The sequence below is a fragment of the Pseudomonas sp. GW822-FHT05A08 genome (assembly GCF_058800485.1).
Genome location: NZ_CM179511.1, coordinates 3,813,213 through 3,928,555, shown reverse-complemented (window position 1 = coordinate 3,928,555; position 115,343 = coordinate 3,813,213). Strand labels below are relative to the sequence as shown.

General features: G+C 64.5%; 90 protein-coding genes and 2 pseudogenes (2 of these 92 cut by a window edge). 58 read left to right on the top strand and 34 right to left on the bottom strand.

All coding sequences use genetic code 11. From position 1 onward, the window contains the following. The 5 genes from efeO to AC3RCP_RS17460 form a co-directional block, all read right to left on the bottom strand. On the bottom strand, positions 1-129 hold the 5' end (the start) of the coding sequence (efeO, locus tag AC3RCP_RS17480) for an iron uptake system protein EfeO (RefSeq protein ID WP_492571298.1). It extends 1,071 nt beyond the left edge of the window; only the first 129 of its 1,200 coding nucleotides appear in the window; it begins with the start codon at positions 127-129; the stop codon falls past the left edge of the window. Positions 130-138: 9 nt separating this feature from the next. Next, positions 139-981 (bottom strand): iron uptake transporter permease EfeU, encoded by an 843-nt coding sequence (gene efeU / locus AC3RCP_RS17475; protein WP_492571299.1) that lies wholly within the window; start codon positions 979-981, stop codon positions 139-141. Positions 982-1,238: 257 nt separating this feature from the next. Further along, on the bottom strand, positions 1,239-2,144 hold the full coding sequence (locus tag AC3RCP_RS17470; RefSeq protein WP_101339438.1) for an AraC family transcriptional regulator: 906 nt from the start codon (positions 2,142-2,144) through the stop codon (positions 1,239-1,241). A 210-nt stretch (positions 2,145-2,354) separates the two neighbouring features. Next, positions 2,355-3,647 (bottom strand): glycosyltransferase, encoded by a 1,293-nt coding sequence (locus AC3RCP_RS17465; RefSeq protein WP_007924860.1) that lies wholly within the window; start codon positions 3,645-3,647, stop codon positions 2,355-2,357. A 129-nt stretch (positions 3,648-3,776) separates the two neighbouring features. Then, entirely contained in the window at positions 3,777-4,136 is a 360-nt protein-coding gene (locus tag AC3RCP_RS17460) for a response regulator (RefSeq protein WP_101338161.1), read from the bottom strand. A gap of 264 nt (positions 4,137-4,400) precedes the next feature. Between AC3RCP_RS17460 and AC3RCP_RS17455 the strand changes: the two genes are divergently transcribed. The 5 genes from AC3RCP_RS17455 to AC3RCP_RS17435 all read left to right on the top strand — a co-directional run bounded on the left by AC3RCP_RS17455 (position 4,401) and on the right by AC3RCP_RS17435 (position 10,916). Next, positions 4,401-7,868 carry a response regulator gene (locus tag AC3RCP_RS17455; protein ID WP_101338160.1) on the top strand — a complete coding sequence of 1,156 codons (3,468 nt, stop codon included), beginning with the start codon at positions 4,401-4,403 and terminating at the stop codon, positions 7,866-7,868. After that, on the top strand, positions 7,868-8,683 hold the full coding sequence (locus AC3RCP_RS17450) for a CheR family methyltransferase (RefSeq protein WP_025808689.1): 816 nt from the start codon (positions 7,868-7,870) through the stop codon (positions 8,681-8,683). The genes AC3RCP_RS17455 and AC3RCP_RS17450 overlap by 1 nt, the downstream gene beginning before the upstream one ends. After that, positions 8,680-9,285: a chemotaxis protein CheB gene (locus AC3RCP_RS17445; RefSeq protein WP_101338159.1), complete on the top strand. Its 606-nt coding sequence runs from the start codon at positions 8,680-8,682 to the stop codon at positions 9,283-9,285. Before AC3RCP_RS17450 ends, AC3RCP_RS17445 begins: the two co-directional genes overlap by 4 nt. Then, positions 9,279-10,460, top strand: coding sequence for a hybrid sensor histidine kinase/response regulator (locus tag AC3RCP_RS17440; RefSeq protein WP_101338158.1), 1,182 nt, complete (start codon positions 9,279-9,281; stop codon positions 10,458-10,460). The genes AC3RCP_RS17445 and AC3RCP_RS17440 overlap by 7 nt, the downstream gene beginning before the upstream one ends. Before the next feature lie 78 nt (positions 10,461-10,538). Then, positions 10,539-10,916, top strand: a complete 378-nt coding sequence (locus tag AC3RCP_RS17435; protein ID WP_007924849.1) for a response regulator — start codon at positions 10,539-10,541, stop codon at positions 10,914-10,916. A 351-nt stretch (positions 10,917-11,267) separates the two neighbouring features. On the opposite strand, the gene AC3RCP_RS17430 is transcribed toward AC3RCP_RS17435, so the two are convergent. Next, entirely contained in the window at positions 11,268-12,323 is a 1,056-nt protein-coding gene (locus tag AC3RCP_RS17430; protein ID WP_492571300.1) for a tetratricopeptide repeat protein, read from the bottom strand. Positions 12,324-12,613: 290 nt separating this feature from the next. Between AC3RCP_RS17430 and AC3RCP_RS17425 the strand changes: the two genes are divergently transcribed. Genes AC3RCP_RS17425 through AC3RCP_RS17415 form a run of 3 tightly spaced genes read left to right on the top strand, consistent with a single transcriptional unit; the run spans position 12,614 to position 15,898 of the window. Continuing rightward, a complete protein-coding gene (locus tag AC3RCP_RS17425; RefSeq protein ID WP_492571301.1) occupies positions 12,614-14,761 on the top strand; it encodes an FUSC family protein in 2,148 nt (715 codons plus the stop codon). Further along, positions 14,751-14,954 (top strand): DUF1656 domain-containing protein, encoded by a 204-nt coding sequence (locus AC3RCP_RS17420; protein WP_007924845.1) that lies wholly within the window; start codon positions 14,751-14,753, stop codon positions 14,952-14,954. The genes AC3RCP_RS17425 and AC3RCP_RS17420 overlap by 11 nt, the downstream gene beginning before the upstream one ends. Beyond that, positions 14,951-15,898 carry an HlyD family secretion protein gene (locus tag AC3RCP_RS17415; protein ID WP_492571302.1) on the top strand — a complete coding sequence of 316 codons (948 nt, stop codon included), beginning with the start codon at positions 14,951-14,953 and terminating at the stop codon, positions 15,896-15,898. Before AC3RCP_RS17420 ends, AC3RCP_RS17415 begins: the two co-directional genes overlap by 4 nt. 196 nt (positions 15,899-16,094) lie before the next feature. Here AC3RCP_RS17415 and AC3RCP_RS17410 read toward each other — a convergent pair whose 3' ends face one another. Genes AC3RCP_RS17410 through mexE form a run of 3 tightly spaced genes read right to left on the bottom strand, consistent with a single transcriptional unit; the run spans position 16,095 to position 21,964 of the window. After that, positions 16,095-17,516, bottom strand: a complete 1,422-nt coding sequence (locus AC3RCP_RS17410) for an efflux transporter outer membrane subunit (protein WP_492571303.1) — start codon at positions 17,514-17,516, stop codon at positions 16,095-16,097. Continuing rightward, positions 17,513-20,692 (bottom strand): efflux RND transporter permease subunit, encoded by a 3,180-nt coding sequence (locus AC3RCP_RS17405; protein ID WP_087090685.1) that lies wholly within the window; start codon positions 20,690-20,692, stop codon positions 17,513-17,515. Before AC3RCP_RS17405 ends, AC3RCP_RS17410 begins: the two co-directional genes overlap by 4 nt. Positions 20,693-20,707: 15 nt before the next feature. After that, a complete protein-coding gene (mexE, locus tag AC3RCP_RS17400; protein ID WP_007924837.1) occupies positions 20,708-21,964 on the bottom strand; it encodes a multidrug efflux RND transporter periplasmic adaptor subunit MexE in 1,257 nt (418 codons plus the stop codon). Positions 21,965-22,480: 516 nt separating this feature from the next. On the opposite strand from mexE, the gene AC3RCP_RS17395 reads away from it, so the two are divergent. The 10 genes from AC3RCP_RS17395 (at position 22,481) to AC3RCP_RS17350 (ending at position 33,983) form a co-directional block, all read left to right on the top strand. Beyond that, complete coding sequence (locus tag AC3RCP_RS17395; RefSeq protein ID WP_102680361.1) at positions 22,481-23,443, top strand: ABC transporter substrate-binding protein; 963 nt, start codon at positions 22,481-22,483, stop codon at positions 23,441-23,443. A 16-nt stretch (positions 23,444-23,459) separates the two neighbouring features. After that, entirely contained in the window at positions 23,460-24,779 is a 1,320-nt protein-coding gene (locus AC3RCP_RS17390; RefSeq protein WP_087090689.1) for an LLM class flavin-dependent oxidoreductase, read from the top strand. Between the two features lie 144 nt (positions 24,780-24,923). After that, positions 24,924-26,240 carry a flavin-containing monooxygenase gene (locus AC3RCP_RS17385; RefSeq protein ID WP_492571304.1) on the top strand — a complete coding sequence of 439 codons (1,317 nt, stop codon included), beginning with the start codon at positions 24,924-24,926 and terminating at the stop codon, positions 26,238-26,240. Then, entirely contained in the window at positions 26,240-26,650 is a 411-nt protein-coding gene (locus tag AC3RCP_RS17380; RefSeq protein ID WP_007924833.1) for a RidA family protein, read from the top strand. The genes AC3RCP_RS17385 and AC3RCP_RS17380 overlap by 1 nt, the downstream gene beginning before the upstream one ends. A gap of 10 nt (positions 26,651-26,660) precedes the next feature. Further along, on the top strand, positions 26,661-27,335 hold the full coding sequence (locus AC3RCP_RS17375) for a DUF1028 domain-containing protein (protein WP_492571305.1): 675 nt from the start codon (positions 26,661-26,663) through the stop codon (positions 27,333-27,335). Further along, on the top strand, positions 27,328-28,488 hold the full coding sequence (gene argE, locus AC3RCP_RS17370) for an acetylornithine deacetylase (protein WP_492571306.1): 1,161 nt from the start codon (positions 27,328-27,330) through the stop codon (positions 28,486-28,488). The genes AC3RCP_RS17375 and argE overlap by 8 nt, the downstream gene beginning before the upstream one ends. A gap of 33 nt (positions 28,489-28,521) precedes the next feature. Next, on the top strand, positions 28,522-30,015 hold the full coding sequence (locus tag AC3RCP_RS17365; RefSeq protein WP_492571307.1) for an aldehyde dehydrogenase: 1,494 nt from the start codon (positions 28,522-28,524) through the stop codon (positions 30,013-30,015). Positions 30,016-30,073: 58 nt separating this feature from the next. Continuing rightward, a complete protein-coding gene (locus AC3RCP_RS17360; RefSeq protein ID WP_492571308.1) occupies positions 30,074-31,510 on the top strand; it encodes an APC family permease in 1,437 nt (478 codons plus the stop codon). Beyond that, on the top strand, positions 31,507-32,889 hold the full coding sequence (locus AC3RCP_RS17355) for an aspartate aminotransferase family protein (protein WP_492571309.1): 1,383 nt from the start codon (positions 31,507-31,509) through the stop codon (positions 32,887-32,889). Before AC3RCP_RS17360 ends, AC3RCP_RS17355 begins: the two co-directional genes overlap by 4 nt. A 53-nt stretch (positions 32,890-32,942) precedes the next feature. After that, a complete protein-coding gene (locus AC3RCP_RS17350; RefSeq protein WP_007924822.1) occupies positions 32,943-33,983 on the top strand; it encodes an ABC transporter substrate-binding protein in 1,041 nt (346 codons plus the stop codon). 238 nt (positions 33,984-34,221) lie between these two features. Here the strand turns inward: AC3RCP_RS17350 and AC3RCP_RS17345 are convergent, their stop codons facing one another. Further along, positions 34,222-35,133, bottom strand: coding sequence for a LysR substrate-binding domain-containing protein (locus AC3RCP_RS17345; RefSeq protein WP_087090699.1), 912 nt, complete (start codon positions 35,131-35,133; stop codon positions 34,222-34,224). A gap of 350 nt (positions 35,134-35,483) precedes the next feature. Between AC3RCP_RS17345 and AC3RCP_RS17340 the strand changes: the two genes are divergently transcribed. Next, entirely contained in the window at positions 35,484-36,119 is a 636-nt protein-coding gene (locus tag AC3RCP_RS17340; RefSeq protein ID WP_101338147.1) for a lytic polysaccharide monooxygenase auxiliary activity family 9 protein, read from the top strand. A 37-nt stretch (positions 36,120-36,156) separates the two neighbouring features. Beyond that, positions 36,157-37,167, top strand: a pseudogene (locus AC3RCP_RS17335) (chitinase); the annotation flags it as partial. A gap of 283 nt (positions 37,168-37,450) precedes the next feature. Here AC3RCP_RS17335 and AC3RCP_RS17330 read toward each other — a convergent pair. Continuing rightward, entirely contained in the window at positions 37,451-38,023 is a 573-nt protein-coding gene (locus AC3RCP_RS17330) for a LuxR C-terminal-related transcriptional regulator (protein ID WP_007924818.1), read from the bottom strand. Between the two features lie 147 nt (positions 38,024-38,170). Here AC3RCP_RS17330 and AC3RCP_RS17325 point away from each other — a divergent pair, with 147 nt between their 5' ends. The 3 genes from AC3RCP_RS17325 to AC3RCP_RS17315 are packed head-to-tail and all read left to right on the top strand — an operon-like array spanning position 38,171 to position 42,277. Next, on the top strand, positions 38,171-39,349 hold the full coding sequence (locus tag AC3RCP_RS17325; protein WP_492571310.1) for an acetyl-CoA acetyltransferase: 1,179 nt from the start codon (positions 38,171-38,173) through the stop codon (positions 39,347-39,349). A gap of 2 nt (positions 39,350-39,351) precedes the next feature. Further along, complete coding sequence (locus AC3RCP_RS17320; RefSeq protein WP_492571311.1) at positions 39,352-40,893, top strand: class I adenylate-forming enzyme family protein; 1,542 nt, start codon at positions 39,352-39,354, stop codon at positions 40,891-40,893. Positions 40,894-40,936: 43 nt separating this feature from the next. Next, complete coding sequence (locus AC3RCP_RS17315; protein WP_492571312.1) at positions 40,937-42,277, top strand: MFS transporter; 1,341 nt, start codon at positions 40,937-40,939, stop codon at positions 42,275-42,277. 222 nt (positions 42,278-42,499) lie between these two features. Here the strand turns inward: AC3RCP_RS17315 and AC3RCP_RS17310 are convergent, their stop codons facing one another. Beyond that, positions 42,500-43,414, bottom strand: a complete 915-nt coding sequence (locus AC3RCP_RS17310) for a LysR family transcriptional regulator (RefSeq protein ID WP_007924813.1) — start codon at positions 43,412-43,414, stop codon at positions 42,500-42,502. 270 nt (positions 43,415-43,684) lie between these two features. Between AC3RCP_RS17310 and AC3RCP_RS17305 the strand changes: the two genes are divergently transcribed. Continuing rightward, the gene (locus AC3RCP_RS17305; protein ID WP_009044099.1) at positions 43,685-44,707 is read left to right on the top strand and encodes a zinc-dependent alcohol dehydrogenase family protein; all 1,023 of its coding nucleotides are present in this window, start codon (positions 43,685-43,687) and stop codon (positions 44,705-44,707) included. Between the two features lie 227 nt (positions 44,708-44,934). Beyond that, positions 44,935-46,578 carry a phosphoglucomutase (alpha-D-glucose-1,6-bisphosphate-dependent) gene (gene pgm / locus AC3RCP_RS17300; RefSeq protein ID WP_492571313.1) on the top strand — a complete coding sequence of 548 codons (1,644 nt, stop codon included), beginning with the start codon at positions 44,935-44,937 and terminating at the stop codon, positions 46,576-46,578. A gap of 212 nt (positions 46,579-46,790) precedes the next feature. Here pgm and AC3RCP_RS17295 read toward each other — a convergent pair whose 3' ends face one another. After that, the gene (locus tag AC3RCP_RS17295; protein ID WP_492571314.1) at positions 46,791-47,486 is read right to left on the bottom strand and encodes a pirin family protein; all 696 of its coding nucleotides are present in this window, start codon (positions 47,484-47,486) and stop codon (positions 46,791-46,793) included. 277 nt (positions 47,487-47,763) lie between these two features. Here AC3RCP_RS17295 and AC3RCP_RS17290 point away from each other — a divergent pair, with 277 nt between their 5' ends. Continuing rightward, complete coding sequence (locus AC3RCP_RS17290) at positions 47,764-50,223, top strand: UvrD-helicase domain-containing protein (RefSeq protein ID WP_492571315.1); 2,460 nt, start codon at positions 47,764-47,766, stop codon at positions 50,221-50,223. A gap of 66 nt (positions 50,224-50,289) precedes the next feature. Here AC3RCP_RS17290 and AC3RCP_RS17285 read toward each other — a convergent pair whose 3' ends face one another. Beyond that, positions 50,290-50,559 carry a DUF1652 domain-containing protein gene (locus tag AC3RCP_RS17285; protein ID WP_007924808.1) on the bottom strand — a complete coding sequence of 90 codons (270 nt, stop codon included), beginning with the start codon at positions 50,557-50,559 and terminating at the stop codon, positions 50,290-50,292. A 287-nt stretch (positions 50,560-50,846) separates the two neighbouring features. On the opposite strand from AC3RCP_RS17285, the gene AC3RCP_RS17280 reads away from it, so the two are divergent. The 10 genes and pseudogenes from AC3RCP_RS17280 (at position 50,847) to AC3RCP_RS17235 (ending at position 61,167) form a co-directional block, all read left to right on the top strand. After that, entirely contained in the window at positions 50,847-51,662 is an 816-nt protein-coding gene (locus tag AC3RCP_RS17280) for a helix-turn-helix domain-containing protein (RefSeq protein ID WP_007924807.1), read from the top strand. A gap of 51 nt (positions 51,663-51,713) precedes the next feature. Continuing rightward, the gene (locus tag AC3RCP_RS17275; protein ID WP_492571316.1) at positions 51,714-53,120 is read left to right on the top strand and encodes an NAD(P)/FAD-dependent oxidoreductase; all 1,407 of its coding nucleotides are present in this window, start codon (positions 51,714-51,716) and stop codon (positions 53,118-53,120) included. Between the two features lie 42 nt (positions 53,121-53,162). Beyond that, positions 53,163-53,309, top strand: a pseudogene (locus tag AC3RCP_RS17270) (cupin domain-containing protein); the annotation flags it as partial. A 354-nt stretch (positions 53,310-53,663) separates the two neighbouring features. Beyond that, positions 53,664-55,280 (top strand): tryptophan 7-halogenase PrnA, encoded by a 1,617-nt coding sequence (prnA, locus tag AC3RCP_RS17265; RefSeq protein WP_492571317.1) that lies wholly within the window; start codon positions 53,664-53,666, stop codon positions 55,278-55,280. After that, positions 55,280-56,365: a monodechloroaminopyrrolnitrin synthase PrnB gene (gene prnB / locus AC3RCP_RS17260; RefSeq protein ID WP_492571318.1), complete on the top strand. Its 1,086-nt coding sequence runs from the start codon at positions 55,280-55,282 to the stop codon at positions 56,363-56,365. The genes prnA and prnB overlap by 1 nt, the downstream gene beginning before the upstream one ends. A 42-nt stretch (positions 56,366-56,407) precedes the next feature. Then, entirely contained in the window at positions 56,408-58,111 is a 1,704-nt protein-coding gene (gene prnC, locus AC3RCP_RS17255; RefSeq protein WP_492571319.1) for a monodechloroaminopyrrolnitrin halogenase PrnC, read from the top strand. Positions 58,112-58,118: 7 nt separating this feature from the next. Next, positions 58,119-59,210 carry an aminopyrrolnitrin oxygenase PrnD gene (gene prnD / locus AC3RCP_RS17250; protein ID WP_492571320.1) on the top strand — a complete coding sequence of 364 codons (1,092 nt, stop codon included), beginning with the start codon at positions 58,119-58,121 and terminating at the stop codon, positions 59,208-59,210. Beyond that, positions 59,210-59,368 (top strand): flavin reductase, encoded by a 159-nt coding sequence (locus AC3RCP_RS17245; RefSeq protein WP_492571321.1) that lies wholly within the window; start codon positions 59,210-59,212, stop codon positions 59,366-59,368. Before prnD ends, AC3RCP_RS17245 begins: the two co-directional genes overlap by 1 nt. Further along, positions 59,365-60,600, top strand: a complete 1,236-nt coding sequence (locus AC3RCP_RS17240) for a cation:proton antiporter (protein WP_492571322.1) — start codon at positions 59,365-59,367, stop codon at positions 60,598-60,600. The genes AC3RCP_RS17245 and AC3RCP_RS17240 overlap by 4 nt, the downstream gene beginning before the upstream one ends. A 24-nt stretch (positions 60,601-60,624) precedes the next feature. Beyond that, a complete protein-coding gene (locus AC3RCP_RS17235) occupies positions 60,625-61,167 on the top strand; it encodes a flavin reductase family protein (protein WP_492571323.1) in 543 nt (180 codons plus the stop codon). Positions 61,168-61,355: 188 nt separating this feature from the next. Here the strand turns inward: AC3RCP_RS17235 and AC3RCP_RS17230 are convergent, their stop codons facing one another. The 6 genes from AC3RCP_RS17230 to AC3RCP_RS17205 form a co-directional block, all read right to left on the bottom strand. Then, on the bottom strand, positions 61,356-62,558 hold the full coding sequence (locus tag AC3RCP_RS17230) for an MFS transporter (protein ID WP_101338131.1): 1,203 nt from the start codon (positions 62,556-62,558) through the stop codon (positions 61,356-61,358). A gap of 243 nt (positions 62,559-62,801) precedes the next feature. Further along, a complete protein-coding gene (locus tag AC3RCP_RS17225; RefSeq protein ID WP_101338130.1) occupies positions 62,802-63,566 on the bottom strand; it encodes an SDR family oxidoreductase in 765 nt (254 codons plus the stop codon). After that, positions 63,563-64,945 carry an aspartate aminotransferase family protein gene (locus AC3RCP_RS17220; RefSeq protein WP_492571324.1) on the bottom strand — a complete coding sequence of 461 codons (1,383 nt, stop codon included), beginning with the start codon at positions 64,943-64,945 and terminating at the stop codon, positions 63,563-63,565. Before AC3RCP_RS17220 ends, AC3RCP_RS17225 begins: the two co-directional genes overlap by 4 nt. Before the next feature lie 256 nt (positions 64,946-65,201). Continuing rightward, entirely contained in the window at positions 65,202-66,017 is an 816-nt protein-coding gene (locus AC3RCP_RS17215) for a molybdenum cofactor biosynthesis F family protein (protein ID WP_492571325.1), read from the bottom strand. Positions 66,018-66,108: 91 nt separating this feature from the next. Beyond that, positions 66,109-66,786, bottom strand: a complete 678-nt coding sequence (locus AC3RCP_RS17210) for a helix-turn-helix transcriptional regulator (protein ID WP_101338127.1) — start codon at positions 66,784-66,786, stop codon at positions 66,109-66,111. A 268-nt stretch (positions 66,787-67,054) separates the two neighbouring features. Beyond that, complete coding sequence (locus AC3RCP_RS17205) at positions 67,055-68,386, bottom strand: aspartate aminotransferase family protein (protein WP_274303300.1); 1,332 nt, start codon at positions 68,384-68,386, stop codon at positions 67,055-67,057. Between the two features lie 481 nt (positions 68,387-68,867). Here AC3RCP_RS17205 and AC3RCP_RS17200 point away from each other — a divergent pair, with 481 nt between their 5' ends. The 4 genes from AC3RCP_RS17200 (at position 68,868) to feaR (ending at position 73,744) form a co-directional block, all read left to right on the top strand. Further along, on the top strand, positions 68,868-70,355 hold the full coding sequence (locus tag AC3RCP_RS17200) for an aldehyde dehydrogenase family protein (protein WP_007923743.1): 1,488 nt from the start codon (positions 68,868-68,870) through the stop codon (positions 70,353-70,355). Positions 70,356-70,568: 213 nt separating this feature from the next. Further along, positions 70,569-72,098, top strand: a complete 1,530-nt coding sequence (locus AC3RCP_RS17195; RefSeq protein WP_492571326.1) for an APC family permease — start codon at positions 70,569-70,571, stop codon at positions 72,096-72,098. A gap of 37 nt (positions 72,099-72,135) precedes the next feature. Then, positions 72,136-72,657 (top strand): DUF3156 family protein, encoded by a 522-nt coding sequence (locus tag AC3RCP_RS17190; protein ID WP_492571371.1) that lies wholly within the window; start codon positions 72,136-72,138, stop codon positions 72,655-72,657. Positions 72,658-72,805: 148 nt separating this feature from the next. Further along, complete coding sequence (gene feaR, locus AC3RCP_RS17185) at positions 72,806-73,744, top strand: transcriptional regulator FeaR (RefSeq protein ID WP_101338123.1); 939 nt, start codon at positions 72,806-72,808, stop codon at positions 73,742-73,744. Between the two features lie 56 nt (positions 73,745-73,800). On the opposite strand, the gene AC3RCP_RS17180 is transcribed toward feaR, so the two are convergent. Further along, entirely contained in the window at positions 73,801-74,604 is an 804-nt protein-coding gene (locus tag AC3RCP_RS17180) for a helix-turn-helix transcriptional regulator (protein WP_009044077.1), read from the bottom strand. Positions 74,605-74,835: 231 nt separating this feature from the next. Here AC3RCP_RS17180 and AC3RCP_RS17175 point away from each other — a divergent pair, with 231 nt between their 5' ends. The 12 genes from AC3RCP_RS17175 to AC3RCP_RS17120 all read left to right on the top strand — a co-directional run bounded on the left by AC3RCP_RS17175 (position 74,836) and on the right by AC3RCP_RS17120 (position 95,035). Beyond that, complete coding sequence (locus AC3RCP_RS17175) at positions 74,836-76,200, top strand: APC family permease (protein ID WP_492571327.1); 1,365 nt, start codon at positions 74,836-74,838, stop codon at positions 76,198-76,200. Between the two features lie 9 nt (positions 76,201-76,209). Further along, a complete protein-coding gene (locus tag AC3RCP_RS17170; RefSeq protein ID WP_492571328.1) occupies positions 76,210-77,313 on the top strand; it encodes a DmpA family aminopeptidase in 1,104 nt (367 codons plus the stop codon). Between the two features lie 297 nt (positions 77,314-77,610). Further along, the gene (locus AC3RCP_RS17165) at positions 77,611-79,059 is read left to right on the top strand and encodes a serralysin family metalloprotease (RefSeq protein ID WP_492571329.1); all 1,449 of its coding nucleotides are present in this window, start codon (positions 77,611-77,613) and stop codon (positions 79,057-79,059) included. Between the two features lie 105 nt (positions 79,060-79,164). After that, a complete protein-coding gene (locus AC3RCP_RS17160; RefSeq protein ID WP_007922782.1) occupies positions 79,165-79,548 on the top strand; it encodes an AprI/Inh family metalloprotease inhibitor in 384 nt (127 codons plus the stop codon). Between the two features lie 240 nt (positions 79,549-79,788). After that, complete coding sequence (locus AC3RCP_RS17155; RefSeq protein ID WP_492571330.1) at positions 79,789-81,606, top strand: type I secretion system permease/ATPase; 1,818 nt, start codon at positions 79,789-79,791, stop codon at positions 81,604-81,606. Positions 81,607-81,620: 14 nt separating this feature from the next. Further along, positions 81,621-82,937, top strand: coding sequence for an HlyD family type I secretion periplasmic adaptor subunit (locus tag AC3RCP_RS17150; protein WP_492571372.1), 1,317 nt, complete (start codon positions 81,621-81,623; stop codon positions 82,935-82,937). A gap of 2 nt (positions 82,938-82,939) precedes the next feature. Further along, a complete protein-coding gene (locus AC3RCP_RS17145; protein WP_277588719.1) occupies positions 82,940-84,295 on the top strand; it encodes a TolC family outer membrane protein in 1,356 nt (451 codons plus the stop codon). A gap of 72 nt (positions 84,296-84,367) precedes the next feature. Then, positions 84,368-87,355 (top strand): autotransporter serine peptidase EprS, encoded by a 2,988-nt coding sequence (eprS, locus tag AC3RCP_RS17140; protein WP_492571331.1) that lies wholly within the window; start codon positions 84,368-84,370, stop codon positions 87,353-87,355. 198 nt (positions 87,356-87,553) lie between these two features. Next, positions 87,554-90,637 carry an autotransporter domain-containing protein gene (locus AC3RCP_RS17135; protein WP_492571332.1) on the top strand — a complete coding sequence of 1,028 codons (3,084 nt, stop codon included), beginning with the start codon at positions 87,554-87,556 and terminating at the stop codon, positions 90,635-90,637. A gap of 37 nt (positions 90,638-90,674) precedes the next feature. After that, positions 90,675-92,375 carry a polyurethane esterase gene (locus AC3RCP_RS17130; protein ID WP_492571333.1) on the top strand — a complete coding sequence of 567 codons (1,701 nt, stop codon included), beginning with the start codon at positions 90,675-90,677 and terminating at the stop codon, positions 92,373-92,375. Between the two features lie 103 nt (positions 92,376-92,478). Beyond that, positions 92,479-94,332, top strand: coding sequence for a polyurethane esterase (locus AC3RCP_RS17125; protein WP_492571334.1), 1,854 nt, complete (start codon positions 92,479-92,481; stop codon positions 94,330-94,332). 310 nt (positions 94,333-94,642) lie between these two features. Next, a complete protein-coding gene (locus AC3RCP_RS17120; RefSeq protein WP_053261364.1) occupies positions 94,643-95,035 on the top strand; it encodes a hypothetical protein in 393 nt (130 codons plus the stop codon). A 20-nt stretch (positions 95,036-95,055) separates the two neighbouring features. Here the strand turns inward: AC3RCP_RS17120 and AC3RCP_RS17115 are convergent, their stop codons facing one another. Continuing rightward, complete coding sequence (locus AC3RCP_RS17115) at positions 95,056-95,280, bottom strand: YgdI/YgdR family lipoprotein (protein WP_007922767.1); 225 nt, start codon at positions 95,278-95,280, stop codon at positions 95,056-95,058. 218 nt (positions 95,281-95,498) lie between these two features. On the opposite strand from AC3RCP_RS17115, the gene AC3RCP_RS17110 reads away from it, so the two are divergent. Together AC3RCP_RS17110 and AC3RCP_RS17105 are read left to right on the top strand one after the other, a co-directional pair. Beyond that, the gene (locus tag AC3RCP_RS17110; RefSeq protein WP_492571335.1) at positions 95,499-97,151 is read left to right on the top strand and encodes a VRR-NUC domain-containing protein; all 1,653 of its coding nucleotides are present in this window, start codon (positions 95,499-95,501) and stop codon (positions 97,149-97,151) included. Next, positions 97,148-99,436 carry an ATP-dependent DNA helicase gene (locus AC3RCP_RS17105; protein WP_492571336.1) on the top strand — a complete coding sequence of 763 codons (2,289 nt, stop codon included), beginning with the start codon at positions 97,148-97,150 and terminating at the stop codon, positions 99,434-99,436. Before AC3RCP_RS17110 ends, AC3RCP_RS17105 begins: the two co-directional genes overlap by 4 nt. Here AC3RCP_RS17105 and AC3RCP_RS17100 read toward each other — a convergent pair. Beyond that, positions 99,421-100,629 (bottom strand): serine hydrolase domain-containing protein, encoded by a 1,209-nt coding sequence (locus AC3RCP_RS17100; RefSeq protein WP_007929100.1) that lies wholly within the window; start codon positions 100,627-100,629, stop codon positions 99,421-99,423. The genes AC3RCP_RS17105 and AC3RCP_RS17100 overlap by 16 nt on opposite strands. 72 nt (positions 100,630-100,701) lie before the next feature. On the opposite strand from AC3RCP_RS17100, the gene AC3RCP_RS17095 reads away from it, so the two are divergent. After that, positions 100,702-101,328 carry a TetR/AcrR family transcriptional regulator gene (locus AC3RCP_RS17095; RefSeq protein WP_492571337.1) on the top strand — a complete coding sequence of 209 codons (627 nt, stop codon included), beginning with the start codon at positions 100,702-100,704 and terminating at the stop codon, positions 101,326-101,328. A gap of 25 nt (positions 101,329-101,353) precedes the next feature. Here AC3RCP_RS17095 and AC3RCP_RS17090 read toward each other — a convergent pair whose 3' ends face one another. From AC3RCP_RS17090 to AC3RCP_RS17080, 3 genes are all read right to left on the bottom strand, one after another. Further along, positions 101,354-101,767, bottom strand: a complete 414-nt coding sequence (locus tag AC3RCP_RS17090) for a TIGR03067 domain-containing protein (RefSeq protein ID WP_492571338.1) — start codon at positions 101,765-101,767, stop codon at positions 101,354-101,356. 40 nt (positions 101,768-101,807) lie between these two features. Next, positions 101,808-102,455 (bottom strand): response regulator, encoded by a 648-nt coding sequence (locus AC3RCP_RS17085; protein ID WP_007929094.1) that lies wholly within the window; start codon positions 102,453-102,455, stop codon positions 101,808-101,810. Between the two features lie 74 nt (positions 102,456-102,529). After that, positions 102,530-105,568: a hybrid sensor histidine kinase/response regulator gene (locus tag AC3RCP_RS17080; RefSeq protein ID WP_492571339.1), complete on the bottom strand. Its 3,039-nt coding sequence runs from the start codon at positions 105,566-105,568 to the stop codon at positions 102,530-102,532. Between AC3RCP_RS17080 and AC3RCP_RS17075 the strand changes: the two genes are divergently transcribed. Then, positions 105,548-105,829 (top strand): hypothetical protein, encoded by a 282-nt coding sequence (locus tag AC3RCP_RS17075; RefSeq protein WP_238543445.1) that lies wholly within the window; start codon positions 105,548-105,550, stop codon positions 105,827-105,829. The two genes, AC3RCP_RS17080 and AC3RCP_RS17075, sit on opposite strands and share 21 nt — an antisense overlap. A gap of 24 nt (positions 105,830-105,853) precedes the next feature. Here AC3RCP_RS17075 and pvrR read toward each other — a convergent pair whose 3' ends face one another. From pvrR to AC3RCP_RS17060, 3 genes are all read right to left on the bottom strand, one after another. Then, the gene (gene pvrR, locus AC3RCP_RS17070) at positions 105,854-106,996 is read right to left on the bottom strand and encodes a response regulator cyclic di-GMP phosphodiesterase PvrR (RefSeq protein WP_492573206.1); all 1,143 of its coding nucleotides are present in this window, start codon (positions 106,994-106,996) and stop codon (positions 105,854-105,856) included. Between the two features lie 34 nt (positions 106,997-107,030). Further along, entirely contained in the window at positions 107,031-109,853 is a 2,823-nt protein-coding gene (locus tag AC3RCP_RS17065; RefSeq protein WP_492571341.1) for a response regulator, read from the bottom strand. 148 nt (positions 109,854-110,001) lie between these two features. Beyond that, positions 110,002-110,823, bottom strand: coding sequence for an aldo/keto reductase (locus tag AC3RCP_RS17060; protein WP_492571342.1), 822 nt, complete (start codon positions 110,821-110,823; stop codon positions 110,002-110,004). A gap of 204 nt (positions 110,824-111,027) precedes the next feature. Here AC3RCP_RS17060 and AC3RCP_RS17055 point away from each other — a divergent pair, with 204 nt between their 5' ends. Beyond that, positions 111,028-111,243 carry a TOBE domain-containing protein gene (locus AC3RCP_RS17055; protein ID WP_009044054.1) on the top strand — a complete coding sequence of 72 codons (216 nt, stop codon included), beginning with the start codon at positions 111,028-111,030 and terminating at the stop codon, positions 111,241-111,243. A 379-nt stretch (positions 111,244-111,622) separates the two neighbouring features. After that, positions 111,623-112,132, top strand: coding sequence for a hypothetical protein (locus AC3RCP_RS17050; RefSeq protein ID WP_492571343.1), 510 nt, complete (start codon positions 111,623-111,625; stop codon positions 112,130-112,132). A 143-nt stretch (positions 112,133-112,275) separates the two neighbouring features. Here AC3RCP_RS17050 and AC3RCP_RS17045 read toward each other — a convergent pair whose 3' ends face one another. The 5 genes from AC3RCP_RS17045 to AC3RCP_RS17025 form a co-directional block, all read right to left on the bottom strand. After that, positions 112,276-112,866, bottom strand: a complete 591-nt coding sequence (locus AC3RCP_RS17045) for a helix-turn-helix domain-containing protein (protein WP_371860905.1) — start codon at positions 112,864-112,866, stop codon at positions 112,276-112,278. A 53-nt stretch (positions 112,867-112,919) separates the two neighbouring features. After that, complete coding sequence (locus AC3RCP_RS17040) at positions 112,920-113,081, bottom strand: hypothetical protein (protein WP_492571344.1); 162 nt, start codon at positions 113,079-113,081, stop codon at positions 112,920-112,922. Between the two features lie 132 nt (positions 113,082-113,213). Beyond that, positions 113,214-113,927, bottom strand: coding sequence for an ABC transporter ATP-binding protein (locus AC3RCP_RS17035; protein WP_101338108.1), 714 nt, complete (start codon positions 113,925-113,927; stop codon positions 113,214-113,216). Positions 113,928-113,945: 18 nt separating this feature from the next. Further along, positions 113,946-114,794 (bottom strand): ABC transporter permease, encoded by an 849-nt coding sequence (locus AC3RCP_RS17030; RefSeq protein WP_101338107.1) that lies wholly within the window; start codon positions 114,792-114,794, stop codon positions 113,946-113,948. 64 nt (positions 114,795-114,858) lie between these two features. Further along, positions 114,859-115,343, bottom strand: the 3' portion of a protein-coding gene (locus AC3RCP_RS17025; RefSeq protein WP_492571345.1) for an aliphatic sulfonate ABC transporter substrate-binding protein. It continues 508 nt past the right edge of the window; 485 of the gene's 993 nt are visible here — the last part of the coding sequence; its start codon lies off the right edge, out of view; the stop codon is at positions 114,859-114,861.

Sequence of the window (115,343 nt, the reverse complement as noted above, 5' to 3'; positions counted from 1 at the left end):
CTTGCTGGCGGCCAGCTGCGAGGCGTAATAGAACAGCCCGCCGGCGGCGATCATCACCATCACGGAGCCCGCGAGTGCCCAGCGCAGGACGCTCGGTATCGGGGGCTGTGGGGAGGCTTGCTGGGTCATGGAAAGGCCTTACTGGCTGGAAACGGAAGACGATGGGCTGGCGGCGGGTGCCGCGCCGGGCATGAAGAACAGCACCAGGGTCACCAGCAGGTAGATCAGATAGGCGCCCAGGGTGCTGACGGTCGGCGCGTCCTGGTAGCCGAACATGCCGGCCAGCACCGAGCCCAGCGGGCCGTCCATCGGCAGGCTGGCGCTGAAGTCGAACAGCACGCCCTGCAGGTGGTTCCAGACCCCGGCTTCATGCAGGGCCTGCACCGAGTTGGCGAGGATGCCGGCGGCCACCACCAGGATGAACAGGCCGGTCCAGCGGAAGAACGCGCTGAGGTTCAGGCGCATGCTGCCGCTGTAGATCAGCCAGCCGACGACGATCGCCAGTACCAGGCCGAGCAGGGCGCCGATGGGCGCGGCCGGGCCCTGGCTCTGCTGGAACACCGCGAGCAGGAAGAACACGGTTTCCAGGCCTTCGCGGGCCACGGCGAAGAACACCATGGCGATCAGCGCCGTGACCTGGTGCCGGGAACCGGTCAGCGCCTGGTCCAGCGAGGTTTGCAGGGAATGCTTGAGCGAACGCGCGACCTTGCGCATCCAGAACACCATGGAGCTGAGGATGCCCACGGCCACCAGGCCGACGATGCCTTCGAAGAGTTCCTGCTGCTTTTGCGGAAACTCGGCGCTCATCAGCTCCAGGCCACCGCCCACCAGCAGGGCCAGGGCCACGGCGAGAAACACGCCGATCCACACGGCCGGCATCCACTGGCCGCGTCCGGTCTGTTGCAGGTAACTGGCGATGATGCCAACGATGAGCGCGGCTTCGATCCCTTCGCGCAGCATGATCAGAAATGGAACGAGCATTCAGCACCGGCGGGGAGATAGATAGGGAGCTAAGTTGTAACATAATGATACGTATTCACAAATGGCGATGATTGCTATTTGCTGAACGTGAGCTGAACGGGGCGCGTTTCGTGGGGCGCGTGTTTGTGTCTGTAGGAGCGAGCGGGCGGCGATCCGACTTGCCCGCGATAGCCACGCCGCACAATGCCTGACACACCACAGTGCCTGCATCGCGGGCAAGCCTCGCTCCTACGAAGGGGGCGGCGGTGTTTGTGGGGTCAGGCCAGGTTCTGTTCGGTCAGGCGCTGCACGGCCAGGCGTCGGTAGTGGGAAGGGGTCATGCCCTTGAGTTGCTGGAAGCGCCGGTTGAAATTGGAGATGTTGTTGAAGCCGGACTCGAAGCACACGTCGGTCACTGGCTTGTCGCCGTCGGCCAGCAATTCGCAGGATTTGCTGATGCGCAGGCGGTTGACGAACTCGACGAAGCAGCGGCCGGTGGCCTGCTTGAACACCCGGGAGAAGTAGGTGGGTTTCATGCCCAGGTAGTCGGCGACTTCCTCCAGCGGCAGTTCGCGGGCGTAGTGGGCGAAGATGTAGTCCACCGCGCGGTTGGTGCGGTCGACGTTGTGCTCGTCGGCCAGTTGCACGTTGGTGGCGCCGGACAGCAACTGGTAATCGTCACAGGCGGCCAGCAGTTCCAGCAGGATGAAAAAGTGCCCGAGGCGGGTGATGCCGCTGGAGTCGGCGATGCGCTGCATCAGCTCCATGGCCTGGGCGATGGTGCGTTTGCAACGAAACTCGATGCCGTACTGCGCGCGCTCCAGCAGCGGCGTCAGGCTCTTGAGTTCGGCGAACACCTGATAGCCGCTTTCGAACAGCTCGTCGGTGAAGTTCACCAGCATGTCGCGCTTGGCCACCACTTCGTCCTCGGCCACCTGGCTGATCCAGTTGTGGGGCAGGTTGGGGCCGGTGAGGAACAGCGATTCGGGGTGGAAGTTGCCGATGTAGTCGCCGATGAACACCTTGCCGGAGCTGGCGACGATCAGGTGCAGCTCGTATTCCTTGTGGAAATGCCAGCGCACCAGGGGGCAGGGGAAGCCGTGCTGGCGATAGATGATCGACAGGCCGTTGTGGTCGTCCATCAATTCGTAGGAAGGGTCGGTGACTCTCGCTGATCGGCTCATGGCGCTGCGCTTTTTATCGTTGTTGCGCCCGATCATGCCTCCTTCAAACCCTCAGCACCAGTGCCGGCCGTTACACCTGTAGCCGCTGGCGCAGCCTGCGATAAGGTCCGCAGGACCTTCAGGGCCCTCAAGAGCGGCGCCCCCTTCGGGGTCGATCGCAGCCTGCGGCAGCGGCTACAGGGGCGGGTGTCCGGGATCGGCGGGCGTGCCTCAGGCCAGGCGGTTTTTCGCTTCGATCCACTGCGCCATGTACTGGGTGCTCTTGTGGTGATGGTGACGCAGCATGCCGCCGGTGAAGTTATCGCGGCGCAGTTGCGCCAGGTTCGCCCGGCAGTACTGCAGGCGCTCGATCAGGGCCGGGCCGTGGACCTGTTGCCGATAGCGCGCAAGCAACAGTTGGCGCCCCTGTTCCTGGGCCGCGCTCCACAGCGCCTGGTCCTGGTACAGGCGCACCGCCGCCGCGGCGATGGCGCTGGCCGACTCGGCAATCGCTCCCGGCCAGGGCGCGTCACCGTGCATGGCTTCGGCGCCGACCGGGGTGGTGACGCTCGGCGTGCCACAAAGCATGGCGTCCAGCAGCTTGCCCTTGATGCCCGCGCCGAAGCGCAGCGGCGCCAGGCAGATCCGCGCGGCGGACATGACTTGCAAGGCATCCTCGGCCCAGTTCATCACCAGGAAACCCTGGGCCGGGTTGTGCAGGGCCGCGGCCTTGGGCGGGGTGTAGGCGCCATAGAGATGCAACTGCGCGCCCGGCAGCTGCTGGCGGATCAGCGGCCACACGGCGTTCTTCATCCACAGCACCGCGTCCCAGTTCGGCGCGTGGCGGAAGTTGCCGATGCTCAGGAAGTGCGCCCGTTCGGCGAAGGGCACATAGCTGTGCGGCATGTGCTCGGGCATCAGCGGGCACCAGTGCAGCAAGGCCGGCGGCAAACCGAATTGCCCGACCAGCAGCTCGATCTCGAACTCGGAGATCATCAGGCTCAGGTCGCAGCGGTACAGCGCGGCGATTTCGCGACGGGCCTGGTCGGTGTCGGCCATGGCGGCGAACTCCTGCGCGGCGGCGGGGGCGAACAGGGCGCTGAAGTCATCGTTGTCGTCGCTGGCCTTGAGGTGCTCCTTGAGGCGCTGATGGCGGGCGTGGCGCAGGCTCTGCAGGTCGGAGGTCTCGAGCACGCGCAGCGCGCCGGGGCACTGTTGTTCGACGCGCCAGCCGAACTGTTCCTCCATCATGAACTGGTCGAACAGCACGATATCCGGCGCCAGTTCGGCGATGAAGCGGTCGAAGCTACTGTTGTTCAGTTCGATCGGGCACTCGCGGATGCCCAGGGCGCTCAGGTCTTCCTTGTGCTCGCCGGGGTTGGCCGGGCTGCTGAAGGTGATGTCCCAGCCTTGCCCGAGCAAGACCTGGAGGATCTGCATCAGGTGCCCGCTGGCCGCCGATGAGCGGGGTTCGGGCCAGACGTAACCAATGACCAGGACTTTGGTGGCGGCGGTCGGACTCATGAGTGGGTATTCCTGAAAAACGCGGGGGTGTCTGCGGGGGGCGCCATTAAACCACAGCAGGGCGCTGGCGCGGCCGCCCTGGCGCCCATGGCCGAGGCGCTCGTCGGGTCGGCGCGGGTTACCGAGGGTTCAGCCGAGGATGGCGCGGACCTTGTCGCGCAACTGGTCGATGGAGAAGGGCTTGCCGATCACCGCCATACCGGCGGGCACCTCGATGTTTTCCGCGTAGCCGCTGGCGAACAGCACCGGCAACTCCGGGCGCAAGGCGCGGGCGCTGGCCGCCAGTTCCTTGCCGTCCATGCCGGGCAGGCCGACGTCGGTCATCATCAGGTCGATCCGCAGCGCGCGGTCCTGCAACCGGGCCAGGGCCTCTTCGCTGCCCGCGGCTTCCAGCACCTTGAATTCCAGCTCCTCCAGCACATCGACAATCAGCATGCGCACGATGGCATCGTCTTCGACGACCAGGATGGTGGAATCGGTGGGGGACATGGCAAGGCTCTCGAAAATAAATGGAAAAAAAGGACGGCAGCGGAAAAAAGTGCTTGTCTCTTGCATCAGTAAATAACGCGCAATGACAAGTTCCCAAAGCTGTACAAAAAAGTAATCCTGTACAAGCTGTGCCAGAATAACCTGTCTGCTCGAGGGTGGGCAGTGCAGGATGAAAAATTGCCACCGAGCTTGTCGCAAGCATAGATACGCTGCCCTCCTTTGGGGCAAACTCCATGGTTTTTGACCCTTTACCAAGGCCTTTCAATGATCTCTTCGTCTTCGGTCGATGAACAGAGTTTTCGCAAGCTGCTAAGCCGCAACATCGCGCTTCCCCTGGGCGTGGGCGTGCTCAGCGCGGTGGTCTTTGTGTCCCTGATCAGCTATCTGCTCTCGGCGATCCAGTGGGTCCAGCACAGCGATCGGGTGATCAACGGCATCAACCAGGCGGCCAAGCTGACGGTCGACCTGGAAACCGGCATGCGCGGCTTCCTGATCACCGGCGACGAGCATTTTCTCGACCCGTATGAAGTGGCCAAGCCGCAGATCTTCAGCGAATTGCGCGAGCTGCGCGGGCTGGTGGCGGATAACCCACAGCAGGTGGATCGCTTCAAGCGCCTGGAAGCCTTGCAGGAAGAGTGGGGCCTGCACGCGAAAAACATGATCGAGATGCGCCGCCAGGAGGGCGATTATCGCCGCTCGGTGCAGTCCGGCCGGGGCAAGCGCCTGACCGACCAGATGCGCAAGGAGTACGACGAAGCGGTGGCGATGGAGCAGCAACTGCGGGTCGATCGCAACGAGAATGTCACGCGCACCACGATCCTCAGCGTGGTCCTGTACCTGCTGTTCGTGGTGGTGATCAGCGGCCTGCTGGCCTATATCGGGCGCCGCGACCTGCTCAACCTGTCGAAGAGCTACAGCGCCAACCTCGAGGCCCAGCAGCAAAGTGCCCGGAGCCTGGCGCAACAGGCCTGGCTGCGCAGTGGCCAGACCGAACTGGCCGAGCAGTTGCTGGGGCAACTGACGCTGAACCTGCTGGGGCGCAACCTCCTGCAGTTCTGCGCGCAATACCTGGGCAGCGTGGTGGCGGCGCTGTACGTGCGTGAAGAGCACGGCGGCCTCAAGCGCGTGGCCGCCTACGGCTTCTCCCGCGAGCAGGAAGAGCGCGAACAGTCGATTTTCCTCGGTGAAGGCATGGTCGGCCAGGCGGCCCAGCAGGACCGGCTGATCCGCCTGGACGAGGTGCCCGCCGATTACTTCAAGGTCAGCTCCGGCCTGGGCGAAGGCGTACCGCGCAGCGTGCTGGTGGTGCCGACCAGCGACGACGACCGGGTCAACGGGGTGATCGAGCTGGGCTTCCTGCGCGCCCTTAGCGAGCGTGATGTCGAGCTGCTGGAACTGATCGCCGGCAATATCGGCACCGCCATCGAGGGCGCGCGTTATCGCCAGCGCCTGCAGGAAGTGCTGGCCGAAACCCAGCAGCTCAACGAAGAGCTGCAAGTGCAACAGGAAGAACTGAAGACCGCCAATGAGGAGCTCGAGGAACAGTCGCGGGTGCTCAAGGAGTCCCAGGTGCACCTGGAGGCCCAGCAGGTGGAACTGGAGCAGACCAACGAGCAGCTGGCGGAGCAGCGCGACGCCATGGACCGCAAGAACGGCGAGCTGAACCAGGCCCAGGTGCAGTTGCAGGAGCGTGCTGAGGAGCTGCAGCGTTCGAGCAAGTACAAGTCGGAATTCCTCGCCAATATGTCCCACGAGCTGCGCACGCCGCTGAACAGCTCGCTGATCCTGGCCAAGCTGCTGGCGGAAAACGCCGAGGAAAACCTCACTGCCGAACAGGTGCAGTTCGCCGAGTCGATTTATTCGGCGGGTAACGATCTGCTCAACCTGATCAACGACATTCTCGATATTTCCAAGGTCGAAGCCGGCAAGCTCGAAGTACGCCCGGAAAACGCCAGCGTCGCGCGCCTGGTGGAAGGTCTGCGCGGGCTGTTCCAGCCGCTGACCGCGGACAAGGGCCTGGAATTTCGTGTCGAGTTGCAGCCTGGCGCGCCTTCGATGCTGTTCACCGACTGCCAGCGGGTCGAGCAGATTCTCAAGAACCTGCTGTCCAACGCGGTGAAGTTCACCGAGAAGGGCCAGGTCAGCCTGACCGTGTCGCGCGAGCCCGAGGCGGGCATTGCCTTTGCTGTGCGCGACTCAGGGATAGGCATCGCCCCGGAACAGCAGGAAAGCATTTTCGAAGCCTTCCGCCAGGCCGATGGCACCACCAATCGCCGTTATGGCGGCACGGGCCTGGGGTTGTCGATTTCCCGCGACCTGGCGGCATTGCTCGGCGGTTCGATCACGGTCGCCAGCGAGCCGGGGCAGGGCAGTGTCTTCACCCTGGTGCTGCCGGAACAGTACGTCGAGCACGCACCAGAGCCGCAAGAGGCGGCCAGGCCCGCCGCCGTGCGGGTGATGCCGGTGCCGAGCAAGCCGGCTGCACCGCCGGTGCCCGAGGTGGAGATTGCGCGTTTCGCCGACGATCGCGACAAGGCGCCGTTCGCCACCCGCTGCATCCTGGTGGTGGAGGACGAACCGAACTTTGCCCATATTCTGTATGACCTGGCCCACGAGCTGGGTTACCAGTGCCTGGTGGCCCACGGCGCCGACGAGGGCTACAGCCTGGCCGAGCAGTTCGTGCCGGACGCGATCCTGCTGGACATGCGCCTGCCGGATCATTCCGGCCTGACGGTGTTGCAGCGCCTCAAGGCGCATGCCACCACCCGGCATATCCCGGTGCATGTGATCTCCGTGGAAGACCGGGTCGAGGCCGCCATGCACATGGGCGCCATCGGCTACGCGGTCAAGCCCACCACTCGGCAAGAGCTCAAGGATGTGTTCGCCCGCCTGGAGGCCAAGCTCACCCAGAAGGTCAAGCGTGTGCTGCTGGTGGAGGACGACGACCTGCAGCGCGACAGCATCGCCCGGCTGATCGGCGACGACGACATCGAGATCACCGCCGTCGGCCTGGCCCAGGAGGCCCTGGAGCTGCTGCGCGACAACCTCTACGACTGCATGGTCATCGACCTGAAGCTGCCGGACATGCTCGGCAACGACCTGCTCAAGCGCATGTCCACCGAGGACATCTGCTCGTTCCCGCCGGTGATCGTCTACACCGGGCGCAACCTGACCCGCGACGAAGAGGCGGAGCTGCGCAAGTATTCGCGCTCGATCATCATCAAGGGCGCGCGCTCGCCCGAGCGCCTGCTGGATGAAGTGACCCTGTTCCTGCACAAGGTCGAGTCGCAGCTGTCCCACGAGCGGCAGAAGATGCTCAAGGCCGCCCGCAGCCGCGACAAGGTCTTCGAGGGACGCAAGGTCCTGCTGGTGGACGACGATGTGCGCAATATCTTCGCCCTCACCAGCGCCCTGGAGCAGAAAGGCGCGATCGTGGTCATCGGCCGCAACGGCCATGAGGCGATCGCCAAGCTCAACGAAGTCGAGGACATCGACCTGGTGCTGATGGACGTGATGATGCCCGAGATGGACGGCTACGAAGCCACCCAGGAAATCCGCAAGCAGCCGCGCTGGCGCAAGCTGCCGATCATCGCGGTGACCGCCAAGGCGATGAAGGACGATCAGGAGCGCTGCCTGCAGGCCGGCGCCAACGATTACCTGGCCAAGCCGATCGACCTCGACCGGCTGTTTTCCCTCATTCGAGTCTGGTTACCCAAGATGGAAAGAATCTAGTGGAGCGCAATACCGAGATCGAACTGCGCCTGTTGATCGAAGCTATCTACCTCAAGTACAGCTACGACTTCCGCGATTACTCCGGCGCCTCGATCAAGCGCCGGATCAACCATGCGCTGCGCCAGTTCGAATGCAAGACCATTTCCGCCCTGCAGGAGCGGGTGCTGCACGATCCGGGCGCGTTCATGCAGCTGCTGCAGTTCCTGACGATCCCGGTCAGCGAGATGTTTCGCGACCCGTCGCACTTCCTGGCGATTCGCCAGGAAGTGGTGCCGCTGCTCAAGACCTATCCCTCGATCAAGATCTGGATCGCCGGCTGCAGCACCGGCGAAGAGGTCTATTCCATGGCCATCCTGTTGCGCGAGGAAGGGTTGCTGGAGCGCACCATCATCTACGCCACCGATATCAATCCCAGCTCCCTGGAGAAGGCCAAGCAGGGCATCTTTTCCCTGGAGAACATCCGCGCCTACACCCAGAACTACCAGCAGGCCGGCGGTTTGCGCTCCTTTGCCGACTACTACACGGCGGCCTACGACTACGCGATCTTCGACAAGACCTTGCGTGAGAACGTGACCTTCGCCGATCACAGCCTGGCGACCGACAGCGTGTTTTCCGAAACCCAGCTGATTTCCTGTCGCAACGTGCTGATCTATTTCAACAAGAAGTTGCAGGACCGGGCCTTCGGCCTGTTCCACGAGTCGCTCTGCCACCGTGGGTTCCTGGTGCTGGGCAGCAAGGAAACCCTGGACTTCTCGGCCTACGGCGAGCATTTCGAGCCGCTGGTCAAACAAGAACGGGTCTACCGCAAATCATGAACGATGACGCCATCGGGCAATCCGCCTTGCCGCGGGTCGAGGCCATAGTGATAGGCGCGTCGGCCGGCGGCGTCGAGGCGTTGCTGAAAATCTTCACGGCGTTTCCCGAGGGCTTCAGCCTGCCGATAGTGGTGGTGCTGCACCTGCCCGAAGAGCATCGCAGCCAGTTGGCCGAGCTGTTCGCCCAGCGCCTGGCGCTGCCCGTGAAAGAGGCCCGCGACAAGCAGACCATCGAGCGCGGCACCCTGTATTTCGCCGTGCCCGGTTATCACTTGTCGGTGGAACAGGACCGCAGCCTGTCCCTGAGCCAGGAGGAGCGTGTGCATCATTCGCGTCCCGCCATCGATTACCTGTTCGACTCCGCCGCCGATGCCTATGGCCCACGCCTGGCCGCGGTGCTGCTGACCGGGGCCAACCAGGACGGCGCCCATGGCCTGGCCCAGGTCAAGCGGCGCGGCGGCCTGAGCATTGTCCAGGACCCGGCCGAGGCCCAGGTGGCGACCATGCCCGAGGCGGCCATCGCGCTGCACCGACCGGATTACATTCTCCCTTTGCACGGCATCAGCCGTCTGCTTGTCGAGCTGGAACGAATCGCATGTTAAGTAATATCCAAGCCAAGCTGCTGATCGTCGACGATCTGCCAGAGAACCTGTTGGCCCTCGAAGCGCTGATCAAGCGCGAGGACCGCCAGGTGTACAAGGCGCTGTCAGCGGACGAGGCATTGTCGCTGTTGCTCCAGCATGAGTTCGCCATGGCCATCCTCGATGTGCAGATGCCCGGCATGAACGGTTTCGAGCTGGCCGAGCTGATGCGCGGCACCGAGAAGACCAAGAACATCCCCATCGTGTTCGTCAGCGCCGCCGGGCGCGAGCTCGACTATGCCTTCAAGGGCTACGAAAGCGGCGCGGTGGACTTTTTGCACAAGCCGCTGGATACCCATGCGGTGAAGAGCAAGGTCAATGTGTTCGTCGACCTGTACCGGCAGAGCAAGGCCATGAAGCAGCAGGTCGAAGCCCTGGAGCAGAGCCGGCGCGAGCAGGAGGCGTTGCTCAAGCAGTTGCAGGCGACCCAGAACGAGCTGGAGCAGGCGGTGCGCATGCGTGACGATTTCATGTCGATCGTCGCCCACGAGGTGCGCACGCCGCTGAACGGCCTGATCCTGGAAACCCAGCTGCGCAAGATGCACCTGGCCCGCGACAACGCCGCCGCCTTCACCCTGGACAAGATGCATGTCATGGTCGACCGCGACGAGCGCCAGATCAAAAGCCTGATCCGCCTGATCGAGGACATGCTGGACATCTCGCGGATCCGTACCGGCAAGCTGTCGATTCGCCCGAGCCGGGTCGACCTGGTGCAGCTGGTGCGCGGCCTGCTGGAGAGTTTCGCGCCCCAGGTCGAGGCTGCCGAGTCGTCGATTGCCCTGAGCGCCGAAGACTCGGTACTCGGCCAGTGGGACGAGTTCCGCATCGAACAGGTGATCTCCAATCTGCTGACCAATGCCCTGCGCTATGGCGCCAAGAGCCCGATCGAAGTGCGGGTGTACAGCGCGGACGGGCAGGCGCGGGTCGAAGTGCGCGATCACGGGATCGGCATCAGCGAGGAAAACCAGGCGCGTATCTTCCAGCAGTTCGAGCGCGTCTCTGTCAATCATGCGGTGGCCGGGCTCGGGCTGGGGTTGTTCATTTCCGAGCAGATCGTCACCGCCCATGGCGGCACCATCGAAGTCGACAGCAGGATCGGCGAAGGTGCCCTGTTTCGCGTTTGTCTGCCGCTGTAGGAAAACACCGGCTCCCACGCAACCTTCTGGATGACCGGATGGTCGTATCAGCAGCTATTGACCGAACAAAGGCTTCTCATGAGTGAAGATGCACAAGACGTCGTACTGATCGTCGAAGATGAACCGGTGATTCTGATGTTGCTCGCCGACTATCTGTCGGGCCTGGGCTACCGGGTGTTGCAGGCGGAAAACGGCGAGCAGGCATTCGAGATCCTCGCCAGCAAACCGCACCTGGATGTGATGATCACCGACTACCGGCTGCCGGGCGGGATTACCGGGGTGATGATCGCCGAACCCGCGGTGAAACTGCGCCCCGACCTCAAGGTGATTTTCATCAGTGGCTATCCCACCGAGATTCTCGAATCCGGCAGCCCCATCGCGAGAAGCGCGCCGATCCTGGCCAAGCCCTTCGACCTCGACAGCCTGCAAGAGCAGATCCAGCGCCTGCTGGCGTGACCCTCTCTACAACCGCCGCGCTGTAGCCGCTGCCGAGCTTGCGAGGCTGCGATCGGACTGGGCGGCATGCCGAGGCAGTTGTCGCAAAGCCTGATTCTGCGGTGGATCAGAAAGATCCTGAACTCAGGACTTGCGCCTGCTGCGCAGGCGATCGCAGCCTGCGGCAGCGGCTACATGAAGTCTGCCGCGCTCCTGTAGCCGCTGCCGAGCCCGCGAGGCTGCGCTCGCCTGCAAAGCAGGCGTAAATCCAGGCCGCGCACTCCACCTGGTCCACCGCAGAATCAGGTTTTGCGACAACTGCGTTGTCGATCGCAGCTTCGCAAGCTCGGCAGCGGCTACAGGGAATAGCCTTTACAGGCCCTGCTGCAAGGCCGGATCGTCGGGGTTCTGTTGCTCCAGCTGGGCCAGGAGGATCTGCACGTTCTGCAACTGGCCGCTTTCCTTCCAATACTTGATCAGCAGCACCCGCGCCTTGCGGTTGGCGGGTTGGCGCTGGACGATTTCCTCGAGCTGTTTCTGCGCCGCTTCCAGCTCTTCTTCGCTGTGCAGGGTGGTGGCCAGGTCATAGCGGTAGTCGGCGTTGTTCGGCTCCAGTTCCACGGCGCGGGACAGGCCGAGCAGGGCGAACTCGCTCTGGTCGTGGTGCAGCAGCCACATGCCCAGGGCGTGTTGCAGGTAGGCGGAATCCTGTTGCGCCTGCAGTTGTTTGGCCAGCAGCTTGCGGGCATCTTCGCTGCGGCCCTGGCGGTCGAGCACCTCCAGTTGCAAGATCACCGCTTGCAGGTTGTCCGGTTGCAGGCTCAAGGCGTGCTCCAGCGTCTGCTGGGCCTGGTCCAGGTTGGCGTTGTGCAGGTACAGGCGCGCCAGTTGGTATTGCGCCTCGACGTTCTCCGGCTGGGCCTTGAGCACCTGGGTGTACTCATCGATCACTTGCTGCAGCGGTCCGAAATACAGGCCCTGTTCATCCGGCGACAAGCCGAGCAGGGCGGTGACGGCGGCGAAGCGCACGCTTTGCACTTCATCGTCCAGCAGCGGGCCGATCAGCAGGCTGCGCTGGCGCGCCGGGACCAGGCCGAGCACTGCCTGAATGGCCGCCTCGCGGACCTCGGGCTCGGCGTGGTGCAGGCCGGCGTCGGCCAGTTTCAGCGCCTGCGGGCTGGGGTAGTTGTGCAGTTCGGCGAGCAGGCGGATGCGCCGGCTGTCTGACAGGTCCGGACGCCCCAGCTGCTGATACAGCACCCGCGCCGCGCCGGGCTGGCCGTTGCGCGCCTGTTCCAGCGCCTTGCCGTAACCGTGCCTGATCGCATCCGGCACCACCGGTGGCGTGGTACGCAGGAACAGCCACGCCAGGCCCAGGGCCAATACGACGAGGAGGCTGATCAACAGGGTGCGGCGGGGCTTGGTCATGCAGGCATCCATGGCAGGGGCGGCTTTACGAAGGCGCAAGCTTCGGTCAGCTTCCCCTCGGAGTCAAACCCGCTTGCGGGGCGGCGAGCACGACTCGGGTTTTTGCGGCGGGGCGAGGCTGGAAGAGCGGTGCCGGCCGGTCCAATCACTCTGCTTGACCAAGCGATTGGCGCGAAGGATCGACAGTTCGGGAAAAATTGCCTTCCTGCCGGGAAGGCCGGGACGATAAGCTTTCCCGGCCGCAGACTGACTACGCTAGCCGCAGGTGCCCCTTTGTCCAGAACCCACTCATGCAGCCACTGATCAATTACTTCAAGGTCGTGATCCACCCGGGAGGCGCGGTGCTGCGCTTCGCCCTGCGTACCATCGCCGCCGGCCTCTTGACCCTGTACCTGGCGTTCATCTTCGACCTCGACCAGCCCAAGTGGTCGCTGATGGCGGTGATCATCGTCAGCCAGCCCCTGGCCGGCATGGCCCTGGCCCGCAGTTTCGGCCAGGTGGTCGGCACCACCCTGGGGGCCGCGGTGGCGGTGCTGATCATGGCGATCTTCCCCCAGGCGCCGCTGCCGTTCCTGGTCACCCTGGGCCTGTGGCTGGCGTTGTGCACCGCCGGCGGCACCTTGCTGCGCTACACCAGCTCCCAGGCGTTCGTGCTCAGTGGCTACACCGCGGTGGTGGTGGCGATGCTGGCGATCCCCGACCAAGGCAACACCCTGATGCTGGCCATTACCCGGGTCACCGAAACCCTGCTGGCGGTGGCCTGCGTCTGCGTGGTCAGCCTGCTGACGGCGCGGCCCGAGGCCGTGGCCCATGGTTACTTCGCCAAGATCGACCAGGTGCTCAAGTTGCTGGCGACCCACGCCGCGGCGGCGATTCGCACCGACGAAAGCGAGGCCGACTTCCACAAGCGGCAGATGCAGTTGCTGGGCGAGATCAGCGCCCTGGAAGGGTTGCGCCGCCACCTGTATTTCGACGCGCCACGCCTGCGCAGCGCCGACGGCCTGGTGCAATTGCTGGGCAACCAGCTGGTGCTGCTGACCTCGCGCCTCACCGTGCTGCGCCACCAGCGCGAGTTGTTACGGGCGCGCTGGGTCGGCGAGTTGCCGGAGGCGATCCAGCAACTGCGCGCCGACGAGCTGGCGTTTCTCGACGAGCTGGCGCAGCACGGGCGTGCCTTGCCCGCCGCCTCGCGGCAGCAGTTCGCGCACTTGCAGCAGCGTTTCGACGAACAAGCGCGGCGCGCCGAGCGCGAGGCCGATGCCTTGCCCGCCACCTTGCGTTCCCTGGCCTGGGCCCTGCGCTGGGAACAGGCGCGGATGCTCAAGCAGCTCGAAGACATTCTCGAATTCAGCGATGCCATCCAGGACGGCCGCCAGGCCAGTTGCCTGTACCGCCAGGGTCGCTCAAACCCACTGCACCTGGACTGGCCGCTGGCGGCGATGAATGCGCTGCGGGCCTTCACCGCGCTGCTGGTCGCCGGGCTGATCTGGATCGAAACCGCCTGGGACGGCGCGCGTTCGAGCATGGTCCTGGTGGGCATTCTCTGTTCGCTGATGGCGACCTTCCCGCGGCCCCTGGCGGCGGCGCAAAGCTATATGCGCGGCCAGGCCCTGGCGCTGCTGGTCTCGGCGGTCTACGTCTTCGCCCTGGTGCCCTTGATCGGCGATTTCGAATGGCTGGCGCTGTTGCTGGTGCCGCTGCTGTATACGGTCGCGGTGGGCCTGGCCAGCCCGATGACCGCCGGGATCGGCATGGGCCTGGGGCTGTCGAGCCTGCTGATGATCGGCCCGCAGAACATCGGCGCCTGGCAGAACAATGCCGCTCAATGGTTAGAGTTCGCCGGGGCCTATGTCAGCGGCGGGGTGCTGTCGTTGCTGGTCTATGCGTTCATTTTCCCGTTCAATCCGGTGCTGCGCATTCGCCGCTTGTTCCGCGACACCCGCGAGCAGGTGTACGCCTTGCAGAAAACCACGGCCAGCGATGAGGAGCAGTTTGTCTTCGAGAGCCGCATGGTCGACCGCCTGACCCAGATGCTCGGGCTGTTGCCCGCCGCCGGTGACCGGGTTTGCGCCGAACGTTTCGAGACCAGCCTGGCCTGCATGACCCTGGGCGTGGCGATGAACCAGCTCAAACAGCAGAGCCTGGACAACCCCTGGCTGAGCAGCGCGGCCAACGCCGACCTGCAGCAGTTGCTGCGGCGGGTCGGGCGGTATGTGGCGGGGCGCCCGGGGCTGGATGTAGACGAGCTGCTGGCGCGGCTGCGGCAGCTGGGCGACCACCTGGACCAGTTGCACGCCGACGACCGACCCCAGGCCCACGAACAGCTGTGGTCGGTGTTCCGCATGCGCGTTTCGCTGCTGATCGTCGGCGCTTTCCTGGAGCGCTACCGCCCCATGCTGCAACCCACGGAAACAGGAGAACCGGCCCTTGCCCATTGATTTCGAATTCGGCGGCGTCTACCTGCCGCCCATTGCCCAGGCCCTGTTGCTGGCCTTGCCGATTTTCCTGCTGCTCGACTGGGGGCTGCGGCGCCTCGGTGTATTGCGTTTCGTCTGGCACGAAGCGTTGTTCGAAGGGGCGCTGTATGCCTGCGTCTGCGCCACGGTCATTCTGTTGATGGGAAGCCTATGAATCTGAAAAATACCCTGGCCCGTTCGATCACCCTGGTGGCGGTAGTGCTGGCGCTGGTGCTGGGCTGGTTCGCCTGGGAGCATTACACCCGCGCGCCCTGGACCCGCGACGCACGGGTGCGGGCTGATGTGGTGACCCTGTCGGCGGACGTCGCCGGGCGCATTGTCAGCCTGCGGGTGCAGGACAACCAGCACGTGGACAAGGGCCAGCTGTTGCTGGAGATCGACCCGGCGCAATATGCCCTGGCCGTGGAACATGCCAAGCGCTCGGTGGAAGTGGCGGTCGCCACCCTCGGCCAGTCCGAGGCGGCGATTGCCGCCAGCGCGGCGCAGCTCAAGCAGCGGCAAAGCGAAGAGCGCCGGCGGCGGACCCTGAAGCAGGGCTTCGCGATTTCCGGCGAGGAGTGGGAGAAGTCCAATACCGATGTGGCGGTGGCCCAGGCCGACCTGTTGCGCGACCAGGCCAACCTCGGCCTGGCCCAGGCCAACGTGCACCTGGCCCAGGCCGCGCTGAAGCAGGCCGAACTGGACCTGCAGCGCACCCGGGTCGAGGCCCCGGTCAGCGGCTACGTGACCAACCTGCAGACCCGCCAGGGCGACCATGCCGCTGCCGGCGCGGCCTTGCTGGCGCTGGTGGACAGCGCTTCCTTCTATGTCAGCGGCTACTTCGAGGAGACCAAGCTGCCGCGGATCGAGGAGGGCAGCGCGGTGCGCATCCAGCTGATGAGCGGCGAGACCTTCGGCGGCAAGGTACAGAGCATCGCCTTCGCCATTACCGACCGTGAGAACTCCCAGGGCAGCCGCCTGCTGGCCAACATCAACCCCAGCTACACCTGGGTCAAGCTGGCGCAACGGGTGCCGGTGCGGATCGCCATCGACCCCGATTACCCGGGCAAGGACAGGTTGCGCGCCGGGACTACGGCGACGGTGACGGTGCTGGAGTAACGTGCGGCGGTGCCGGGAAGGACGCTATCGCGGGCAAGCCTCGCTCCTACGAAAGCGTATGAATCTGTAGGAGCGGGCGGCGATCCGACTTGCCTGCGATGCTGTTCCATGGGCGAAAAAAAGCCCCGTGACCGAATGAGAACACGGGGCAAAAATTTGGTTGGTTGCGGCCAACCAAAGGAGCTCGGTTGAAGCCTTATTTGCTGGCGACCGTCTCAGGCTGCCAGCCGCCACCCAGGGCCTTGTAGATGGCGACGATGCCACGGTACAGGTCGACCTCGGCCTGGGCCTGGGAGTCTTCGGCGGCCAGGCGTTCGCGCTGCGCGTCGAGCAGCACCAGGAAGTCGACGGTGCCTTCGCGGTAGCGGATCTCTGCCAGGTCGGCGGCGGCGCGGCTCGACTCGCTCTGGCGAATCAGCGAGATCAGGCGTTGCTGGCGCTTGCCGTAGTCGCTGAAAGCGTTTTCCGACTCTTCCAGGGCCAGCAGCACTTGCTGTTCGTAGGTCGCCAGGGCGCCGTCGGCGTCGGCATTGGCGCCCCGCAGGCGGGCGCGCACGCTGCCCAGGTCGAAGGCCGCCCAGGTAATGCTCGGGCCCAGGGCCCAGGCATTGGCGGCCGAGGAGCCGATCTGCGAACCACGGCCGGCGGTGAAGCCGAGGAAGCCGCTGAGGCTGACCCGCGGGAACAGGTCGGCCTTGGCCACGCCGATCCGCGCGGTGGCGGCGGCCAGCTGGCGTTCGGCGCTGAGGATGTCCGGGCGGCGCTGCAGCAGTTCGCCCGGGTCGCCGATCGGCAGGGCCTTGGCAATCGCCGGCAACTGCGCGGGTTTGAGATCGACACTGAGCTTGTCCGGACGCTCGCCCAGCAGGGTGGCGATACGGTTGCGCTGGCGCACCTGTTCGGCCTGCAGTTGCGGCACGCTGGCCTCTACCGCGGCCAGGCGTGCGTCGGCGCGGACCACGTCGAGCTGGTCGCCGACGCCGGCGTCACGTAGGCTTTCGGTGATCTTGCGCGACTCCTGCTGGTTGTCCAGGTTGGCCAGGGCGATCTTTTCCCGCAGCTGGGCGCCGCGCAGTTGGCCGTAGGCGTCCACCAGCTCGGCGATCATGGTGACTTGCAGCTGGTAGAGGTCGGCCTCGGCGGCCTGCTGGTCGGCTTCGCTGGCTTCCAGGTTGCGCTGGATGCGGCCGAACAGGTCCAGCTCCCAGGCCATGTCCAGGCCCAGGTCGTAGCGTTCGCTGTTGACCCGGCGGGTTGTCTGCCCAGGGATCTGACCTTTGGCCAGATCGCTGCTGGCGCGGCTGGTGATGGTTGGCATCGCATCGTTGCTGGCGTCGTCGCGAATCGCCCGGGCGGCCCGCAGACGGGCGAAGGCCACGCGCAATTCACGGTTACCCTGCAGGGACTTTGTCACCAACTGGTTGAGCACCGGGTCGTCGAACTGCTGCCACCAGATGCCTTCGAAACGCGCGCGGTCGAAATTCTTCTGGCCCGCGGCGCCATCGGTGGCGGCCGTGATGTGGGCCGCCTCGGTGGTCGGGGTCTGGTAGTCCGGGCCGACGGCACAGGCGCTCAGGGCCAGTGCCAGCAAGCTTGGCAGGAAGACTTTCAGGCTCATTGTTGCGCCTCCAGTTTCAGGGCACGGGTCGCTTTGCGGGCTTCGCTGCGCTCCACATAGTTGCGGATCAGGACGTAGAACACCGGGGTCAGCAGCAGGCCGAAGAAGGTCACCCCGAGCATCCCGGAGAACACCGCGACACCCATGGCATGACGCATTTCCGCGCCGGCGCCGCTGGAGAACACCAGGGGCACCACACCCATGATGAAGGCGAACGAGGTCATCAGGATCGGCCGCAGACGCAGGCGGCAGGCTTCCAGGACCGCGGCCAGCGGATCGAGACCTTCTTCCTGCTTGTCCTTGGCGAACTCGACGATCAGGATCGCGTTCTTGCACGCCAGGCCCACCAGTACGATCAGGCCGATCTGGGTAAAGATGTTGTTATCGCCACCGGACAGGATCACCCCGGCGATGGCCGACAGCAGGGTCATGGGCACGATCAGGATCACCGCCAGCGGCAGGCTCCAGCTCTCGTATTGCGCGGCCAGTACCAGGAAGGCCAGCAGCACGCAGAGCGGGAAGACGAACAGCGCGGTGTTACCGGCCAGGATCTGCTGGTAGGTCAGCTCGGTCCATTCGTAGGTCATGCCGTTGGGCAGTTCTTCCTTGAGCAGTTTCTCGATCGCCGCTTCCGCCTGGCCGGAGCTGTAGCCCGGTGCGGCCGCGCCGTTGATTTCCGCGGTGACGAAGCCGTTGTAGTGCATCACGCGGTCCGGCCCCGAGGTATCGCTGACCTTGATGAAGGTCGCCAGCGGGATCATCTCGCCCTTGTTGTTGCGTACCTTCAGCTGGCCGATCTGCTCGGCCTCGAGACGGAACTGCTGTTCAGCCTGGACGTTGACCTGGTAGGTACGGCCAAAACGGTTGAAGTCGTTGGCGTACAGCGAGCCCAGGTAGACCTGCAGGGTGTCGAAGATATCGCTGATGGCCACGCCGTGGGTCTTGGCCTTTTCCCGGTCGATAGCGGCATCGACCTGGGGCACGTTGACCTGATAGCTGGTGAACAGCCCAGCCAGTTCCGGCACGCTGCGACTCTTGGCGATGACGTTCTGCACTTCTTTATACAGCTCTTCGTAACCCATGCCGCTGCGGTCCTCGACCTGCAGGCGGAACCCGCCAATGGTCCCCAGGCCCTGTACCGGCGGCGGTGGGAAGATCGCCATGTAGGCTTCCTGGATATCGGCGTACTTGCCGTTCAGGGCGCCGGCGATGGCCCCGGCGGACATGCTCGGGTCCTTGCGCTCGTCGAAGGGCTTGAGGGTCACGAACACGATGCCGTTGTTCGGGCTGTTGGTGAAACCGTTGATCGACAGGCCGGGGAAGGCCACCGCGCTTTCCACGCCCGGTTGCTTCAGGGCGATGTCGGACATGCGCTTGATCACGTCCTCGGTACGGTCCAGGCTCGCGGCGTCCGGCAGTTGGGCGAAGGCCACCAGGTATTGCTTGTCCTGGGCCGGGACGAAGCCCATCGGCGTGTGGGCGAAGCCGAACCAGGTCAGCACCATCAGGCCCGCGTAGAGGAACAGGGCGATGCCGCTGCCCCGGATTACCCGGCGCACGGTGCCGACGTAGCCACCACTTGCGCGGTCGAAGAAGCGGTTGAAGGGTTTGAACAGCCAGCCACCCAGCAACCTGTCGAGGAACTTGGAGAAGCCGTCCTTCGGTGCGTGGTGATCCTTGAGCAGTACCGCGGCCAGGGCCGGCGACAGGGTCAGGGAGTTGAAGGCCGAGATCACCGTGGAGATCGCGATGGTCAGGGCGAACTGCTTGTAGAACTGCCCGGTCAGGCCGCTGATGAAGGCCGCCGGCACGAACACCGCGCAGAGCACCAGGGCGGTGGCGATGATCGGCCCGGTCACTTCGCGCATGGCGCGCTTGGTGGCTTCCACCGGATTCAGGCCGAGGCCGATATTACGCTCGACGTTTTCCACCACCACGATGGCGTCGTCCACCACGATACCGATCGCCAGTACCAGCCCGAACAGCGACAGGGCGTTGAGCGAGAAGCCGAACAGGTGCATCACGGCAAAGGTACCGATCAGCGAGACCGGCACCGCCACCAGCGGGATGATCGAGGCACGCCAGGTCTGCAGGAACAGGATCACCACCAGCACCACCAGGATCAGCGCTTCGAACAGGGTATGCACCACTGCCTCGATGGAGCCACGCACGAAGATGGTCGGGTCGTAGACGATGCTGAAGTCCATGCCTTGCGGGAAGCTCTGTTTCAGCTCGGCCATCTTGGCCCGCACTTCGTTGGAAATCTCGATGGCGTTGGAGCCAGGGCGCTGGAAGATCGGGATCGCCACCGCCGGCTGGTTGTTCAGCAGCGAACGCAGGGCGTACTGGTTGGAACCCAGCTCGACCCGGGCGATGTCTTTCAGGCGGGTGATCTCGCCGTTGTCGCCGGAGCGGATGATGATGTTCTCGAACTCTTCCTCGGTCACCAGGCGGCCCTGGGTGTTGACCGACAGCTGGAAGCTGGTGGCGCTCGGCGCGGGCGGGGCGCCCAGGGTACCGGCGGCGACCTGGCGGTTCTGCTCGCGAATGGCGGTGACCACGTCGGTGGCGGTCAGGTTGCGCGAAGCGGTCTTGTTCGGATCGAGCCAGACCCGCAGCGAGTAGTCGCCCATGCCGAACAGCTGCACATCGCCGACGCCGCCCAGGCGCGCCAGCTCATCCTTGATATTGAGGATGGCGTAGTTGGACAGGTAGAGCATGTCGTAGCGTTTGTCCGGCGAGGTCAAGTGCACGACCATGGTCAGGTCGGGCGAGGCCTTGTCCACGGTGATGCCGATGCGCGTCACCTCTTCAGGCAGCTTGGGCTCGGTGCGGGTCACGCGGTTCTGCACCTGCACCTGGGCGTTGTCCAGGTCGGTGCCCAGGGCGAAGGTGATGGTCAGGGTGATCTTGCCGTCGGCGGTGGACTGCGAGGACATGTAGAGCATGTTCTCGACGCCGGTGATGGCCTGCTCCAGGGGCGCGGCCACGGTTTCGCCGATGACTTTCGGGTTGGCGCCCGGGAAGTTGGCGCGCACCACCACGGTCGGCGGTACCACTTCCGGGTATTCGCTGATGGGCAGCTGGAACAGCGAGATGGAGCCGGCGATCAGGATCAGCAGCGACAGCACCGCTGCGAAGATCGGCCGTGAAATGAAGAATTGGGAGAAATTCATCTTGAGTCTTTTCCCTTAACCGCGTGGAGTCGCAGCGCTGGCCAGTTTCGCAGCCGCTTCAGACGCGCCCTTGGCGGGGGCGACTTGAGGCAGGTTGCTGGCTTCCAGGGCCTTTCTTTGTTGCGCCAGGGCGGCGAGGGTTTCCTTGCTGGCCATCGGCACCACTTCAGGGCTGACCGGTGCGCCTGGACGGGCGCGCTGCAGACCCTTGACGATGATGGTGTCGTCCTTGTTCAGGCCGTTGCGCACGATGCGCAGGCCTTCGATCTTCGGCCCCAGCTCGACGGCGCGGTACGCCGGCTTGTTGTCGGCATCCATCACCAGCACGAACTTCTTGCCCAGGTCGGTCCCCACCGCTTCGTCGTTGATCAGCACGGCGGAGTAGGTGCCGCTGCCCACCAGTTTCAGGCGCGCATACAGGCCCGGGGTGTAGCTGCCGTCGGCGTTGTCGAACACCGCGCGACCGCGGATGGTGCCGGTCTGCGGGTTGACCTGGTTGTCGACGAAGTTCATCTGGCCCAGGTGCGGGTGGCCTTCTTCATTGGACAGGCCGAGGTAGACCGGGGTGGTCTGGCCACGCTGGCCCTGGCGAGCGAGCTGGGTGTACTTGAGGTACACACGCTCGTCGGCGTCGAAGTAGGCGTAGACCTTGTCGGTGGAGACCACGCTGGTCAGCGGGGTGACATCGGCGGTCACCAGGTTGCCGGCGGTGATTTGCGCACGGCTGACGCGACCGCTGATGGGCGCGCTGACCCGGGTGAAACTCAGGTTGAGCTTGGCCACGTCCAGTTGCGCCTGGATTGCGTCGACTCCGGCGCGGGCTTCCTGGGCGGCGCTGGTGCGGGTGTCGGCCAGCTCGGCGGAGATCGCGTTGCTGGTCAGCAGGCGCTGGCCGCGCTGGGCTTCATTGGCACTGCGGGTGGCGGTGGCCCGGGCTTGTTGCAGCTGGGCTTCCAGGCGGCGCACTTCGGCCTGGAACGGCCGTGGGTCGATCTGGAACAGCAGGTCGCCTTTTTTCACCAGGGCGCCTTCGGTGAAGGCCACCTGGTCGATCTGGCCGGAAACCCGTGGGCGGATCTCTACGGTTTCCGGCGCCTCGAGGCGCCCGGTGAACTCGTCCCATTCGTTGACCGGTTGCTCCAGCACCTTGGCCACACTGACTTTGGCGGCGGGCATGTTGGCGGCCGTTTGCGGCGCCTTGCCACAGGCGCTCATCACCAGCACAGCCAATAATGCGAGAGGGAAGCGTAAGTGTTTGAGTGACTGTTCCATGGATCATCCGCCAATGTATTTGAGATGGGCGGATGATGCTCGGCAGGGGTTGTATCGCACGAATCGAATGAGCCGAAGGTAACTATCATTCGGAATGATATAAGCGCGATGAAAGCCCTCTAGCATGCACCTTTCGTTAGGGTGCTATCAATTACTTAAATGGAATTTCATTGTTTCCGCGATTGCAAGGGTAGGAGGCAGAAGCGCGGGGAGGGGACTCATCCTGGCGCGAGCCATCGTGGATCGACCCACGGGTTTTGCACCCGACTGAAAAGCAGCATTTGCCCCGCTGGAGCGAGCCGGCTCGCGGTAGGCCTGGGTTGCGAGGGAGAGGGCTTCGGCAGGTGCGTTACGCCAGGCTTGTCTTTAAATGCAAATTTTGCATATTAAGTTATTCCTAAAATGACTTTTACAGCGATCCTCGATGTCGTTAGCTTATAGGCTGTGGTTTTTAAGGTCTCTTCTTATATAACCAAATAAATTACAGCCCCGACTTTCGACTTCCTGGAGATTGCCTTGCGTACACTTCTGCAACTGGCCGCGGCCGCGCTGGCCGCGTCCATCAGCCTCGGTGCCTCGGCGCTCACCCTCACCGTCGGCGACCAAAGCTACAACACCCGCGCGGTGATGGATGCCGCCGGTGTGCTCGACAACCTGCCTTATACCCTGGAGTGGAAGCAGTTCACCGCCGGCTCGCCGGTGGCCGAAGCGCTGAACTCCGGCAGCCTCGACCTCGGGTTGCTGGGGGATGCACCGCCGCTGTTCCTCGGTGCCCTGGGGGCGCCGATCAAGGTGATCGCGGTCACCCAGCAGAATCTTTCCGGGGTGGCCATCGTGGTCAACCAGGATTCGCCGATCAAGACCGTCGCCGACATCCGCGGCAAACGCGTGGCGATCTGGAAGGGTTCCTGGAGCCAGCAACTGCTGTTCAGCGCGTTGGACAAGGCTGGCGTGCCCCGTGACGCGGTGGACATCCGCTACCTCAGCGCCCTCGATGCCTTCCATGCGCTGGAAGGCGGCTCGGTGGATGTGATCGCCACCTGGGAACCCTACGTGACGCAACAGGAGCGGCGCGGCGGCCGGGTGATCGCCACGGCGCAAGGGCTGATCCCGGCGCAGAGTTTCGTGGTCGGCAACAACCGTTCCCTGGAAGAAAAACGCGCGGCCATCAGTGATTTCCTGCAACGACTGAAAAAAGCCCGGTCCTGGAGCGTAAACGATCCCGCCCATAGCGAGGCCTATGCCGATGCCTGGGCCGAGCGCACCCGCGCCGATCGCGAGATCGCCCGTGCCTGGTTCCGTCGGGCGAAAACCGACGTGGGGCCGATCAGCCCGCAGAACATCGCCGACGCCCAGAAGACCGTGGATTTCTTCAGTGGCATTGGCCTGATCAAGTCCTACCCGGCCGCCAGCCTGTTCGACACTTCCTTTAATGCCGCCTTGCAGAATCCTTCTGTGACGCTTCAGGCCGCGCCGTAACCACCAAGGACCTTCCATGAGCACACGACAACTGAAACTGGGCGCCCTGACCATGGGTGTCGGTGGCCCCGGCCGGCACAACCTGTGGCTGGACCCCGAATTGCCGGCCGACGCCAGCGTCAATATCGACTGGTACATCGACATTGCGCGCCAGGCCGAGGCGGCGTTGTTCGACCTGATCTTTATCGTGGACAGCCAGTTCATCACCCCGGGTTCGCCGCCCCATTACCTGAATCGCCTGGAACCGCTGACGCTGCTCTCGGCCCTGGCGGTGAGCACGCGGCATATCGGCCTGGTGGGCACGCTCACCACTTCCTATAACGAGCCGTTCAACGTCGCCCGCCGCCTGGCGTCGCTGGACCTGATCAGCAAAGGCCGCGCCGGCTGGAATGTGGTCACCAGCGGCGACGCCGGCACCGCCGGCAACTACGGGCGTGACGAGCACTACGACTACGACACCCGCTATGGCCGGGCCCGGGAGCATGTGCAGGTGGTGCAGGGCTTGTGGCAGTCCTGGGAGGACGACGCCTTTGTCCGGGATCGTGCCAGCGGGCGTTATTTCGACCCGGCCAAGCTGCATGCGCTGAATCACAAGGGCGAGCATTTTTCCGTGGTCGGGCCACTCAATCTGCAACGCTCGCCACAAGGTCAGCCGGTGATCTTCCAGGCGGGTGATTCCGAACAGGGGCGTGAGCTGGGCGCGGCGATTGCCGACGTGGTCTTCACCCATGCCCCGAGCCTGGAGCAGGGCCAGGCGTTCTACCGGGAAATCAAGGAGCGCGCGCTGCGCCAGGGCCGCGATCCCGAGCAGGTGCTGGTGCTGCCGGGGGCCGAGGTGTTCGTTAGCGATAGCGACGAGCAGGCGCGGGAGCTCGAACGCCATTATCACGCGGCCGATCACAGCTTCGAGCAGGCCCTGCTGGAGTTCGGCCGTTCCTTTGGCTGGCACGACTTCAGCCAGTACGAACTGGATGCACCTTTCCCGGCCCAGGCCCTGGAGTTCGCCCGCAGCAGCTTTTTCACGGTGGCCAAGCGCATCACCGATCGCGCGGTCAGCGAAGGGCTCAGCCTGCGCCAGGCGGTGCAAGCCTCCCGGCAATTGCGCCCGGGTGCCTTTGTCGGCAGCGCCGAAACCGTCGCGGCGAAGATGAGTGAGTGGTTCGAGGCGCGGGCCGTGGACGGTTTCAACATCTATATCGGCCACCCGGGGCAGTTTCGCCGGTTCACCGAGGAAGTAGTGCCCTTGCTCCAGGAGCGTGGGGTGTACCGCCGCGAATACCCGGGCAGCACCTTGCGCGAAAACCTCGGGCTGAGGATTCCGCGCAATCTGCGTTGATGCACAGAAACCCCAGATAGCCAGACAGTTTTTTACTCTCTAACAACCACAAAAATCATAATTTCGGCATTTCCCGCCTTCTCCCAGAATGCGTCCTACACCGCCCACGGCTGCCTACGTGGGATCACTCAACAGGGCGCAGACATGACAACCCATAAAACAATAATCGACACGCTTGTAGTGGGCGCCGGCCAAGCCGGCGTGGCCATGAGCGAACACCTGAGCCGCCTGGGCGTGCCGCACCTGGTGCTGGAGCGCAACCGTGTCGCCGAAGCCTGGCGCACCGGGCGCTGGGATTCGCTGGTGGCCAACGGCCCGGCCTGGCACGACCGCTTTCCGGGCCTGGAATTCGAAGGCCTGGACCCCGATGCCTTCGCCGGCAAGGACCAGGTCGCCGACTACTTCGAAACCTACGCCCGTAAATTCAACGCACCGATCCGCACTGGCGTCGAAGTCAGGAAAGTGGTGCGCAACACCGCCCGCCCGGGCTTCACCGTGGACACCAGCGACGGGGTGATCGAAGCCCGGCAAGTGGTGGTGGCCACCGGTCCGTTCCAGTGCCCGGTGATCCCGCCGATCGCCCCGCAGGATCAGCGTGTGCTGCAGATGCACTCGGCGGCCTACCGCAATCCGCAACAGCTGCCCGAAGGCGCGGTGCTGGTGGTGGGGGCGGGCTCTTCGGGGGTGCAGATCGCTGATGAGCTGCAACGCGCCGGCAAGCAGGTCTACCTCTCGGTCGGGGCCCATGACCGCCCGCCGCGGGCCTACCGCAACCGTGATTTCTGCTGGTGGCTGGGGGTGCTCGGCGAGTGGGATGCCGAGACCATGCAGCCGGGCAAGGAGCACGTGACCATCGCCGTCAGCGGCGCCCGTGGCGGGCATACCGTGGACTTCCGCCGGCTGGCCCACCAGGGCATGACCCTGGTTGGCCTGACCAAGGCCTTCGATAACGGCGTGGTCAGCTTCGAGGCCAACCTGGCCGAGAACATTGCCCGCGGCGACGAAAACTACCTGGCGCTGCTCGACGCCGCCGATGCCTACATCGCCCGCAACGGCCTGGACCTGCCGCAAGAGCCCGAAGCCCGGGTGATGCTGCCGGACCCGCCGTGCCTGACCCGGCCGATCCTCGAACTCGACCTGGCCAAGGCCAACGTCGCCACCATCATCTGGGCCACCGGTTATTCGGTGGACTACAGCTGGCTGCAGGTCGACGCCTTCAAGGACAACGGCAAGCCCCGGCACCAGCGCGGCGTGTCCAGCGAGCCCGGGGTCTATTTCGTCGGCCTGCCGTGGCTGTCGCGGCGCGGCTCGGCGTTTATCTGGGGCGTGTGGCACGACGCCCGGCACATCGCCGAGCACATCGTCAAACAGCGCATCTACTTCGATTATCGCGACGCCGCGCAGCGCCAAGCCGAGCGCGAATCCGCCACTCAACCCGCCAGCCGCATGGGAGCCCGCTGATGCCTACTCATACCCGCATCCGCATGTTCAACACCAAAGACACCTACCCGAACCAGAGCCTGGACAACGACCTGTGCCAGGCGGTGCGCGCCGGCAACACCGTGTATGTGCGCGGCCAGGTCGGCACCGACTTCAATGGCCAGCTGGTCGGCCTCGGCGACCCGCGGGCCCAGGCCGAGCAGGCCATGCGCAACGTCAAGCAACTGCTGGAAGAGGCTGGCAGCGACCTCAGCCATATCGTCAAGACCACCACCTACCTGATCGACCCGCGTTACCGTGAGCCGGTCTACCAGGAGGTCGGCAAATGGCTCAAGGGCGTGTTCCCGATCTCCACCGGACTGGTGGTCAGCGCCCTGGGCCAGCCGCAGTGGCTGATGGAAATCGACGTGATCGCGGTCATCCCCGAATAAGGAGTGCGCCATGACTTTCTCCATCGTCGGCCGCTGCGCCGAAACCGGCCAGCTGGGCATTGCCATCAGCTCGTCGAGCATCGCCGTCGGCGCCCGTTGCCCCTGGCTGCGCAGCGGCGTGGGCGCGGTGTCGAGCCAGAACATCACTTTGCCGGCCCTCGGCCCCCAGGTGCTCGACGGCCTGGGCGAAGGCCTGGAGCCGGCGCAGGCCCTGGACCAGGCGCTGACCCGCAACGGCTACAGCCAGTACCGCCAGGTGGCGGTGGTGGATGCCCGGGGGCGTACGGCGGTATTCAGTGGCAACCACGCACTGGGCATTAACAATGCCGTGGCCGGTGAGCAATGCGTGGCGGCCGGCAACCTGCTGGCCAACAGCGTGGTGATCGAGCGCATGGTCGAGGCCTTCGAAAGCAGCGAAGGCTGCCTGGCGGCGCGGCTGCTCAGCGCGTTGCAGGCCGGGCAGGACGCCGGGGGCGAGGCGGGCGCGGTGCATTCGGCGGCGCTGTCGGTGGTCGGCGAGCTGGTCTGGCCGATCGTCGACCTGCGGGTGGACTGGGCCGAGGCCAACCCCATCGGCGAGTTGCAGAAACTCTGGAGCGCCTACGAGCCGCAGTTGCAGGACTACCTGACCCGCGCCCTCAACCCGACCCTGGCGCCGAGCTACGGAGTGCCGGGCGATGAGTGAGCTGCGCAGCCGCGCCTTGCTGGCCAGGCTGGTGGGCTTTGCCACGGTCAGCCGCGATTCGAACCTGGCCTTGATCGAGTTCGTGCGCGACTACCTGCACGGCCTGGGCGTGAGCAGCGAGCTGATCTACAACGCCGAGCGGACCAAGGCCAACCTGCTGGCCAGCATCGGTCCGGCGGTGGAAGGCGGCATCGTGCTGTCCGGGCACACCGACGTGGTGCCGGTGGACGGCCAGCCCTGGACGCTCGAACCCTTCAGCCTGACCGAGCGTGACGGCAAGCTCTACGGGCGCGGCACCGCCGACATGAAAGGCTACCTGGCCTCGGTGCTGGCCGCGGTGCCGCTGTTTCTCGAAAGCCCGCTGCGCCGGCCGGTGCACCTGGCGTTCTCCTATGACGAGGAGGTCGGCTGCCTCGGCGTGCGCAGCCTGCTGGAAGTGCTGCCACAGCGCATCCCGCAACCGGCGCTGTGCCTGATCGGCGAGCCCACCGAGCTCAAACCGGTGCTCGGCCACAAGGGCAAGCTGGCCATGCGTTGCCATGTGCACGGCGCACCGTGCCACTCGGCCTATGCGCCTTATGGGGTCAACGCCATCGAGCAGGCGGCGCGGCTGATCGGCCGGCTGGGGGAGATCGGCCGGCGCCTGGCGGCCCCGGAGCATCACGACGCCCGCTTCGACCCGGCGTTCTCCACCGTGCAGGTCGGGGTGATCCAGGGCGGCACGGCGCTGAATATTGTCCCGGCCGACTGCCGCTTCGACTTCGAGGTGCGCGCCTTGCCGGCCTTCGAACCCCAGGCGGTGGTGGACGAACTGCAAGGCTATGCCGAACAGGAGCTGTTGCCGGCGATGCAGGCAGTCAAGGCCGATACGGCGATCCGCTTCGAAGCGATCTCGGCTTATCCAGGTTTGGCGACTGCTCCCGAAAGCGCCGCCGCGCAACGGGTGGCGAAGCTGTGCGGGAGCGATGCCTTCGGCACCGTGGCCTTTGGCACCGAAGGCGGATTGTTCGACCAGGCCGGCATCCCGGCGGTGGTCTGCGGCCCCGGCAGCATGGACCAGGGCCACAAGCCGGACGAGTTCGTCAGCGTCGAGCAGATGGCGGCCTGCGACCGCTTGATGGACCGCCTGGCCGAATACCTCTGCAAGCATTGATAACGATTTTTCAATAAAAACAAGGAATCCGCGGTGAAAGATTTCAACGAGTGGACAGCCCTGGCGCAGCGCCAACGCCTGATCGACAGCGCCTTTATCGACGGTGAGGCGTGCCAGGCCGAGAGCGGCGCGCGCTTCGATGTGGTCAACCCGGCCACCGAGAAACGCCTGGCCCAGGTGGCCGCCTGCGGTGCGGTCGAGGTCGACCGGGCGGTGCGCAGCGCCCGTCGTGCGTTCGAGCAGGGCCCCTGGGCCAGGATGGCGCCGGGCGAGCGTAAGGCGATTCTGCTGCGCCTGTCGCAGCTGATGCTGGAGCACCGCGATGAACTGGCCTTGCTCGACTCCCTGAGCATGGGCAAGCCGGTGATGGATGCCTGGAATATCGATGTGCCGGGCGCGGCCCATGTATTTGCCTGGTACGGCGAAAGCCTCGACAAGCTCTATGACCAGGTGGCGCCGAGCGCCAGCAATGTCCTGGCGACCATCACCCGAGTGCCGCTGGGAGTGATCGGAGCGGTGGTGCCGTGGAATTTCCCGTTGGACATGGCCGCCTGGAAGCTGGCCCCGGCCCTGGCCGCTGGCAACAGCGTGGTGCTCAAGCCGGCCGAGCAGTCGCCGTTCTCGGCCCTGCGCCTGGCCGAGCTGGCCATCGAAGCCGGCCTTCCCAGGGGCGTACTCAACGTGGTGCCGGGCCTGGGCGAGGAGGCCGGTCGCGCCCTGGGCCTGCACATGGAGGTGGATGCCCTGGTGTTCACCGGTTCCACCGAGGTCGGCAAGTACTTCATGCAGTACGCCGCGCAATCGAACCTCAAGCAGGTCTGGCTGGAGTGCGGCGGCAAGAGCCCGAACCTGGTGTTCGCCGATTGCCAGGACCTGGACCTGGCGGCCGAGAAAGCCGCGTTCGGCATCTTCTTCAACCAGGGCGAAGTCTGCTCGGCCAACTCGCGCCTGCTGGTGCAGCGCTCGATCGCCGATGGGTTCATCGAGCGCCTGGCGGCCAAGGCGCGCCAGTGGCAGCCGGGCAATCCGCTGGACCCGGCGAGCCGGGCCGGGGCCATTGTCGATGCGCGCCAGGCCCGGCGCATCAAACGGTACATCGAACAGGCCCAGGCCGAGGGCGCGCAGCTGGTGTGCGGCGGTCGGCAACTGAGCTTCGACGGCTCGAGCAACTTTATCGAGCCGACCATCTTCACGGGCGTGACCGCCGATATGACCCTGGCCCGCGAAGAGGTGTTCGGCCCGGTGCTGGCGGTCACGCTGTTCGACGACGAAGACCAGGCGGTGGCCCTGGCCAACCAGCACATCTATGGCCTGGCCGCTTCGCTGTGGACCGACGACCTCAATCGCGCGCATCGAGTGGCGCGGCGGCTGAATGCCGGGACCGTGTCGGTGAACACCGTCGATGCGCTGGATGTCACCGTGCCCTTTGGCGGCGGCAAGCAGTCGGGCTTCGGCCGCGACCTGTCGCTGCATTCGTTCGACAAGTACACCCAGCTGAAAACCACCTGGATTCAACTGCGCGGCTGAGGCCCCCGAAACGCGGCACCGATCTTCAAAAAAATAGAACAACAAGACGGAGCAACCGATGAACAGCAATGCAAGCGTGCAAACCGGCGCCCTGGCGCCGTCCGCGAGTCGCAAGAAACTCGGCCTCACCGCGCTGTTGGCGGTGGCCATCGGCCTGGTGGTCTCACAAGGCGTGATGGTGCTGATGCTGCAAGGCGTCGGCATGGCCGGCCTGGGCTTTATCGTGCCCCTGGGCCTGGCCTACCTGTTGGCCCTGAGCTATGCCTGTTCGTTCTCCGAACTGGCGCTGATGATCCCCCGCGCCGGCAGCCTGAGCACTTACACCGAGGTCGCCATCGGCCAGTTCCCGGCGATCCTGGCGACCTTTTCCGGCTACATAGTGGTGGCGATGTTCGCCTTGTCGGCCGAGCTGTTGCTGATTGAGTTCATCATCGACAAGGTCTACCCGCACTCCATGCCGCCGCTGACCGTGGCCCTGGGGGTACTGGCGCTGTTCACCGTGCTCAACCTGTTCAACATCGACATCTTCGCCCGCCTGCAGACGGTGCTGGCGGTGGTGATGACCGTGGTCCTGCTGGTGATGGGCCTGAGCGCGATGAACAGCGACATTGTCGTGCCCAACCCGACGCTGTTCGACAGCGCCCACTGGAACCCCCTGGGCCTGGGGGTGATCGCCCTGACGGCCATGGCGGTCTGGGGCTTCGTCGGCGCCGAGTTCGTCTGCCCGCTGGTGGAAGAAACCCGGCGTCCGGAGCGCAATATCCCGGGCTCGATGATGCTCGGCCTGACCATCATCTTCGTGATCATCAGCCTGTATGGCCTGGGCGCCTTGCTCACCGTGCCCCAGGCGGAACTGGCCAGCAACGGCCTGCCGCATTACCTGTTCGCCACCACGGTGTTCGGCGAGGCGGGCAAGGTGTTCCTGGTGACCGCCGCGATCACCGCCACCTGCAGCACCCTCAACAGTTCGCTGGCAGCGATCCCGCGCATGCTGTTCGGCATGGCTCGCAATGGCCAGGCCTTTGGCGTGTTCAAGCGCCAGGGCAAGCGCACCGGCGCGCCCTGGGTGGCGGTGCTGTTCATCGCCGCGGTCACTGGCCTGCCGTTGCTGCTGATGCACGACCATGCCGATGCGATCAACCAGCTGTTGCTCTCGGCGGCCCTGGCCTGGCTGCTGGCCTACATCATCACCCACGTCAATGTCATCGCCCTGCGCCGGCGCTACCCGCAGGTGGCGCGGCCGTTCCGCACGCCGTTCTACCCCTTGCCGCAGGTGTTCGGCATCGCCGGCATGCTGTTTGCGATCTGGAACGTGTCGCCCAGCCCGGAGATGACCTTTTCGATTTTTGCCTATGCGGGTCTCGTGCTGCTGATCGTCTCGATCATCGCCGTGCTGTGGATCAAGGGCGTGATGGGCAAGCCACTATTCAAGCCGGAGCCGCTGGCCAGCGTGCTCGGCACTCTCGATAAAAAACCGCAAGGAGACTCGCAATGACCGTTCAGATCAAACCCGTGCGCAGCACCGGCGACTACCAGGCCGCGGATGCCGCGCACCACATTCATGCGTTCCTCGATCAGAAGGCGCTGAACGCCGAAGGGCCGCGGGTGATCGTGCGCGGTGAGGGCCTGGCGCTCTGGGACAACGACGGCAAGCGCTACCTGGACGGCATGTCGGGCCTGTGGTGCACCAACCTCGGCTACGGTCGCAAGGACCTGGCCGCGGCCGCCAGTCAGCAGCTCGAGCAACTGCCGTACTACAACATGTTCTTCCACACCACCCACCCGGCGGTGGTCGAGCTGTCGGAGCTGCTGTTCAGCCTGCTGCCCGCGCACTACAGCCACGCGATCTACACCAACTCCGGCTCCGAGGCCAACGAGGTGCTGATCCGCACCGTGCGCCGCTACTGGCAGATCCTCGGCAAGCCGCAGAAGAAGATCATGATCGGCCGCTGGAACGGCTACCACGGCTCGACCCTCGGCGCCACGGCGCTGGGCGGGATGAAGTTCATGCACGACATGGGCGGGGTGATCCCGGACGTGGCGCACATCGACGAGCCGTACTGGTTCGCCCACGAAGGCGACCTGACCCCGGCCGAGTTCGGCCTGCGCGCTGCGCGGCAACTGGAGGAGAAGATCCTCGAACTGGGCGCCGAGAATGTCGCGGCCTTCGTCGCCGAGCCGTTTCAGGGCGCCGGCGGCATGATCTTCCCGCCAGAAAGCTACTGGCCGGAAATCCAGCGCATTTGCCGCCAGTACGACGTGCTGCTGTGCGCCGACGAAGTGATCGGCGGTTTCGGTCGTACCGGCGAGTGGTTCGCCCACCAGCATTTCGGCTTCGAGCCCGACACCCTGTCGATCGCCAAGGGCCTGACCAGCGGCTACATCCCCATGGGCGGTCTGATCCTCTCCAGGCGCATGGCTGAGGTACTGGTGGAGCAGGGCGGGGTGTTCGCCCACGGTCTGACCTATTCCGGCCATCCGGTGGCGGCGGCGGTGGCCATCGCCAACCTCAAGGCCCTGCGCGACGAAGGCATCGTCAGCCGGGTCAAGCACGAGACCGGGCCGTATCTGCAGCGCTGCCTGCGCGAGGTGTTCGACAACCATCCGTTGATTGGCGAAGTGCAGGGTGCAGGTCTGGTCGCCGCCTTGCAGTTCGCCGAAGACAAGGCCAGCCGCAAGCGCTTCGCCAACGAAAACGACATGGCCTGGCGTTGCCGCACCATCGGCTTCGAAGAGGGCCTGATCATCCGCTCGACCCTGGGCCGGATGATCATGGCCCCGGCCCTGGTGGCCAGCCACGCCGACATTGATGAACTGGTCGACAAGACCCGTACCGCCGTAGACAGGACCGCCCGCGAATACAGTCACCTGTAAGCCCAAAGCGGCCGGCGCGCGCGGGCGCGTCGGCCTATTCGAGGAACCGCTACATGTCCAGATCCTTGCGTTGCTGTGTTCCCTTTGCCCTGGCCCTGTTGTGCACCGCGGTTGCGGCCGCACCGCAGAGCCTCACCGTCATCTCCTTTGGCGGTGCCACCAAGCAGGCCCAGGACAAGGCCTACTTCCAGCCTTTCACCGCCAGCGGCGCAGGACGCGTGGTCGCCGGCGAATACAACGGTGAGCTGTCGAAAATCAAGGCCATGGTCGATGTCGGCCATACCAGCTGGGACGTGGTCGAAGTCGAAAGCCCGGAGCTGCTGCGTGGCTGTGACGAAGGCCTGTTCGAACGCCTCGACCCGGCGCGCTTTGGCGACCCGGCGCGGTTTGTGCCGGGGACCCTGAGCGAATGCGGGGTGGCCACCTATGTCTGGTCGATGGTCATGGCCTACGACCAGGACAAGCTGGCCAAGGCGCCGACCTCCTGGGCGGACTTCTGGAACGTCGCCGACTTCCCCGGCAAGCGCGGCTTGCGCAAGGGCGCCAAGTACACCCTGGAAATCGCCTTGCTCGCCGACGGGGTCAAGCCGGACCAGCTGTACCAGGTGCTAGGCACTCCCGAGGGCGTGACCCGGGCGTTCGCCAAGCTCGATCAGATCAAGGGCAATATCCAGTGGTGGGAGGCGGGCGCGCAGCCGCCGCAATGGCTGATCGCCGGGGACGTGGTGATGAGCGCGGCCTACAACGGGCGGATCGCCTCGGCGCAGAAGGAAGGCATGAAACTGAGCATCGTCTGGCCGCAAAGCCTGTACGACCCGGAGTACTGGGCGGTGGTCAAGGGCACGCCGAACAAGGCGCTGGCCGAAGACTTCATCGCCTTCGCCAGCCAGCCGCAGACCCAGAAGGTGTTCTCCGAGGAGATCCCCTACGGGCCGGTGCACCGTGACGCGCTGGCGCTGCTGCCGGCGGCGGTGCAACGGCAGCTGCCCACCGCCGAGGCCAACCTGGCCGGGGCGCGGGCGGTGGACGCGGAGTTCTGGGTGGACCATGGCGAGGAGCTGGAACAGCGCTTCAACGCCTGGGCGGCGCGCTGAGGTCAATGGCCGCCAGCTTCGTAAAGGAGGGCACCCGCTCTTTGTAGGAGCCAGCTTGCTGGCGATAGAGGCAACGCGGTGTGCCTGATGCGACGCTTCGCGAGCAAGCTGCGCTCCTACAGATGCAGATTGGGTATTGGCCGCGATCCCGGGGCTGGCCCATAACCTGTTCAACCCTGGATAGGCGTGTTGCATTGGCCGCATCGCCGGCAAGCCGGCTTCGGTTATACCTGGGGTGCTATTTCAACCACGCAGCGAACTGTTCCTTGCAGTAATCGACGAACAACTGCGCAGGCTTGGTCAGCTGCGCCCGTTTCAGCCAGCCGGCCACCAGCGCCGAGCCGGTGACATCCTCGGCAATCTCCACACAGACCACTTCCTGGCCGTCATAGGTGCTGTTGCCATGAGGCCTGGTCACCAGCAAGGCAAAGCCGAACCCCTGGCCGACCATGCCGCGCACCATCTCGATCGACGGCGAGCCGAAGACGATATTCGGCGTCAGTTGCAACTCCTCGAAGATGCTCACGAAGTAGGTGCGGCTGGGCTGCACATCCAGCAGGATCATCGGCTCCAGGACCAGGTCGCGCAGCGACACCTGGGACTGCCCGGCAAAGCGGTGCCCGGCCGGCACCAGGGCATACGGCCGTTGCGGCGCCATCAGCGCCTCGGTTTCGATGGTGCTGTCCAGGTCGTGCTCGTAGAAGATCGCCAGGTCGAAGCGCCCGCCGGTCAACCCCTGCACCAGCTCCTGCTGCTCGCCGTCCTGCAGGCGGATCTCCACCCCCGGAAAACGCTGGCGAAAGCCGGCGATCAGCCGTGGCAGGTAGAGCGGGGCGACCGTCTCGAAGCAACCGATATCGATCTGCCCGCACACCACATCGTTGTCGGCCAGGGCGTTTTGCTCGAACTCGTGGGCCATGCGCAGCAGTTCCTGGGCCTTGCGGTAGAAACGCGCGCCACCCGGGGTCAGGGACACGCCCTGGGCGTGATGACGGATCAGCAACTGCACGCCGAAGCTGTCTTCCAGGCCCTTGACCGCGGTGGAGATCGACGGCTGGGCGATATACAGCTTGCGCGACGCCTCGGCGACGCTGCCACATTCGACGGTGGTGACGAAATACTTCAATTGACGCAAGGAATAGGACGCCACAGTGCACCTCTGGCCGATGGTTTTGCTCCACGATACCCGCTCCGCGGGCCGGCGCTGCAGCGGATTTTGCTCGGCAGTGGGGATATTTTCGCTGGGTAGGCCGCAGTGCCGCAAAGGCTTGCGGGTAGAGGTACAGCTTCCAGGTGCCGCCTGGACATGTAGGACTTTTACTTCAAGTAGGGTAGGAGAAATCCAGGTGTACTGGTTATATATCCAGTATTCTCAGGCGATTCCTCTGCCAGTGTGATGCGGAACGAAAAATGGGTGCGTGGACAGAAAATCCAGCTCGGTTAATTTGAAGACCTCTCCTTTGGAAAGGGAGAGTTTCTTAAATCAATGGAGCAATAAACATGAACAAACCACAAACCCAATCACCGCTTCGCCACGGTCGCGTCACCTCCCCAGCCTCCCGCGGCGCAGTCGCCATCGACCTGGGCCTGTTGGGCGGTTGGCAGGTCAATGAGATGGAAGGCGGCAAGAACTTCCCGGCCCTGGCCGCGGGTCCGTTCCCTGCACCGTTCAACACGGACAACCCAAGCGACGTGCCGCCGGCCGATGGCTTCATCCTCAGCGGTGGCAAGACCGATGCCCGGGACTGCGTCAACTTCACCGATGAGGAGATGAGCAAGAAGCTCGGCCGCGCCTTCACCTGGCCGACGCTCAACGTCAACCCCGGTCAGATCTTCAAGGTGACCTGGCAGTACACCGCACCGCATACCACCCGTGGTTATCGCTGGCTGATCACCAAGGACGGCTGGGATCCGAAACAGCGCATCACCCGCGCCCAACTGGATGCTCAACCTTTCGCCGAGGACTTCTATCCGCAGGTGCCTTACTACAGCCATGCCGGCGAACTGAAGGCCAAGGTCGATCACGAAGTGAAGCTGCCAGCCAATAAAAAGGGCCGTCACGTGATTGTCCTGATGTGGATCGTGGCCAATACCGGCAACGCCTTCTATCAGGCCTTCGACGTCGACTTCAAATAAGTCTGCGGATCGTCCAAACGTTCTGAAGGATTAGAACATGTCAAAGATTGACTTTACCCAACTGAAAACGACGCAGGATGATGCCGCGTCGCGGATGCCGAGCCTGGATGGCAAGAAAATCCTCATGGGCTACTGGCACAACTGGCCGGCCGGCCCCTCGGACGGCTACCAGCGCGGGCAGTTTGCCAATATGAACCTGGAGGATGTGCCCCGGGACTACAACGTGGTGGCCGTGGCGTTCATGAAAGGCAGCGGTATTCCGACGTTCAAGCCGTACAACCTGTCCGATGCCGAGTTTCGTCGCCAGGTGGGCGTGCTGAACAGCCAGGGCAGGGCGGTGCTGATGTCCCTGGGGGGCGCCGACGCTCATATCGCGTTGAACCCGGGCCACGAACAGCCCCTGGCCAATGAAATCATCCGCCTGGTGGAAACCTACGGCTTTGACGGGCTGGACATCGATCTTGAACAGAGTGCGATTGACTCTGCCAGCAACAAGATCGTCCTGCCGGCCGCGTTGAAGCTGGTCAAGGATCACTATGCTGCCGAGGGCAAGCATTTCATCATCAGCATGGCGCCGGAGTTCCCCTACCTGACCGCTGCCGGTCGATACGTCGACTACCTCAAGGCGCTGGAAGGCTACTACGACTTCATCGCGCCGCAGTTCTACAACCAGGGCGGCGATGGCCTCTGGGTTCAGGAGGCCAACAACGGCAAGGGAGCCTGGATCGCCCAGAACAACGACGCCATGAAAGAGGACTTCCTCTATTACCTGACCGAAAGCCTGGTGAGTGGTACTCGCGGTTTCACCAGGATTGCCGCTGACAAATTCGTCATTGGCCTGCCCGCCAACGTCGATGCCGCGGCCACCGGATACGTGGTCAACCCGGCGGCCGTTGCCAATGCGTTCAAACGCCTCCATGCCAAAGGGCTGTCGATCAAGGGCCTGATGACCTGGTCGGTCAACTGGGACAATGGGTTCAACAAGGACCACGTGCCCTACAACCAGGAGTTCAGCCGGCGCTACGGGCCGTTGATCAACGGTGGCAAGCTGTCCTCCTCGACGCAGGAGGAGCCCCACCCGCAGAGCGCCCACTAGCATTCGGTCAAGGAGACCTCCGGCAGACGTGCCGGATGCTCGACAGTCAAGCCTTTTGACTTGATCGCTGAGGGCAAGCAATGAAAATCCGATGTCGCAAGGCATCGGATTTTTTTGGCTTTCAAGATGGGGGCCGTCCACCAGGTCCTGGCAGAGGACGGCAGCGTGGAGGGCCCGACTATCGGGCCATTGCAGCTGCTGCGCATCAGTGCCAGCGACATGCTTGCGCAGGCGCTCAACTGATGAAGATGATCTTCGACACCAGTTCTGCGCTGTTCTTGGCCTGAAGTTTCTTCATCAGCCGGGCGCGGTGGACTTCCACGGTGCGGTGGGAAATGCCCAGCTTGCGCGCCACTTCCTTGCAGGTCAGGCCATTGACGATATGCAGCGAGATTTCCCGTTCGCGCGGGGTCAACTGGATCATCGGCGCCGGTTGGCGGTCCAGGCGCTCGAAATGCCAGACCATCAGCTTGAACGGGTCCTCGGCCGTCAGGGAAAAACCGTGGGCGCGGGCCCAGAACACCTCGCCGTTGCGATGCTGCATGAAGCGTTCGTCGGAGTAGAAGGTGCCGGGTCCGTTGCGCAGCCAGTGCTCGCTGCGTTCGCCGATGCTCTGGTAGTCGGCCTGGGAGGGGTACAACAGCAGGGTCAGGTGGCCTTGCAAGTGTTCGCGCTCGTAGCCGAACAGGCGTACGAAGGCCTGGTTGCAGTCGAGCATCCGGCGATGTCCGGTGATCATCTGCGGTGCGGGGGAAACCTGGAAGGCCAGGCGCTCGAGGTCCTGGAATTGCTGGGCGTGTAGGGTCATCAGGCATCCTGCCTCGGGTTTATCGGCGCGCCCCTTTTTTGGGGGGCGGGGGACTACTTACTGCCGTACGTAGTTCCCCCAACTAGCGTGTGATTCGGGTGTTGAATCATTGTATGGAATACCCGCTTCAAGGAAGAAGAAAATCACATGGTTCACGATTCCGTATCCATCGTCGCTGCCGCCCATAGTCCTTTCGGTCGTCTGGACGGCCTGAACCTCGAGGACCTGATCGTCCAGGTTACCCGCGAGGCCCTGGCAGACGCTGAGATCGAGGCTGCACAAATCGACGCGCTGTTTCTCGGGCACTTCAACTCCGGCCTGGTGGCGGACGGTTTTCCCGCCTCGCTGATGCTCCAGGCCGATCCGCAACTGCGCTTCAAGCCCGCCACTCGCTGCGAGAACGCCTGCGCCTCCGGTTCGGCGGCGATCCAGGCCGGGATCAACGCGATCCGCAGCGGCGCCGCCGAACTGGTACTGGTGGTCGGCGCGGAGAAAATGACCGGCAACAGCACCGTCGAGGTCACCCGGGCCCTGGCCGGCGCCGGCTACCAGAACGCCCTCCAGGAGGCCGGCATGAGTTTCGCCCAGCTTTTTGGCCGGGTGGCGCAGCAGTACGCCGACCGTTACCACAACCCGTTGTCCTCAATGGCCATGATCGCGGTGAAAAACCATGCCAATGCCATGGCCAACCCCCTGGCGCAGATGCACCGCGTGATGGATTTTGAACATTGCAACAACGTTTCCCAGGGCAACCCGTTGATCGCACCGCCACTGCGCCTGACCGACTGCTCGTTGATCAGTGACGGTGCGGCGGCGATCATCCTGGCCTCGCCCCAGCGCGCCCGTTCGATGCGACGTCAGGTGGCGATTCGTGCCATGACCCAGGTGAACGATTTCCTGCCCTTGTCGAGCCGTGACATGCTGGCCTTCGAGGGGCCGCGACGGGCCATCCACGGGGCCCTGCGCCAGGCCGGCGTGACCCTCGGCGACCTGAGTTTCGCTGAGGTACACGACTGCTTCACCATCGCTGAATTGCTGATCTACGAAGCCATGGGCCTGGCGCCCAGGGGCGAGGGGCACCGGGCCCTCGACGACGGCACCGTGCGCCAGGGCGGACGCCTGCCGGTGAACCTGTCCGGCGGGCTCAAGGCCAAGGGGCATCCGGTGGGGGCCACCGGGGTATCGATGCATGCCCTGGGCTTTGCCCAACTGATCGGCAAACCCATCGGCCTGGGTGTGCCCGGTGCCGAGTTCGGCTTGCTGTTCAACATGGGCGGCATGGCGGTGGCCAACTACGCCAGCGTCCTGCAAGCGGTCAAGGTCTGAGGATGAACATCGCCCATTGGCTGCGCGATGCGGCCCAGCGCTGGCCGCGGCGGGGAGCTCTGTTCGAGGGCCGCCGCCAGGTCGCCGACTACCAGGCGTTTGCCGAGCAGGCCAGGGCACGCGCCCTGCAACTGCGCCATGAGTACGGCATCGAGCCTGGCGACCGAGTGGCGCTGCTGCTGAAGAACAGCTGCGGTTATCTCGAACTGTTGTACGCCATCTGGTGGAGTGGGGCGGTGGCGGTTCCGATCAACAGCAAGCTGCATGCACTGGAAGCCGCCTGGATTGCCGGCAATGCCGGGGCCCGGCTGATCTACACCGATGAGGGCCAGAGCTTCGATACCGCGACCCTGCCGGCCGGCTGCCGCGAACTGGCCGCGCCCGGGCTGGCCGTGCAAGGCCGGGTGCCGGGTGATGAACTGGTAGAGCCGCACCTGCGGGAGGACAGCGACCTGGCCTGGCTGTTCTACACCTCCGGGACCACTGGGCGCCCCAAGGGGGTGATGTTGTCCCATGGCAACCTGATCGCCATGTCCTTGTGCTATCCGCTGGACGTGGATCCGGTGGCCGCTGATGACGCCGTGGTCTATGCCGCGCCGATGTCTCACGGCGCCGGCCTCTACAACTTCATCCATGTGCGCTGTGGCGCGCGGCATGTGGTGCCGACGTCCCAGGGGTTCCAGGCGGCGGAATTGTTCGAGCTGGCGCAGGCGCTGGGCCAGGTCAGCCTGTTTGCCGCGCCGACCATGCTCAAGCGCATGGTGCAGCAGGCCCGGCAGCAGGGCTATTGCGGCGAAGGGATCAAGACCATCGTCTACGGCGGCGGCCCGATGTACCTGGCGGATCTCGCCCAGGCTCTGGACACCTTCGGCCCGCGGCTGGTGCAGATCTACGGCCAGGGCGAATGCCCAATGACCATCAGCGCCCTGTCCAGGGAGACCATTGCCGACCGCGGCCATGCTGACTGGCCGACCATTGCTGCCTCGGTAGGGCGTGCCCACGCCTGCGTTGAGGTGCGCGTGGTGGATACGGCGGGCCAACCCCAGGCTGCCGGGGAGAGGGGGATAATCGCCGTGCGCGGGGCTGTGGTGATGCAGGGGTACTGGGATAATCCGCAAGCCACCCGGGAGGCCCTGGTGGACGGCTGGCTGCTCACCGGTGACATCGGTTTCCTGAATGACCGGGGTTACCTGACTCTGACCGATCGCAGCAAGGATGTGATCATCTCCGGCGGCAGCAACATCTACCCGCGGGAAGTCGAGGAAGTGCTGATCCAGCACCCCGAGGTATTCGAAGTGTGTGTGGTGGGGGAGGCCGACCCGCAGTGGGGCGAGTCGGTGGTGGCCTTCGTGGTCCTGCGTTCGCCCGGCAACCTCGACGCGCAGGCGCTCAACCATTGGTTCCTGGCGCGCATGGCCTCGTTCAAAAAGCCGAAGAAGTACCTGTTTTGCGCCGAGCTGCCCAAGAACAGCTATGGCAAGATTCTCAAGACCCGCTTGCGCCAGTGGTTGCAGGACCCCACCGGGCCCTTGAGCAACCTCTGAAGCGCGGCATTTCATGGATAGCACTACGACAGGAGTCCCCACGATGGGCGTGCCACCTTCCAACCCCCAGCGCCAGCGGCGCCGGGCCTTCATCGGCGCCACTTCCGGCCACTTGATCGAGTGGTACGACTATGGCGTCTACGGTTTCCTGGCCTTGTACATCGGCAAGGCCTTCTTCGTTTCCGACGATCCCACCAGCAGCCTTCTGGCAAGCTTCGCAGCCTTTGCCCTGAGCTTCTTCATCCGGCCCCTGGGCGGCCTGTTCTTCGGCCCCCTGGCCGACAAGATCGGCCGACGCAAGACCCTGATCACGGTGCTGGTGATGATGGCCGGCTCCACCTGCCTGCTGGGCCTGTTGCCGACCTACGCCAGCATCGGCATCGCCGCGCCGGTGATCCTGGTGCTGGTCCGCTGTGTGCAGGGTTTCTCTGCCGGTGGCGAGATCGGCACCATCACCAGCTTCATTTCCGAATACGCCAGCCCCGGGCGCCGGGGATTCGCCACCTGCTGGCTGATGGTCACCGCTGTGCTCGGCCTGCTCCTGGGCGGCGCCGTGGCCAACGGCATGACTTGGGCCCTGGGCGCCGAACTGATGCAGGACTGGGGCTGGCGGATCCCGTTCCTGATCGCAGGTCCCCTGGGCTTCATCTCGCTGTATATCCGCCTGAAGCTGGAGGACAGCCCGGAGTTCCTGGCCCTGGTGCAGGCCGGGCAGACCTCCAAGGCGCCGCTGCGGGAGGTCTGGCAGTGGAAGCGCTCGATCGCCCTGGTGTTCTTCATCATTACCCTGCACAGCTCGATCTTCTACCTGGTGCTGACCTTCGCCTCGACCTACATGTCCAACACCCTCAAGTTCGACAGCGGCACCACCTTGCTCTATGTATTCGTCGCCAGCCTCTCGGCGGCGGTGGTCATGCCCTTCGGCGGCACCTTCACCGATCGCTACGGGCGCAAGCCGTTCCTGATGGTGATCGGTACCCTGGCGACCCTGGCCATGTACTGGTTCTTCAAGACAGCGCCCAACGCGACCCCGGCCACCTTGTTCTGGCCGCTGATGGCCGTGGCGATCCTGTTCGGGCTCTATGCGTCCTCGACCTACGCCCTGATGAGCGAGCTGCTGCCGACCCGCATCCGCTCCACCGGCATCGCCGTGGCCTACAACATCCCGGTGGCGGTGTTCGGCGGCAGCGCGCCGCTGATTTCCACCTGGCTGATCAAGCTCACTGGCGACATCACCGCGCCCTGGTACTTCTACGTGGCGACCGGGATCGCGTCGCTGCTGGCCCTGGTAGTGCTGCGCAAGGAGGACTTCGTCGCCTGTACCCACGACGTCCGGCACCAGGGGCATGGGGCAGCGCAACTCCTGGTCAATCCGCAAGCTTAAGCCCACCTGTCAGCGCCGGCCCCGGCCGACTGGCGTCACCCGGCCGCGTATCGCGGCCTGGCGGCCAGGACGTCGGTATGGGTCAGTGGTGGGCAATGGCGTCGGGCGGGTCGAGCGCATAGCTGCAACGCTCGGTGTCAGCACGGAAACAGGAAAGTCTCGCGAGCGGCCAGTCAGGACTGGCCCTTTTGCCTATGGCAGACGATCCGGTTTGTGTAGGGATCAAAGGCTATCGGGGTCGCCGAAGAACATCTGAATCCGCGAGCGCAGCCAGCGTTCGCCCGGGTCGTTGTCCTGGGAGCCGCGCCAGGCCATATGCAGTTCGAAGGTGCGCACCGGCAGGGGCGGGTCTTCGGCGCGCACGCCGCCGGCGGCGGTCAGGGCTTCGGCGGTGTAGTCCGGCACGGTGGCGACGATGTCGGTGCCGGTGAGCAGGGTGCTCAGGCCGTTGAACTGCGGCACCGCGAGCACCACGTGACGCTTGCGCCCGAGTTTTTCCAGTTCTTCATCGATAAAACCACTGAGGTCGCCGGCGAACGACACCAGGGCGTGGGGGCGGGCGCAGAAGTCATCGAGGCTCAGGGCGCCGGGCATGCTGTCGGCCCGCAGCAGCTTGGGCAGGCTGCGGCGCAGCACCTTGCGCTTGGCGTTGGCCGGCAGGTCCTGGGTGTAGCTGACGCCGATGGAGATCTCGCCGGAGGCCAGCAGGGCCGGCATCAGCAGGTAGTTGGCGCGGCGCACCACCAGCACGATCCCCGGCGCTTCGGCGCGCAGGCGCTTGAGCAGCATCGGCAGCAGGGCGAACTCGACGTCGTCGGACAGGCCGATGCGGAACACCGCGGTGCTGGTCGCCGGGTCGAACTCGGCGGCGCGGCTGACCGCGGTGGAGATCGAGTCGAGGGCGGGCGAGAGCAGGGCGAAGATTTCCACCGCCCGGGCCGACGGCTCCATGCTGCGCCCGGTGCGCACGAACAGCGGATCGTCGAACAGGCTGCGCAGGCGCGACAGCGCCGCACTGATGGCCGGCTGGCCGAGGAAGAGTTTCTCCGCCGCCCGGGTCACGCTGCGTTCATGCATTAATGTTTCGAACACGATCAACAGGTTCAGGTCGACACGACGCAGGTCATTACGATTCATCTTGAGTCCTGGCAGAGTCAGCAAACTTGACGAGAGCGGCCATATGAGAACAATGGCCGGCATGAATCTTACGGGGAAAGGCTGCTACTCTGCACCGGCTAATTGTTTTTTCCTGTAAGGAACCCTTCGCTCCGGCACGCTGTTTCCCCGTTGTTGCAGGTGCTGCGGAATCAATGACAGGCATGTCGACTATTAATAGTCACTGATGGTCTTGGCCGGAAAGCCCAGATAGAGTTCAGGGCATTAGAGGTTACTTTGACGAGGTTTGCGATGTCCCGCACGATCCGTTTTCACAAGTTTGGTCCGGCCGAGGTGCTCAAGTGCGAAGAGCATGCGGCCGCTCTGCCTGCGCCAGGCGAAGTGCAGGTGCGTGTCGAAGCGATCGGCATCAGTTGGTACGACGTCCTTTGGCGCCAGAACCTGGCGTCTTCCCATGCCCGCCTGCCTTCCGGCCTTGGCCATGAGATGGCCGGCGTGGTGACTGCGGTCGGCGAAGGTGTCGACGACCTGGCCATTGGCGACAAGGTTGCCAGCTTCCCGGCCGAAAGCCCGAACGATTATCCGGTCTATGGCGAGCTGATTGTCCTGCCACGCTCGGCGTTGACCCGCTATCCCGATGTGCTCAGCCCGGTGGAAGCCGCGGTGCATTACACGCCGCTGCTGGTGGCCTACTTTGCCTATGTCGACCTGGCGCGGGTCAAGCCCGGACAGTTCGCCCTGGTCACCGATGCCAGCCACTGCGCCGGTCCGTCCTTTGTCCAGCTGGGCAAGGCGCTCGGAGTGCGGGTGATTGCCGCGACCAAGACCGCTGAAGAGCGTGAGTACCTGCTGTCCCTGGGGGCCGAGAAAGTCATCGTCACCGAAGAGCAGGACCTGCTCATGCAGATCAACAAATACACCGACAACCGTGGTGTCGACGTGGTGTTCGATGGCCTGGGCGGTCCGCAGATGTCGATGCTCGGCGACGTCCTGGCGCCGCGCGGTAGCCTGGTGCTGTACGGCCTGCAAGGCGGCAACCAGACGCCGTTCCCGGCCTGCGCGGCATTCCAGAAGAACATCCAGTTCTTCGTGCACTGCATCGGCAACTTCACCGGCAAGCCCGAGCTGGGTATCATCCAGGACCAGGTGGCTTTGCAGCGCGCCTTGCGCGACATCAACCAGCTGACGGCGGACCGTGTGCTGCTGCCGCTGAAGACCCGGATCTTCCCGTTCAACGAGTTCGTCGAAGCCCACCGCTACATGGACGAGTGTCCTTGCCGCGAACGGGTCGCACTGCAGGTCGAACCGGCCTGATCCTGACGCCAGGGTTCGCCATCGCGCACTCTGGCGTTTCTGTCCTCGCAGTCACTCCCTTCCTTATTCCCGTCTCGATCCTGAGCAGCCTCTGTGCAGCAGCCGAGCATGGCCTAGCTGCACCTGCCGATTGTGCAAGCCTCCACGGATAGATCCCGTCGCGTTGCGGTCAAACTGCCAGTAAACTGCGCAGCACTCACCGAACCATCCATTTCCCGAGGTTTTGCATGACACTCAGTCCTTTTGCGGGCAAACCGGCACCGACAGAATTGCTGGTCGATCTTCCGCGACTGGTAACGGCCTACTACACCGGCCAGCCCGATGCCGCCATCTCTACCCAGCGGGTCGCCTTCGGCACCTCGGGGCATCGTGGCAGCTCGTTCGACCTGAGTTTCAATGAATGGCATGTCCTCGCCATCAGCCAGGCGATCTGCCTGTATCGCCAGGCCCAGGGTATCGATGGCCCGCTGTTTGTCGGCATCGATACCCACGCCTTGTCCACCCCGGCCGGCGCGAGCGCCCTGGAAGTGCTGGCCGCCAACGGCGTGACCGTGATGATCGCCGCGGGCGACGAGTACACCCCGACACCGGCGGTGTCCCACGCGATTCTCTGCTACAACCGCGGCCGCACCAGCGGCCTGGCCGACGGCATCGTGATCACCCCGTCGCACAACCCGCCACAAAGCGGTGGCTACAAGTACAACCCCACCAACGGCGGCCCGGCCGATACCCACATCACCAAGTGGATCGAAGCCAAGGCCAACGAGCTGCTGGCCAACAAACTGGCCGGAGTGAAGCGCATCAGCTACGAGCAGGCGCTGAAGGCCGACACCACCCATAGTCACGACTACGTCAACAGCTATGTCGCCGACCTGATCAACGTCATCGACCTGGACGCTATCCGCAACGCCAAGCTGCGCCTGGGCGTCGATCCGCTGGGCGGAGCAGGGGTGCGCTACTGGTCGGCGATTGCCGAGCACTATCGTCTGGATCTGGAAGTGGTCAACAAGGAAGTCGATGCCACCTTCCGTTTCATGTCCGTCGACTGGGATGGCCAGATCCGCATGGACCCGTCGTCCAGCTATGCGATGCAAGGCCTGATCGGCCTGAAGAATCGTTTCGACGTGGCCTTCGGCTGCGACCCGGACCACGACCGCCACGGTATCGTGACCCCGACTGGCGGCCTGCTGGCGCCGAACAATTACCTGGCGGTGGCCATCGACTACCTGTTCCAGAACCGCCCGCACTGGCGCGCCGACGCGGCCGTGGGCAAGACCGTGGTCAGCAGTGGCCTGATCGACCGTGTGGCGGCGCGCCTGGGTCGTCGCCTGTACGAAGTGCCGGTGGGCTTCAAGTGGTTCGCCGACGGCCTGTTCGACGGCTCCCTGGGCTTTGGCGGTGAAGAGAGCGCCGGTGCATCGTTCCTGCGCAAGGACGGCGGCGTCTGGAGCACCGACAAGGACGGCCTGATCCCGGCCTTGCTGGCCGCGGAAATGACCGCCCGCACCGGCCGCGACCCGAGCCAGGCCTACCGTGCCTTGTGCGACGAGTTGGGCGAGCCGTTCTCGGTGCGCGTCGATGCCAAGGCCAACCCGCAGCAGAAGGCGCTGCTCGGCAAGTTGTCGCCGGAGCAGGTGACCTCGACCCAGCTGGCCGGCGAAAGCATCCAGAAGATCCTCAGCCACGCGCCGGGCAACGACCAGGCGATCGGCGGCCTCAAGGTCATGACCGAGAACGGCTGGTTCGCCGCGCGTCCATCGGGCACCGAAGACATCTACAAGATCTACGCCGAGAGTTTTATCGGCGACGATCACCTGAAGCAATTGGTGCAGGAAGCGCAGACCCTGGTGGACGGCGCGATCAGCGGCTGATCCAGCGGCGTTTCGCGGCAGATGAAAAAGGGGCGACCAGAAGGTCGCCCCTTTTTATTGCGGCTGTGTCTTGTAGGAGCGAGGCTTGCCCGCGCTGGCTGCCGTTTGAGCGACGGCCATCTTCAACTGGAGCGGAGTCAGCTTCGGGGCTGCTTTGCAGCCCATCGCGAGCAAGCTTCGCTCCTACAGAAACGGAGCATTGCTTCGCTGTCTCAGGCCAGGTCCACCAGGACGATTTCGCTGTCCTCGAGGGCGGTGACCCGCAGCAGGCGTTCATCCTCCACCGCGACACCGTCTCGAGCTTCGGCGCGCAAGCCATTGACTTCAATCACCCCAGTCGCGGGCACCAGGTAGGCCCGGCGCCCTTTGTCCAGCGGGTATTCGGCGGACTCGCCGGCCTTCAGGTTGGCGGCTACCAGGCGCGCGTCGGCACGAATCCGCAGGCTCTGGTCATCGCCTTGCTTGCCGCTGGCCAGGGTCACGAAACCTTCGCGCTGGCCTTTGGGGAACGGCTTGGCACCCCAGGACGGCGCGGAGCCGGCCTGGTTGGGGATGATCCAGATCTGGAATATCCTGGTTTCGCCGGCTTCCAGGTTGTATTCGCTGTGGGCAATCCCGGTACCGGCGCTCATCACCTGCACGTCGCCAGCCTCGGTGCGGCCCTGGTTGCCCAGGTTGTCCTGGTGGGTGATAGCACCTTCACGGACGTAGGTGATGATTTCCATGTCCCGGTGCGGGTGCTGCGGAAAACCGCTGCCGGGAGCGATCACGTCGTCGTTCCACACGCGCAGGTTGCCCCAGTTCATGCGTTTGGGGTCGTAGTACTCGGCGAACGAAAAGTGATGGTGGGCATCCAACCAGCCATGATGGGCGCCGCCCAGGGATTTGAAGGGTCTGAGTTCAAGCATGATCGTCTCCTGTCAGGGCTCGTCATGGGGCGCCTTGGTGGAGCCGCAGAACGAGACCGGTGATTGATGGCGCTCATCATCCATCAGCAAAGCATCGATAAAAAGCGCAAAAACCGCCGTTATCGGATCTAATAAATAGATATATTTTGTAGTCTGTCTTCTGCTTCCAAACATTCAGTTCGGGGCTTAAGTGGATGACCTGTAAGCATTTCACTAGAAGTCATCGACGAATGAAGCGACCATACCGTCCCACACAGCCTCACACCCTGGAGTCAGCGTGCCGCAACACACCCCCGATCTTCCTCCCGAACTCTTGCCCCTGGCCGAAATGCCGCTGCTCAAGCGCTTGGCGGCCAGGTTCTTCGGTCATGGCCTCAGTCGCTTGCGCGCCCAGCATCGCGCGTCCTGGTTGCATGGCCAGGCGGACGGCTTTCGCAGCGGGCATACCGCCGGGGTGGAATACGGTTACCAGGAGGGCAAGGCCGAAGGTCTGGAGCAGGGTCGTCAGGTCCTGCTGATTCGCGACAGCCGCTCCACCGAGCATCCGGCGCCCGGGGTAGACGATTATCTGTTCGACGACTGGCGCCTGCCGCTGAGCGCCGAACTGAAGAAGCGCATCAAGGCCGACGTTGGCCGCCTGCTGCCGGCCCATGCCCAACCCAGCAGCGCGCAATGGAAGATGATCTTCAGCGAAACCCCGTCCACCTCGGTGATTGCCGGCGCTGGCGCGGGCAAGTCGACTTCCTTGGTCCTGCGCATCCTGCTGCTCAATCATTACCTGGGCTTCGAGTTCGACTCGATGACCGTGGTGACCTTCACCCGCGAGTCGCGCAAGGACTTCATCAACAAGCTGATGGAGGTGTTCGCGCTCTGGGGCCGGCCCCTGGGCCTCAAGCAGGCGCGGGAGCTGGTGCGCACCTTCCACTCGCGCATCCTGCCGATGGTCCGCAGCCTGCCGGGTTTCGAGCGCCTGCAGGCGTTCGAGAACCTCAGCGATCGTCCGGTGGCGGGGGACCTGGAGGTCGACAGCAATCCCTTCGACCTGCGGATCAACGACGCCCAGCGCAAGCACCTGAATGCCTGTTACCACGCCTTGCACCGGCGTGACGGGCGTTTTCGCGAGGCGATCAAGCCGTTGCTGCGCCATGCCCTGCAACTCAAGGAGCTGGAGCGCGATCACCCGGACGTGCAAAAACGCATGGCCGTGACCGAACTGGCGGCCAAGCGCGACGAAGAGCTGTGCGACACCCTGGAAGACCTGTGGTTTCGTGCCGGCGCCTGGCCGATCAAGGGCATCGAGCCGAACCGGCAGACGGTCGAGATCAACGGCTCGCAGTTCCATTGCCATGGCTACGTCGCCGAGCTGGATGCCTGGGTGGTGCTGGGGTTCGACCCTCGGGAAAACCCGCAGTTGAGTCGCCCCGGATCGAAGCTTTCGGTGCGCGCGGAGTGGGCGGTAAAACGCACCCTGTTTCAAGCTTTCTGTCGTAAGCCAATGATTTGGCTGGATAGTTATGATTCGGCAAAGCGCGTCCTGTCTTCCCTGGCCGGGGATGCCAGCGCCGGGCCGGGCTTCGATTACAAGGTCAAGGGTGAGCTGGCTTCGGCGCCGCTGCTGGACTGTTTTGTCGCCGCGGCCGGGTTTATCGAGAACCTCGGGCTGGACGTCTCGGTGGCCGTGGGCCAGATGGTATTTGCCCGGGACGACCCGGACCGCTTTTTCTTCGAGGCCCTGAGCCTGTTCTGGCGGGCGCTGGATGATCATCTGCTCGACCAGTCGCCGCCGATCATGAGCTACAACCGCATGTTCGCGCTGTTCGGCGAGAACACCCCGGAGAATTTCAAGCTGCTCAGCGATGAGCACTTGCGGCCGATGTCGCACCTGATGATCGACGAATTCCAGGACGTCTCGCCGCAGATCGTCTCGTGGATTCGCGCCAGCCTGCGCGAAATCCGCAGTCGCGGGCCGGCCATGCATGTCGGCCGCGGGGCACAGCGCTCGTCGTTGCTCTGCGTAGGGGACGACTGGCAGTCGATCTACGGCTGGCGTGGCAGTTCGCCGAAATTCTTCATGGAGTTCAACAAGGAATTCCCGTCGCCGGCCACCACCCGAGTGATGCTCAGCGAGAACTATCGCAGCCATCAGCACATCATCGACGCTGCGGAACATATCGTCCGCGCGGCGCCGGCGATTGCCGGGAAGAAGGCCAAGGCCAGCGGCGAACCCAAGGAAGTGTTGCCGGTGAATGTGCTGGACCGCGACGACCAGGGGCTTGCAGCACGGCTGGCGGAGCACTATCGCAATGGCGATTCAATTTTGATGCTATTTCGAAAAAGTAGCGATAAGTCATTGATTGAAGAGCATATTTTACCAATAGTTAATGTTGATTCTAGATTGCCAGCCGAGGACCGACGCCTCAAGCAACTGACCTATCACAGCTCCAAGGGCTTGCAGGCGGATGCGGTGTTCCTGTTGGGCGATTGCCAGCACCTGACCAGTTCGCCCTACAAGAACCAGGTCTATCGCATGGCCGGGCTGGGCAAGGATGGCGACAGCGAGCCCTACGACAATGCGCAGAAGGACGAGACCTTGCGCCTGGCCTATGTCGGAATCACCCGGGCGGTGAAACATTGCTACTGGTATGTGGACCGTCCGGACACCCAGGCGGCCAATGCACCCAAGGCGTCGGACCGGGTTCCCCAGGGCAAGCCGTTCTTCGCCGACCTGCGGGCCTGAAAAAGCCCGCGCGATGGCGGGCTTGAAAACAGTCTGGAGTGGCCTGGGGCCAGGAGCAGAGCGACCTTAGGCTTTCAGCGCGAGTGGCGGCATGAAAGCCTCCAGCTCGTCTTCCACCGCCTCGATTATTCGCTCGACATCGGTGGCGTTCATCACGGTGGCGCAGGGGATGCCGGCAATGGCGATCATGGTCTCGCCGCTGGCACGATCGAAGAGCCGGGCGATCATGCTGCCGGGTGCATCCATGCTGGCCTCGAAGCCCATGGGGTGAAAATGCCAGCGCATCAGCTGGCAGGCGTTGGGAAAGGTGACTTTACTGGCGGAGACTCTATTCATGGATTGCCCACCTTGATCATTGAGCGCTTCCTTGTGCTCGCGGTAGGTACGGAAGGACCGTCACTGGACCAACCTGTGGAGCTTTTAAAAATAGCACCGGGATATGACATTCAACGGTTTTTTTCAGGCCGTTTGGCGATTGTCTGGCACTTTTTTGATGCAGGTCATTTCCGCCTGCGATTTAGGCAAAACGCCAGTATCCAGGGGCCATGCATTGGCCATTGAAGCGCTGGACGAACTTCGGCAAGCTGCGCCTTTCCGTCCCCTGAGCCGTTGTATCTGCCCCTATGTCTTCCCTTGATGATGGCCCGGCGCAAACCCAGGCCACCGGCGAGACGGTGCTGCGCTATCACCTGTGCTGGAAGCACCGCGACCTCGATGGCGTCATGGCGCTGTATCACCCGCAAATCCAGTACAACGACTTTTTCCAGAACCGCACCCTGGGCCTGGACGAGTTGCGCGAATACGTGCGCAACAGCATGCCGCGCGCGCCCGATGAGGCCCTGGAGCACAGCGACCGCATCCGTCTGGATGGCAACACCGCGTTCATTCAATACCAGGTGACTCTGCGTGGCGGGCAGGGCCTGGTGTCGTTTCGCGCCAGCGAGGCGATCACCGTGCGCGACGGCCTGATCTGGCGGGTCAACGAATACGCCTCGCTGGTGCGCGAGGCTGTGTCGGGCAAGGCCCAAGGCAGCGCGCGGCCGGCGGTCAGCCGCCTGGGGCTGTCGCCGCGCCAGCTGAGTTTCATGGCCGAGGACCTGCAGCAGTACTTCGAGCGCCAGCAGCCGTACCTCGACCCGGAACTGGACCTGCAGCGGGTGGCGAAGGAGTGCGGCTACAGCCGCAACCAGATCTCCTACCTGCTCAACCAGGTGCTGGGGCAGAGCTTCTACCGCTATGTGAACCAGGCGCGCCTGCAGCATCTGCTGGCGGCGCTGGACCAGGCGACGCCGCCGGTGCGCATCGACGAGCTGGCGTTCGCCGCTGGCTTCAACTCGCTGTCGGCGTTCTACAGCTGTTTCCGCCAGCACACCGGCCTGTCGCCCAAGGCCTACGCCAAGCAAATTTCTTTGCGTGCACGCGCGCAAGACAACCCCTGAGCCCAGGCACTAGGATCGACGCCATCGAAGTTCGGGTGGCGGAGTGCGTGTATGCCAGCGTGGCGCAATATCAGTTTGTGGATGGATCAACTCGACGAGCCGCTGCTGGCCCGGCCGTCGCTGGAGCAGGACCTGGATGTCGACGTGGCGATCATCGGCGCCGGTTATACCGGGCTGTGGACCGCCTATTACCTCAAGCGCCTGGCGCCGACCCTGAACATCGCCATCGTCGAGGCGCAGACCGCCGGCTTCGGCGCCTCCGGGCGCAACGGCGGCTGGCTGATGGGCAACCTTTTGGGGGAGGACCGGTTGCTGGCCGGGCTGAGCCCCGAACAGCGCCGCGCTTCCTTCGACCTGCTGCACGGTATTCCCGATGAAGTGGCCAGCGTCCTTGAACGTGAAGGCATCGACTGCGATTACCGTAAGGGCGGGGTGCTGTATTGCGCGGCGCGTTACCCCGAGCAGGAAATCACCCAGCGCCGCTACCTGGACACGCTCTACCGCCAGGGCCTCGACGAGCGCGACTACCGCTGGCTGAGCCCCGAGCAACTGGCCCGGCAGATCCGCGTGGCCAAGGCCTACGGCGGCATCTACGCGCCCCATTGCGCGACCATCCAGCCGGCCAAGCTGGTGCGCGGCCTGGCCCGGGCCGTGGAGCGCCTGGGCGTGCCGATCTACGAAAACAGCCCGGTCAGCCACTGGCAGGCCGGCAGCCTGCAAACCGCCAGGGCCAGCGTGCGTTGCCGCTGGATAGTGCCGGCGGTGGAGGGCTATTCGGTGACCTTGCCGCCCCTGGGCCATTACCAGCTGCCGGTGCAAAGCCTGCTGGTGGCCACCGAGCCTTTGTCGGCCGCGACCTGGGACGAGATCGGCCTGAACCAGGGCCAGGCGTTCAGCGAAAGCAGTCGTCAGGTGACCTACGGCCAGCGCACCGCGGATAACCGCCTGGTGTTCGGCGCCCGTGGCGGTTATCAGTTCGCCGGCAAGCTGCGTCACGACTTCGACCTGACCCGCAGTGAAGTCGAGCTGCGGCGCTACCTGTTCAGTGAGCTTTTCCCGCAGCTGAAAAACGTGCGGATCACCCATTCCTGGGGCGGCAACCTGGGCATGTCCCGGCACTTTCGGCCGCACATGCTCTGCGACCGCCAGCGCGGCATCGCCTTGTCCGGCGGCTACGGCGGCGAAGGCGTGGGCGCCAGCAACCTCGGCGGGCGGACCCTGGCCGCGCTGATCCTCGAACGCGACAGTGAGCTGACCCGCCAGCCCTGGGTGATCCCCGAGGGCGGCCTCGACGCCTTGCGCGCCTGGGAGCCGGAGCCGTGCCGCTGGCTGGGCTACAACGCGATCATTCGCAGCTTCGTCCATGAAGACCAGGCCCTGGCCAACCCGGCCACGCCGCGCTGGCGCCGGCGGCTGGCCAGCCGGGTGGCGGGCTTCATGGAAGGCCTGATGCACTAATCAGGTTTTTGACAGCGGTTTTTTCCATCGACAGGTAGCGCCATCGTCACCCTGGAGCAATCGACTCCGCTGGCCGTGCCCCTGGGCAGCCCGGTCGCCGTGACTTCGGTGACCTGCGTCGAGCGCAACGACGGCGTCGAAACCGGCATCTGGGAGTGCACGCCCGGGCGCTGGCGGGCACTTCTTGTCTGGAAATAGAGGAGATTGAGCCCCCTAAGCAGGAAACATGTTGTACGTCCCCACTACAGATGTCCTGGGCGAGCTGGTGGCTCGCACCGATGCCCATCGGTGGGCCTGGCGCATAGCGTGTGGCGGTGATCGCCGCCAATGTTGCGAACATCACCCAGGTCGACAAACTGACTTTTCGTTATACCGAATGCCTTTGCGTTTTAGTTTGTTAATTCGGAAACAGAATTTGCGTCGCTTTTCCGGCAGGCTAGAGTCTAAATCTCACAAGCACATTGATGTGCCTCTTGCACGGATGCACGGAGACTGGCGGCCTTCCCCTCGTCACAGGCAGGCCGCCTTGAAACAAGGAGTGTTATGAACAAGCCGATCAAGAATATCGTCATCGTGGGCGGCGGCACTGCGGGCTGGATGGCTGCCTCGTACCTCGTCCGGGCGCTCCAACAGCAGGCGAACATTACGCTCATCGAGTCTGAAGCGATCCCCCGGATCGGCGTGGGCGAGGCGACCATCCCGAGTTTGCAGAAGGTGTTCTTCGACTTCCTCGGGATACCGGAGCGGGAGTGGATGCCCCAAGTGAACGGCGCGTTCAAGGCCGCGATCAAGTTCGTGAACTGGAGGAAGTCTCCCGGCTCCTCGCGCGAAGATCATTTCTACCATTTGTTCGGCAACGTGCCGAACTGTGACGGCGTGCCGCTTACCCACTACTGGCTGCGCAAGCGCGAACAGGGCTTCCAGCAGCCGATGGAGTACGCGTGCTACCCGCAGGCCGCGGCGCTCGACGGCAAGCTGGCACCGTGCCTGCCCGACGGCACCCGCCAGATGTCCCACGCGTGGCACTTCGACGCGCACCTGGTGGCTGACTTCTTGAAGCGCTGGGCCGTCGAACGCGGGGTGAAGCGCGTGGTCGACGAGGTCGTGGACGTTCACCTGAACGAGCGCGGCTACATCTCCAGCCTGTTCACCAAGGAGGGACGGACGCTGGAGGCGGACCTGTTCATCGACTGCTCCGGCATGCGGGGGCTCCTGATCAATCAGGCCCTGAAGGAGCCCTTCATCGACATGTCCGACTACCTGTTGTGCGACAGCGCGGTCGCCAGCGCCGTGCCCAACGACGACGCGCGCGAGGGGGTCGAGCCGTACACCTCCGCGATCGCCATGAACTCGGGGTGGACCTGGAAGATTCCGATGCTGGGCCGGTTCGGCAGCGGCTACGTCTTCTCGAGCAAGTTCACCTCGCGTGACCAGGCCACCGCCGACTTCCTCAACCTCTGGGGCCTCTCGGACAATCAGCCGCTCAACCAGATCAAGTTCCGGGTCGGGCGCAACAAGCGGGCGTGGGTCAACAACTGCGTCTCGATCGGGCTGTCGTCGTGCTTTCTGGAGCCGCTGGAATCGACGGGAATCTACTTCATCTACGCGGCGCTTTACCAGCTCGTGAAGCACTTCCCCGACACCTCGTTCGACCCGCGGTTGAGCGACGCATTCAACGCCGAAATCGTCTATATGTTCGACGACTGCCGAGATTTCGTCCAGGCGCACTATTTCACCGCGTCGCGCGAAGACACGCCGTTCTGGCTTGCGAACCGGCACGACCTGCGGCTCTCGGACGCCATCAAAGAGAAGGTTCAGCGCTACAAGGCGGGGCTGCCGCTGACCACCACGTCGTTCGACGATTCCACGTACTACGAGACCTTCGACTACGAATTCAAGAACTTCTGGTTGAACGGCAACTACTACTGCATCTTTGCCGGCTTGGGCATGCTGCCCGACCGGTCGCTGCCGCTCTTGCAGCACCGACCGGAGTCGATCGAGAAGGCCGAGGCGATGTTCGCCAGCATCCGGCGCGAGACCGAGCGTCTGCGCACGAGCCTGCCGACGAACTACGACTACCTGCGGTCGCTGCGTGACGGCGACGCGGGGCTGTCTCCCAGCCAGCGCGGACCGACGCTCGCGACGCAGGAAACCCTGTAGTGGAACGCACCTTGGACCGGGTAGGCGCATTCGCGGCCACGCACGCTGCCGTGGCGGCCTGCGATCCGCTGCAGGCGCGCTCGCTCGTTCTGCAGTTGCCGGGCCTGAACCGTAACAAGGACGTGCCCGGCATCATCGGCCTGCTGTGCGAGTTCCTCCCGGCGCGCGGCGTGCCCTCCGACTGGGGCTTCGTCGAAGCCGCCGCCGCGATGCGGGACATCGGGTTCTTCCTGGGGTCGCTCAAGCGGCACGGACACGAGCCCGCGGACGTGGTGCCCGGCCTTGAGCCGGTGCTGCTCGACCTGGCGCGCGCGACCGACCTGCCGCCGCGCGAGACGCTCCTGCATGTGACGGTCTGGAACCCCGCGGCGGCCGACGCGCAGCGCAGCTACACCGGGCTGCCCGACGAAGCGCACCTGCTCGAGAGCGTGCGCATCTCGATGGCGGCCCTCGAAGCGGCCATCGCAGTGACCGTCGAGCTGTCCGACGTGCCCCTGCGGTCGCCCGCGTTCGCGCAAGGGTGCGACGAGGTGGAAGCCTATCTGCAGAAAATGGTCGAATCGATCGTCTACGCGTACCGCTTCATCTCGCCGCAGGTCTTCTACGATGAGCTGCGCCCCTTCTACGAACCGATTCGAGTCGGGGGTCAGAGCTACCTCGGCCCCGGTGCCGTAGAAATGCCCCTCTTCGTGCTGGAGCACGTCCTGTGGGGCTCGCAATCGGACGACCAAGCTTATCGAGAATTCAAAGAGACGTACCTGCCCTACGTGCTTCCCGCGTACAGGGCGGTCTACGCTCGGTTCTCCGGAGAGCCGGCGCTCATCGACCGCGCGCTCGACGAGGCGCGAGCGGTCGGTGCGCGGGACGAGCACGTCCGGGCTGGGCTGGCAGCCCTCGAGCGGGTCTTCAAGGTCCTGCTGCGCTTCCGGGCGCCTCACCTCAAACTGGCGGAGCGGGCCTACGAAGTCGGGCAAAGCGGCCCCACAATCGGCAGCGGGGGGTACGCGCCCAGCATGCTCGGTGAACTACTCACGCTCACGTATGCCGCGAGGTCCCGCATCCGCGCCGCGCTCGACGAATCCTGATGCGCGCGACCAAGTGTTATCTCACAAGGAGAGTTTGCCCCCATGACTCAGAAGAGCCTCGCGAACGGACACGATAGCAACCACTTCGACGTAATCATCCTCGGCTCGGGCATGTCCGGCACCCAGATGGGGGCCATCTTGGCCAAACAACAGTTTCGCGTGCTGATCATCGAGGAGTCGTCGCACCCGCGGTTCACGATCGGCGAATCGTCGATCCCCGAGACGTCTCTCATGAACCGCATCATCGCCGATCGCTACGGCATTCCGGAGCTCGACCACATCACGTCGTTCTACTCGACGCAACGCTACGTCGCGTCGAGCACGGGCATCAAGCGCAACTTCGGCTTTGTGTTCCACAAGCCCGGCCAGGAGCACAACCCGAAGGAGTTCACGCAGTGCGTCATTCCTGAGCTGCCGTGGGGGCCGGAGAGCCATTATTACCGGCAGGACGTCGATGCCTATCTGTTGCAAGCGGCTATCAAATACGGCTGCACGGTCCGCCAGAAGACGAGCGTGACCGAATATCACGTCGATAAAGACGGCGTCGCGGTGACCACCGTCCAGGGCGATCGGTTCACCGGCCGGTACATGATCGACTGCGGAGGACCCCGCGCGCCGCTCGCGACCAAGTTCGGGCTCCGCGAAGAGCCGTGTCGCTTCAAGACGCACTCGCGCAGCCTCTACACGCACATGCTCGGGGTCAAACCGTTCGACGACATATTCAAGGTCAAGGGGCAGCGCTGGCGCTGGCACGAAGGGACCTTGCACCACATGTTCACGGGCGGCTGGCTCTGGGTGATTCCGTTCAACAACCACCCGCGGTCGACCAACAACCTGGTGAGCGTCGGCCTGCAGCTCGACCCACGTGTCTACCCGAAAACGGACATTTCCGCGCAGCAGGAATTCGACGAGTTCCTCGCGCGATTCCCGAGCATTGGGGCGCAGTTCCGGGACGCCGTGCCGGTGCGCGACTGGGTCAAGACCGACCGCCTGCAGTTCTCGTCGAACGCCTGCGTCGGCGACCGCTACTGCCTGATGCTGCACGCGAACGGGTTCATCGACCCGCTCTTCTCGCGGGGGCTGGAGAACACCGCGGTGACCATCCACGCGCTCGCGGCGCGCCTCATCAAGGCGCTGCGCGACGACGACTTCTCCCCCGAGCGCTTCGAGTACATCGAGCGCCTGCAGCAAAAGCTTCTGGACCACAACGACGACTTCGTCAGTTGCTGCTACACGGCGTTCTCGGACTTCCGCCTATGGGACGCGTTCCACAGGCTGTGGGCGGTCGGCACAATCCTCGGGCAGTTCCGGCTCGTGCAAGCCCACGCGAGGTTCCGCGCGTCGCGCGACGAGGGCGACCTCGATCACCTCGACAACGACCCCCCGTACCTCGGGTACCTCTGCGCGGACATGGAGGAGTACTACCAGTTGTTCAACGACGCCAAAGCCGAGGTCGAAGCCGTGAGCGCCGGGCTCAAGCCGGCGGAGGAGGCCGCCGCGCGGATTCACGCCCTCATCGACGAGCGAGACTTCGCCAAGCCGATGTTCGGCTTCGGGTACTGCATCACCGGGGACAAGCCGCAGCTCAACAACTCGAAGTACAGCCTGCTGCCGGCGATGAAGCTGATGTACTGGACGCAAACCAGAGCGCCGGCGGAGGTGAAAAAGTACTTCGACTACAACCCGATGTTCGCGCTGCTCAAGGCGTACATCACGACCCGCATCGGCCTGGCGCTGAAGAAGTAGTCGGCCGATGAACGACATTCAATTGGATCAAGCGAGCGTCAAGAAGCGTCCCCCGGGCGTGTACGACGCGACCACGCGCCTGGCCGCGAGCTGGTACGTCGCGATGCGCTCGGACGACCTCAAGGACAAGCCGACGGAGTTGACGCTCTTCGGCCGTCCGTGCGTGGCGTGGCGCGGAGCGACGGGGCGGGCCGTGGTGATGGACCGCCACTGCTCGCACCTGGGCGCGAACCTGGCTGACGGGCGGGTCAAGGACGGGTGCCTCCAGTGCCCGTTTCACCACTGGCGGTACGACGAGCAGGGCCAGTGCGTTCACATCCCCGGCCACAGCCAGGCGGTGCCCCGGCTGGAGCCCGTGCCGCGCGGGGCGCGCCAGCCGACGTTGGTCACCGTCGAGCGATACGGCTACGTGTGGGTCTGGTACGGCTCCCCGCAGCCGCTGCACCCGCTGCCCGAAATCGCCGCGGCCGACGTCGACAACGGCGACTTTATGCACCTGCACTTCGCGTTCGAGACGACGACGGCGGTCTTGCGGATCGTCGAGAACTTCTACGACGCGCAGCACGCGACCCCCGTGCACGCGCTCCCGGTCTCGGCCTTCGAGCTCAAGCTCTTCGACGATTGGCGCCAGTGGCCGGAGGTTGAGTCGCTGGCCCGGGCGGGCGCGTGGTTCGGTGCCGGGATCGACTTCACCGTGGACCGGTACTTCGGCCCCCTCGGCATGCTGTCGCGCGTGCTCGGCCTGAACATGTCGCAGATGAACCTGCATTTCGATGGCTACCCCGGCGGGTGCGTCATGACCGTCGCCCTGGACGGAGACGTCAAATACAAGCTGCTCCAGTGTGTGACGCCGGTGAGCGATGGCAAGAACGTCATGCACATGCTCATCTCGATCAAGAAGGTGGGCGGCATCCTGCGCCGGGCGACCGACTTTGTGCTGTTCGGGCTGCAGACCAGGCAGGCGGCGGGGTACGACGTCAAAATCTGGAACGGGATGAAGCCGGATGGCGGCGGCGCGTACAGCAAGTACGACAAGCTCGTGCTCAAGTACCGTGCGTTCTACCGGGGCTGGGTCGACCGCGTCGCGAGTGAGCGGTGATGCGTGAAGCCGAGCCGGTTTTGGCCGCGTCGCTGCGCCAGGCGCTCGCGAAGCTGGCGAGCGGCGCCACGGTCATCACGACGTACGGCGCGGCGGGCCCGCTTGGGCTCGCGGCCACCCGCTGCGTGTCGGTGTCGCTCTTGCCGAGGCATTCATGACTATCTGGCTGTTGCAACTCGTGCTGGTGATCGCGCTCTGCAACGTCTGCGGCCGCATTGCCGAACGGCTCGGCCAGTGCGCGGTCGTCGGCGAGATCGCGGCTGGTCTGCTGTTGGGGCCTTCGCTGTTGGGCGTGATCGCACCGAGTTTCTACGACCTGTTGTTCGGCCCAAGTGCGCTGTCAGCGATGGCGCAAGTCAGCGAAGTCGGCCTGATACTGCTGATGTTTCAGGTCGGTCTGCATATGGAATTGGGCGAGACGCTGCGCGGCAAGCGCTGGCGCATGCCCGTCGCGATCGCAGCGGGCGGGCTCGTCGCACCGGCCGCGATCGGCATGATCGTCGCCATCGTCTCGAAAGACACGCTCGCCAGCGACGCGCCGGCGCTGCCCTATGTACTCTTCTGTGGTGTCGCACTTGCGGTATCGGCGGTGCCGGTGATGGCGCGCATCATCGACGACCTGGAGCTCGGCGCCATGGTGGGCGCACGGCACGCAATGTCTGCCGCGATGCTGACGGATGCGCTCGGATGGATGCTGCTTGCAACGATTGCCTCGCTATCGAGCGGGCCTGGCTGGGCATTTGCGCGCATGCTCCTCAGCCTGCTCGCGTATCTGGGGCTGTGCGCGCTCCTGGTGCGCTTCGTGGTTCGACCGACGCTTGCGCGGCTCGCATCGACTGCTCATGCGGCGCGCGACCGCTTGGCCGTGTTGTTCTGCTTCGTAATAGCGTCGGCACTCGCGACGTCGCTGATCGGATTCCATAGCGCATTTGGCGCACTTGCGGCGGCGCTGTTCGTGCGGCGCGTGCCCGGCGTCGCGAAGGAGTGGCGCGACAACGTCGAAGGTTTCGTCAAGCTTGTGCTGATGCCGGTGTTTTTCGCGTATGCGGGGCTGCATGCGTCGGTCGGCACGATCGACGACGCGGCATCATGGATGTGGTTCGGTGTATTCCTCGCAGGCGGATTCATCGGCAAGTTCGGCGGCAGCTATCTGGGCGCGCGTGCCACCGGGCTTGCGCCACACGATGCGATGCTGGTGAGCTCGTTGATGAATACGCGCGGCTTGATGGAGCTGATCGTCCTGTCAATCGGTCTGCAGATGCAGATCCTTCCGCCAAGGGTCTACACGATCCTCGTGGTGTTCGCGCTGGTGACCACGGCGCTGACCGCACCGTTGATTCGATTCACGCTGCGCGTGCAATCGCGCGCAATGAGCCAACAGGCTGCCTGAGCCAGCTTGAGGGGAGAGATCACCATGAATGCCGCCACCGAAACCAAGGCTCACGATTTGCTCGATGCCGAGGGCCGCGGTGTCCGCGAGCTGCGCAACTTGCTGGGGCAGTTCGCTACCGGTGTGACCGTGATCACCACGCGCACCGCTGACGGCCGCAACGTCGGTGTGACCGCCAACTCGTTCTCCTCACTGTCGCTGTCGCCGGCGCTGGTGCTCTGGAGCCTGGCACGCACGGCACCGAGCCTGAAGTTTTTTTGCTCGGCGAGCCACTTCGCCATCAACGTGCTGGGCGCGCACCAGCACCACTTGTCGGAGCAGTTCGCACGGGCAGCAGCTGACAAGTTCGCCGGTGTAGCTCATTCCTATGGCAAGGCGGGAGCCCCGGTGCTGGACGATGTGGTGGCAGTGCTGGTGTGCCGCAACGTCACCCAGTACGAGGGCGGTGACCACCTGATCTTCATTGGCGAGATCGAACAATACCGATACAGCGGCGCAGAACCGCTGGTCTTCCATGCAGGCCAGTACCGGGGTTTGGGGGAGCAATGGAACAGAAAGTGCTCTTAAGCTCGGATAGCCCGGTTTGTGTGATCTTTTGGATCAAGAACGACACCAAGGTCTACCCGAGCCCGGACATGATGGGCAAGCTGTTCGCCCTGGAAGCCATGCCGCTGAAAATCGACCGGATCCGCACCGGCAGTTGAAGCATTGCTACCGCTCCCCGACTTGGCGACCGCCGTCGGGGAGCGGCGTTTTTATTGCTTTATCTTCAGGCGCATCGCCAGCATCACCCCTAGCACTGCGGCGGCCAGCACCAGCGCCGCGGGGGCGGACCAGCCGGCATAGGCGACGGCGGCGCTCAGGGCGATGGGCGCGAGCACCTGGCCCAGATAGTTGCCTTGCATCACCAGGCCCAGGCACAGCGGGATCAGCGCGGGTTCCGGCGAGGTCAGCGAGGTGCTGGCGAGAAGGGTGGCGGGCAGCATGCCGGCCACTGCGCAAAAGAAGAAACACAAAGGGATTACCAGGCCGGTCGGCGTGACCGAAAGAAAGATCCCCATCCCGAAAAGCCCCATGACGATACTGGTGCCGGCGAGCAGGGCTTGTGGGCGGACGCCCCGTGACAGCAGCAGGCCGGCGCTGAGGTTGCCGACGATATTGACCGCCACCACCGCGGCGCTGACCACCCCGGCGCTGGCGATCGACAGCCCGACCCGCTGCATCAGGAACACCGGCAGGAAGGCCATCACTGCGAAGAACTGCAGGTTGTAGGCGGTGAACATCAGCGCCATCAGCAGCGGCTGGCGGGCGCGCAGCACGCTGCTCAGCGAGTGGCGCAAAGCGGATTGCGCCTGGCGGCGCAGCGCCAGCGGGTCCCTGGGCGTGGTCAACGGCAACAGCAGCGCCGCCAGCAGGGTCAAGGCCGCGCCGGCGATCCAGCTCTGTTGCCAGCCGCCCAGCAGCGGCCCGATAAGCATCGAGGTGCCGATACCGAACGCCATGAAGGTGCTCCAGATGCCGAACGCCAGGTGGCGTTTGTGCGCCGGGACCAGGCGATTGAGCACTGCCGGCGCCGCGACCACCACTATGACGAAGCCCAGGCCTTCGACAAAACGCGTGGCCAGCAGCCCATGGAAGTCGTGCAGGCTGGAGCCCAGCGCGCTGGCGGCGCACATGATCAAAAGGCCGAGGGCCAACAGGTAGCGGTCGCCCCAGCGCTGCACGAGGATGCCGGCGGCGATGCCGCCGAACACCCCGATAAAGGGGAAGGCCGACATGATCCAGCTCAGGGACTCCAGGGGCCGGTCGAATTCCTGCTGCAGCTGCGGCAGGGCGATGGTGGCCTTGCCGATATGCAGCGCCGCGGCAATGCCGGCAAACAGCACGTTGAACACGGCGGGCCAATACCCGGTATCGGCGACGGCGTAGCTGAGGGTGTCGGGCTTGGTTGAGGTCATGGGCTTCTCCGAAAGCAGGCGGGCGGGCGAGGATCGCCGGGGTGGGGCGCGCCAATGGGTCGGAGCCGACTCTAAAAGTTAAAGTTAACTTCAAGTCAATCGGTAAAAACGGGATGCAGCGTTCTACCCATAGCACCATTGAGCCGTTGATCTCGCTGGGCGAAAGGGCCGGGCGAATGGTGCTGTCGGGGTTGGCGTGGCGGCGCCCGGTCGGGCGCCGTGGGTGAGGGAGGGCGTCTGCCGTCAGATGAGCTGCGTATTCTCCGGCAGCAGGGCGCCGCCATCGACGATCAGGGTTTGCCCGGTGATATAGCCGGCCTGCTCGGACGCCAGGAACAGCATGACGTGGGCGATGTCCTGCGGGCTGCCCAGGCGCTTGAGCGGGATGCTGGCGGCCAGGGCCGGGGAGTCGCCGAGGTTGGCCATGGCCTGGGTGGCGATCAGCCCGGGTTCGACGCCATTGACGGTGACCCGGTGTTCGGCCAGTTCCAGGGCCGCCGCGCGGATGAAACCGTTGACCCCGGCCTTGGACGCGGCGTAGTGGGACAGCCCGGGAATCGCCGTGCGCGGCCCGGTCACCGAGGAGGTGATGACGATGCGCGGATGCTCGGCCCGGCACAACGCCGGCAGCGCCGCCTGGGTCAGCCAGAAACAGCTCTTGAGGTTCACCGCCAGGGTCGACTCGAGGATTTCATCCCTCAGGTCGCGCAGGTTTTCCATCGGGAACACCGCGGCGTTGTGGATCAGCAGGTCCAGTCCGCCAAAGGCCCTGAGCGTGGCGGCCACCGCCTGGTTGGCCGCGGCCCGGGTGCTCAGGTCCACGACCAGCAGCTCGGCGCTGCCGCCGGCTTCACGGATCAGGCGCAGGGTTTCGGCGCCCGAGGCTTCGCTGCGAGTGGCGAGCAGCACCTTGGCGCCCTGGGCGGCGAAGACTTGCGCGATGGCGCGGCCAATGCCCTGGCCGGAACCGGTGATCAGGGCGATACGGCCGCTGAGGTCGAGGATCATGGATGTTCTCCTTGAGTGACGGTGCCCAGGCATTCGTCCAGCAGGCGGTTGTGCAGGTCGACGTCGTCGCTGGTAGCCGCCGGGCAGATCAGCGCCATGTTGTGGAACGGGGTCAGCAACACCCCGCGGTTGAGCAGGTAGAGATGCAGGTAGGCCTCGATCAGGCCATGACGGGCATGGTGGGCTTCGCCGCCGTTGCGCGGCGCGTGGTCCATGAACAGGTATTCGACCCGGGCGCCGATTCGCGTCACGTGCCAGGGCAGGCGGTGCTTGGCGATCAGCGCCTGGACCCCGGTCCGCAGGCGTTCGGCCAGGGCGATCATGTGCGCGTAGTTGGCCGCGTTCATGACCTCGCTGAAGGTGGCGCGCATGGCGGCCATCTGCAGGGCGTTGCCGGCCAGGGTGCCGCCGAAGCCGAAGTGGTTGATCGCCTGGCCGGGCTGGAAATGCGGCAGTACCTGCCAGATACGCTCGGCCATGGCCTGGCTGGCGCCCCACACCGCGGTGGGGATGCCGCCGGCGATGCACTTGCCGAGCACGAAGAAGTCCGGTTGCAGGCCATGTTCGCCGCTGTAGCCGGCGGGGCCGCAGGAGATGGTGTGGGTTTCGTCGATGATCAGCGGCACATCGAAACGCCGGGTCAGCTCGCGCAAGCCGTCGTGGAAGCCGGGGGCGGGCGGGACCATGCCGACGTTGGTCATGAAGGGCTCGGTCAGCACCGCGGCCACGTCGCCATGGGCCAGTGCTGCTTCCAGCCCTGGCAGGTCGTTGAACTCCACCAGCCGGGTGGTGGCGTCGTGGCGCAGGCCATTGGCGTGCACGCCTTCGCGGGGAATCATCTGGCCGCTGGCGTCGAACTCGACCTGGGACTCGTCGACGCTGCCGTGGTAGTTGCAGTTGAACACCAGCACTTTCTCCCGCCCGGTGATCATCCGGCACAGGCGCAGCACAAAGCGGTTGGCGTCGGTGGCGGAGGTGGTGACTTGCCAGAACGGCAGGCCGAAGCGCCGCACCAGTTCCTGGCCGACCCACAGGCTGTCGGCGGTCGGCAGCATCAGGGTCGAGCCGTGCCGGGCCTGATGCGCGATGGCCTCGGCCACGGCGGGCTGGCCATGGCCGAACATGGCGCCGGTGTCGCCCAGGGCGAAGTCGACGTAGCGGTTGCCGTCGCAGTCGGTCAGCGTCGCGCCCTGGGCGTCGGCCACCAGGATCGGGTACAGCCCCGGCCATTGCTGCATCCAGTGCAACGGCGCGCCGTACAGCCAGTGTTTGAGGTTTTCCCGGTAGAAGCCGGCGGAACGCGGGTGGCGTTCGGCGAACAGTTGCAGCTCGGATTGGTAACGGCTGGCGACGCGATCGAGGTTGAGGCCGAGGGTCATGGTCGAAGTCCTGGGATAGAGGGTGGTCGCTGACAGGTTTTTGTAGCCGCTGGCGAAGGCTGCGATCGGCCCGAAGGGCGGTAAAGGCAGCGTCTGCTACGCAGCCGATCGCAGGCTGCGCCAGCGGCTACAGGAACCAGTGTCTGGGTAGCCGCTGCCGAGCAACGCGAGGCTGCGATCGGCAACGCAGTTGCCGCGAAAACCGAGCGCGCGGTGTGTCAGGCCGAGCGCGCTGTGCGGATCGCGACAGGTAGCATCAGATGTAAGCGGTACGGTTCAGCACATGGGCGAGGGCGCCCACCGGGAAGTTGCTGGGTGCGGCGAAGTCGCTGCCCTGGTAGCCGAAGATCTTGCCGTCGGTCCTGCCCGCTTGCAGGTCGATCAGCACCAGGCCCAGGGTCGGCACGATCTTTTCGCGCCAGACGAACAGGTACAGCCGTTCGGCGAGCTTGTAGTAATGGCAGCGGTCGGTGTCCGCCAGGCCCTGCTCGACGCCCTTGAGGCACTGCCAGCTGTAGAAGTTGCGGTTCAGGTAGACGTGCTCGTAGGCCTCGGTGGCGCTGTAGACGTACTGGTTGCGCAGGCCGACCAGCTCTTCGGTCAGCGCGTGTTGCGGGCTGCTGGCGGTCAGTGGCGTGTCGATGCTGCCGTGGATGAACTGGGCCTGGACGCTGGTCAGCTCGCGGCCGGACAGGGCGCGGCTGAACAGATCGACCCGGGTCTCGGCCTGGCTCGGCATCTGCCCGATCACTGCGGTGAAGATGTTCCGGCCCAGGTCGAGGATCAGGCTTACCGAGTGGACCTGGTGGTTCTCCGACTTGAGAAAGTCCACCAGATAAATGCCGGAACGTATTGAAGTGGCTCGATAAGTTGTCTCGCCACTGGCTTGGTTTTCAGTGTCCTGCCAATGCAGCGAGCGTGAGCCGAAAAGGTGTTCGATGCGCCAGCCATTGGCGAAATGCAGGGTCAGGCTGCGGCCGTTGAGGTCATCCAGGCTGGGCAGGATATGGTTATCGGCGGCAAAGCCTTCGGCCAGGGCGCCAACGGTAATCCATTCGGGTTGCAGGTTCATGAGGGCGGACCTTGTCGATGAAGGAGAACCTCATGTTCACCGCGCAAGCCGTTGTTGCCCATCAACCGAATGGTTGAGGCACAGCGGTTTTTTACAGGAACAGCGCGCTCACCAGTTCGGTGCGGTTGTTCACCCCGACCTTGCGGAACAGGTTGATCAGGTGGGTCTTGACCGTCGGCAGGCCCAGCGCCAACTGCTGGGCGATGGTCTTGTTGCAGGCGCCGTCGCGCAGCAGTAAGGCGATCTGCCGCTCCCGGGGCGTAAGGGCCTTCAGGCGTTCGTCGTGGCGCGAATAGGGCGCCTGGGCGGCGATTTCCAACAGGCCTTGCAGCGCCTGCAGGGTGTTCAGCTCGTCTGGCCGGAACGGGCCCAGGCTGGCATCGCGCAGCAGGGACAGGCCGGCGATCGGGCTGCCGCCGGCATTGCGCGCGAGGATCTCCACCACATCCAGCACCCCATGGCGTTGCAGGAAACCCTGGTAGACCTCGGTTTCGTGCCGCCCCTGCTGGGCCATGCCCATGTGCAGCGACAGCACCGGGCGGCCCGCCGCCACGCAGTTGCGCGGCCGCAGCGGGTCGTAGTGCCGGTAGCGTTGCAGGTAGGCCTCATGCATCTGCGGGCTCATGTGGTACAGCGAAAAATGCTCGGCCTGTAGCTGCGCGTCGATGCGGTAGAAGGCGCACAGAGTCGCCGGCACCACCCGGGTAAAGGCGCTGATGCAGCACTGGCCAAGCTGTTGGGCATCCGGCAGGTCGGTTGGCGTATGCATGGGACGACTCCCTCTTCATGAACGGCCGGTAAAGAGGGCCGTAACCCTCTGATGCCACGGTATTTCAGACAGATCGCGAGCCCAGGTTTTGCGGCAACTGCGTTGCCGATCGCAGCCTCGCGGGCTCGGCAGCGGCTACACGGGCACCGCATTCCTTGTAGCCGTTGCCGCAGGCTGCGAAAAGCCCCGCAGGGGCTTCCCGCGATCATGCAGACCGCGCTGATATCGGCTCCAGCGCGGTCCGGGTTTCAAGGCTGCGGCGTCAGGCTCAACGGGCCTGGGTGAAACCCAGCTCCAGGGCAGCGACTATGGCGTCGATCTGCGGCGGCTGGATCACCAGCGGCGGCGACAGGATGATCTTGGTCCCCACCGGACGCACCATCACCCCGTTGTCGCGGGCGATCTGCGCCACCTGATTGGCATAACCGCCCATGGGGTCGATCGGCTCGCGGGTGCTCTTGTCGGCGACCAGGTCGAGGGCAATCATCAGGCCCTTGCCGCGTACTTCACCGACACTGTCGAAGCGTTCGGCGAACGGCAGCAGCTTGTTCAGCATGTAGTCGCCCATCTTCGCGGCGTTGGCTGGCAAGTCTTCCTTGACCACGATGTCGAGGCTGGCCAGGGCCGCCGCGCAGGCCACCGGGTGCCCGGAGTAGGTGTAGCCGTGCATGATCGCGCCAGTGAAGTTGGCGTTTTTGCTGAACGCCGACTCGATCCGTTCGTTGACCACCGTGGCGCCCAGCGGGATGTAGCCGGAGGTGATGCCCTTGGCCAGGCACATGATGTCGGGCTTCACGCCCCACAGACGGCTGCCGAACATCGAGCCGCTGCGGCCGAAGCCGGTCACTACTTCGTCGGCGATCAGCAGCACGCCGTACTTGTCGCAGACCTCGCGGATCAGCGGCCAGTAGTTGGCCGGCGGCACTATCACGCCGCCAGCGCCCTGGATCGGCTCGGCGATAAAGGCCGCGACGGTGTCGGGGCTCTGGAACTGGATTTCCCGCTCGAGCAGGTCGGCGCAGATCTTGCCGAGCTCTTCCGGGTCCTGGCTGTAGGGGTTGCGGTACAGCCACGGGGTATCGACGTGGAAACAGCCAGGCAGCAGGGGCTCGTAGTTGCGCCGGAATACCGTGTTGCCGTTGACCGAAGCACCGCCGAAGTGGGTGCCGTGGTAGCCCTGGCGCAGCGAGATGAACTTGGTGCGGTCGGCCTGGCCTTCGAGTTTCCAGTACTGGCGAGCCAGTTTCAGCGCGGTTTCGATGGCATCCGAGCCGCCGGAGCTGAAGGCCACGCGGCGCATGCCCTCGGGCTCCAGCAGGTTCATCACCACCCGCGACAGCTCTTCGGCGCGCGGATGGCTGACGCCGTCGAACAGCTGGAAGTATTCCAGTTCGTCCAGCTGGGCGGTGATCGCCGCCTTCACTTCCTTGCGGTTGTGGCCGACGTTGACGTTCCACAACCCGGCGACGCCATCCACCAGCTGGTGGCCCTGGTCGTCGTACACGTAGCAGCCATCGCCACGGACAATGCGGATCGGCTCGCGTTGTTGCATTTCGTTGGGGTGCAGCATGGGATGCCAGAAACGGCTTGGTTCGCTCACGTTGAATCTCCTGAAAACGCACAGACAGCGTGGGACATAGTAGTGCGCCCTTTGCCGGATGCCTGCTTGCCTCTGTGTGCCAGGTTCTTGATCGCCACTGCCATCGACCCGGCGTCCCGCGCATTGCGGATCTGCCTGGAAGAATGCGCTCGCAGGCTTGGCGACGGCTACGCCGCCGATCGCAGGCTGCGTCAGCGGCTACCGGGCACGCGGTGTTTTTGTAGCCGCTGCCGCAGCCTGCGATCGGCCACGAAGTGATCGTCCTCCAGGCACCGCGGTTTCTCAGGCATTGCGCGTTGGCCGGTTTTGCGTCTGCTTCGCAGCCGAGCGCAGGCTTCGCCAGCGGCTACAAAAAAACGCGCCGGCCGCGTTGCGGTGTTCCCTGGCAGCCAGTGGCAAGTTTCGCGGCAGCCAGGATCAAGACGCTGGCCGGCATTGGTCTCAGAGTTCGATCCATGAGGCCAACTAGCGAGGATTGCCCATGAGTATTGCCATCGACCCACGTGTCGCCGCCTTTATCGACAGCCAGCACGGCCTGTTGATCGACGGGCGCAGCCAGCCGGCCTTGTCCGGCGCGCAGATGCCGGTGTTCAACCCGGCCACCGGCGAAGAACTGACCCGCGTCGCCGCCGGCGCCGACGCCGATATCGACCTGGCGGTGGCCGCCGCGCGACGGGCTTTCGAGGGGCCATGGGCGGCGCAGCGCCCGGCGGATCGCGAGCGCCTGCTGCTGAAGCTTGCGGACCTCTTGGAAGCCCATGGCGAAGAGCTGGCGCAGCTGGAAACCCTCAACAACGGCCAGTCGATCCACCTGGCCCGGGCCCTGGAAGTCGGCGCCGCCGCCGAGTTCACCCGCTACATGGCAGGCTGGGCGACCAAGATCGAAGGCAAGAGCCTGGACCTGTCCATCGCCGCCGTTCCGGGCGCGCGGTACCGCGCCTATACGGTGCCGGAGCCGGTGGGCGTGGTCGGTGCCATCGTGCCGTGGAATTTCCCTTTGTTGATGGCCATCTGGAAAATCGTCCCGGCCCTGGCCTGCGGCTGCACCGTGGTGCTCAAGCCCGCCGATGAAACCCCGCTGACCGCCTTGCGCCTGGGCCAGTTGTGCCTGGACGCCGGGATCGCCCCGGGGGTGGTCAACGTGGTCACCGGCAGCGGCGCCCAGGCCGGCGCGGCGCTGGCCGCACACAAAGGCATCGACAAGCTGGCCTTCACCGGCTCGACCCAGATCGGCAAGGTCATCGGCCATGCCGCGGTGGACAACATGACCCGGTTTTCCCTGGAACTGGGCGGCAAGTCGCCGGTGATCGTGCTCGATGACTGCGACCCGCAGGCCGCGGCCGCCGGTGCCGCCGGGGCGATCTTCTTCAACCAGGGCCAGGTCTGTACCGCCGGTTCGCGGCTGTATATCCAGCGGGCGATCTTCGACCAGGTGCTGGAGCGTTTGTCGGCCATCGCCGGCTCCCTGAGCATCGGCCCCGGGCTGGACGAACAGGCGCAGATCAACCCGCTGATTTCCGCCAAGCAGCAGAAGCGCGTGCTGGACATGATTGGCCAGGGCGTGGCCGACGGCGCCCGGGTGCTGTGCGGCGGGGTCGCCTATGGCGAGCAGGGCTTCTACGTACGCCCGACGGTATTGGCCGACGTGCACGCGGGCATGCAGGTGGTGCGCGAGGAAATCTTCGGCCCGGTGGTGGTGGCCACGCCTTTCGACGAGATCGACGAGGTGGTGGCGCTGGCCAACGACAATCAGTACGGGCTGGGGGCGAGCATCTGGTCCAACGACCTGGCGAAGGTCATGGACCTGATCCCGCGGATCAAGGCCGGCACGGTCTGGGTCAACACCCACAATATGCTCGACCCGTCGATGCCGTTTGGCGGCTACAAGCAATCGGGCATCGGCCGCGAGATGGGCCACGCGGCGATCGAGGCGTATACCGAGAACAAGTCGGTGTGCATCGCGTTCTGATCCCGTAGCCGCTGCCGCAGGCTGCGATCGCGCCCGCAGGGTGCGCAAGATCTCAAGATCGCCGAAGGCCTTCGGCCTTATCGCAGCCTGCGGCAGCGGCTACAGTCGGACACAACCGGCCAGGCTGCGCAGACAGCCAGGTAAAACACGCCCGTCCGGCGTGCCCTTGAAATGCCTAGAACAACATCACCCATGCTTTCGAGGTCCAGCACCATGTCTTTCAACGACAGACTCACCCGCCACCTGAACCAGGGCGTGGTCGGCTTTCCCACGGCCCTGGCCAGCGCCGTCGGCCTGATCATGGCCAGCCCGGTGATCCTCACCGCCACCACCGGCTTCGGCATCGGCGGCGGGGCGTTCGCCGCGGCCATGCTGATCGCCATGCTGATGATGCTCGCGCAATCGACGACCTTCGCCGAAGCGGCCTGCATGATCCCCACCACTGGCTCGGTGTACGACTACCTGGCCTGCGGCCTGGGACGCTTCTTCGCGATCACCGGGACCATCTCCGCCTACCTGATCGTGCATGTGTTCGCCGGCACGGCGGAAACCATCCTCAGCGGCGTCATGGCCCTGGTGAACTTCGAGTCCCTCAACACCCTGCTGGAACAGAGCGGCAGCGCCTGGCTGGTGGGTGTCGGGCTGGTGATCTTCTTCGGCCTGCTGAACGCCGTGGGCATCACCGCGTTCAGCCGCGCCGAGGTGATCCTGACCTTCGGCATGTGGACCACCCTGATCATCTTCGGCGTGGTCGGGGTGTTCAAGGCGCCGGCGGTGGAGCTCAGCGGCTGGTTCGGCGAGTCGATGGTCGGCACCGACCTGACCACCATCCTCTCGCTGGTGGGCATGGCCATGTTCATGTTCGTCGGGTGCGAGTTCGTCACCCCGCTGACGCCGGAGGTGCGCAAGGCGGCGAAAACCATTCCCCGGGCCATGGCCCTGGGCCTGGTGGGGGTAGCCACCTGCATGTTCATCTATGGCGCGGCGATGAAGCGCCAGGTGGCGAACATCGCGCTGAACGAAGACGGCAGCGCGCACCTGCTGGACACGCCCATGGCCATCCCGCAGTTCGCCGAGCAGGTGATGGGGCCCTACGGGAGGATCTGGCTGGGCGTCGGCCTGCTGTTCGCCGGGGCGGCGACCATCAACACGCTGATGGCCGGATTGCCGCGCATTCTCTACGGCATGGCGCTGGACGGCGCGCTGCCCAAGGCCTTCACCTACCTGCACCCACGCTTCAAGACACCGCTGCTGTGCATCGCCGTGGCGGTATTGATCCCGTGCCTGCACGCCTGGTGGCTGGGCGGCAGCACCGACAACATCATGCACCTGGTGCTGGCCGCGGTCTGTGCCTGGAGCACCGCCTACCTGCTGGTGACCCTGGCGGTGGTGGTGCTGCGCATCCGTCGCCCGGACCTGCCGCGGGCCTACAAGTCGCCCTGGTTCCCGCTGCCGCAGATCGTCTCGTCCATCGGCATCCTCCTGGGCATGTGGTTCATCACGCCGCCGGGCATGAACCCGCGGGACATCTACGTGCCCTTTGGCAGCATGCTCGGCCTGACGGCGATTTATGCGCTGGTCTGGACGGTCTTCGTGCAGAAGGTCAACCCATTCCGCCCGGTGCCGGTGGAGGAGGTGCTGGAAAACGCCTTCAACCTGCAGTCCCCCACTGAAACCCAAGCGCAGACCCTGCCTGGAGCCAAGCCCGATGAGCAGTACAAGCTGGCGGCAAAACCTCTCTGAATTCTGGCGGCGGCCACCCTCGGGCTATCGCCCGGGGGTGACCCTGAACCAGTTGCGCCGCGACCTGCCGGGGCTCGACTGGGCGCCGCAGGCGCCCGGGCTGGTGCGCTTCACCTGGGCCGAGGAGGGTTTGGACTTCGAGGTCGAGGAGCTGCCACAGGCGCAGTTCCTGATGCACCTGGTGGTTTGCGAGTTTCGCCTGCGGGTTCCCGGTTCGCCGGGGCCGCAGGCACAGATCGACATTCGCCATACCGGCGCGATCCGCCGCCAGGGCGTCGCCGCCGGCCTGAAGCAGGGCGCGCAGGATGAGTGGGCGGGGCTGTTGCAGCAGTTGCACAGCGACCCGCAGCTGCTGGCGGCGTTGCTGCCGCTGGACTTCAAGCGCCTGCAATTGCAGCGCGACGAGCAGGGCTGGCGGGTGCGCCTGGAGCCTTTCGGCGCCAGCGAGGTGGTCAACCGGCTGCCCGGCTTCCGCCGTTATATCCGCCTGAGCGCCGAGCAACGCGGCGCCTTGCTGGCAACGTTCAAGCGCCTGGATTCACTGCTGCGCGATCACTGAACTATTCCCACCCGCGCTGGCACAACCCGTGCTTAGGCTATAACGGACTATCCATTGCGCCGCGCTTCCTTGCCCGGCAAATAGATAACATGTTAATGATATCGCCATAACAACAAAGGCGGTCTCAGCCGGCTTCTGGAGGTGCACAGTGCTTGCTTCGCAAAGTTTCGGTTCCTGGATCGGCGCATTACAGGGGGTTTGCGGTCGCTTCGACGCCCGCCAGGCGTTGAACTCGGCGTTGTTCATCGGCGAAGTCGGCTTGCGCGACTACGCCGGCCTCGAGGTGGCGCAGATCCGCACCAATGCCGGACTGATCTCGCGCAAAGGCACCAGCGTCGATCATGAAGACGACCGGCACTGTTTCCTGATCATGCAGCGCAGCGGCCATGCCCAGATCAGTCAGGGCGGCGAGCGCATCGAACTGGCACCGGGGGAAATGGCCTTGCTGGACTCCGCCGGGGCCTGCGAAATCGTCCCTCACGGGCTGATCGAACATGCCTCCCTGCACTTGTCCCGCGACGAGGTGTATCGCCATCTGCCGGCGCAGCAGCGCAAGTTCGGCAAGCTCTCGCAGCAGTGCGCCAGTGGCCGCTTGATGCGCCTGCTGGTGGAACAGATCTGCGGCGAGCCGTTGCCAGGTTGCGCCGACCCGCAGGAAGGCCAGGCGTTGCAGGAAGCGCTGATCGCCTTGCTCGGCCCGACCCTGCGCCAGACGCCCAGCGCCCATCTCGACGGCTACGACAGCCAGCACGGCGGTTGCCTGCGCAGCCAGGCCCGGCAGTTGATCAACCAATCCCTCACCGAGCCCAACCTGACCCCGGTGTCACTGGCCAGCCAGATGAATATCTCGGTGCGCCAGCTGTACCGGCTGTTCGAAGAGCAGGGCGACAGCGTCTGCCGTTTCATCCAGCGCGCGCGCCTCGAGCGCAGCGCGGCGGACCTGAGCAACCCGCGCCTGCGTCACGCGTCGATCACCGACATTGCCTTCAAGTGGGGGTTCACCGACTCGGCGCACTTCAGCCGCACCTTCAAGAAGCATTTCGAGCAGTCGCCGCGGGATTACCGCGCCCGTTCGCTGAACGTTTAGGCGCGAGCTTGCTCGCGATGGCGCGGTGCCGGCACCGCGCGGCGCAAGGACCGGGTTCAAGGGTTTTCCAGGTCGTGCCCCAGGGACTGGATAAACAGCGAGAACAGCTCCGGCTGTGAGGAGATATCCAGCTTGGCGTAGAGATGGCGCCGGTGCACCTTGATGGTGTCCGGCGAGATCTTCAGCCGCTCGGCCATGGCCTTGGAGGAGAACCCACGCAGGATCAGCCGGGCGATTTCCACTTCCCGATCCGACAGCACGCCGCAGCCGAAATGGCTCAGGGCATCGCGGATCTGGCTGGCCATTTCCTCCCCGGCGGGTGGCTGCGGGCGTTGGTGGCTTTGCTGCCAATGCTGCTGCATCAACGGCAGGACCCAGGCCGAGAAGGTGGTGAGCTGGCCGATCTCCTCGGCGCTGAACGGTCGCTGCATGCCCAGCGACAGGGACAGGGTGCCGGCCTCCGGGATCTGCAGGATGAACTGCAGTTCGTCCTCCAGCACGTTGTCGTGGAAGTAGCTGGAGAAATACTCGGTCTGGCGGAAATGGTCCGGCGCCACTTCCTCCAGGCGGTACAGGCCGTTGGGATAACCCTCGCGGCAGGCCTGGAAAAACGGGTCGAGCAGGTACAGGCCATTGAGGTAGGTGAGCATCGACGCCGGCTTGTCCGAGGGCTCGGCGTCGTATTCCTCGAGGGCGATGGGCAGGCCGTTGCGCGGGTAGAAGATCGCCAGGGCGTTATCGAACGGTAAGGCCTGGTGCAGCAACAGCACCAGTTGCTTCCAGAAGCGCTCGCCGCCGATCTGCGAGAGGGTGCGCCCGAGTCCGGCATGCATGCCGATTTCCCTGAACAGAGTGATCAAATAGGTGGCTCCGCGTCGATGCCGCTGTGGTCTGGCGGGTTGCTTGCTCGCCAGGTGGCAGCAAGGTTTCGGCGATTTGCCCGGTGACGTCAAGGGGGAGTACTCCAATAGGGGAATTGGCCCTGTACCCCCGGCTGCCTAAAGTGGCCTCCATCAAGTGCGCCCCAGAGCGCATCCGCCCGATGTTCTTCGTTTCTGCCTCAAACCAAAAATAACCACGAGGATAACGACATGAGCTCTCCCTGCGCGCCGCAAGGCGCCCTGAAACCCACGCTGAGCGTGTTCGATGTGGTGGCCATTACCGTGTCGGGCGTGACCCCGGCCAGTTCGGTCTTCGTCATCGCGCCGTTCGCCATTCACCAGGCCGGCAGCGGGGTGTTCCTGGCCTTTGTCATGGCGGGGCTGCTGGCGCTGATGTTCGCCTTCTGCTACGCCGAGCTGGGCCGCGCCCACAACAGCGCCGGCGGCGAGTATGTGTACGCCAAGCGGGTGTTCGGCGGCATGGCCGGGTACGCGACCTTTCTCACGGTGCTGGTGATGTTGCTGTTCATCCCGCCGGTGCTGGCCACCGGCGCGGCGACTTACCTGAACAATGCCCTGGGCACGCGCTTCGATTCGCAGACCGTGGCCCTGGTGATCGTGATCTGCAGCTATGCGCTGGGCATCCTCAACATCAAGCTGAATGCCTGGATCACCGGCACCTGTCTGCTGCTGGAAATTGCCGCGTTGCTGGTGATCGTGTTCCTGGGCTTTGGCAATGCCTCGCAGCCGGCGAGCATCCTGCTGCAACCGCAGATCGTCGAAAACGGCGTATTACACATGACGCCCTGGGCCCTGGTGATCGGCGCGGTAGGCATCGGCCTGTTTTCCTACAACGGTTACGGCCCGGCAGTACTGCTGGCCGAAGACATGAAATGCAAGGGGCAGGGCGTGCACAAGGCGGTGCTCTGGTCGCTGGTGCTGGTGGTGATCATCGAGCTGGTGCCGTTGACCGCGCTATTGATTGGCGCGCCGTCCCTCAGCGCCATGCTCGAAAGTCCCGACCCCATCGGCTACCTGCTCACCAGCCACGGCAACGAAACCCTGTCGCGGGTGGTCAGCGCCGGGATCTTCCTCTCGGTGTTCAACGCCATCGTCGCCATCGTGATCCAGATCGGCCGGGTGGTGTTCTCCAGCGGCCGCGATGCCTTGTGGACGCCGGGCATCAACCGCCTGTTCACCCGTATTCATCCGCGCTGGGACTCGCCGTGGCTGGCCACGCTGTTCCTGGCCATTCCCTCGGCGGTGCTCAGTTTCAGCTCGAACCTGGCCGACCTGACCTCGTTCAGCGTGCTGCTGATCATGCTGGTGTACCTGATCGTCGCTCTCAGCGCGCTGATGAGCCGGGTGCTGCTGCGCGACCGAGCCCACCCGTACCGCATGCCGCTGTGGCCGTTGCCGGCGCTGCTGGCGGTGATCGGCGCCGGGTATCTGTTGTTCAATCTGTTCCTGGACGCTTCGCTCAGGGACATCATGGTGATCGTCGGCCTGCTGGCGCTGTCGGTGATCCTGTATGGCACCAACGGCCGGTTCAGCCCGGCGTTCCAGAAACTCTGAGGAGAAGTCATGCGCGCACGTCAATTGGGGATCAGCCTGGGCCTGGGTACTCCCGGCCCCTTCAATGCCATCACCGACGTTCCGGGGGTACGGGTGGGCCACAGCACCCTCAGGACCACGGTCGACGGCAAGCAGGTACGTACCGGGGTGACCCTGATCCAGCCCCGCGAGGGCTTTGCCCGGCTGCAACCCTGTTTCGCCGGCTGCCATGTGCTCAACGGCAACGGCGATGCCACCGGCCTGGAGTGGATCCGCGAAGCGGGCCTGCTGACCACGCCGCTGGCCATCACCAACACCCACAGCGTCGGCGTGGTGCGCGACGCACTGATCGCCGAGGAGCACGCAAGCCTGGCGGACCCCGCGGAATACTGGTGCATGCCGGTGGTGATGGAGACCTATGACGGCCTGCTCAACGATATCTGGGGCCAGCATGTCGGCCCGCAGCAGGTCCGCGAGGCACTGGCCAATGCCGAGTCCGGACCGGTGCGCGAGGGCGCGGTGGGCGGCGGCACCGGCATGATCTGCCATGAGTTCAAGGGCGGGATCGGCACGGCTTCGCGCCAGGTGCCGGGGGAGCAGGGCGGCTACACGGTCGGCGCGCTGGTGCAGGCCAACCACGGCAAGCGCGAGGAGCTGCGGGTCGACGGCTACCCGGTGGGGCGACAACTGAGAGGCATCCCGTCGCCCTTCGCCCGGCGCGGTACGCCGGGCATGGGCTCGATCGTGGTGATCCTGGCCACCGACGCGCCTTTGTTGCCGCACCAGTGCCAACGCCTGGCGCAGCGCGCGTCGATCGGCATCGCCCGCACCGGCGGCGGTACCGAGGACTCCAGCGGCGATATCTTCCTGGCCTTCGCCACCGGCAACCGCGACCTGCCGCCTTGCGCCTATGGGCGCCAGGGCGTGCCCTTCAGTACCCCCCTGGCGATGCTCAACAACGATTACATCTCGGCCCTGTTCAGCGCCGCCGCCGAAGCGGTGGAGGAGGCCATCGTCAACGCCTTGCTGGCGGGCGAGCCGATGACCGCGGACAGTGGCGCGAGCGTTCCGGCGCTGACCGGGGAAACCCTGCTGCAAGCGATGAAACTAACCGGGTGGAACAAACTTGCATGAACTAAAAAACTGCGACGTAGTCGGCAAAACTATCTGTACTGTTATTTAATATTTAAATTCGAGATTGTCCGACAATTATCAACGGGTATTGAAGCTTAAAGAATATTTCGACTCACCAGTCATTGTTTTCGGGAGTTTGCTGGAACAGCGAAAATCAGGCGTCAAAAAGTAGTGGACGCCTGATTTCAAATTGTGTCAGGTTGCTTACGCCCGGATAGGGCGAGTGATAGGACGATCTCGCCAGGGATTGTCGCTATCGGACAAAAACTGTTCCATTGATTACAAGGAAGTGTGTTTATGTCGAAAGTTAAAGCGAAAGCTATTGTGACCGCCGAACAAGAACTCGTGCCCTTGGCCGCGGCAAGTTCGGCTTACAACCAGATCAATAGCTTCAGCCATCAGTATGACCGGGGTGGCAATCTGACGGTCAATGGCAAACCCTCCTACTCGGTCGATCAGGCAGCCACCCAGCTGCTGCGCGACGGTGCCGCGTACCAGGATCTCAACGGCAACGGCAAGATCGAACTGACCTATACCTTCCTCACCTCGGCGTCCTCGAGCACCATGTACAAGCATGGCATTTCCGGGTTCAGCCAGTTCAGCGCCCAGCAGAAAGCCCAGGCCGCGCTGTCCATGCAATCCTGGGCCGATGTGGCCAATGTCACCTTCACCGAAAAGGCTTCCGGTGGTGACGGTCACATGACCTTCGGCAACTACAGCGGCGGCCAGGACGGCGCGGCGGCCTTCGCGTACCTGCCGGGCACCGGTGCTGGCTACGACGGTACGTCCTGGTACCTGATCAACAGCAGCTACACCCAGAACAAGACCCCCGATCTGAACAACTACGGCCGGCAGACGCTGACCCACGAGATCGGCCACACCCTGGGCCTGGCCCACCCTGGCGACTACAACGCCGGGAACGGCAACCCGACCTACAACGACGCGACCTATGGAGAGGATACGCGCGGCTACAGCATCATGAGCTACTGGAGCGAAAGCAACACCGACCAGAACTTCAGCAAGGCTGGCGTCGAAGCCTATTCGTCCGGCCCGCTGATGGACGATATCGCGGCGATCCAGAAGCTCTACGGGGCCAACACCACCACCCGTACCGGCGACACCACCTACGGCTTCAACTCCAATACCGGGCGCGACTTCCTCAGCGCCAGTTCGTCGGCCGACAAGCTGGTGTTCTCGGTATGGGACGCGGGCGGCAAGGACACCCTGGACTTCTCCGGTTTTACCCAAAACCAGAAGATCAACCTCAATGATGCCTCGTTCTCCGACGTTGGCGGCATGGTGGGCAACGTGTCCATCGCCAAGGGTGCGATCATCGAGAACGCCATCGGCGGTTCGGGCAGCGACCTGCTGATCGGCAACAAGGTGGCCAACGAGCTCAAGGGCGGTGCCGGCAACGACATCCTCTACGGTGCCGGCGGTGCGGACAAACTCTGGGGTGGCGCGGGTGCCGACACCTTCGTCTTCGGCGCGAGCTCGGACTCCGCTCCGGGTGCGGCCGACCAGATCCTGGATTTTGTCAGCGGCCTGGACAAGATCGATCTGACCGGTATCACCAAGGGCGCAGGGCTGCACTTCGTGAACGCATTCACCGGTAACGCCGGCGATGCGATCCTCAGCACCTCGGCTGGCAACAGCACCTTGTCGGTGGACTTCTCCGGGCACGGCGTGGCGGACTTCCTGGTCAGCACCGTCGGCCAGGCGGCCTACACCGACATCGTCGCCTGAGTCACTGCGGTAAGGTAAAAGAAGGAGGGTGGCGCCCAGGCGCCGCCCTCTGACCTTGCATTGACAGGCGAACTGCCTGAGGCTGTGGCCCGGAGCTAACCCCTTATGATTCGAACTGCCTTGATCGCTAAGGCCGGCGCGTACCTGATCGCGACGCTGATGATGTTTTATGGAGAGACAAGCATGGCAAGCAGCCTGAGATTGGCGGACCCCGCGGAACTGGCCGGGCACTGGCAACTGTCGCAGCCGGCGCAACCTGCCAACCACTGTGCCCTGGACCTCGAGCTGAACGGCACCCTGGGCGCCGGCGCCGAGTGTTTTTCCGCCTGGCTGGGCGATTCGGCCATCGGCTGGTTTCCCGAGCCGGACGGTATTGCCGTGACCGGCAAAGAGGGTTCGAAGATCATCTTTCTAAGTCGTCAGAAAGAAGGCTTATATCAAGGCACTTTGAAATCAGGCATAACCATTATATTGCAGCGTACGCCCTGAATAATCGCGGCTGTATGCATCTTTAAATGTATCTGTATGGATAAGCGTATAAGGCAGTGCCATATACGCGATGTCCTTCGTTCGATTAAAGACAACTAAATAACTAGAACTCCGTTTCGTCTGACGGTAGAGTTCTTTCGCCTGTCCGCCGCAATAAATCCAATAATGTCCCGACTCAAGTACGGGCGGTTTATTTGTCCTGCGCCCCTGGCACGGGATATTACAGCTCAGGAAAGACCAATGAAGATGGCGAAGACCACTGCACCGCTGTTCAAGGCACTGGGCGATTACAAAGGCATTCTGATCAGCGTCGGGTGTTTCACCGCCCTGATCAACGTGCTGATGCTGGTCCCCTCGATCTACATGCTCCAGGTCTACGACCGGGTACTTTCCTCGCAGAACGAAACCACCCTGGCGATGCTGTCGCTGATGGTAGTCGGGTTCTTCGCATTCATCGGCCTGCTGGAGGTGGTGCGCAGCTTCATCGTCATTCGCATCGGCAGCCAGCTGGAGCGGCGTTTCAACCTGCGGGTCTACCAGGCGGCCTTCGAGCGCAACCTGTTTCGCGGCGAAGGCCACGCCGGGCAGTCCCTGGGCGACCTGACCCATATCCGCCAGTTCGTCACCGGTCCTGCGCTGTTCGCCTTCTTCGACGCGCCCTGGTTCCCCGTCTACCTGTTCGTGATCTTCCTGTTCAATACCTGGCTGGGGGTGTTCGCCACCGCGGGCGCGGTATTGCTGATCGCCCTGGCGTACCTCAACGAGGCCATGACCAAGAAGCCTCTGGGCGAGGCCAGCGGTTATTCGCAGAAATCCACGCAACTGGCCACCAGCCACCTGCACAATGCCGAGACCATCCAGGCCATGGGCATGCTCGGCGCGCTGCGCAAGCGCTGGTTCGAGGTGCATTCGCGTTTTCTCGGCCTGCAGAACCAGGCCAGCGACACCGGCGCGGTCATCAGCTCGCTGAGCAAGACCCTGCGCCTGTGCCTGCAATCGCTGGTGCTGGGCCTGGGTGCCTTGCTGGTGATCAAGGGCGACATGACCGCCGGGATGATGATCGCCGGCTCGATCCTGATGGGCCGGGTGCTGAGCCCGATCGACCAGTTGATCGCGGTGTGGAAGCAGTGGAGTTCCGCCAAGCTGGCCTACCAGCGCCTGGATTCGCTGCTGCAGGCCTTCCCGCCGAGCGACACGGCGATGTCGCTGCCGGCGCCCAAGGGCCAGGTGAGCTTCGAGCAGGTCAGCGCCGGCCCGCCGGGCAAGCGCATGGCGACCTTGCAGCAGGTCAGTTTCAACCTCGGGGCGGGGGAGGTGCTGGGGGTGCTCGGCGCTTCCGGCTCCGGCAAATCCACCCTGGCCCGGGTGCTGGTGGGCGTATGGCCGACCCTGGCCGGCACGGTGCGTCTGGACGGCGCCGATATCCATCGCTGGAACCGCAACGAACTGGGGCCTCACATCGGTTATCTGCCCCAGGACATCGAGCTGTTTTCCGGGAGCATCGCCGAGAACATCGCGCGCTTTCAGGAAGCCGACCCGCAGCAGGTGGTGCAGGCCGCGCAACAGGCCGGCGTGCACGAACTGATCCTGCGCCTGCCCCAGGGCTACGACACCCTGCTGGGCGATGACGGCAGCGGCCTGTCCGGCGGCCAGAAGCAGCGCGTGGCCCTGGCCCGGGCGCTGTATGGCCAGCCGCGCCTGGTGGTGCTCGACGAGCCGAACTCCAACCTCGACACCGTGGGCGAAAGCGCCCTGGCGTCGGCCATCGCGCAGATGAAGGCCCAGGGCACCAGCGTGATCCTGGTCACCCATCGCTCCTCGGCGCTGGCCCAGGCCGACAAGCTGCTGGTGCTCAACGAAGGGCGCCTGCAGGCCTTCGGCCCGAGCCAGGAAGTGCTCAAGGCGCTGTCCAGTGGTGCCCAGGCCCAGGCGCAAAATCAAAACCAGGCGCAAAACCAGGAACAGCAGCAGCGGGAAAAAACCTCGGCCCCGACGGCCCCGGGCGGCTTGAGCATGAGCCGCCAGTATCAGGCCCCGACACGGAACCCAGGCGCATGAGCAAGGACAGCGAAATGATGATCGAACAAGGTTACGCGCCGGAGCGTCCCGAGCGCGATGCGCGGTTTTTCGCGCGCATGGGCTGGGTCCTGGCACTGGCCGGCGCCGGCAGCTTTTTTCTCTGGGCGGCCCTGGCGCCGCTGGACCAGGGCATCCCGGTGCAAGGCACGGTGGTGGTCTCGGGCAAGCGCAAGGCCGTGCAATCCATGAGCGGCGGGGTGGTCAGCCGGATCCTGGTGCGTGAAGGCGAGGCGGTGAAGCAGGGCCAGCCGCTGTTCCGCCTGGACCAGACCCAGGTCGAAGCCGACGTGCAGTCGCTGCAAGCGCAGTACCGCATGGCCTGGGCCAGCCTGGCGCGCTGGCAGAGCGAACGCGACAACCTCAAGCAGGTGAATTTCCCCGAGGCCCTGAGCGCCGATCCCGATCCACGCCTGGCCCTGGTGCTGGAAGGCCAGCGGCAACTGTTCAGCAGCCGCCGCGAAGCCTTCGCCCGCGAGCAGGCCGGGATCCGCGCCAGTATCGAAGGCGCCACCGCGCAACTGGCCGGGATGCGCCGGGCGCGTACCGACCTCAACAACCAGGCCGAGTCCCTGCGCCAGCAGCTGGCCAACCTGCAGCCCCTGGCGGACAACGGCTACATCCCGCGCAACCGCTTGATGGAGTACCAGCGCCAGCTGTCCCAGGTGCAGCAGGAACTGGCGCAGAACACCGGCGAAAGCGGGCGGGTGGAGCAGGGCATTCTCGAGTCGCGGCTCAAGTTGCAACAGCACGGCGAGGAGTACCAGAAGGAAGTGCGCAGCCAGTTGGCCGAAGCCCAGCTGAAAAGCCTGACCCTGGAACAGCAACTGACCTCGGCCGGTTTCGACCTGCAGCACAGCGAAATCCTCGCCCCGGCCGACGGCATCGCGGTCAACCTCGGGGTACACACCGAGGGCGCCGTGGTCCGCCCCGGGGAAAACCTGCTGGAGATCGTGCCCCAGGGCACTCGCCTGGAAGTGGAGGGGCACCTGCCGGTGAACCTGATCGACAAGGTCGGCAGCCACCTGCCGGTGGACATCCTGTTCACCGCCTTCAACCAGAGCCGCACGCCGCGGGTGTCCGGCGAGGTCAGCCTGATCTCCGCCGACCAGATGGTCGATGAAAAGACCGGCGTGCCGTACTACGTGCTGCGTAGCAGCGTCAGCGACCAGGCCATGGAAAAACTCAATGGCCTGGTGATCAAGCCGGGCATGCCGGCGGAGATGTTCGTCCGTACCGGCGAGCGCTCGCTGCTCAACTACCTGTTCAAACCCCTGCTCGACCGGGCGGGTTCCGCATTGACCGAGGAATAAGGATGTTCCGTCGCATGAGTCAGTTTTCCATCTTCGGAGCCACAGTCGCTTTACTGGTATGCACCCACGCCCAGGCCATGGGGCCGTTCCAGGTCTATGAACAGGCCTTGCGCAACGACCCGGTGTTCCTCGGCGCGATCAAGGAGCGCGATGCCGGCCTGGAGAACCGCATCATTGGTCGCGCCGGGCTGCTGCCGAAACTCAACTACAGCTACAACAAGGGCCGCAACAACTCCCAGGCCACCGTGCCCGACGGTCGCGGCGGCACCAGCCACGATGACCGCAACTACGACAGCTACGGTTCCACCTTCACCCTGCAACAGCCACTGATCGACTACGAGGCCTATGCCTCCTACCGCAAGGGCGTGGCCCAGGCGCTGTTCGCCGACGAGAACTTTCGTGGCAAGAGCCAGGAGCTGCTGGTGCGGGTGCTGACCTACTACACCCAGGCGCTGTTCGCCCAGGACCAGATCGAGATCGCCCAGGCCAAGAAGAAGGCCTTCGAGCAGCAGTTCCAGCAGAACGAGCACATGTTTCGCCAGGGCGAGGGCACCCGCACCGACATCCTCGAAGCGGAGTCGCGCTACGAGCTGGCCACCGCCGAAGAGATCGAGGCCCGCGACGAGCAGGACGCGGCGCTGCGCGAGCTGGGTGCGTTGATCGGCGTGCCGACCGTGGACATCCGCGACCTCGACCCGCTGCGCGAGCGTTTCGAGTCCTTCACCCTGTCGCCAGCCAACTACGACGCCTGGCATGAACTGGCGATCAGTAACAACCCGAACCTGGCCTCCCAGCGCCAGGCCGTGGAAGTGGCGCGTTACGAGATCGAGCGCAACCGCGCCGGCCATCTGCCGCGGCTCAGCGCCTATGCCACCTCGCGCCGGGTCGAGTCGGAAAGCGGCAACACCTACAACCAGCGCTACGACACCAACACCATCGGCATCGAAATCAGCATGCCGCTGTACGCCGGTGGCGGCGTCTCGGCGGCCACCCGCCAGGCCAGCCGGACGATGGAGCAGGCCGAGTACGAGCTGGACTCGCAGACCCGCACCACCCTGATCGAGCTGCGGCGCCAGTTCAGCGCCTGCCTGTCCGGGGTCAGCAAGCTGCGGGCTTATCAGAAGGCGCTGACCTCGGCCGAGGCCCTGGTGGTCTCGACCAAGCAGAGCATCCTCGGCGGCGAACGGGTCAACCTCGACGCGCTGAACGCCGAACAGCAGCTGTACACCACGCGCCGCGACCTGGCGCAGGCCCGTTACGACTATTTGATGGCCTGGACCAAGTTGCACTACTACGCAGGCACCCTGCGTGAAGACGACCTGGCCCGGGTCGACGAAGCCTTCAGGCCCGGCTCATGAACTGACAAAAAGGCGGCCGCGGGCGGCCCGACCTGACATTTTCGACAAAAACAAAAAACGAGAAGTCATCACATGGATAGACGCTTTTATCAGCTCAAGGCGCTGAGTCGCCGCTCGTTGCTCGCTTGCTCCACGCTGTCGGCGGTAGCACTGCCGGGCATGGCCCAGGCGCAGTACCAGGAAACCGGCCAGTTGGGGGTGCCGGCCAGCTGGCAATCGGCCGAATACACCCAGGACTGGGGCCTGGAGCGCATGCGCGCCAGCTCCGCCTATGCCGCCGGCATCACCGGTAGCGGGGTGAAGATCGGTGCCCTCGACTCGGGCTTCGACGCCAGCCATGGCGAAGCCTCGCCCGAGCGCTTCCACGGGGTCACCGCCACCGGCAGCTATGTCGATGGCACACCGTTCAGCGTCTCCGGGGTACTCAACGGCAACAACGACAGCCATGGCACCCATGTCACCGGCACCATGGGCGCGGCCCGCGACGGCGTTGGCATGCACGGCGTGGCCTTCAATGCCCAGGTCTACGTGGGCAACACCAACAAGAACGACAGCTTCCTGTTCGGCCCGACCCCGGACCCGCAGTACTTCAAGGCGGTGTACGGCGCCCTGGCGGATGCCGGGGTACGCGCCATCAACAACAGCTGGGGCAGCCAGCCGCCGGGTGTCAGCTACCAGACCCTGGGCGACCTGCACGCCGCCTATGCCCAGCACTATGGCCAGGGCACCTGGCTGGACGCGGCGGCCGATATCTCGCGCCAGGGCGTGATCAACGTGTTCAGCGCCGGCAACAGCGGTTACGCCAACGCCAGCGTGCGCGCTGCGCTGCCGTACTTCCAGCCGGAGCTGGAAGGCCACTGGCTGGCGGTGTCTGGCCTGGATGCGAACAACCAGCAGCGCTACAACCAGTGCGGCATCGCCAAGTACTGGTGCGTGGCCGCGCCCGGGCGGCTGATCTCCAGCACCGTGCCCGGCGGCGGTTACGCCACCAAGTCCGGCACCTCGATGGCCGCGCCCCATGCCACGGGCGCGCTGGCCCTGGTAATGGAGCGTTATCCCTACATGAATAACCAGCAGGCCCTGGAGGTGCTGCTGACCACCGCCACCCAGTTGGACGGCTCGATCACCGAGGCGCCCACCAGCCTGGTCGGCTGGGGCGTGCCCAACCTGGAGCGGGCCATGCACGGTCCCGGGCAGTTGCTGGGATCCTTCGACGCCAACCTGGGTGCCGGGCAGGGCGATGTCTGGAGCAACGACATCTCGGACAAGGCGCTGTTGCAGCGCCAGGGCGAGGACGCCGCCGAACACGCGGCCTGGCAACAGACCCTGAAGGACAAGGGCTGGGAAAACGGCCTGGGCGCCGGCGCCAGCCAGCAGGACAAGACCGACTACGCCGTCGGCATGGCCCGCGACGCGGCCGCCGCGCAGCGGGTGTACGAGGGCAGCCTGATCAAGTCCGGCGCCGGCTGGCTGCTGCTCAGCGGCAACAACAGCTATCGCGGCGCGACCACGGTCAACGGCGGCTTGCTGACAGTCAATGGCTCGCTGGCCTCCAGTGTCACGGTCAATGACGGCGGCACCCTCGGCGGTTCCGGCCGCATCGGCGCGCTGCTGGCCAACAGCGGCGCCACCGTGGCGCCGGGCAACTCCATCGGCACCTTGCAGGTGGCGGGGGACGTGACCTTCCAGCCGGGCTCGACCTATGCGGTGGAGCTGTCGCCCACCAGCAGCGACCGCATCGTCGCTGGCGGCAAGGCCACCCTCAACGGCGCCGGGGTCACCCTGGCCCTGGAAAACAGCCCGCAGCTGCTCAGCCTGCAACAAACGCAAAGCCTGATCGGCAGCCAGTACCAGATCCTCCAGGCGGCGAACGGCATCGGCGGCCGCTTCGGCTCGGTGGAACCGAACTACCTGTTCCTCGGCGGCAGCCTCGATTATTCGGCCAGTGGCGTGCAGCTGAGCATCGGGCGTAACGCCACTTCGTTCGCCAGTGTCGGCCTGACCCCGAACCAGCGCTCGGTGGCCGTCGCCGCCGAGCAACTGGGGGCGGGCAACCCGGTGTATGAAAGCCTGCTGCGCTCGCCGAGCGCCGGTGTGGCGCAACAGGCGTTCCAGCAGCTGTCCGGGGAAGTCTACCCGGCGTTGGGCTCGATGCTGCTCAACGACAGCCGGCAGCTGCGCGATGCGGTCGGCGAGCGTCTGCAGGTCCCGGGCGCGGTGGTGCAGAGCGAGGGCAACCTCTGGCTCAAGGTACTGGGCGCCTGGGGCAAGAACGACGGCAGCCACGACACCGAGGGCTACAACACGTCCATCGGCGGGTTGCTGCTGGGAGCCGATGGCGCGCTCAGCGACAGCACGCGCCTGGGCGCCTTCGCCGGCTATAGCGACAGCTCCCTGAGCATGGGCGGCGGCACCCATTCCAAGGCCTCGGTGGACAGCTATCACCTGGGCACCTACCTCGGCCACGAGCTGGGCGCCTGGCGCCTGAGCGCGGGCGCGGCCCACAGCTGGCATCGCGCCGACGTCAAGCGCGACCTGCAGTTCGGCGAAGTCAGCGGCAAGCAGAAAGCCAAGGTCGATGCCCGCACCAGCCAGGTCTTCGGCGAGGCGGCTTATCGCCTCGACCTGCCGGCGCTGGCCCTGGAACCGTTCGCCAACCTGGCCTACGTGCACCTGCACCGCGACAGCTTCAGCGAGAAGGGCGACGCCGCGGCGTTGAAAGGCGGCAGCGACAGTCGCGAGGCGGCGCTCAGTACCCTCGGCCTGCGCGCCCTGAAAAGCCTCGAGCTGTCCGGGCAAACCCGCCTGGACCTTTCCGGCTCCCTGGGCTGGCAGCACAACCTGAGCAACACCCGGGCCGAGGAACACCTGGCCTTTGCTTCCGGCGGCACGCCGTTCAGCGTCGAAAGCACCTCGCTGCCGCGCAATGCCGCGCTGGTCGGCGCCCATGCCAGCCTGGCGCTGAGCCGGGACCTGCGCCTGAGCCTGGATTACACCGGCCAGCTGGCCAGCCGTGAGAAGAACCACGGGGCGGGACTGAGCCTGAACTGGCAGTTCTGACCCGGCTTTTGACAGCGCCGTGTCGACGCAAGGTCGCGTCGACACGGCAGCCGCTATCGGTACAGCACGGCTCGCCGTTGGCGGGCCGGCTGTTCGGTAAAACCACCCGCGCCGGGTCTGGTGCGGTGTTTCCTCTAGCAAGGCAACTATTTCCAGCAAGGCAACTATTTCTAAGCAAGGCAACTAAGGAAGGTACCGATGAAATACAGATTTACGGGGGCTGCTCCGGCGGCCAACAGCCTGGTGCGCGCCTCCTGCGGCGCTTTGATCTGTGGCCTGGCCGTGGCGGGTAACGCCCAGGCCGCGCCTTATGTCGAAAGCGGCCAGCCGGGCGATCCCGGCAGTTGGCGCAGTGCCGAGTTCAACGCCGAATGGGGCCTGGGGGCGATCCATGCCGAGCAGGCCTATGCCGCCGGTTATACCGGCAAGGGCGTCAAGCTGGGGATCTTCGACCAGCCGGTGTATGCCCAGCACCCGGAATTCAGCGGCAGCAACAAGGTGATCACTCTCGTCACCAGCGGCATCCGCGAATACACCGACCCCTACATTCCGGTCAAAGCCGGCGATGCCTTCCGTTATGACGGCACGCCCTCGGTGGGCTCCGACGGCAAGCTCGGCTCCCACGGCACCCACGTCGGCGGGATCGCCGCCGGTAGCCGCGACGGCGGGCCGATGCATGGCGTGGCCTTCGACGCGCAGATCATCAGCGCCGAAAACGGCGACCCGGGCCCCGAGGACGGGATCATTCTCGGTAACGACGGCGCGGTCTACCGGGCCGGCTGGGATGCCCTGGTGAACAGCGGCGCGCGGATCATCAACAACAGCTGGGGCATCGGCATCACTGACCGCTTCGACCAGGGCGGTCGCGACCCGGCCTTCCCGCATTTCACCGTGCAGGACGCGCAGTTGCAGTTCGACCAGATCCAGCCGCTGCTGGGCACCCGCCAGGGTGGCGCCTACAGCGGGGCGATCGACGCCGCTCGCGGTGGTGTGCTGACCATCTTCGCCGCCGGTAACGACTACAACCTGAACAACCCGGACGCCATCGCCGGCCTGGCCTATTTCGTGCCGGAAATCGCGCCGAACTGGATGACGGTAGCGGCCTTGCAGGTGAACCCGGATACCGCCAGCCCCAATCCCTACACCCTCAGTACCTTTTCCTCGCGTTGCGGCTACACCGCGAGCTTCTGCGTCTCGGCGCCGGGTACACGGGTCTACAGTGCGGTGATCGGCGGCACCAACCTCGACGACATGACCATCGGCTACGCCAACAAGAGCGGCACCTCGATGGCCGCGCCCCATGTGGCGGGCGCGGCGGCGGTGCTGATGGAGCGCTTTCCGTACATGAGCGCTTCGCAGATCGCCACGGTGCTCAGGACCACCGCCACCGACATGGGCGATCCGGGCATCGACGCGCTGTACGGCTGGGGCATGATCAACCTGCAAAAGGGCATCGACGGTCCAGGCATGTTCGTCACCGAAGCGGACATTCCCCAGGAATTCCGTGTCGAAGGCGCCTACGGCTCCGGCCAGTTCGTGGTCGACCTGCCCGGCATCGGCGCCGTGGTGGATGCCGGCAAACCCACCGAGCGCCTGTGCACTGGCCTGTCTTGCGGGCTGGATGTCTGGCGCAACGACATTTCCGGACACGGTGGCCTGACCAAGCAGGGCATCGGCACCCTGGTGCTGACCGGCAACAACAGCTACAGCGGCCCGACCCTGGTCAATCAGGGACGCCTGGCCATCAATGGTTCGCTGGCCTCGGCGGTGACGGTCAATGACAGCGGCATTCTCGGCGGCAACGGGCGCATCGCTGCGCTGACCGCCAACCGTGGCGGTACGGTGGCGCCGGGCAACTCGATCGGCACCTTGCAGGTGGCGGGCGACGTGACCCTGCAACCGGGCTCGACCTACGCGGTGGAGCTGTCGCCGACCAGCAGCGACCAGATCGTCGCTGGCGGCAAGGCCACCGTCGAAGGGGCCAATGTGACCCTGGCCCTGGAGAACAGCCCGACCCTGCTCAGCGCCCGCGAGGCGCAAAGCCTGCTCGGCCGGCAATACAACATCCTGCAGGCGGCCGGTGGCATCGAAGGCCGTTTCGGTTCGGTGGCGCCGAACTACCTGTTCATAGGTGGCAGCCTCGATTACTCGGCCAGCGGCGTGCAGTTGCAGGTCGCGCGTAACGCCACGTCCTTCAGCGACGTCGGCCTGACCCCGAACCAGCGTTCCGTGGCGGCTGCCGCCGAGCGACTGGGGGCGGGCAATCCGGTGTACGAAAGCCTGCTGCTGTCGGAGAACGCCGCCAGCGCGCAACAGGCCTTCCAGCAATTGACGGGGGAGATCCATCCGGCCATCGGCACGCTGCTGATCAACGACAGCCGCCAGCTGCGCGATGCGGTGGGCGACCGTCTGCGTCAGGACGGCCTGCTTGATTCGTCGGCGCCCGCGGCCAGCGACAACAATGTGTGGTTCAAGGTGCTGGGGGCCTGGGGCAAGGCCGACGGCGGTTATGACCATGCCAACTACACCACCTCGATCGGCGGCCTGCTCGCCGGGGTCGATGGCTTGATCGCCGAAGACACCCGTCTCGGCCTGTTCACCGGCTACAGCGACAGTTCCCTGAGCATGGGCGACGGTACCCATTCCTCGGCCTCGGTGGACAGCTATCACCTGGGTGCCTACCTGGGCCATCAGCTGGATGCCGTGCGCCTGAGCGTCGGCGGTTCCTACAGCTGGCATCGCATCGATGTGAAGCGCGACCTGCAATACGGCGAGTTCTCCGACCGGCAAAAGGTCAAGCGCGACGCCCAGACCGCCCAGCTGTTCACCGAAGCAGCGTGGCAAGTGGCGCTGCCGGGTGTGGCGCTGGAACCCTTCGTCAACCTGGCCTACGTGCATGTGGGCAGCGACAGCTTCCGCGAAAAAGGCGGGGCTACCGCGTTGCGCAGTGGCGATGACAACCGCGACGCGGTGCTCTCGACCCTCGGCCTGCGGGCCAGCAAACGCTTCGCCCTGTCCGATGCCCGGCAGCTGGAGCTGGCCGGCACCCTCGGCTGGCAGCACAACCTGAGCGACACCAATTCGGATCAGCACCTGGCTTTTGCCAATGGTGGTTCGTTCAACATACAGAGCGTTGCGCTGGATCGTAACGCCGCTGTGGTCGGGGCTCGCGCCGGCCTGTTGCTGGGGCGCGATACCCGGGTAAACCTGGACTACAACGGCCTGCTGGGTTCTCGGGACAAGAGTCACGGGGTCGGCCTGACCCTGGACTGGCAGTTCTGAGGCCTGCGGGCCAATGACCATAAGAGTGAGACACAACATGGGTGTATTCGATTACCGGAGTTTCAAGGGCGAGGCGGGCAAGGCGCTGTACAGCGATGCCCTGGCGTTGACGCTCTACGCCTACACGCCCACCGGGCAGCCGCTGGCGTCGGGCTGGACGGCGATTGGTGCCGAGCGGCTGGGGTACCAGGGCAAGGTCGGGCCCCAGGGCACCTTCTTCGGCGAGCAGCCAGGCTTTACCAGCGCCGAAGTGGAGGTGCTGGGGCGTTACGACGAGGCCGGCAAGTTGCTGTCGATCGGCATCGCCTTTCGCGGCACTGGCGGCCTGGGCTTGAGCGATACCCTGGGCGACATCAAGAACAACCTGCTGGCGGCGGTCGGGCCGGTGGGTTATGCGGCGAACTACAGCAAGAATGCCTTCGACAAGCTATTCGCCAGCGTCGCCGAGTTCGCCAAGGCCCAGGGCCTGAGCGGCCAGGATGTGCTGGTCAGCGGCCACAGCCTGGGCGGCCTGGGGGTCAACAGCCTGGCCGAGCTGAGCGGCGAGCACTGGGGCGGTTTCTACGCTGACGCCCGCTATGTGGCATTCGCCTCGCCGACCCAGGGCCCGGGGGACAAGGTGCTGAACATCGGCTACGAAAACGATCCGGTGTTCAGGGTGCTCGACGGTACCACCTTCAATGCCTCGTCCCTGGGCAGCCATGACAAGGTCCAGGCGTCGGCGACCAACAACATCGTCAACTTCAACGAGCACTACGCGTCGACCCTGGAGAACCTGCTGCCGCAGAGCATCCTCAACCCGCTGTCGTGGAAGGCCCACGGTTCCGCGGGTTACGCCGATGGCTTGAACCGGGTGGTGGATTCGGCGTTCTACGACCTGACGAGCAAGGACTCGACCCTGATCGTTTCCACTTTGTCCGAGGCCAGTCGGGGCAAGACCTGGGTCGAGGACCTCAACCGCAACGCCGAACCGCACAAGGGCAGCACCTTTATCTTCGGCACCGACGGCAGCGACCTGCTCAAGGGCGGGCGCGGCAACGACTTCATCGAGGGCCGCGACGGCAACGACACCTTCCGCGACGACGGTGGCTACAACATCCTGCTGGGCGGCAAGGGGCATAACGTCTTCGACCTGCAGCAGTCGCTGGGCAAGTTCAGCGTGGTCAACGATGGCGACGGCACCCTGTACGTGCGCGATGCCTATGGCGGCATCAGCATGACCCGCGATATCGGTGCGCTGGTGAGCAAGGAGCCGGGTTTTGCCTGGGGCCTGTTCAGCAAGGAAGTGACCCACAGCGTGACCGACCAGGGCCTGCTGGCCGGCAACCAGTTGACCCACTACAACCATTCGCTCAATGGCGATGCCTACGGCAATGCGCTGGTGGCCAGCGTCGACGGCGACTGGCTGTTCGGTCACGGCGGCGACGATGTGCTGCGCAGCGACAAGAGCGACGTGACCTTTGTCGGCGGCGCCGGCAACGATGTCATGTATTCCAGCGGCGGCGGGGCCAACACCTTCCTGTTCAGCGGCGCCTTCGGCTTCGACGCGATCCATGGCTACCAGGGTAGCGACAAGCTGGTGTTCATGGGCGTGGCGGGCGCGGGGCAGGGCTACGACTACACGCAGCACCTGTCACAGAGCGGCCAGGACACCTTGCTCAGCGTCGGCGACTACGCCGTGACGCTGGTCGGGGTCGCGCCAGACAGCCTTTCCGCAGGGGGGATCGTCTTTGCATAGATAAGTAGCAAAAAGCATTGCACTAAGGATGGGGCGCCAGCGGAGGGCGCTCCGTCCGCGTGAGCTATCTCGAACAAGTTCAACAACAAAGAGAGGCAATACCATGGGTGTGTATGACTACAAGAACCTCGGCACAGAAGACTCAAAGGCGCTGTTTTCCGATGCGCTGGCGATCACGCTGTATTCCTACCACAACCTCGACAACGGCTTTTCCGCCGGTTATCAGCAGTACGGTTTCGGCCTCGGCCTGCCGGCGACCCTGGTCACGGGGCTGATCGGCAGCAGCGATTCGCAAGGGGTGATTCCCGGGCTGCCCTGGAACCCCGACTCGGAGAAAGCCGCGCTGGAGGCGGTGCAAAAGGCCGGCTGGACACCGATCGGCGCTGCCCAGCTGGGCTACGACGGCAAGACCGACTTCAGGGGCACCTACTACGGGGAAAAGGCCGGCTACACCACCGCCCAGGCCGAAGTGCTCGGCAAGTACGACGACCAGGGCCACCTGACCTCCATCGGCATTGCCTTTCGCGGCACCAGCGGCCCCCGTGAATCGGTGATCGGCGACTCCATCGGCGATGTGATCAACGACCTGCTGGCGGCGTTCGGGCCCAGGGACTACGCGAAAAACTACGCCGGCGAAGCCTTCGGCAAGCTGCTCGCCGATGTCGCGGCCTTCGCCCAGGCCAATGGCCTGACGGGCAAGGACATCCTGGTCAGCGGCCACAGCCTCGGCGGCCTGGCGGTCAACAGCCTGGCGGACCTGAGTGGCGATCACTGGTCGGGGTTCTACCAGGATGCCAGCTACGTCGCCTACGCCTCGCCGACCCAGAGCGCGGGGGACAAGGTGCTGAATATCGGCTACGAAAACGATCCGGTGTTCCGAGCCCTCGATGGCTCTTCGTTCAACCTGGCGTCCCTCGGCGTGCATGACACGGCGCAGGAGTCGGCGACCAACAACATCGTCAGTTTCAACGACCATTACGCCTCGGCGGCCTGGAACCTGCTGCCGTTCTCCATCCTGAATATCCCGACCTGGCTGTCACACCTGCCCACCGGCTACGGCGACGGCATGACACGGATCCTCGAGTCGAAGTTCTACGACCTGACGAGCAAGGACTCGACCATCATCGTCGCCAACCTGTCGGACCCGGCGCGGGCCACCACCTGGGTCCAGGACCTCAACCGCAATGCCGAAACCCACAAGGGCAGCACCTTTATCATCGGCACCGACAGCAACGACCTGATCCAGGGCGGCCAGGGCAATGACTACCTCGAAGGCCGCGCCGGCAACGATACCTTTCGCGACGCCGGCGGCTACAACATCCTGCTGGGCGGGCAGGGCCACAACACCCTGGACCTGCAGCAGTCGGTGAAGAACTTCAGCTTCGCCAACGACGGCGCCGGCACCCTGTATGTGCGCGATGCCAATGGCGGCATCAGCATCACCCGCGATATCGGCGCGATCACCAGCAAGGAGCCGGGGTTCCTCTGGGGCCTGTTCAAGGACGATGTGACCCACAGCGTCACCGACAAGGGCCTGCTGGCGGGGAGCAACCTGACCCAGTACGCCGCTTCGGTGAAGGGCGACGCCGCGGCCAATACCCTGACCGCCCACGCCGGCGGCGACTGGCTGTTCGGCCTGGACGGCGATGACCACCTGATCGGCGGCCAGGGTAACGATGTGCTGGTCGGCGGCGCGGGCAACGACCTGCTGCAGGCGGGCGGGGGCAGTAATACCTTGCTGTTCAGCGGCAACTTCGGCCAGGACCGGGTGCTGGGTTACCAGAGCAGCGACAAACTGGTGTTCCTCGGCGTCGCAGGCGTGGTCGCCAACGACGACTTCCGCGCCCACGCCAGCACCGTGGGCAACGATACCCAGCTGACCTTCGGCGGCGACTCGGTGACCCTGGTTGGTGTGAGCCTGGACAGCCTCAACGGCGCGAGCATCACCATCGCCTGAAGCCTGACCGCGCGGGGTGGCGATTTTTGCCTCGCGCGGTCATGGGTTTGCCTTTGTGTGTCCCTCGACCGCATTTTTCGCCAAAGCCAAGGGTATTTGCCCAAAGGGTGACCCGCCAGCCTGGAAGTGACTCCAATACCTGCCCCCTGTGACACAGCGCTCGATAAAACATCGGCCTGTCGCCAGGCGGGTGGATGCCGCGTGCGCGCTCCGGGCCCTTAAAGTTCGCAGGAGCTTGCGCGTTATCAAGGCAGGCAGCCGCTGCCGAGGCTCATTCAATGGCAACAGTGAACAGCAGGAGAAACACAAGGTGAGTGATAACCAGAGGTATGGCATCGGTCTGGCGCTGGTCCTGATGGCGGGCAGTGCAATGGCCGAGGACTTGCCTCAGCAGTCGATCCTCAAGCGCTACGGCGTGACCCCGGACCAGCTACCGGCCGCCGCGCAGGCCACCGAAAAAGAAGTGCAGCCCGAACCGGGCAGCCGCTTTCATATCGACGCAGAGCGGCCTTGGGCGAGCGTGACCTTGGGGGAGGGTAAAAAGCCTGAAACCACCGGCAATATCAGCATCGATAATGCGGCGGCCCGGGAGTTCGAGCGGTGTCAGCGGGTGCGTGGCGAACTGCAGAAGCGCGGGGAGCAGCACTACATTTCCTGCGATAACAGCGTGCCGGGGCAGAATTCGGCACCCTGGTCGCCCTGAGGGCGACCGGGTTCGATCGGTCAGTCCTCTTGGCGGACGGTGGCGACATCGGCCGCCTTGATGCGGATTTTCTTGCCGGCGATGTCTTCGAATTCGTAGAACCCGTCGGCGGTCTTGGCGTTAGGCATGTCCTTGGTCAGGTATTGCGTGCCGTTCTGCAGCGTCACCACGGTTGGCGAGGCACAGCCGCCCAGTGCCAGGAAGGCTGCGACGGCCAACGGCAGGCCCAGGTATTTGACGTTCATAGACAAACCTCTCTTCATGAATCTCTGTGAGTCCACCCATGATTGGCGGCTCGCGACTATATGGCTATCCGCCCTTGGTGTGATTAACCGCAAGAAAGTTCTGCGGCCCCGTAAAAAAACCTGTAACGCCACTTATCCAATAGTGTTTGCCAGGGCAGGTCGGCAGCTGTTATCTGTATGCATAACCAGTATCAACCTCTTTGCGGCGCGCTTGTCCTGTGACTTCCAACCCTCTGGAAAACCCTCTTTATTACCTGCACAACTTTCAGCAGGTGCTGGCGTGGCTCAAGCTGCGCTACGCCGATGTGCTGTCACCTGAAGAGCGTAGCTTCATCGACGACTTCTCGGCGCTGGCCCAGCCATCCCAGGCCTTGCTGGTGCGCATGATCATGCGCAAAGGCTGCCATTTTCGCACGTCCCGGCTGGTCTATGAAGAAATCGGCGATACTCGCGCGGCCGTCGCGCCGCTGGTGCGCCTGGGCTGGGTCGACGAGCAGGCGCCGCTGACCCTGGAAGAACTGTTCAACCTGTTGCAGAAGGCGGAGATCCTCCAGGTTTTTCGCGCGGAAATCGAACAGCCGAAGGCCCGCAAGTCCGACTGGCTGGCCGCCTTGGCGCCGTTGTTCGACGAGCCGCGGAGCCTGGGCCAGTGGTGCCCGGATCTGGAGGACGGGGTATGCAGCCTGACGGTCATGGCGCTGTGCGACCGCCTGCGCCTGATGTTCTTCGGCAACCTGCACCAGGACTGGTCGGAGTTCGTGCTGGCCGATCTGGGTATCTTCACCTACGAAAAGGTCGAGTTTCGCGACGACGCCCGGGCGCTGCGCAGCCGCGACGACGTCGAGGGTTTCCTGTACCTGGAGGACTGTCGGCAGCATTTTGAAAACGGCGCGGCGCTGGAGGAGGTGCTGGTGAGCATCCAGGCGTTCGCCAGCGACAATCCCTGGTTGCAGCGGCGCCGGGCCAAGCTGCTGTTCCTGCTGGGGCAGCATTGCGAGCGGCTAGCCGAATGGCCGCTGGCGGCCGCCATCTACCAGGCCTGCGCCGATCCCGGGGCGAGAGCGCGGCTGATCCGCGTCTTCGAGCGCAGTGGCGATTACCCGCAGGCGCTGGCCCTGGCCGAGGCGGCGGCACTGGCTCCGCACAACGCGGCCGAGCAGCAGCAACTGCTGCGGCGGCTGCCCAGGTTGCGGCGCAAGCTGGGCGGCCCGGCCACGCCGCGCGGCGGCACCCAGCCGACACTGCGCCTGGACCTCAGCCTGCCGCGGGTCGATCCGGCGCTGTCGGTGGAATTCCATGTGCAGGCCCATCTCCACGAGGAGCAGGCGCCGGTGCACTACGTGGAGAACAGCCTGATCAATTCGCTGTTCGGGCTGCTCTGCTGGCCGGCGATCTTCGCGCCACTGCCCGGGGCATTCTTCCACCCGTTCCAGCGCGGCCCGGCCGACCTGTTGAGCGAGGACTTCCACAGCCGTCGCGCCGAACTGTTCCAGGCCTGCCTGGCGGAACTGGATGACGGGCGTTATGCGCAGACCATCCGCCAGCGCTACCTCGACAAGTGGGGCGTGCAGTCGCCTTTCGTGTTCTGGGGCGCCCTCGACGAAGAATTGCTGGAGCAGGCACTGGCCTGCCTGCCGGCCGAGCACCTCAAGCACTGGTTCGAGCGCCTGCTGCAGGACATCAAGGCCAACCGCGCCGGCATGCCGGACCTGATCCAGTTCTGGCCGCAGCAGAAAACCTACCGGATGATCGAGGTCAAGGGCCCTGGCGACCGCCTGCAGGACAACCAGCTGCGCTGGCTGGAGTTCTGTCGGCAGCACCAGATGCCGGTGGCGGTCTGCTACGTGCAATGGGCGGAGCAGGACGGGTGAACTACCGCATCGCGGTACGGGCGCTGTGCGAATTCACCGCCAAGGTCGGCGACCTCGACCTGCGCTTCACCCCGTCGCCCACCGCGCTGGAGGGCATCCAGGGCCATCGCACGGTGGCGGCGCGGCGCAGCGCGCACTATCGGAGCGAGGTGCCCCTCGAAGGCAGCTTCGGCGCGTTGACGGTCAAGGGCAGGGCGGATGGCTACGACCCGGACGCCAACCTGCTGGAAGAGGTCAAGACCTACCGCGGCGACCTGGAGCGCATGCCGGCCAACCATCGCCAGCTGCATTGGGCCCAGGCGAAGATCTATGGCTGGTTGCTGTGCCAGCAGTTGCAATTGAGCAGCATCCGCCTGGCGCTGGTGTATTTCGACATCCTCAGCGAGCGTGAGACGTCGCTGGTGGAAGAGCACGATGCCCAGGCCCTGGAGCAGTTTTTCAACCAGCAATGCAGCCTGTTCCTGCAGTGGGCCGAGCAGGAACTGGCCCACAGGCACGCCCGCGACCAGGCCATGGCGGCGCTGGGTTTCCCCCATTCCGACTTCCGTCCGGGGCAGCGCGCGCTGGCCGAGTCGGTGTACAAGGCGGTGAGCACCGGGCGCTGCCTGATGGCCCAGGCGCCGACCGGGATCGGCAAGACCCTGGGCACGGTGTTTCCCATGCTCAAGGCCATGCCGGGGCAGCAACTGGACAAGCTGTTCTTCCTCACCGCCAAGACCCCGGGACGCAAACTGGCGCTGGATGCCGCTGAGGTGCTGTTCGAGGGCAGCCCCGGATTGCCGTTGCGGGTGCTGGAGCTGGTGGCGCGGGACAAGGCCTGCGAGCACCCGGAGCTGGCCTGTCATGGCGAGTCCTGCCCGCTGGCCAAGGGTTTCTACGACCGTCTGCCGGCGGCGCGGCAGGCGGCGAGCCAGCGATCCTTGCTGGACCAGCAGGCGCTGCGCGAGATCGCCCTGGCGCATGGGCTGTGCCCGTATTACCTGAGCCAGGAAATGGCCCGCTGGAGCGATCTGCTGGTAGCGGACTACAACTACTATTTCGATTTCAGCGCCTTGCTGTTCGGCCTGGCGCAGGCCAACCAATGGAAGGTCGCCGCGCTGGTGGACGAAGCGCACAACCTGGTGGAGCGCGGGCGCTCGATGTACAGCGCCAGCCTCGACCAGTACCAGTTGCACAGCGTGCGCCAGGCCGCCCCGGAGGCGCTGAAGAAGCCGCTGCAACGGCTCAACCGGGAATGGAATGCCCTGCACAAGGAACAGCTGCGGCCGTACCAGGCCTATGACCAGGCGCCGGCCCCGTTGCTCAAGGCGCTGTCGCTGTGTATTTCGGCGATCGGCGATTACCTCAACGACCACCCGCAAGGGCTGGACAGCCGGTTGCAGGGCTTCTATTTCGATGCGCTGCAATTCGCCCGGGTGGCCGAACTGTTCGACGAGCAGTTCCTGTTCGATATCAGCAAGCGCGAACTCAATGCCCGGCGCAGCCTGTCCGAGCTGTGCCTGCGCAACGTGGTGCCGGCGGGCTTCCTGGCGCCGCGGCTGAGCGCGGCGCGCAGTACGGTGCTGTTCTCGGCGACCCTCAACCCCTGGCATTACTACCGCGACCTGCTGGGGCTGCCGGAAACCACGGTGTGGGTGGACGTGGAGTCGCCGTTCAGTGCCGCGCAGCTGGACGTGCACATCGTCAGCCGGATCTCCACCCGTTTCGCCCATCGCCAGGCGTCGCTGGCGCCCATCGTCGAGCTGATCGCCAGCCAGTTCCGCCAGCGCCCCGGCAACTACCTGGCGTTCTTCAGCAGCTTCGATTACTTGCAGCAGGTGGCCAGCCTGCTGGCCCAACAGCACCCGGATATCCCTCTGTGGCAACAGTCGCGCGGGATGGATGAAGGGCAACGCCAGGGGTTTCTCGAGCGCTTCGACGCCGATGGCCAGGGGGTGGGTTTCGCCGTGCTGGGCGGGGCGTTCGGCGAGGGCATCGACCTGCCGGGCTCGCGCTTGATCGGCGCCTTTATCGCCACCCTCGGCCTGGCCCAGCTGAACCCGGTGAATGAGCAGATGAAACAGCGCATGGCGGCGATTTTCGGCGCCGGTTACGACTACACCTACCTGTACCCCGGCCTGCAGAAGGTGGTGCAGGCCGCGGGCCGGGTGATTCGCAGCCAGCAGGACCGCGGCGTGGTGATGCTGATCGACGACCGGTTCGCCGAGCCCCGGGTCCGGCAATTGCTGCCGGGCTGGTGGGCGCTCGACGCTCCGGGCGACGAGGTGCTTCAGGGCGCCGGGTAGGCGGCGTCGCGGATCTCCCGGGTGAAAGCTCCCGACATGCCCTCGAAGGCGGTGTTGGTCAGCGCCACCACGGTCAGCCTGGCCTGTGGGTCGACAAACCAGCTGTGGCCGTAGGCGCCGCCCCATTGCAGGGTGCCCCGGGATTGTGGGGTACCGGCCAGGGCCGGATCGTCCAGTACCGCCCAGCCGTAGCCGAAGCCCCAGCCCGGCCCCTGGGTCTGCGCCTGAGCGCCGACCTGGTCGGTCATCATCGCCTGCACGCTACGGGCGGAAAGCAGCGGGCCGCCACCCTGGCGCAAGGTGTCGAGAAAACGCGCCACGTCCATGGCGGTACCAGCCATGCCGGCGCCACCGGAGGGGTAGGCGCGTGGGTCGAAGATCCGCTTGAGGGAGAACAGCGTGGTGCTTTCGCCGACCCGGATCGCCGCCTCGTCCTGCATCCGGCTCGGCCGCGGACGGTCATCGCGGTAAACCGCGCCGAGGCGGGCAGGGTCCTTGACCGAGAACGCGGTGTCGTTCATGTGCAAAGGTTGGGTGACCAGTTCCTCGGTCAGGGCTGGCAGGCTTTTGCCGCTGGCCTTTTCCAGCACGGCGCCGAGCACGTCGATGGCCATGGAATAGCGCCACTGCGTACCCGGCGGATAACTCAAGGGCACGCTGGCAATGCGTTTGAGGTTGTCTTCCAGGCTCATGCCCGGCTCGGCCAGGCCATCCGACACCCCGGCCGTGCGATACGCCCCATGCTCGGCCTCGAGAAAGCCATAGCTCAGGCCGGCGGTGTGGGTGAGCAATTGCTTGAGGGTGATCGGCGGGTGGGTGCCATCGGCCAGCCCAGGGCGGAAATCCGCCAGCCATTGGCTGACCGTATCGTCCAGGGACAGCGTGCCCTGTTCCACCAGGCGCATGGCGACCACGGACACCATGGGCTTGGTGATAGAGGCCAGGCGCAGGATGGTGTCGCCGGTCATGGGCCGGGCCGCCTCCCGATCGGCGAAACCGGCGGCGCGCTGGTACACCACCTGGCCGTCGCGCATCACCACCACCACGGTGCCGACGATCCGCTGTTCGCCGATGGCGCGTTCGATGGCCGTGTCCATGCGCCTGCCGAGCTCCTCGTCCGGCGTGGCGGCGCTGGCCAGCGAAGCGCCGAGGGTGGCGGCCAGGGCGAGCAGGCCTTTATGGGGTCGATCCATGGGGAGAGCCTCTATAATCACAATGTCCGCTATGATTAACCGGCATTCGTTCTAATTTCAATAGTGATCACTATGATAAATAATCCTGCTGCCGTGGTGCGCCGTCGTGGACGGCCGATTGCCTTTGATCGCGACCAGGTCCTGGGCCTTGCGGCAGAGGTGTTCTGGCGCCTGGGCTATGAAGGCGCCTCGATGCCTGAGTTGTCGGCGGCCATGGGCATCACCGTGCAAAGCCTGTATGCCGCGTTCAGGTCCAAGGCCGAGCTTTACCAGCAGGCGCTGGCGCATTACCAGCGCAGCACTGGCGCCTTTGCCGAGCGGGCACTTCGCGAAGAGGCGGATGTGGTGGACGGTTTCCTCCGCCTGCTGCGCGAGGCGGCCCATGAATACAGCCTGCCCGGGCGGCCGCGGGGCTGCATGATTTCCACCGCGACCCTGACCTGCGCGGTGGAAAACGATGCGCTGCGGGAGTTCGTCAGTGCCCTGAGGGCCAACACCCTCAAGGCCTTTGAAGCGCATATCGAGCAGGGCATCGCCAACGGGCAACTGCGCGCCGATACCCAGGCAGCGGCGCTGGCCCGGTATATCGGGGCGATCATTCAAGGCATGTCGGTACAGGCTCAGGATGGTGCGGATTGCACAGCGTTGCTGGCCATCGGCGAGTTGGCGGGGCAGGAAATACAGCGGGCCAGGGCCTGACGGCATGCCGGCCAATGAGTCAACCTCAGCAGCTGCCGAGGCCTGTTCCATCCTGTGAGACGCGGATGAACCGGCGCAGGGTTTCACCTGGCCCGGTGCGGAACTCGGTGGGCCTGGGTTGGCCCTCGTCCGCGGCGATGAAGACGAAGTCATCGCTGTCCAGTCGATAGCTGGCAGGCAAGTGCTTGCCGGTGTCGGCGCCCATGGAGTCGACCCAGGTAATGGATTTCGGTGTGGTCCGGGTATCGAGGGTAAAACTGCCCGCGAGCAACAGCTCGCCTTCGAGCGTCACGACGCGGAACCCTTGCCCCTGGATCAGGGTAAGAGCTCCTGGGGCACCATGTTCGTCAGGCGGGTTGCTGACCCCGTTGTCCTCGTACTCCACCTGTTCCCAGGCACCTTGAAGCTGTTGCAGGTCGAACTGGTCGTCGCAGGTCATCGTCGTCCGGGCCTTCTGTCTTCGCTGGGTAAGAGGGGGGTCAGTTGAAGATGTTGCGCCCGATGCAGTACGTCAGCAGGTCCTGGTCGCTCTCGACTTCCAGCTTGCGCATGGCGGAGATTTTCTGCGCGCTGATGGTCTTCGAACTGCGGTTCTGGCTGCGGGCAATGTCACTGACGCTCTTGCCGGAAACGAACAGCCGCAGGATTTCAAACTCCTTGGGCGAGAGCATGGAGATCCGGTCGTCGATGCTGGCGTTGGATTCGATGACCGAGCTCGGCGCAGGTTCCAGACTCTGATAAGAGCCTCTTTCGACAATGGTCTTGAGCGCCACCTGGATTTCATTGTGCAGCTGGCTTTTCTGGATCACCCCGACCACCCCCAGTTCATGCAGGCGTGTGAGGATCAACTGGTTGGAGATCATGGTCAGGATCAGGATCTGCAGGCGCGGGAAGTGGCGCTTCAGGTACTCGACCAGTTTGAGGCCGTCGCCGTAGGGAGAGTCCCCGGGCATGTTGTAGTCGGTAATGACGATATCGACCGGCTGTTGTTCGAGAATCTCGATCAAGCCCTGTGAGCTGATGGCTTCACCGACTATTTCAAAGTTGCTTTCCCGTTCCATCAACTCGCGAACGCCGAGCAGAACAATCGGATGATCGTCGGCGATGACTACTTTAAATTTTTCCATGACTAGCCACTCGTAATACGCCGGTTGGTAAGGAGAAAGAGTAAAGGATTGCGCTCATCAAATCTTGTCGCGTCTCATTCAAGTGCATTAAGAATATCCGTCAAGCTTTGTATCAGGCTTTTCACCTCAAGGGTCACGGAAGAGGTGATCGCGCTTTGCAGTATCCGGGACTCCAGTTCGGCGCAGTTTTTCGCCAGCCCGCTCAGCTGCACGGCACCCAGCGCTCCGGCGGCGCTGTGCAGCCGTTCGGCGAGCCGCTTGGCATCCTGGGCGTCGAGGGCGTCGGTCACGCTCTGGACATCCTGGCGCATGGTGGTAATGAACAGCTCACGCATTTTTGGGGACAGCTCGATCATTGTGTCGCCGGTCGCGGGGGAAGGCGTTGCATCGATCATCGGTTGCGGTTCCTGGGCAGGCGCATTCGCGCAGAGATTCGACAGGTAGTGGTGCAGAGTCTGCAGGCTCAAGGGTTTGACCAACCAGGCATTCATGCCGACAGCCATGCAGCGGGCGCCTTCTTCGCGCATGGCATTGGCCGTGACCCCGACGATCGGAGTCTCCCGGTCACGCTCACGCAGGGCGCGGGTCAGTTCATAGCCGTTGAGCAGCGGCATGTTTACATCGGTCAGCACCAGGTCGAACACCTGCGGCTGCCAGAGCTGCAAGGCTTCTTCGCCATTGGAGGCGGCCGTCACCGTACAGCCCAGGGCTTCGAGTTGCTCCTTGATAATCGCCTGATTGATCGCGTTGTCCTCGGCCACCAGGATATGCAGGCTGAGCCTGTTGCTCAGGTCGCATTCGGGAGCGGCGGGCGCGATGGTTTTCCCGTGCAGGGTCAGGGACACGGCCCTGGCGATGGCCCGCACATCATGGGCATCCACGGTGCAACCTCGCGGTGGCGGTGCCGGGTGTTCGCCGGCGACGCACAGGACCCTTGGTCCGGCCCAGGCGGGTAGGGCGTCGGAGGGCAGGACATCGACCAGCAGGTTGGCCTGGCGCGACTCTTCGACAAAGGCCGGCAATGGCTTGGCGACCACGCCGAGGCGATTCAGCCAGTCACTGGTGCTCTGCGCCAGCTCCACGGCGGGAGCCCGCACATACACCGCCTGGGTGCTCGGCAGGATGTCCGCGCAACCTTCCAGAGCGCCGGGCATGACCTTCAGCCCCAGGCGGAGCGAGAAGCTGCTGCCCAGGCCGGGCTCGCTGACCACGCGTATCTGGCCGTTCATCATTTCCGTCAACCAGCGGCATATCGCCAGGCCGAGTCCGGCTCCGGCCTCGCTGGAGGCGTCGCGTACCTGGTAGAAGGTGTCGAACAGACGTTCCTGTTGCGCCGGTGAAATGCCGATGCCGGAGTCGGTGACCTGCCACTCCAGGCTGGCCTGGCCATCCACGCAGTGCAGGAGCTTGACTCGCAATACCACGCGCCCGGTGTCGGTGAACTTGATGGCGTTGCTGAGCAGGTTGCTGAGGATCTGCCGGATCCGTACCGGGTCGCCCAGCAACTGGTCGGGCAACGCCGCATCGATACAGGCGTACAGCAGCAGGCCTTTGTTTTCGGCGAAGACGCTGTAGGCGTGCAGCGTGTCCTCGATCATCTGCAGCGGGCAGAACGCCTGGGACTCGATCGCCATCTGCCCGGATTCGATCTTGGAAATGTCCAGGACATCGCTGATCAATTGGAACAGGGTGCTGGACGAGCGCTGGATGGTTTGCAGGTGCTCGCGCTGGCGAGCATCCAGGCGCGTCAGCCCGAGCAGTTCCAGGGTGCCCAGTACGCCATAGAGCGGGGTGCGTATTTCGTGGCTCATGGTGGCGAGGAACAGCGTCTTGGCTTCGCTCGCCGCATCGGCGGAGCGCCGCGCCTGCTCCAGCATGGCCGCGCCCTCGATATGGCTGGTCACGTCGTGGAAGGCACAGAGCAAGGCATCCTCGCCCTGGTAACGGGTGCTCACGAACCCTACCTGCAGGTGAGTACCGTCGATGTCCAGCCGGGTTTCACCGGCGACGCACAGGTCCTGCCGGCTCTCCAGGGCCATCCGCAGTTTTGTGCTGCCTTGCCATTGCTGGGCTTTGCGGTTTTCCAGCAGGACCTTGAAGTCCGAGCGACGCACCACGCACAGGCCGGTGGGCGCGCAATCGATCACGGCCCGGCTGAAGGCCTCGCTCTCGGCGGTGCGTTGGTAAGCCTCGTAGACCGGTCTGACGATACGTGACTGATACCGGCGACTGACCAGCCAGCCACAGCCAATGCCGCCGATCAGCAGGGCCAGCAAGACCGGCAAGGGCCACAGGGTGTAGTTGAAGTAGCTCTTGAAACCGATGGTATAGAGAGCGGTCCAGGGCTCGGCGGAATGGCTCGAGACTTTGAAGACCATGCCGTCGCCGGTGATGTTCAGCCCGTCATGCAGCACGACGCCCGGTTGCAGCGAACCGCTGAGCACCTTTCCGGAGGGGGCGACCAGGGCGACATGGTCATAGGTCGACCACGGCATGAGTCGCTTGATGTCATTGACCAGATCCATGCTGAACAGCGACGCGACGCCGATCTGGTTGCCGCTGTCCTGGACTCGTGACCATTGCGGCCCGAGATGGGTGCTGACATAAGCCAGCAGCCGGACGGGGGCCTCATTGGTCTGATGGGGGACGAGGGGCTCCCAATCGACCGAGCCATCGGCCCGTGCCGAATCTTTCGCCAGCAGATGCTTGAGCGTTTGCAGGACGAGGGTCTTGTTGGGGGTGTCGTTTTTCCAGAGCGGGTCGCGTGAATGCCCGGCGGCCGGAATGCCGATATTGAAGTTGCCCTTGGCATCGAACAGGAAAAACGGCGGTGACTGGTAATGGGAAGTGGACCAGAAGGCGCTGTAATAGTCGGTCAGGTGCTCTCCCAGGTCGGCCAGCCTGGCCAAGGTGTCAGGCTCGACGCTCTGGTGATCGACAGAGAGGCTGAAGGGCGTGGAAAAGGCAAATTCCTGGCCCAGGTAGTTGTGCGGCCCCTCTTCGGGCAAGGCGCTTTTCAGGTATGAAACCGAATCGTTGGCGTGAAGGGGGATCTTGCTACTTTGTACGGCCACGCCCCGGAGGAAGTCTTCATGTTCGCGGATGTCTTCCATCATCCGCGCAAAATGCGCTTTGAACCTGCCGTGTTGTTCTTCGAGCAGTTTGTGCGACGACCAGTAACTGATGGCGATCAACAACAGGGTCAAGCCGAGAAAAATCAACAATCCCTTGTTCAGGCGAGTCGAGTATCGTTTCAGATTCTCGATGAGCGTGTCCTGGTGGTTCATCACTGGTATCCAAAAAAGCATGAAAAAGTCGAAGCCTTGAGGATTTTACCTTTAAACAACGACTTGTCAGTGATGTGGGGCATGTAATCCTGAAGGGTGGATGTCCTCGGTTCAATAACTGGCGGCTGGACCGTCGTTCACCAGCAACTGTTGAAACTGCTCGGAGGGGACTGCGCGAGAGATCAGGAAACCCTGCACCTGGCTGCAGTCGATCTTGCGCAGCAACGCCAGCTCCTCGGCGCTTTCCACGCCTTCGGCCACCACGGTCAGGCCCAGCTGGCGACCCAGGGCAATGATGCTGGTCAGGGCCTTGGTCAGTTCTTCGCTGGCGTGGCATCCCTGGACCAGGGCGCGATCGATCTTCAGTTCGGTGAACGGGGTGGAAACCAGGTTCATGTACGAGCTGTAACCCTTGCCGAAGTCGTCCTGGGACAGGCCGAAGCCCTTGATGCGCAAGCGGCAGGCACCGGCATAGAAGTTACTGATGTCCTGGGGCACCGAACATTCCATGAGTTCGAAACAGATCTGCCCCGGCACTCCCTGGTGTTCCATGACAAAGTCGAACAGGCGGTCCGCCAGGTCGTGGCTGTTGAGCAGATGGGTCGGCAGATTGATCGACACCGGAATGTCGTAGTCCTGCTGGCGCCAGCGTGCCTGGGCCTGGATCGCCTGGCGCAGGACCAGCCACAGCAGGTCCTCCTCGAGGTCGAAGGACTTGAGGGCGGGCAGGAAGGTGTCGGGGAGCAGCATGCCCTGTGTCGGATGCATCCAGCGGACCAGGGCTTCGGCGGCGACGATGCGGCCGTTGAACAGTGATTTCTTGGGTTGGAACCAGGCTTCGAACTGCTCTTGCTCGATGGCCTGGACCAGCGCGCTCCGACTGAGCATGGAGGCGGGCAAGGGGCGCGGCGAGCTCGGCTGCGAAATGCTCAATTGCGTGGTCAGGGTCTGCAAGGCGGCAAGGTTCACCGGTTTCGAGATCAGGCCGATGACTTTCACCCCGAGGTTCTTGGCAACCAGGCTGGCACTCATCAGCATGCGCCGCGAAGCCGAGCTCATGATCGCCAGCGCCGGCTTGGAGTGCAGGGCCGCCAGTCCCTGGATGAACTGCACGCCATCCATTCCCGGCATCAACAGGTCGGTGAGCACCAGGTCGAACTTGCGCCATTTCAAGCGTTCCAGCGCCTCTTCGCCATCCCGGGCGCCTTCCAGGTAGTAGGGGCCCAGCTCACCGAACAGATGTTGCAGGTACATGTGCTGGAAGGGATGGTCTTCAACGATCAATATGCTACAGGGCTTCATTCTTCGCTCTTTCATAGGGCGCTAGGTAATTGAACAGGGCGCGTAATGCAAAAGGTTTGACCAGGCAATGGTTCATTCCGGCCGCCAGACATTGCTCTTCTTCTCCACGCATCGCGTTGGCCGTGGCACCGATGATCGGAACCGTACAGCCACGGCGTCGCAACTCCTTGGCCAGTTCATAGCCATTCATCATGGGCATGTTGACGTCGGTGAGGACCAGATCGAAGCGCTCGGGGTCCCACATCGACAGGGCTTCCTCGCCGTTTGACGCAAGCTCCACGCTGCAGCCCAGCTCTTCCAGCTGATCCCTGAGGATCAGTTGGTTGATGACGTTGTCTTCGGCCACCAGCACGTTCAGGTTCAGTTGCTTCAACGTCCAGTGTTCGTTGTGATTCTCGGCCTTGGCCACCCACAGCCCCTGGGCCTGGCTGACCGCCTGATGAATGGAACGCAGGTGGTTCAGGTTCACATGCCAGCACCCGGCACGAACCTGCGGTTCGTTGTTGCCTGCCCCGGTGGCGAGGATCAGCGGACCGGGCCAGTCGGGCTGCAGGCGTTGTTCCAGTTCGCCGGGGTGAACCTCGACCAGCAGGCAATCGCTGGTCGGGGCGATCTTCGAGGGATGGCAGAGTTGCACCCGCGCGCCCCATTGGCGCAGCCAGCCGCCGATGGATTCCGCCAGCTCGCGGACGCTGGACATCACATAGATGGTTTCCGGCAGCAGCTGCGTGGCGGGCAGGGTGACCGGCCCATCGATCGCCGCTTCCAGGGGCAGGGTGAGGGAGAAGCTGCTGCCCAGCCCCAGTTCGCTGACCATGCGCAGGCTGCCGTTCATCAATTGCGTGAGGCGCTGACAGATAGGCAGGCCCAGGCCGGTGCCCGCCACCACGTTGGCGTTGCCGCCGGTTTGATAGAAGGGTTCGAAGATCAACGGCTGATGATCCTGGGCAATGCCTTTGCCGGTGTCGGAGACCTGCCACAGGATGCTGGAGCGCTCGCCATCGCGGCTCAGCAGGTTGACCCGCAGCACGATGCGCCCCAGGTCGGTGAACTTCACCGCGTTGTTGAGCAGGTTGCTGAGGATCTGCCGGATCCGGGTGACGTCGCCGATCAGTCGCTCGGGGATTTGCGGGTCCACGCAGGAATACAGCAGCAGGCCCTTGTTCGACGCCGCCGCGGAATAGCCCTGGATCAGCTCGTGGACCAGGTCCAGTGGCGAGAACTCATTGAGCTCCAGGGCCAGTTGCCCGGCCTCGATCTTGGACACGTCCAGCACATCGCAGATCAACTGCAACAGGGTCGAAGAAGAACACTCGATGGCGCGCAGGTAATCGCGCTGCTGGGTATCCAGTTGAGTGCGCGCGAGCAGCTCCAGGGTCCCCAGCACGCCATACAGCGGGGTGCGAATTTCATGGCTCATGGTGGCGAGGAACAGGGTCTTGGCTTCGTTGGCGGCATCGGCCATCTGCCGCGCTTCTTCCAGCGCGGCTTCCACCTGCTTGCGCGCGCTGATGTCGCTGAAGGCGCAGAACAACACGTCCTCGCCCTTGTAGCGGGTGGGCGCGGAACTCAGGTAAAGATGGCGCCCGTCGGTGGTCTCGAAGTAGTCGAAGCGGTTCGGCTCGTGGCTCTTGAAGGCTTGCTGGATCCAGCCGGCGCAGAGTATTTCCCGTTCGACGCCATCGCCCAGCCACTGCTGCGCCAGGGTGTTTTCCAGGACCACCTGGCCATCGGTGCGCCGCAGCACGCACAAGGCCACGGGCGCGGTCTGGATCACGTCGCGGCTGAACAGCTCGCTCTCGACCAGCGCCTGGATACGGCTCAGCGCAGGGGTGATGAAACGGTGCTCGATGCGGCGGGTCAGCAGGCAGATCAGGCTGATGCTGAACAGGCAGAACGCCAGGGCGCCGGCCAGCTGCGGCCAGAGCGCGATCAGCAGGGACTGCAGGCTGAAGGAGTAGACCAGTTGCCAGTCGGAGGTCATCAGTTGCTTGCGGATCACCAGGTGATCGGGCCACCAGCCACTGCCGACAAAACCGAAGAAGTTGCTGCCTTGCAGTTGCTGCAGGGCCTGCCCCAGGCGCCCGGCCGGGGTGTTGGTGAACAGCAGCGCGCCTTCGGAGTTGAACATCATGAACTCGCCGGCGCTCTGGTCGCTGAGAGCCTTGAGCACTTCCCGCCCATCCATTTCCAGGCCCAGCCAGCCGGAGTCATCGGTGCGCTCGTCGAGCCGGGTGAAAATGTACAGCTGCGAAGTCTGCGTGGACGGGTCGGTCAGCCACAGCTCGTTGGTGTCCGGATGCTCCCCATGGTTCAGGACCTCAAGCTTCGAGAGGATGGTCCTGGGCAGGTTGGGGGAGGTCGGGTTGCTGCTGTAGAGGCGCATGACCCGGGCCTCGGGGCCAGGGCTTACATAGAGCAGGTTGACCTGCTTGGCCTTGAAGTATTCGCGCATGCGCTGGCTCAGCCAGATGCTCCACGGATCATCGATGTCGCCCAGTTGCAGGTGCAATTCTTCGCTGGAAGGCGGATACCCCTGTACCTGCCTGGATCGGCGTACCGCGGACAGGCTGAGGCTTTCCAGCAAGGCCTCGCGGCTGGTGAAGAAGGTCTGGGCTTCGGCGATGGCGCTGCTCATGTAGCCGCGGCGCCGGGAAATGTCGTTGCTGAGGGTGGAATTGAGGAAGTTGTAGACGGCGCCGAGGATGCCGACCAAAAGAATGAGTGCGAAAAGACGCAGCAACCTGCTGGCGGCTTCAGGACTGGAAAATAGGGGACTGATCTGATGAAGGTAGGTCTTTAATCTCATTGACCCACTCTAAATAAACCCTCATTAATTCGGGATAGGACGATCCTTAAAGTCGTGGTATTTCGCCGCTTCCAGCCTGGTCCACGACGAAAAAAACCTGGCACGGGCACCAGGTTTTTTCAGTGGGGCATGCCTCGTGACAGCCGGCTCAGACCACTGCCAGTCGCTGCTTGTGCAGTGGCGCGGGAAAGGCCTGGTCGATGGCCGCCAGGTCTTCGTCGTGCAAGCGCAAGCCGGCCGCCTCGGCATTCAGCCGGACATGCTCGGGGTGTACCGCCTTGGGAATGGCGATCACGCCGTCCTGGCGCAGGACCCAGGCCAGCGAGACCTGGGCCGTGGTCACGCCATGGCGGTCGGCGACCTGCTGCAGCGTAGGGTGGCGCAGCAGCTTGCCGGCCTGGGCGATAGGGCAGTAAGCCATGAGCGGCAAGCGCTGTTGTCGCGCGGCGGGCAGCAGGTCGAATTCGATGCCGCGTTCCTCGATGTTGTACAGCACCTGGTTGGTGGCGCAGGCCGGGCTCGCCAGTTCCTCGAGGTCATCGAGGTCGAAATTGGAAACGCCCCAGCGGCCGATCTTGCCGTCTTCGCGCAGGCGCTCGAAGGCTTCCACGGTTTCCTCGAGCGGGTACTGCCCACGCCAGTGCAGCAGGTACAGATCGATGTAGTCGGTACCCAGGCGCCGCAGGCTGCGCTCGCAGGCTTGGGGAATGCCTTTGCGGCTGGCGTTGTGCGGGTACACCTTGCTGACCAGGAACACCCGGTCGCGCTGGCCGGTGATGGCGGCGCCAACCACTTCCTCCGCGCCGCCCTCGGCGTACATTTCGGCGGTGTCGATCAGGCTCATGCCCCGTTCGATACCGGCCTGCAGCGCGGCAATCTCGGCGTTGCGCTGGTGGCGCTCCTCGCCCATGCGCCAGGTACCCTGGCCAATCACCGGGACGGGCACGCCCGCCAGCTCGAGTGTTCGCATGACAATCTCCTGAAAGGGTTAGGGATCCAGAGAAGCAAAGGCGCGGTGCTCGGTCAAGGTAACGAAGAGGACGGGAGAATTTTTCATATTCATTTAAGGAATAAAATAACTACCATTTATTCCTTTTAATGTGAAAGGACACAAGGCACCTTAAAGGCCTGCACGGCGCTGCGCCAGTGCCCACCCCAGACAGGAAGGCCCATCATGACCATCAAGGCAATCAATGTTCGCAACCAGTTCAAGGGCATCATCAAGGAGATCCATGAAGGCCAGGTGGTCTCGGAGATCGATGTGCAGACCGCCTCGGGCATCGTCACCTCGGTGATCACCACGCGCTCGGTGCGCGACCTGGAGTTGAAGGTCGGCAGCGAGGTCATCGCCTTCGTCAAATCCACCGAAGTGTCGATCGCCAAGCTCTGAGACCGCGATCCGACCCTGCGTCATGCCCCGCACCGCGCTTGCAACCCTCGCCGAACCCTGCCACAGGGCACCGGCGAGGCTGGCAAGCCGCCTTTTCCCGAGAAAAGTCGGGCCTCTTTAGAATGATTATTTCTTTGGGTTATGGGATGCGCTGATTCGCGCATATCCATCGCAGCGGAAAACACGCTGTCGTCCTGCTTCCGTCCGCCATGAAATCCATCCGGCTGCTGAAGCGGAAAATCCCGCGCGAGCGGCTGCGCTGAAGCTGTCCTGGCAGCCGCGATTGCTGTTCGATCGGCATCTTGTGCGGCGTTCGCCACTCCCTAGAATCCGCCCCATCCGCTTCGTCCAACTATCGAATCGCTTAGGGAGTTTCACCATGATGAATGCCATGCAGATGCAAATGCCGATGAACGCCAACATGCCGATGATGCCGATGATGGGCATGCCGATGATGATGGCGACCATGAGCTGCGAAATGATGGACGACGGCATGCTGTGCAAGATGATGCCGGCCGCGGGCATGGACATGGCCATGTTCAAGAACAGCGCGCAAATGATGCAGATGATGATGAACTGCGGCATGCCGATGATGATGCACTGCGCTAACATGAGCATGATGTGCATGTCCCGGGCGAGCATGGCCATGCCGATGATGGGCGCCATGATGCCAATGCCGATGATGGGCATGCCGATGCCGTCGATGAAGTGCGTGATGGAGTGCACAGTCGAGGCCGACTGCATGATGTGCAAGATCATGCCAATGGCCGGCATGAACATGGACATGATGAAAAGTTGCTGCGCCCTGATGATGAAGATGATGAACGACTGCGGCATGCCGATGATGATGAGCTGCAACGGCATGCCGATGATGTGCTGCACCTGCTGATTCCTCGCAGCGGCACAAAAAAAGCCCGGCCGGGATAATCCCGCCGGGCTTTTTCTATAGCGGGACTATCGATATTCGTGGCCGCTGGCGCAGCCTGCGATCGGGGCCGCAGGACCCGCCATGTCAGTACAGTCCCTGCTTGTTCAGTCCAGGCGTTCCGGGTAGGTCACCACCAGGTAGGCCACCGCTTCGCTGTCGGCGGGGTTGCGGTAGCGGTGCGGCTGGTCGGCGTAGAACAGGATCGAGTCGCCGGTGGAGAGCAGGTAGCGTTCTTGGTTGACGCTGATTTCCAGTACGCCCTGGGACACCACCAGGTTTTCCTGGACCCCCGGCCCGTGTCCTTCGGACTGGTCTTCGCCGAGCGGGCTCAGGCGCAGTTCGTAGAATTCCGACTGGCGCGCCACGTCGAAGGGGAACAGGGCGCGGCTGACAAAGGCGCCGTTGGCGCTGACCAGGCGTTTGCTCCGGCTCGACGGCAGCACCGCCACGCCTTCGAAGGCGCGGTGTTCGAGAAAGGCCGCGACCGACACCTTCAGGCCCTTGGCGATCTTGCACAGCACCTTGATCGACGGCACGCTGCGCCCGGACTCGATCTGCGCCAGCATCGCCCGGCTGACCCCGCACTGGCGGGCCAGGGCATCCAGGGACAGATGACGCTTGCTGCGCAGGCGTTGCAGGTTCTGCGCGACCCGTTCGCTGATGGGGTCTTCTTCCTGAGTTTCCAGAGGGGTCAAATCAAGGTCGGGTTCGTCGGCGCTCGCCAGAAAGCGCGAGGGTTCCTGGGCGCTCACGCGTGGTAGGTCCTGGTCGGCCGGGCCGTCTGAACCCACTGGAACGCCTGGTAACCGGCATTGCGCGCGTACATCTCCCACATGGCCCGGGCCAGTTGCTGGGCCTGCTTGCGTTTGCGGAACTGGGCGAAGTCGATAACGTTGTCGGTCGGTTTCATAAGGCACTTCACTGTCGTGACCAATGGGCGGGATGAGGTGAGAGTACGTGGTTATTTTTATAACCATAAATACTGATTATTTATTTATTAATTCCTTTGTGTTCTTAAGTGCCGGGCCGTGGCAAAGCCTGCTCAAATCACATGGGCCTTGTGCAATTCGGTCAGGGCCAACGCCTTGAGGCGGGCCAGCAGCGGGTCGCGGCGGTCCCGCGGGTGGCTCAGTTGCACCGCCAGTTCCTGGCGAATACGGCTGGGGCGGTTGTCCATCACCAGCACCCGGTCGCTCAGGTACAGCGCCTCGTCGACATCGTGGGTCACCAGCAGCAGGGCGATGGCGTGACGCTCGGCCAGTTGCAGCAGCAGGTCCTGCAGTTTCATCCGGGTAAAAGCGTCCACCGCGCTGAAGGGCTCGTCGAGCAGCAGCACCTGTGGCCGCGCGTACAGGCCGCGGGCGATCGCCACCCGCTGCGCCATGCCGCCGGACAGCGCCTTGGGCAGGGCCTGGGCAAAACCCGCGAGGCCGACTTCCTCGATCAGTTGCGCGACCCAGGCCCGGTCGTAATGCTCGTCGTCGCCAAAGCCGATGTTCTGTTCCACCGTCAGCCAGGGCATCAGCCGCGGTTCCTGGAAGACAAAGGCCAGGCGCTCGGTGTGGCTCAGCAGTTGCCCCTGAAAGTCCTTCTCCAGGCCGGCGACGATGCGCAGCAGGGTGCTTTTGCCGCAGCCGCTGGGGCCCAGCAGGCTCACGGTTTCCCGCGGTTGCAATTGCAGGTGGATATCATGGAGGACGGTGGTGGCGGCGAAAGTCTTGCGCTCCACGTGGATGTCCAGCAGGGCTTGGGGCATGGCTCGATCCTCTGTGCGTTAGTCGTTGCCGCCTTGGCCATTGAAGGTGTCGCGCCAGGCCAGGAAGCGTTTTTCCAGGCCGGCGAGAATGCCGTCGCTGAGCTTGCCCAGCACCGCGAGGACGATAATCGCCGCCAGCACGATGTCCGGCCGCGAGGTTTCCCGGCCGTCGCTGAGCAGATAACCCAGGCCCTTGGTGGCGGCGATCAGTTCGGCGGCCACCAGGAACATCCAGGCCAGGCTCATGCCGCTGCGCAAGCCGGTGAACAGGCCGGGCAGGGCGGCCGGCAGGAGAATCCGCCGCACCAGCCGACGCCGGCCGAAACCGTACATGTGGCCGACCTCCACCAGCTTGCGGTCGATATCGCGAATCGCCGCCACGCCATTGAGGTACACCGGGAAGAAGGCGCCGATGGCGATCAGCACCACCTTGGAGGTTTCGTCGATGCCCAGCCACAGCAGGAGCAACGGCACCCAGGCCAGGCTGGGGATCGAGCGCAGGCCGGCGAAGGTCGGCTCCAGGTAGGCTTCGGCCTCCCGGCTCAGACCGACCCAGGCGGCGAAGACCAGCGCCAGGCTGGCGCCGATGGCAAAACCCAGCAGCACCCGCAGCAGGCTGGCGCCGATGTGTTTCCACAGCGCGCCTTCGGCCAGGTCGCCGAGGGTCAGGGCGATCTCGCTGGGGGCCGGCATCTGGTACGACGGCAGCCAGCCGATGCGCACCACGAACTCCAGCAGCAGGATGATCACTACCGGCAGGGCCAGGCCCTTGAGGCGCAGGCGCCAGCGGGCGGGGTTGAGGCGTGGGAGCTTGCTCGGCGCGGACAGGGCCAGGCGGGTCGAGAGGTTGTTGCTGTCGCTGCTCATGGCGATTCTCCGGCAACGCCGAATCCGCGCCAGGCACGGACTCGGTCGTCGCCTGGGCGGTGGGTTATTGACGGGCCACGGCCTGCTTGACGTCGGTGTCGAGCAACTGGTCGATCACCTGGTCCACGTTCACCCCGCGGCGTACCAGTTCCTCGGACACCAGGATCGGCGCGGCGGCCTTGGAGGCCAGCACATCCTCGGCGCTCAACCGCGGGTTGCCCAGGTCGGTGCGCGACAGTTGCAGGCGGGCCACTTCCAGCGGCAGGCCGGATTCGTCGGCCAGCAGCCTGGCCAGTTCGTCCGGGTGCTTGACCGACCATTCGCGGGCCTGCTCATAGGCGGCAAGCACGCTGGCGATGGTCTGCGGATGCTCCTTGGCGTACTGCTCGGTGACGCTGAGCACGCCGTAGCTGTTGAAGGCAGTGTTGCGGTACAGCAGGCGCGAGCCGGCCTGCACTTCGCTGGCGGCCATATGCGGGTCGAGGCCGGCCCAGGCGTCGACGTCGCCTTTCTCCAGGGCGGTGCGACCGTCCGGGTGCTGCAGGTGCA

Excerpts from the sequence above, each read along its gene's own strand:
- AC3RCP_RS17090 (WP_492571338.1), bottom strand. The coding sequence starts at position 101,767 with ATGACCTGCGACGACCAGTTCGACCTGCAACAGCTTCAAGGTGCCTGG.
- AC3RCP_RS17415 (WP_492571302.1), top strand. The coding sequence starts at position 14,951 with ATGAATCTGAAAAATACCCTGGCCCGTTCGATCACCCTGGTGGCGGTA.
- AC3RCP_RS17350 (WP_007924822.1), top strand. The coding sequence starts at position 32,943 with ATGTCCAGATCCTTGCGTTGCTGTGTTCCCTTTGCCCTGGCCCTGTTG.
- AC3RCP_RS17455 (WP_101338160.1), top strand. The coding sequence starts at position 4,401 with ATGATCTCTTCGTCTTCGGTCGATGAACAGAGTTTTCGCAAGCTGCTA.
- AC3RCP_RS17100 (WP_007929100.1), bottom strand. The coding sequence starts at position 100,629 with ATGGATCGACCCCATAAAGGCCTGCTCGCCCTGGCCGCCACCCTCGGC.
- AC3RCP_RS17405 (WP_087090685.1), bottom strand. The coding sequence starts at position 20,692 with ATGAATTTCTCCCAATTCTTCATTTCACGGCCGATCTTCGCAGCGGTG.
- AC3RCP_RS17165 (WP_492571329.1), top strand. The coding sequence starts at position 77,611 with ATGTCGAAAGTTAAAGCGAAAGCTATTGTGACCGCCGAACAAGAACTC.
- AC3RCP_RS17325 (WP_492571310.1), top strand. The coding sequence starts at position 38,171 with ATGGTTCACGATTCCGTATCCATCGTCGCTGCCGCCCATAGTCCTTTC.
- AC3RCP_RS17095 (WP_492571337.1), top strand. The coding sequence starts at position 100,702 with ATGATAAATAATCCTGCTGCCGTGGTGCGCCGTCGTGGACGGCCGATT.
- AC3RCP_RS17330 (WP_007924818.1), bottom strand. The coding sequence starts at position 38,023 with ATGACCCTACACGCCCAGCAATTCCAGGACCTCGAGCGCCTGGCCTTC.
- AC3RCP_RS17065 (WP_492571341.1), bottom strand. The coding sequence starts at position 109,853 with ATGAGATTAAAGACCTACCTTCATCAGATCAGTCCCCTATTTTCCAGT.
- AC3RCP_RS17170 (WP_492571328.1), top strand. The coding sequence starts at position 76,210 with ATGCGCGCACGTCAATTGGGGATCAGCCTGGGCCTGGGTACTCCCGGC.
- AC3RCP_RS17075 (WP_238543445.1), top strand. The coding sequence starts at position 105,548 with ATGTTCGCGGATGTCTTCCATCATCCGCGCAAAATGCGCTTTGAACCT.
- AC3RCP_RS17285 (WP_007924808.1), bottom strand. The coding sequence starts at position 50,559 with ATGAATAGAGTCTCCGCCAGTAAAGTCACCTTTCCCAACGCCTGCCAG.
- AC3RCP_RS17060 (WP_492571342.1), bottom strand. The coding sequence starts at position 110,823 with ATGCGAACACTCGAGCTGGCGGGCGTGCCCGTCCCGGTGATTGGCCAG.
- AC3RCP_RS17305 (WP_009044099.1), top strand. The coding sequence starts at position 43,685 with ATGTCCCGCACGATCCGTTTTCACAAGTTTGGTCCGGCCGAGGTGCTC.
- AC3RCP_RS17355 (WP_492571309.1), top strand. The coding sequence starts at position 31,507 with ATGACCGTTCAGATCAAACCCGTGCGCAGCACCGGCGACTACCAGGCC.
- argE (WP_492571306.1), top strand. The coding sequence starts at position 27,328 with ATGAGTGAGCTGCGCAGCCGCGCCTTGCTGGCCAGGCTGGTGGGCTTT.
- AC3RCP_RS17150 (WP_492571372.1), top strand. The coding sequence starts at position 81,621 with ATGATGATCGAACAAGGTTACGCGCCGGAGCGTCCCGAGCGCGATGCG.
- AC3RCP_RS17460 (WP_101338161.1), bottom strand. The coding sequence starts at position 4,136 with ATGTCCCCCACCGATTCCACCATCCTGGTCGTCGAAGACGATGCCATC.
- AC3RCP_RS17380 (WP_007924833.1), top strand. The coding sequence starts at position 26,240 with ATGCCTACTCATACCCGCATCCGCATGTTCAACACCAAAGACACCTAC.
- AC3RCP_RS17360 (WP_492571308.1), top strand. The coding sequence starts at position 30,074 with ATGAACAGCAATGCAAGCGTGCAAACCGGCGCCCTGGCGCCGTCCGCG.
- AC3RCP_RS17195 (WP_492571326.1), top strand. The coding sequence starts at position 70,569 with ATGTCTTTCAACGACAGACTCACCCGCCACCTGAACCAGGGCGTGGTC.
- AC3RCP_RS17435 (WP_007924849.1), top strand. The coding sequence starts at position 10,539 with ATGAGTGAAGATGCACAAGACGTCGTACTGATCGTCGAAGATGAACCG.
- AC3RCP_RS17235 (WP_492571323.1), top strand. The coding sequence starts at position 60,625 with ATGAATGCCGCCACCGAAACCAAGGCTCACGATTTGCTCGATGCCGAG.
- AC3RCP_RS17430 (WP_492571300.1), bottom strand. The coding sequence starts at position 12,323 with ATGACCAAGCCCCGCCGCACCCTGTTGATCAGCCTCCTCGTCGTATTG.
- mexE (WP_007924837.1), bottom strand. The coding sequence starts at position 21,964 with ATGGAACAGTCACTCAAACACTTACGCTTCCCTCTCGCATTATTGGCT.
- AC3RCP_RS17320 (WP_492571311.1), top strand. The coding sequence starts at position 39,352 with ATGAACATCGCCCATTGGCTGCGCGATGCGGCCCAGCGCTGGCCGCGG.
- AC3RCP_RS17080 (WP_492571339.1), bottom strand. The coding sequence starts at position 105,568 with ATGGAAGACATCCGCGAACATGAAGACTTCCTCCGGGGCGTGGCCGTA.
- AC3RCP_RS17040 (WP_492571344.1), bottom strand. The coding sequence starts at position 113,081 with ATGAAACCGACCGACAACGTTATCGACTTCGCCCAGTTCCGCAAACGC.
- AC3RCP_RS17085 (WP_007929094.1), bottom strand. The coding sequence starts at position 102,455 with ATGGAAAAATTTAAAGTAGTCATCGCCGACGATCATCCGATTGTTCTG.
- AC3RCP_RS17155 (WP_492571330.1), top strand. The coding sequence starts at position 79,789 with ATGAAGATGGCGAAGACCACTGCACCGCTGTTCAAGGCACTGGGCGAT.
- AC3RCP_RS17230 (WP_101338131.1), bottom strand. The coding sequence starts at position 62,558 with ATGACCTCAACCAAGCCCGACACCCTCAGCTACGCCGTCGCCGATACC.
- AC3RCP_RS17215 (WP_492571325.1), bottom strand. The coding sequence starts at position 66,017 with ATGAACCTGCAACCCGAATGGATTACCGTTGGCGCCCTGGCCGAAGGC.
- AC3RCP_RS17115 (WP_007922767.1), bottom strand. The coding sequence starts at position 95,280 with ATGAACGTCAAATACCTGGGCCTGCCGTTGGCCGTCGCAGCCTTCCTG.
- AC3RCP_RS17280 (WP_007924807.1), top strand. The coding sequence starts at position 50,847 with ATGTCTTCCCTTGATGATGGCCCGGCGCAAACCCAGGCCACCGGCGAG.
- AC3RCP_RS17210 (WP_101338127.1), bottom strand. The coding sequence starts at position 66,786 with ATGCATACGCCAACCGACCTGCCGGATGCCCAACAGCTTGGCCAGTGC.
- AC3RCP_RS17135 (WP_492571332.1), top strand. The coding sequence starts at position 87,554 with ATGAAATACAGATTTACGGGGGCTGCTCCGGCGGCCAACAGCCTGGTG.
- eprS (WP_492571331.1), top strand. The coding sequence starts at position 84,368 with ATGGATAGACGCTTTTATCAGCTCAAGGCGCTGAGTCGCCGCTCGTTG.
- AC3RCP_RS17240 (WP_492571322.1), top strand. The coding sequence starts at position 59,365 with ATGACTATCTGGCTGTTGCAACTCGTGCTGGTGATCGCGCTCTGCAAC.
- prnC (WP_492571319.1), top strand. The coding sequence starts at position 56,408 with ATGACTCAGAAGAGCCTCGCGAACGGACACGATAGCAACCACTTCGAC.
- AC3RCP_RS17175 (WP_492571327.1), top strand. The coding sequence starts at position 74,836 with ATGAGCTCTCCCTGCGCGCCGCAAGGCGCCCTGAAACCCACGCTGAGC.
- AC3RCP_RS17425 (WP_492571301.1), top strand. The coding sequence starts at position 12,614 with ATGCAGCCACTGATCAATTACTTCAAGGTCGTGATCCACCCGGGAGGC.
- pvrR (WP_492573206.1), bottom strand. The coding sequence starts at position 106,996 with ATGTACCTGCAACATCTGTTCGGTGAGCTGGGCCCCTACTACCTGGAA.
- AC3RCP_RS17310 (WP_007924813.1), bottom strand. The coding sequence starts at position 43,414 with ATGAATCGTAATGACCTGCGTCGTGTCGACCTGAACCTGTTGATCGTG.
- AC3RCP_RS17160 (WP_007922782.1), top strand. The coding sequence starts at position 79,165 with ATGATTCGAACTGCCTTGATCGCTAAGGCCGGCGCGTACCTGATCGCG.
- AC3RCP_RS17130 (WP_492571333.1), top strand. The coding sequence starts at position 90,675 with ATGGGTGTATTCGATTACCGGAGTTTCAAGGGCGAGGCGGGCAAGGCG.
- efeU (WP_492571299.1), bottom strand. The coding sequence starts at position 981 with ATGCTCGTTCCATTTCTGATCATGCTGCGCGAAGGGATCGAAGCCGCG.
- AC3RCP_RS17275 (WP_492571316.1), top strand. The coding sequence starts at position 51,714 with ATGCCAGCGTGGCGCAATATCAGTTTGTGGATGGATCAACTCGACGAG.
- AC3RCP_RS17440 (WP_101338158.1), top strand. The coding sequence starts at position 9,279 with ATGTTAAGTAATATCCAAGCCAAGCTGCTGATCGTCGACGATCTGCCA.
- prnD (WP_492571320.1), top strand. The coding sequence starts at position 58,119 with ATGAACGACATTCAATTGGATCAAGCGAGCGTCAAGAAGCGTCCCCCG.
- AC3RCP_RS17390 (WP_087090689.1), top strand. The coding sequence starts at position 23,460 with ATGAGCACACGACAACTGAAACTGGGCGCCCTGACCATGGGTGTCGGT.
- AC3RCP_RS17340 (WP_101338147.1), top strand. The coding sequence starts at position 35,484 with ATGAACAAACCACAAACCCAATCACCGCTTCGCCACGGTCGCGTCACC.
- AC3RCP_RS17220 (WP_492571324.1), bottom strand. The coding sequence starts at position 64,945 with ATGACCCTCGGCCTCAACCTCGATCGCGTCGCCAGCCGTTACCAATCC.
- prnA (WP_492571317.1), top strand. The coding sequence starts at position 53,664 with ATGAACAAGCCGATCAAGAATATCGTCATCGTGGGCGGCGGCACTGCG.
- AC3RCP_RS17030 (WP_101338107.1), bottom strand. The coding sequence starts at position 114,794 with ATGAGCAGCGACAGCAACAACCTCTCGACCCGCCTGGCCCTGTCCGCG.
- pgm (WP_492571313.1), top strand. The coding sequence starts at position 44,935 with ATGACACTCAGTCCTTTTGCGGGCAAACCGGCACCGACAGAATTGCTG.
- AC3RCP_RS17375 (WP_492571305.1), top strand. The coding sequence starts at position 26,661 with ATGACTTTCTCCATCGTCGGCCGCTGCGCCGAAACCGGCCAGCTGGGC.
- AC3RCP_RS17445 (WP_101338159.1), top strand. The coding sequence starts at position 8,680 with ATGAACGATGACGCCATCGGGCAATCCGCCTTGCCGCGGGTCGAGGCC.
- AC3RCP_RS17050 (WP_492571343.1), top strand. The coding sequence starts at position 111,623 with ATGATGAATGCCATGCAGATGCAAATGCCGATGAACGCCAACATGCCG.
- AC3RCP_RS17385 (WP_492571304.1), top strand. The coding sequence starts at position 24,924 with ATGACAACCCATAAAACAATAATCGACACGCTTGTAGTGGGCGCCGGC.
- AC3RCP_RS17465 (WP_007924860.1), bottom strand. The coding sequence starts at position 3,647 with ATGAGTCCGACCGCCGCCACCAAAGTCCTGGTCATTGGTTACGTCTGG.
- AC3RCP_RS17295 (WP_492571314.1), bottom strand. The coding sequence starts at position 47,486 with ATGCTTGAACTCAGACCCTTCAAATCCCTGGGCGGCGCCCATCATGGC.
- AC3RCP_RS17055 (WP_009044054.1), top strand. The coding sequence starts at position 111,028 with ATGACCATCAAGGCAATCAATGTTCGCAACCAGTTCAAGGGCATCATC.
- AC3RCP_RS17225 (WP_101338130.1), bottom strand. The coding sequence starts at position 63,566 with ATGATCCTCGACCTCAGCGGCCGTATCGCCCTGATCACCGGTTCCGGC.
- AC3RCP_RS17200 (WP_007923743.1), top strand. The coding sequence starts at position 68,868 with ATGAGTATTGCCATCGACCCACGTGTCGCCGCCTTTATCGACAGCCAG.
- AC3RCP_RS17245 (WP_492571321.1), top strand. The coding sequence starts at position 59,210 with ATGCGTGAAGCCGAGCCGGTTTTGGCCGCGTCGCTGCGCCAGGCGCTC.
- AC3RCP_RS17035 (WP_101338108.1), bottom strand. The coding sequence starts at position 113,927 with ATGCCCCAAGCCCTGCTGGACATCCACGTGGAGCGCAAGACTTTCGCC.
- AC3RCP_RS17145 (WP_277588719.1), top strand. The coding sequence starts at position 82,940 with ATGTTCCGTCGCATGAGTCAGTTTTCCATCTTCGGAGCCACAGTCGCT.
- AC3RCP_RS17125 (WP_492571334.1), top strand. The coding sequence starts at position 92,479 with ATGGGTGTGTATGACTACAAGAACCTCGGCACAGAAGACTCAAAGGCG.
- AC3RCP_RS17315 (WP_492571312.1), top strand. The coding sequence starts at position 40,937 with ATGGGCGTGCCACCTTCCAACCCCCAGCGCCAGCGGCGCCGGGCCTTC.
- AC3RCP_RS17410 (WP_492571303.1), bottom strand. The coding sequence starts at position 17,516 with ATGAGCCTGAAAGTCTTCCTGCCAAGCTTGCTGGCACTGGCCCTGAGC.
- AC3RCP_RS17470 (WP_101339438.1), bottom strand. The coding sequence starts at position 2,144 with ATGAGCCGATCAGCGAGAGTCACCGACCCTTCCTACGAATTGATGGAC.